This is a genomic window from Gordonia sp. 852002-50816_SCH5313054-c, from assembly GCF_001665925.1.
Lineage (GTDB): Bacteria > Actinomycetota > Actinomycetes > Mycobacteriales > Mycobacteriaceae > Gordonia > Gordonia jacobaea.
Map to the genome: position 1 here is coordinate 1 of NZ_LZTE01000012.1, position 86356 is coordinate 86356.

Consider the following 86356-nt stretch of genomic DNA (forward strand, 5'->3'; position numbering starts at 1 on the left):
ATTCTGTCACTCAGACAGGGCATTTCGTCTATCCCTCACCGCCCAAACGAATACGAATCGGTGGATCGAGGCTTAGAGGTGTATGGCGGGCTCAGGGAGTGAACACGAGACGGCCGACGGTCGTGCCCTCGCCGAGGCGACCGACGCCGTCGGCGACATCAGCGAGCGCAAGTCGTTCGCCCACAAGCGGTTTGACAAGTCCCTTGTCGGCCAGCCTGGTCAGTTCGGCATGACACTCGTCGATCACGGCCGGGTTCTTCGTCTGATAGAGCCCCCAGTGCAGCCCGACAATCGAGTAGTTCTTGATCAACGCATGGTTGAGAGCGGGTTGCGGGATGGTGCCACCCGCGAAGCCGATCACCACGATGCGCCCCTCGAAAGCGATGCACTTGGTCGATCCGGCGTAGGCGTCGCCGCCCACCGGGTCGAAGACGATGTCGGCTCCGTGGCCACCGGTGAATTCCTTGACCGCGGACACGAAGTCCTCGGAGCGTCGATCGACGACCAGATCTGCACCGAGTTCCTTGGCGTACAACGCCTTTTCGGGTCCACCGACGACACCGATCACCTGCGCACCCGCAGCCTTGCCCAGTTGCACCGCCGCGCTGCCGACGCCTCCTGCGGCGGCGTGCACGAGGAGGTAGTCACCCTCGGCGATCTGCGTCCGACGGTGCAGCGCGAACCATGCGGTCTGGTAGCCGATGCTCAACGCGGCGGCCTCGGCGTCGTCGAGGGCATCGGGAGCGTGAAAGACGTTGGCCTGATTCATCAACGCATACTCGGCGAACGCCCCGCCGGGAAGAATCGGGTTTCCGACGACCCGCTCGCCGACGACGGCACGATCGACTCCCTCACCGACGGCGACAACCTCACCGCACAGTTCGACGCCGGGCGTGAACGGCAGCGGCGGCTTGATCTGGTACTTGCCCTGACAGAGCAGGACGTCGGGGAAGTTGGCAGGCGTGGCAAGCACTTTCACCAGGACCTCGCCGGGACCGGCGGTGGGTGTGTCGACCTCTTCGAGGGTCAGGACGTCGCGGGGATCACCGAGTTCGTTGACGCGCCAGGCTTTCATGGATGTATCTCCTTCTATGGACTACGAATGTGGTTGTGGGGTAATCGGTGCTGAAGGCTGTGCCTGCGGCAAGCAGCAGTCAGCTTGCGAGACCGATCAATTCGGCAAGGCGTCGGCGATGCCAGTAGCCGGTTCCGAACGCGAGTTGATCGGCCTTGGCCCTTTTCAGGTAGAGATGCGCCGGATATTCCCAGGTCATCCCGATACCGCCGTGGAGCTGCACACATTCTTCGGCAGCGCGTACGGCGACGTCTCCGCAGTACGACGCCGCCATGTGCGCCGCGATGGTCGCGTCGAGGTCGCCGTGAGCCGCGGTGTCGGCGGCATAGCGGGCGGCCGCCCGTGCCGAACTGACTTCGAGCCAGAGGTCTGCCAGACGGTGTTTGATCGCCTGGTACGAGCCGATCACCCTGCCGAATTGTCGACGCTCCTTCACGTACGCCAGCGTCGTGTCGAGGCACCACTGCGCCACGCCGTACTGTTCGGAGGCCAGCAGTGCCACCGCGGTGGTGACGGCCGCGCTCAGCGCGGTTGCGGCGTCGGCGGTGTCAACCCGATTGGCGCGGACCCCGGCCAGCTCGACATCGGCGAGCGGACGCGTCATATCCAGCGACACAACGGGTTCGACGACGACTCCGTCAGCGTCCGCAGCCACCACATGCAGCTCCAACCCGTCCGAACCGTTGACCGGGATGACGAGCAGGTCCGCCTGCACCGCACCGGCGACCGTCTCGACCCTGCCGTTCAGGACCCCGTCGACGACGTCGACCGACGCAGCAATGGCACCGGGCGTCGTCGAGAACGGAATCAGCAGCGCTCCCGTCTGCTCGCCGGCGGCGAGAGCACTGACCGTGTCGACGTCGCCAGCGTGTAGGAGCGCCTCGGTCGCGAGCACCGCGCTCGTCAGGAACGGGGTGGGTGCCACGGCGCGACCGATCTCCTCGAAGACCACAGCGGCCTCCCGCTCGGTCGCCCCCGCACCACCGAGGTGTTCGGGCACAAGCAATCCCGCGACACCGATCTCGTTGGCGAGCGACTTCCAGAGCGCGGCGGTGTCGACCGTCGGCTCGTCGTAGCTCGCCGACAGCGCAGCGGGATCGAGGCGGTCGTCGAAGAGCCTGCGCACCGCGGCACGCAGCGCCTCCTCGGTATCGCCATAGGCAAGGTCCGGCTGCCCGGACTGCGGTGCAGTCATCGGCGCGGCGCCGGGTGCAGTAGCAATTGCGGTTGTGGTCACCGTGGTAGGTCCTTCCATGCGATTCCCTTGTCGACGCGGTGTTCCGGCGGCAGGCCGAGCACGCGTTCGGCCACGACGTTGCGCAGGATCTCCGACGTTCCGCCCTCGATCGAGTTGCCCTTTGCCCGCAGGTACCGGTATCCGGGTCCGCGTCCGGTGAAGTCGACGGTCTCCGGGCGGCGCAGCGTCCAGTCGTCGTAGCGCAGTCCTTCGTCGCCTGCCAACTCGAGTTCGAGTCCCGAGATCGCTTGTGCCTGACGGGCAAAAGCCAGCTTCATCGCGGAGCCCTCGGGGCCCGGTTGGCCCGCCGCGAGCTGTTGGCGAAGGCGTTCACCGGCGAGGCGGGTGACCTCTGCGTCGATCCACAGTTGCATCACCCGATCCAACGCCGCGGGCTCACGGTCGTCCGGATTCTGGCGCCACCACTGCGCGAGCTTGCCGATCATCCCGCCCTCGCGGGGAGCACCGGAGCCGATGGCAACCCGCTCGTTGTTGAGAGTCGTTGTGGCAACCCGCCAACCGTTGCCGACGTCGCTGATGCGGTCGGCATCGGACACACGGACGTCGGTGAGGAAAACCTCGTTGAACTCCGCCTCGCCGGTGATCTGCCGCAGCGGCCGGATCTCGATACCCGGCGCACTCATGTCGACGATGAAGTACGTCAGCCCGGAGTGTTTGACGGCGCCGGGGTCGGTGCGCGCCACCAGGATTGCGCGTTGGGCGTTGTGCGCGCCCGACGTCCACACCTTCTGACCGTTGACCACCCACGAGTCGCCGTCACGAACCGCACGCGTTGCCACGCCTGCGAGGTCCGACCCCGCTCCCGGTTCACTGAACAACTGGCAGTAGATGTGTTCGCCGGTATAGAGCGGCCGTAGGAAACGGGCGCGCTGTTCCTCGGTACCGAGTGCGGCGATCGTCGGTGCCGCCATTCCCAGTCCGATCCCATTGCGACCGCGCGCGGGCCCGGGAGCACCGGCCGCGTCGAGCGCGGCGTCGACGCCCGCCTGATAGGTCTGCGCGATTCCGAGTCCACCGTGCCCGACCGGGAAGTGCACCCAGGCCAGTCCGGCATCGAAACGTGCACCGAGGAAATCGCTTTCGGACGTCTCGGTCGGCGGGTGGGTGGCGAGCAGCCGGGTCACGCGCGCGTCGAGGTCGGCGGTGATGTCGTCAGATACCGACGCTGGAGCATCCGTGAGCACTGGGCATCGATCCTTTCGGGTAGCGGTGGGATTCAGCGGGGAGGCGCGTACCGTCAGTCCTTCGGTCCCCCGGCCACGTAGACGACCTGGCCGGAGACGAATCCTGCGCCCTCGGACACGAAGAACGAAGCAGTGTGGGCGATGTCCTCCGGCTTTCCGGTTCGTGCAACGGGAATCGCTGCGGCACTGGCCTTCTTGAGCTCGTCGAAGTCGACGCCCATCCGCGCGGCGGTCGCCGCGGTCATGTCCGTCTCGATGAATCCCGGCGCGATGGCGTTGGCCGTGACACCGAACTTGCCCAACTCGATCGCGAGTGTCTTGGTGAAGCCCTGCATGCCCGCCTTGGCCGCGGAGTAGTTGGCCTGACCACGATTACCGAGCGCCGAGGTGCTCGACAGATTCACGATCCGACCCCAGCCGGCGTCGACCATGTGCTTCTGCGCGGCCTTGCTGACGTTGAAGGCGCCGCGCAGATGCACCGCCATGACGGTGTCCCAGTCGTCGACGCTCATCTTGAACAGGAGGTTGTCGCGCAGCACGCCCGCATTGTTGACGACGACCGTCGGAGCACCGAGCTCAGCGACAACCTTCTCGACAGCGGCGTTGACCGATGCCTCGTCGGAGACGTCGGCACCCACGGCGATCGCCTTGCCTCCGCCCGCGGTGATGGCGGCCACGGTGTCGGCGCATGCTGCGGCGACGAGATCGAGCACCGCGACGGCAAGTCCGTCGTCGGCAAGCCTTTTCGCGATTGCGGCGCCGATTCCGCGCGCTGCTCCGGTGACGATCGCTACCTTCTGGGTCATGGTGTTTCCTCCGTTGTTCGGTACTGGGTTCTTCGACGGTGCTGGAATTGAATGTGGTTGTGAGTGTTGATGTTCGGTCGTGCCGCGGGCGGACTAGCGGTACTGCGAGGCGTCGCCGAGTCGTTGGCCGCCGTCGATCACCATCACCTCGCCGGTCATCCACGACGACGCGTCGGAGGCGAGAAAGACGATGGCCGACGCGATGTCCTCGGGCTCGCCGATGCGGCCGAGCGGCGTGGCAGCGGCAACCTGCGGCTCGTGCTCTCGCCACAGCGCCTCGGCGAGCTTGGTGCGGACGACGCCGGGTGCGACGCCGTTCACCCGGATGCGCGGAGACAACTCGAGGGACAGTTGCTCGGTGAGGTAGATCAACGCCGATTTCGTGGTGTTGTACACGCCGATGTTCGCCTCATGGACCATCCCGCCGATCGACGCGGTGTTGATGACCGATCCCCCGTGCTCACCCATCCACGCCTGTACGGCGAGCTTCGTCCACAGCAGGGGCGCCCAGAGGTTCACGTCGACGGTCTTGGCGAATCGTGCGTGGTCCTGGGCGATGAGCGGGCCGGCGGCAGGGTTGGTCCCGGCGTTGTTCACCAGGATGTCGATGCTGCCGAACCGCTCCAGCGTGAGTTCGACGCAGCGTTGCGCGGCGTCCTCGTCGACAGCGTGGGCCGCGACGCCGAGTGCGCGAGGTCCGATCTGAGCCGCCGCGGCGTCGGCCGACTCCTGCTTGCGCGAGGTGACGACCACGTTGGCGCCCGCGTCGGCCAGCGCAGCCGCGGCGGCGAGGCCGATACCGCGCGAGGCACCCGACACCAGTGCCGTCCGTCCGGTGAGGTCGTGAGATGTCATGGCGCAGAGATCCTTTCGATGGTGATCAGGTCGACGCACCCGCGGGGCGTCGTCGACGGCGTCGTTGAGAATCCGCTCGCGAGGCAGAGCGCCCCCTCACAAACCGACCCATAACGTGATCGCAGTCTCGAAAACCATCTATAGTTGAAGGTGATTTCAGATTCAACATCGCCCCGCGGCGATCTGATCACAGGAGGAACCTTGACCACAGCAACACAGCCCGTCCGCCCGACCACGGCCGCCGATCTCGCCGAGCTGGTCGGAACCGAACTCGGGCCGACGCCGTGGTACGCCGTCGAGCAGGACCGGGTGAATGCCTTCGCCGACGCCACCGACGACCACCAGTGGATCCACCTCGACACCGAGCGCGCTGCCGCCAGCGATCTCGGCGGGACGATCGCGCACGGCCTGCTCACCCTGTCCCTCGGGCCTCACCTGTCGAGCCAGCTGATCAGATTCGACGGTTTCGCACACAGCCTCAACTACGGCTACAACAAGGTCCGCTTCCCCGCTCCCGTGCCGGTCGGGTCGCGCGTGCGTATGCGCGTCACCGTCGTGTCCGCCGACGAGGTCTCCGGCGGCATCCAGGTGGTGACGTCGCAGGTCATGGAGCGCGAGGGCTCCGACAAGCCGGTGATGGTCGCCGAGTCGATCGCCCGGGTCGTCGCCGCGTCCTGACGTGCACAACGACGTGTCCACCCACTTTGATCTGAAAGGCAACTCCCATGGTCAATCTCATCGATCCCGTCGTGCGTCACGCGACGACACGGCCCGATGCGACCGCTCTTCTCGGTGACTCGACGTCACTGACCTACGGCGAGTTCTACGACGCGGCGTTGGCCTATGCCGGGGCGCTGCGTGATGCGGGCATCCGACGCGGAGAGCGTGTGCTGCTCGCGGCACCGTCGGTCCCCGAGTTCGCGATTGCCTACATGGGCATTCAGGCACTCGGCGCCACCGTGATCACCGTCAACACGATGTCCACGGCCGCCGAGGTCGGCTACTTCCTGAGCAACTCCGAGGCGTCACTGGCCATCGGGCACGTCACGCTCGGCCCAGCAGTCGCCGACGCGGCAGTCCAGGCCGGTGTTCCCTCCTGGCAACTCGACGCCTCGGCGCTGCGTCCCGGCAACGTGACCGCGACACCGCTCGAGGCCGCCGTCGACCGTGCACCCGACGAGACCGCCGCCCTGCTCTACACCTCTGGCACCACCGGGAAGCCCAAAGGCGCCGAACTGACCGTCAAGAACCTGCTGTCGGCCGGAGAGGTGGCAGGCGAGGTCAGCCGGGGTACCGCAGACGACAGGCTGGGCACCGGACTGCCGCTGTTCCACGTCTTCGGTCAGGCGTCGGTGATGATGGCGGCCTTCACCACGGGCGCATCGATGTCGCTGCTGAGTCGTTTCACACCGCGCGGAATGATCGACATGCTCGCCCGCGATCGGCTGACGGTGCTGTGCGGCGTCCCGACCATGTGGAACGCGATGCTGCACGAGGCAACGGAAGCGGACGCCGAAGGGTTTGCACATCTGCGCGTTGCCGTCTCCGGCGGAGCGTCGCTTCCCGGGGAGATCGCACGCGCCTTCGAGGAGCGCTTCGGGTGCACCCTGCTCGAGGGTTACGGGCTGACCGAGACCACCGCGATGGCGACGTTCAACGACATCGACCGCGGCGGAAAGATAGGCAGCATCGGCGCCGTGGTTCCGCGGATGCGCGTCGAGGTACGTGACGCCGACGGGGCCGTGTGCGCACCGGGCGTCGTCGGTGAGGTGTTCATCGCGGGCGACATGGTGTTCAAGGGTTACTGGCGCAATGAGGAGGCGACCGCCGCGGCACTGTCGCACGACGGGTGGTTCCGCACAGGCGATCTCGGCGAGATGGATGTCGACGGCGATCTGCGGATCGTCGACCGCGTCAAGGATCTGATCATCCGTGGTGGCTACAACGTCTATCCCGGCGAGGTGGAAGAGATCCTCTATCAGCATCCCGATGTGGTCGAAGCCGCAGTCGTCGGCGTACCCGACAGCCACTACGGCGAAGAAGTCGCGGCGGTCGTCGTACTGACGGCGGGAGCAACGACCACTCACGACGACATCGAGTCGTGGTGCCGAGAGCGTCTGTCCGCCTACAAGATTCCCCGCATGGTCTTGTTCGTCGACGAGCTCCCCAAGGGATCGACCGGAAAGATCCTCAAACGCAACATCGATCGCACGGCCCTGAGGAGGACCACCGCATGAGCTCCGTCAACCGTCAGGTCAGACTCGCGGCCCGACCCACCGGTGAGATCGACGAGAACACTTTCACCGTCACCGAGGAACCGATCCCACAACCGGCGGCGGGCGAGTTCCTTGTCGCCGTCGACTATGTCTCGGTCGATCCCGCCATGCGCGGTTGGCTCGACGACGTTCCGTCGTACATCCCTCCGGTGGGCATCGGAGAGGTGATGCGCGCACACGCCGTCGGCACCGTCGTCGCATCGGAGAATGACACGTACCCGGTGGGCACCGTGGTGTCCGGGCCTTTCGGTGCGCAGGAGTACGCCGTCTCCGACGGTCGGGACATCACGGTGGTCGACACCGATCTCGCGCCCGCACCGACCTGGCTCGGCGCGCTCGGATTTCCCGGTATGACAGCGTATTTCGGCCTGATCGACGTCGCCAAGATGAAGCCGGGTGACACGGTACTGATCTCGGGCGCGGCGGGCGCTGTCGGCAGCGTCGCCGGGCAGATCGCGAAGGTGATGGGCTGCAAGGTGATCGGGGTGGCCGGTGGCGAGCGCAAGTGCTCATGGCTGACCGACGAACTCGGATTCGACGCTGCCATCGACTACAAGCAGGGTTCCATCGGCAGGCCGCTGCGTGCGGCCGCCCCTGAGGGCATCGACGTGTACTTCGACAATGTCGGCGGCGATATTCTCAATTCGGCTCTGGCACAGTTGCGTACGCACGCGCGCGTGGCGATCTGCGGAGCCATCTCGGGGTACAACGCCACGACGCCACCGCCCGGACCGTCGCGCTACCTGTCGCTGTTGATCAACCGTGCATCGATGGCGGGATTCATCATCTTCGACTACCGGCGTCGCTACCCGGAGGCCCAGGCCGCATTGCAGGCCTGGATTCGGTCGGGTCAGATCACCGCGGCCGAGCAGGTCGAGAAGGGCGACATCACCGCGTTCGGCGACACGCTCGCCATGCTGTTCTCGGGCGCCAACACGGGCAAGCTCGTGTTGCAGATCCGCTAGTACCCGCTGGAACGAAACCCAGCGCGGGGGAGGAAATTTCCTCCCCCGCTCTGGGCTTTCTGGTGCTGTTGTAGTTGTGTCGCTATTACTGGTGTCGCACTTACTGGTGTCGCTCTTACTGGTGTCGCTGACGACCGAGCTGACGAATCCAGGCGCGTGAGTCGGCGGGGTCGATCACGTCGTCGAGTTCGAAGGTCGTGGCCGAGTGCAGCGCCTTGCCGTGTTCGTACGCCTTCGCCACCAACTCGGCGAACAACGCGTCCCGCTCGGCGGGATCGTCGACCGCCTCGAGTTCCTTTCGGAAACCCAGCCGCACCGAGCCCTCCAGTCCCATCGGACCGATCTCGCCGGTCGGCCACGCGACGGTGAACTGCGGTGCGTGGAATGAACCGCCCGCCATCGCCATCGCCCCGAGCCCGTAGCCCTTGCGCAGGATGATCGTTCCCAACGGCACCGTCAGCCGCGCACCCGCGACGAACAACCGCGAGAACCGCCGCACGGTCGCATGCTCCTCGGACTCCGGCCCCACCATGAATCCCGGTGTATCGCACAGGGTCACCACCGGGAGCCTGTGCGCTTCGCACATTTCCAGGAAGTCGGCAGCCTTGTCCGCGGCCTCCGCGTCGATCGCGCCTCCGAGGTGCGCAGTCGAGTTCGCGAGCACTCCATATGCCACGCCTTCGACTCGGATCAGCGCGGTGACGACTCCCATGCCGTAATCGGCCCGCACCTCGAGCGTCGAGAAGGGATCCGCAATGGAGTCGATCGCCTCGCGAACGTCGTAGGCGCGCAGTCGATTCTCGGGGACCACATGCCTGGAGAGCCTGGTGTCCGGCGCCTCCCAGTCGACGACGTCGCCCTGGAAGTACGCCAGGTATCGCCGTGCCAGATCGACGGCGTCTGCCTCGTCACGCGCCGCGATATGCACGACGCCGTTGCGACGCTGGAGATCGACCGGACCGATGTCCTCGGGACGGAAGACGCCGAGACCGCCGCCTTCGACCATTGCCGGACCACCCATGCCGATGTTGGCTTCGGGTGTGGCGATGAGAACGTCGCACGCTCCGGCGAGCGCGGCGTTGCCCGCGAAACACCGCCCCGAGACAACTGCGACCGTCGGCACTCGGCCGCGCAGCGAGGCCATCTCGCGAAACGTGTTGAGCTCCAGGCCCGCCGCGCCGTTGGCATCGGTGTCGCCCGGCCGGCCTCCACCGCCCTCGGCGAAGAGCACGAGTGGAACATTCTTTCGCTTGGCCAATTCGATCAGGCGATCGGTCTTGGCGTGGTTACGCAACCCCTGCGTGCCCGCCAGCACCGTGTAGTCGTACGAAATCACCACAGCTTCAGCAGCTTTGGCACCGAACCGGTCGGCACCGATCGTCGCGACGCCGCCAACCAGCCCGTCTGCGGGGGTGTTCGCAACGAGGTCTTCTTCGGTGCGGCGCGTGCGCTGGGCGGCGAGTGCCAGCGCCCCGTACTCGATGAAGCTGCCCTCGTCGACAAGGTCGGTGATGTTCTCCCGAGCGGTGCGTCGACAAATTCGGTGACGCTTGGCAACCGCGCCCGGGCGCGCGGCGTCGAGCGTCACCTCGTGTCGCGCGTTGATCTCGGCGAGATCGGGCCGGATGTGGTCCGGGTCGATCTCGGCACGAGTCTCCACATCCGCATCACCGCCAGCAGCTCCGACGACAGCCAGCGGCTGACCCGTTGCTACGGCCTGACCCGGATCGACCAGCGCCCGGATCAGTGTTGCCGCTGCGGGCATGGTCACGGTGTGCTGCATCTTCATCGCTTCCAGCACGACGAGTGCCGTCCCGGGCGCCGCTGCGACGCCCGCCTCGGCCACCTCGACGACGACACCCGACATCGGTGCCACCAGCACGTCCTCACCGTCGGCGAGCTCGACACTGGCATCCGGCGACGCGGCGTCGTCGGCTGTCGGTTCAACCGCGCCTGCAGCGTCGAAGTCGGTTGCGCGCGCGACGAGTTCGTCGATGTGCTCGCCCAGATAGCCCGTCGTGACCGAGCCTGCGCCGAATGCCTTGTCGCTGAGTATCGCGCGCAGCAGACCGACGTTGGTCGCGACGCCGTCGATGACGAATTCGGCCAACGCGTCGGCCGTTTTGCGCGTCGCGATGGTGAAGTCGCCCCGCGCGGTGTGGCCGATCACCTTGGCGAGCAACGAGTCGTAGCGCGGGCTCGTCGTGAGACCCGGCCGCCCGAACGTGTCCACCCGCACCCCGGGACCGGTTGGCGCGGAGAACGATCGCAAGGTGCCCGATTGCGGCACCGTTGTGCCGTCTGCGGTTGTCGTCTCCATGTTCACGCGAGCCTGGATCGCGACACCAGCGGCATCAACGGGCGTTCCGGTCACGGATTCACCGTCGGAGGTGATGCCCGCGGGTAGCCCAAGCTCTCCGAAGCGCCGGTCTGCGGCGATGGCCAACCCGATCTCGACGAGGTCGCAGCCGGTCACCTCCTCGGTGATGGTGTGCTCCACCTGAATTCGCGGATTGACCTCGAGGAAGACGAATCGGTCTCCCGCGACGAGAAACTCGACAGTCGCCAGACCGCGATATCCGTTGGCGGCACACAGCCGAGCCGCGCATGCGTGCAACCCGGCACGCATGTCGTCGGAGAGGTGTTGTGCCGGTGCGATCTCGATGAGCTTCTGATGCCTGCGCTGCACACTGCAGTCGCGATCACCGAGCGCGAGTGCTGTTGTTCCTGACGCCCCAGTTCCCGAAGCTCCTGTCCCCGAGGCGGACTCCGCCGAGATGATCTGCACCTCGATGTGCCGCGCCGAACCGCAGAGTTCCTCGGCGAACAGGTCCGCGTTGCCGAATCCTGCCTGTGCCTCTGCGGCACATGCCTTCATCGCGTCGGCGATCTGGTCGGGAGAGGTGACCTCGCGCATGCCTCGACCGCCACCGCCTGCAACCGCTTTGATCATCACGCCCGACGGGTGTGCTGCAAGCAGTTGGGCAACCTGCGTCTCGTCGACACCGCTCTCGGTGGCGTCGAGTACGGGTACATCTGCGGCGATCGCTGCTCGTCTGGCCGACGCCTTGTCGCCGAACGTCTCGAGAGCCTCCGCCGACGGACCGACGAACCGTAGCCCTGCGGCAGCGCAGGCACGCGCCAAACGTGGCTCCTCGCTGAGGAATCCGTATCCAGGATGAATAAACGTTGCCCCGGTGCGCTGTGCGGCGTCGATGATCGCGTCGACGTCGAGGTACGCCTGCGCTCCGACGCCCTCGAGCGCGACGGCCTCGTCGGCGGCACTGACGTGTGGTGACTGCGCATCGTCGGCGGCATACACCGCGACGACGCGATGCCCGGTTTCCCGCGCGGTGCGGATGATGCGGAGTGCGATCTCCCCGCGGTTCGCCACGAGGACGGTTGCTGAACTCATGCTTTGCCAACCTTCGCGAAGAGATCGCCCTTGCGGACCTTGCCCGTCGCGGTCATCGGAAGTTGTTCGATGATCTCGACCTCGGGCACCTTGTAGCCTGCCATGTTCTGTCGAGCCCATGCGACGACCTCGTCGGCCGTGAGCTTCTCTCCGTCGCGTAGTTGCACGAATGCGAAGGCGATCTGACCTCGTCGTCGATCAGGTTTGGGTACCACCGCAGCCTTGTCGACGGCCGGATGAAGCATCAGCAGCGACTCGACCTCGGAGGGGAAGACGCTCATGCCGTTGGTCTTGATCATCTCTTTGTTGCGCGCCAGGTAGTGCAGCGCTCCGCGGTCACTGAACTTGCCGAAATCGCCTGTCTGCAGCCAACCGTCACGCAACGCGTCGGCAGTCGCCTCGGGATTGCGGTGGTAGCCCAGCATCACCGACGGACTACGCACGATGATCTGACCCTCGCTTCCGAGCGGAACCGGATTGCCATCGGCGTCGACGATCAGGATGTCGGTTCCGGGAACGGGCACGCCGCAGAACACCGGGTCGCCCAACAGGTCGTAGTCGTCGGCGGAATAGCCGAGCGTGATGGTGTCCGCGGTGTGCGTTTCGGTCATCCCGTAGCTGCCTTCGCGCAACGTGTTCCCGGTGGCCTCGCGCCAGCGAGCCCGGACCGTCGGGTCGAGTTTGGACACAAACGACACCGCGAGCGGGTTGGTCAACGATGTGAGGTCGTGCGTCGAAAAGTCTTCGCGCTCCATCAATTCGATGTAGTTGTCGACGGTGCCGATCATCGAATCCACGCGATAGTTCTCGATGCTGTCGAGTACGACACGCGCGTCCCATCTCGTCAGCAAGACGACGGTGTCGCCGTTCACCAGCGGGACCAGGATGCCGGTGTCCTCCCCGGCGATCCAGAACACCGGCATGAAGACCAGCGACGCGCCATGCACGGCCCCGACCCGACGACCATGGGCCGCAGTCGCCGTCACGGCGGTGTAGAGCATGTGCGCCTGAGTGTGCTGACAGCCCTTGGGCATTCCGGTCGTCCCGCCCGTATAGTTCAGCGCGGCAAGACGATCGGGGTCGATCTCCGGGAAGTCGGTGGGCGCAGGCGTTGCGACGATCCGAGCCCAGTCCGTCTCCTGCCCGGTGCGCTCGAACGGCGCGTCGGGACTGTCCGCGAGCAGCATGTCGGAGGGATCCGTCGTCGCGACGACGCGCACCTGAGTGCGATCGCGAACCGCCTCGACGAGGCCGGCGAGCGCGGGTTGGGTCAGCACCACACTCACCTCGGCGTCGGCGAGTTCATGAGCGAGTTCGTGCTCGCGCAGCATCGGATTCACGGGCACATGGACGGCACCCAGTTTGAGGATCGCGAGCATCGTGATGTGGAACTGCGGACAGTTGCCCAGGTACAGGCCAACGCTGTCGCCGACGCCGATCCCCTGGGCGCGAAGCCAGCCGGCGACGCTGTCGGATAGTGCGTCGTATTCGGCATAGGTGATCTCGCGTCCATAGAAGGCGATCGCGACCGCAGCGGGAGTCTCGCGTGCCCAGTGCCGCAGGTAACCGACGATGCCCTGCGCGTCGACCGAGGATTCCACGGTCCGCGGGACGTCGACGGGCCAGTGCGCCTGTTGGACGCGGCCGACCTCGGCCAACGCGCTCTCGAGCGGGTCGTCGACTGCTGGTGTCGGCGAGGTGGTCGTCGTTGAGGTGTTCACAGTGCATCTCCTCGGATTTCGATCATGCGTCCACGCGGTGGACATCTGCGGTGCCGACATCACGGTCCGACCTCGACACAGTTGGCTGCCTACAAAGAACTCATGCGGTTGCGGGCAGCCCGAACGTCTCGCTCAGTTGCCTCGCGGTGTCAGCGCCGTCGGTATGGAGGACCCCCGCGATCCCGAGCTTCGCCGCACCGTCGAGGTTCTGTTGGAGGTCGTCGATCATCACCGATTCGTGCGGGGCCACTCCGAGCCTTTCGCACGCTATCTCGAAGATCCGCCGCGACGGCTTGCGTATCCCGACCTCTGACGAGATGACAACGACATCCGCGAGCTCACTCAACTCGAAGCCCGCATAGGTATCTCGTCCGAATGCGTTGGACACCAGGGCAACCGGAACCGATGCAGCGCGCAGCCTGCTCAGCATCGCGACCGTCTCGTCGTCACGCTCGAGTCGATGCTGCATTCTCGCGGAGAGCCCTTCGGAGGACACAGTCACGCCATGTGCCCCGAGCCGGGCGGCGAAACCCACATCGAAGGTCTCGGCGTCGATCCGACCTGCTTCATGATCGGCGAGCAACGTGCGCGATTGCTCGTCGTGTCCGAGCAGATGCAGTGGCAGGTCGCGGTCACCGATCTCGGTGCCGAAGCCGCGGAATGCGTCGAGCACGCTGGTGGTCACCACTCCCCCGAAGTCGACGAGTACGGCTGATCGCGTAGTTGAACTGGATCGCACAGTTGAACTTGAGGTCATATTCAATTTGTAACACACGACACGTCCCCAACAACAGAGCTGCCCACCTCACAAAGGTGGGCAGCTCTGTCGTCGTGAGTCAGTTCGTGGCGGCGAGACCGGGCACCGCGTTCGGATCCTCTCGAACCGACGCGGGATTCGTCTCCCGCAAACGCCATGCCGACGCACAGGTGATCAGCCCCATCACCGCGACGAAAGCGGCGACCAACGTCGTGGTTCCGGTAGCCGAGATCAGCCAGGTCATGATGAACGGCGTCGATCCGCTGATCAGGATGGCGGCGAGCTGGTAGGCCAGCGAGGCGCCGGAGTACCGGACGTGCGGTTCGAACAGTTCACCCATGTACGCGGCGACAGGCCCGTAGGTCATCGACTGGAACACAGCGGCCACCGAGACCGCGATCATGAACATCGGCAACGACGCCGTGTTGACGAGCATGAAGTACGGGAACGCCCACAGCAGAATCCCGAGGCCACCGATGATGATGAGCGGTCGGCGTCCGATCCTGTCCGACAACGAACCCGCCCAGATCGTGACCGGGAGCGAGACGAGGCAACTGAGCATGGACCCGATCAGCAATTGGTCGCGATCCATGCCGAGTTCGGCTGTCGCATAGCTCAATACGCCCGCAATCGAGATGTAGAAGATGGAGTTGGTAGCCGCGAGCAGCCCGCAACCCAGCAAGATCGTCCGCCAGTGCTTCTTGACAGCCTCGACCAGCGGCGCCTGCACGATTTCCTGCCTACCCTCAGCGACTTCCTGTTCCAGCTCCTTGAACTCGTCACTGTCCTCGACACGCGTCTGGATGAAGTAGACCACCGGGAACAGCACGACGCTGAGCAGGAACGGAATACGCCAACCCCATTCGAGGAACGCCGAATTCGACACCGCAGAACTCGATCCCAGGAAGATCAGATTGCCCAGCAGGACACCGCATGCCACACCCATTTGACCGAAGGTGCCCGCGAAACCGCGCCGCTTGGGGCTTGCAGATTCCGTCAGCAACAGCACGATTCCGCCCCATTGCCCGCCACATGCCAGCCCCTGCAGGAATCGCAACGAGACCAACAGGATCGGCGCCGCGACTCCGATCGTTCCAGCGGTCGGCAGGCACCCGATCAGGAATGTCGCCAAGCCCATCACGAACAAGCACACCACCACGACGGGCTTTCGCCCGAACTTGTCGCCGTAGTGGCCCGCCACGATCCCGCCGATCGGGCGCGCGACGAAGCCTGCCCAGAAGGTGCTGAACGACAGCAGTGTCCCCATCAGCGGCGACGAGTCCGGGAAGAAGATATGCGGGAACACCAGTGCCGCAGCAGTCCCGTAGAGGAAGAAGTCGTACCACTCGATCGAACTGCCGACGAGCCCTGCGGCAAGCAACTTCCGATGCGCTCGCCTCCTTCCCTGCGCGACCTCGTCGCCCTGGGCAACCACTTCTGATGTCATCGATTACTCCTCATTCGGCTTCAGCAGGTTGAACTGAATATGAGTTCATATTCAGAGACAAACGTCGTGATGTCAATCACTTGAGACAAAACGGAGTGATGTGGCTCATCTCAAGATCACTGAGAGAGCTGGCTTGCAGATCCGATTCGGGGTGCACATCCGAGATAACTCGTGCAACACTATTCAGAGCACAGTCGTTCACTGAATGGCTGTGACAGCCACACGAATCACCGCTTCCGAACGGAGCACACCATGAGTATCCGTCTTCCCGAGATGATCGGATCGGTCGTCGAAGCAGGGCTCTCGCCGCATCCGGTCGACCGGTACCTCGAACTGCTCGACCCCATGATCACCTGGCGCGATCTGCGCGCAAAGGTCGTCGACGTGACACGTCCGACCTCGCGAACCGTCCGCATCACCTTGGCACCGACCAGGCAGTGGCGCGGCCACCGCGCGGGGCAGTTCATCCAGCTCAAGGTGGTTATCGACGGCGTCAGACACGTCCGCTGCTTCTCCCCTGCCAACGCACAGGGACACTCCGACGTCATCGAGTTGACCATCACCGCCCACGACGACGGGTTCGTCTCGACCTACCTTCGCGACAATGCGAGAGTCGGCGACGTCTACGGCCTCGAACAAGCCGACGGCGACTTCGTGCTACCCCGGAGCCCGGCGGGCCCGGTCGTGTTCATCAGCGGCGGCAGCGGCGTCACGCCGACCCTGTCGATGTTGAGAACACTTGTAGCCTCAGCGCACAGCGGACCCATCACGTTCATTCACTACGCACGGACGCCCGACGACGTCGCATACGCCACCGAGCTCAATGCGCTCGCGGCCGCGCACTCGAACGTCGACGTGCGCCTGCGGTACACCCGCGGAGCCCACGGAGACCTCGAGGCAGGACACTTCACGACGGGGCATCTCGACGACATCGCTCTCGACGACGCTGACGTCTTCGTCTGCGGGCCGTCGACGCTGATGGATGCTGTTATCGACCATCTCGCCGACGCCCACCCCACCGCACGAGTGCACAGTGAATCCTTCCGCCCGGCTCCGGCGGCGATCATCGATCCCGACGAACCGATCTCCGGCGACGTCGCATTCACGACGTCCGGCAAGGTCGCAGCCAACGACGGCCGCACCATTCTCGATCAGGCGGAATCTGCAGGACTGTCTCCCAAGTCGGGCTGCCGAATGGGAATCTGCTTCTCCTGCACCGCAGTAAAGAAATCCGGCTGCACCCGCAACGTGCTGACCGGCGACATCGACAGCGAAGCCGACAAGCAGATCCAGCTCTGCATCAACGCACCTGTCGGCGACGTGGAAATCGAGGTTTAACAATGACTGTCACCACCATCACCCCGTCCGAACACACCAACGTCCCGCCCGCCCTGCGCGGGTCGTCGGACCCCAACACCCTTCACCTGAGCTACGAGCAGGTCGAAGCGCTCGGTCGCGACCTCGACGAGGTGCGCGCGCGGGTCGTCGCCGACCTCGGCACGAAGGACCGCGAATACCTGTACTCGATCATCCGCGCGCAGCGTGGTTTCGAGATCGCCGGCCGCGGCCTGCTGTTCTTCGGCTGGTTCCCGCCCGCGTGGATCGCAGGCGTCGGCGCGCTGAGCGTGTCCAAGATCCTCGACAACATGGAGATCGGGCACAACGTCATGCACGGCCAGTACGACTGGATGCGCGAAGACACCTACAACTCGCGCGAGTTCGAGTGGGACACCGTGTGCCCCGCCGAGCAGTGGCGCCACAGCCACAACTACGTGCACCACACGTTCACCAACATCATCGGCGAGGACCGTGACATCGGCTACGGCATCCTCCGAATGGCGCGCGACCAGAAGTGGAACCCCTACTACCTGGGCAATCTCGGGTACGCGACGGCGCTGATGTTGCTGTTCGAGTGGGGCGTGATGCTCCACGACCTCGAGGCCGAGAACATCGTGGCGGGCAAGCGCAAGTGGACCGACGTCAAGGGCCTGGTCAAGGGCATGTGGCGCAAGGCGAGCCGGCAGGTTCTCAAGGACTACATCGTGTTCCCGGCGCTGTCGGGTCCGTTCTTCCTGCCGACGCTGCTGGGCAATGCCAGTGCCAACCTGGTGCGCAACCTGTGGGCGTACTCGATCATCTTCTGCGGCCACTTCCCCACCGGCGCACAGACATTCACCGCCGAAGAATGCAAGGACGAGACGCGCGGCCAGTGGTACCTGCGACAGATGCTCGGCTCGGCGAACATCACCGGGAGCAGCCTGTTCCACATCATGAGCGGCAACCTCTCGCACCAGATCGAGCACCACCTCTTCCCCGACATTCCCGCGAGCCGCTACCCCACGATCTCCGAGGATGTCCAGGCGATCTGCGAGAAGTACGGCCTGCCGTACAACACCGGCCCGCTGCATCAGCAGTTGACGTCGACGTGGTCGAAGATCGCGAAGCTCTCGCTGCCCAACTTCATGACCTCCGATGACAACGATCTCACCGTCATCGTCGAGCGAGAGAAGTCGGCCGGAGTAGCCTGACGCCCATGATCGATCGCTACGAACGAAACAAGGACTTCGTCCAGGAGATCGTCGAATCCACCGCAACGCACGTCGGACGGATCGCGACGATCATCACGACGGCGGTCGCCGACGTCGCGCGCGAAGTAGGCGACATCGTCACCGACGGTTTCGAGATGCGTGATGCGGCTCGAAAGGCCAAGGCCGACGACCATCGCGAGGTGGTCGACGCGGAGTTGGTCGACGCGATCGACGATGCCGACGCCACCGAGACGGCGATCCGAGCCATCGAGACCGACCGCAAGGACGCATCCGAAGAGCATCACCGCGCCTAGTTCGTCGCACTGTCACAGCGGGGCCTGATCCGATCAGGCCCCGCTGTTGTGTCTGCGGATCAATCCGCGCAGGTCAGCGGGGTTCCGATCACCGTGACGGCAACGTTGGCAGCCGAGATCGGGTGCACCGTAAAGTTGTGGTGTTTCGCTAGCCGCATCTGCCTGGGAGTCCCGTGTCCGCACCAGCCATCCTCACCTTCCCCAACCCGGTCAACGAGTACGCCGCGCGGTCGACGGCAGGGCTGGTCGTCATCCTGGCGATCGTCGCCATCGTGGTGAATCACCCCATCGTCTACGCGTTGCTTGCCCTCGGATTCCTGCTGCGCGTGATGGCAGGCCCCAAGCTGTCGCCGTTCGGGCAACTCTCCGTGCGGGTCATCGCCCCCAAGATCTGGCGTAAGAGCAAGCTCGTCCCCGGACCACCCAAGCGCTTCGCACAAGCCATCGGACTCGCCTTCTCCACCACGGCGCTGGTCCTGAGCCTGCTCGGCTACGGACTGGCCGCGCAGATCGTTGTCGGGCTGCTGATCGTCGCGGCGTTGTTGGAATCGGTGTTCGGATTCTGCCTCGGCTGCGTGATCTTCGGGTTCCTGCAGCAGCGCGGCGTGATCCCAGAGGACGTGTGCGAGGCCTGCAACAACATCTGGCTACGCAACCCGGAGCAGGCACCCGCCGACACTCACTGAGTTACCCCGGCGCCGATGTAACACTGGCACGGTGGAACAGCCCGGATACGACGCGCTGGCGCAGCTATACGCCGACTCCTTTCCGACGCCGTATCAGTGCGCCGTCGAACGTCATGCCGTCGAGGCATTTGCCGACGAGGTCCGCGAGCATGATCCATCCGTGACCGTCTTCGACGTCGGCTGCGGAATCGGCCACGTCACAGCCGATCTCGTCCAGTGGGGCGTACGAACGGTCGGTCTCGAACCCAGCAACGGGATGCGCACCATCGCGATGCGTACACACCCTGAGTGTCACTTCATCGACGACGACGCGCTGCTCGCGCGAGCTGCGGCCGACATCGAGTGCGGCGCAATTCTGGCTCGGTTCAGTCTCATTCACGTGCCGCCGGATGAACTGCCCGACGTGCTTGCGGCCTGGGCCTCCCGATTGACCAGCGGAGCACCGGTGTTGATCGGCACTCAGGCGTCGTTGAGTGCCGACACCACCGCGTTCGATCACCGCGTCGCGCCTGCCTGGCGCTGGCATCCGGATGCGCTCGCGCGCATGCTGTTCGACGCAGGCTTCGACGAAGCGTGGCGGTTGATCGCGCAGGCCGACGACACACATCGGTTCCCCGAACTCCACCTGATGGCGCGGCGTCGGTGAAGGTTGCGTTCTGACACGGCTTTTCGCGTCCCAACCAGCGAAGACCTAGTCCAGCAAGCCCAGGGCGATGCCGTCGAGGATGTCGTGCTCGCTGACGACTAGCTCGGAGAAGCCTGCGCGCTCGGACAGGACCCGAGCGAGTTCCAGCGTCACCAGCGCGCCACCGCCGATCACATCGACGCGGCCGGGATGCATCGGTCCCAGCGCTGCGCGAGCGTCGCGAGTCATCGCGACGAGGTCGTGGCAGACGCGGTCGAGGTCGTCGATTCCGATGCGCGACAGGTGAATTGCGTCGGAGTCGTAGACGTCCATCCCCGCGTTCACGGCCGCGATGGTGGTGAGTGTTCCGGCGACACCGACCCAGGTGTGTGCCCGCTCGACCGGCACGGCGTCGAATGCGACGGCGAGTCTGTCGTGGATGAACTGCGTGGCGCCACGAACCTCGTCGGCGGTGGGCGGGTCGGAATGCAGAGCGCGCTCGGTGGTGCGCACGCATCCGACGTCAGCGGAGTACGCGGCCGACACTCCCTCAGCATCGCCGAGCACGACCTCGGTGGAGCCGCCACCGAGATCGGTGACAACAAACGGCCCTTCGTCAGGATCGAGTTCGCCGACGGCACCACGAAACGACAGCCGTGCCTCCTCATCGCCGGTGATCACCTCGGCCTGCGCCCCCTCGACGACGCATCCGAGCAGCTCCGCAGTCATCGCGAAGAAGACGTCGCGGTTGCGCGCGTCGCGGGTGGCCGAAGTGGCAACCATACGGACGCGTTCGACGCCGAGCGCGCGCATCACGTCGACGTAGTCGGCGAGCGCGACCCTGGTTCGCTCGATCGCCTCGTCGGCGAACTGCCCCGTGGCGTCGACACCCTGCCCGAGGCGCACGACCCGCATCTCGCGGTGCAGATCCCGCAGGCCGCCGGCGGGAGGCGCGGCCTCTTCCGCGACGAGAAGTCGGATGGAGTTGGTGCCGCAGTCGACGGCGGCGACCACGGTCACCGGTCGGGCTCCGCGTCGCCTGTGGTTGCGGGGACGTCGGGGGTTGCAGGGACGTCGGGCCAGTCGGAGGGAATCGCCGTGCCGCGCATGCCATTTGCGGCGGCGAGCGCCACGGCCTCGTCGCCGAGGGGATTGACGCCCGGCCCCTTCGCGAGCGAGTGCGCGATCAGGACATGGAGGCACTTGACCCGATCCGGCATGCCGCCCCCGGAGAAGTCGGTGCCGAGCGATTCGATGGCGTCACGTTCGGCGAGGAATGACTCGTGCGCACGTCGGTACGCGGCGGCGAGATCGTCGTCGACGGCCAGGCGTGCGGTCATCTCCTTCATCACACCTGCCGATTCGAGTCGACTCGCCTCGGCGGTCAAGCGGGGATCGGTGAGGTAGTAGAGCGTCGGAAACGGGGTGCCGTCGGGTAGACGCGGGGTGGTCTTGACGACGGCGGGTACACCGTCCGGAGTGCGATAACTGACCTCGATCACGCCGCGCGGTTCACGGCCGAGTTGTGTGGCGATGGTGGCGAGGTCGTCGTCGCTCACCTGCTGGCCAGCAGATTGGTTGCCGTCGGATGTACTCACGCTTCTTTGCTACCAGTTCGGTGCGGCGAACTCAGTGCGACCCCGGCGCGTCGGCTCCGGGCGGGGTCGATACGGACTGCCACAGGTTGCCGTACCAGGAGTTGGCCTCATGTGCCGCTTCGCGCTGACGCTCAGCGCTTCGAGCGGCCTCATCGGGATAGAGCATGACGAACGGCGTCTCGCCGGGCTTGACCAACTTGAGTCGTTCTCGTGCCTTGGCCTCGATGTAGGCGGGATCGTTCTGCTCGTTGACCTTCTGCTGGTAGTCGGCGACCTGGTCGCGCAACTGTGCATTCGACTCTTCGAGCTGCGAGAACTCGGTGTGCTGCGAGAAGTACGTACGCAGCGGCATAGCCAAGGTGAGCGCGACGACGCCGATGACCAACGACAGCACCACTGCGCGTTTTGCGTCGACGTGGTGCAGTCGCTGCGCCATTCGTTCGGTGAATCCCGCCCGTCGTCGACGTTGCGCTCGCAGCCGCTCACGTTCGCGACGCACGTCGGAGATCTCGTCACCGGAATCGCTCTCGCTGTCGGGGACGTCGTCGGTACGTGCGTCGGAAACCTCGGCGTCGAAGTCGATGATCGAGTCGTCGTAGATCTCCTGTTCGCCGGTCTCGATGACCGAGACCGGCGAACGGCGAGAAGTCGACCGCTCGCGCCGGGGCGCCTTACGGGCACGCTCCCGGGAGCGGGGATCGCTCGTCGACGCACGCGTGCGTCGACGCCCTGAGCCCTGTGCCATGGGCTCTAGCTAATCACGAACCGTACGTATATCGGGGGAAGGCGAGGTCTCCCGCGTAGCGTGCCGCGTCGCCGAGGCCCTCTTCGATACGGAGCAATTGGTTGTACTTGGCGACACGCTCGCTGCGCGCGGGTGCGCCGGACTTGATCTGACCGCAGCCGCATGCGACGGCGAGGTCGGCGATCGTGGTGTCCTCGGTCTCGCCCGAACGGTGGCTCATCATGGTCTTGTAGCCGTTGTTGTGGGCGAGCGTGACGGCGTCGAGGGTCTCAGTGAGCGTTCCGATCTGATTGACCTTGACCAGCAACGCATTTGCCGCACCCTTGGAGATGCCCTCTTCGAGACGCTCAGGGTTGGTGACGAACAGGTCGTCGCCGACGAGCTGCACCTTGTCGCCGAGCGCGTCGGTCAGCTTGACCCAGCCGTCCCAGTCGTCCTCGGACAGGCCGTCCTCGATCGACACGATCGGGAACTCGTCGACGAGCTTCTCGTAGTAGCTGATCATCTCGTCGCTGGAGAGCTTCTTACCCTCGAGGTTGTAGGCACCGTCGCTGTAGAATTCGGTCGCCGCGGCGTCGAGTGCGATCGCGATGTCGCGACCGAAGTTGTAGCCGGCGGCCTCGACGGCTTCACCGATGACCGCGATGGCCGACGCGGTGTCGGGGAGGTCGGGAGCGAAGCCGCCCTCATCGCCGAGTGCCGTGTTCAGGCCGCGCTTGTGCAGCACCGACTTGAGCGAGTGGTAGACCTCAGCGCCCCAGCGCAGCGCCTCCTTGAAGGTCGGCGCGCCGATCGGAGCGATCATGAACTCCTGGAAGTCGATGCCGTTGTCGGCGTGCTCGCCGCCGTTGATGATGTTCATCATCGGGACCGGGAGGATGTGGGCGTTGGGGCCCCCGATGTAGCGGAACAGCGGCAGTCCCGCCGACTCTGCCGCACCCTTGGCCACCGCAAGCGACACGCCGAGAATGGCGTTGGCGCCGAGCCTGCTCTTGTCGGGAGTGCCGTCGGCGTCGATCAGGGCCTGGTCGACGAGGCGCTGCTCTTCGGCCTCGATACCGATGACCGCGGGTGCGAGTTCGCTCAACACGCCCTCGACAGCCTTGGTGACGCCCTTTCCGCCGTAACGCTTGCCGCCGTCACGAAGTTCGACGGCTTCGTGCTCACCCGTCGACGCGCCGGATGGCACAGCGGCACGAGTGAACGTGCCGTCGTCGAGGACGACCTCGACCTCGACAGTCGGGTTGCCTCGCGAGTCCAGGATTTCGCGTGCACCAACCTGTTCGATGATTGCCACGGTGTTGCCCCTATCGGTGAACATGTCGGCGCCTCGCGCAGCCGACGGGTACGGGATCAAAGCCTAGTCGGTGAAGTCAACAGTCACGCATCGAGCGCGCAAGGCGGGAGCGTCGAGGCTCATACGGCGTTCAGTAGCGGACGTTGATCGAATACGCGTTGGCGTGGTCGCGCACGTCGATGACGTAGGCCATCGAATTGTTGTAGACCTTGACCGCTTTCTCCCAGCCCTGCGGTGTTGTCATGTCGCCGCCCGCGGACACGCACAGGTAGCGGGCAGCAGACAGCGCGGCGTCGTCGATGTTGTCCGGATCGGCCCTGCCGTCACCATTGGCGTCGACGCCGTAGCGTCGCCACGTCTCCGGGATGAACTGGAACGGACCCATCGCACGGTCGTGAGTGGCGTCGCCGTCGAGTTTCCCTCCGTCGGTGTCGGGGATCTCCATGTTTCCCCGCGTTCCGTCGAGTGGCACACCCCTGATCGGCGGGCTGACGTCGCCGTTCGGCGCGATCTTCGAGCCGCGGTACTGACCGTGCTTGCTTTCGACACCGCCGATACCGGCGAGGGTCGTCCACCCGATTCCGCACTCGGGATGTTGCTGTCGTTGGATCTCGGCGGCGTTGCCGTAGGACTCCAACGCGACGAACGGGATACCCGTGGCGTCGGAGATCGGCCGGGCCCAGTCACGTAGCTGCTCAGCAGTGCGTCCAGGCGCGTTGATGTCGACAAACGGTACCGGCGTTCCAAGACCCGGCGGGATGCCGTCGGGAATGTCGGGACGATTCAGGGAGGGGAGGTCGAGGCATGCCGACGTCAGAATTGCGACGCAGGTGAGAGCGGATATCGAGGCGAGTGCCCGTCGAACGGTGGTCATCGATTCACCATGGTGCCATTGGTCCCTTGGTGATCCCGCATCGTAGAGCGTAGCCTTAGCTCGCTTACGGTAGGTAAAGCTTGGCTGACCAGCCAAAACGCAGCAAATCGGACAAACCGGAGAAATACGTGTTCGCGACCCTCATCATCGGCCTTCGCGAGGGGCTCGAGGCGGCACTCATCGTGGGCATCATCGCGGCCTTCCTGCGACGCCAGGGCCGCACCGACGCCCTGCGCTGGATGTGGGTCGGGGTCGGCGTCGCCGTCGCCATCTGCGTCGCCGTCGCGATCGGTCTCGAGGTGCTCTCGCGCGACCTGCCACAGCGCCAGCAAGAGGGCCTCGAAACCGTCATCGGCGTCATCGCCGTCGCGATGGTCACGTACATGATCGTGTGGATGCGTCAGCACGCACGCGACCTCAAGGGAGATCTCGAGGCCGCGGCCACCGATGCGGTGAACGAGGGCTCGGCTATCGCGTTCGTCATGATGGCCTTCCTCGCGGTGCTCCGCGAGGGGCTCGAGACGTCGGTGTTCCTGGTCGCAGCCTTCAATGCCAGTAACAACGCCGTGCCGTCGGCATTGGGCGCGATTCTCGGAATCGGCATAGCGGTGCTGCTGGGCTACGGCATCTATCGCGGTGGCGTCCATATCAACCTCGCGCGCTTCTTCAAGGTCACCGGCCTGCTGCTCGCCCTGGTCGCCGCAGGACTCGTGATGACGGCCTTCCGCACCGCGCACGAGGCGGGCTGGCTCAACGTCGGGCAACAGCAGGTTGTCGACCTGACCTGGCTCGTCCAACCCGGCTCCATCCAATCCTCGCTGCTGACCGGCGTTCTCGGAATCCAACCGAAGCCCGTGCTCATCGAGGTCGTCGGCTGGGCGGTGTATCTGCTCATCGTCGGCACCATCGTGCTCTGGCCGGCGGGCAAGGCGTTCCCCCGACGAGCTGCCGGGCTGGCGTGCGGTGCGCTCGCCGGAGTGCTCGCGATCGCAGCCGTCGTCGTCTTCTCCGCTGCACCGGCTGAACCGGCGCCTCCGTCGGACACCATGCGCGTCAGTGTCTCCGGCACGCCGTCGACCTCCGGTGTGCTGACGGGCAAGACCATTCGGGTGCCCGACCCCGTCGCAGTACGCGTCGAGTCCGCCGACGCCTCGCAGGCAACGGGCACGCTCACGTCCGGGTCGGTGTCGACGCCGCTGCCCAAGCTCGCTGCCACAGACAACGCGCAGATCGGCTCGACGAGCTACCCGACCTATCAACAGCTCGCCTCACCGAACCTCGATATCGCCACGCTCGTTCCCGACGCCCCCACCCGCGTCACGCCTGCACAGGTCGCCGCGGGCAACAACGGGCGCCTGCCCGTCGGACTGAACACGCAAACGTTCGGAGTCGACGCACCGGTGATCTACACGGTGACCGCGACGGTGACGACCAGCGTCGACCCGACGTTCCATACGCCGGTGGCCGCGGATGTCCACTACGTCGTGACTGCCACTGCCACCCCTGATTCCGGCGCGGCCGTGGTGCTCGGGAAGGTCGCGACGTTCGACGCCGAGCACACCGCCGATGCCGCAGAACTCGGTGCACTGCAAAACGCCGTCGACCAACGATCGGCACATCACGTCCGCTCGGTCGTAGTACCGCTGTGGCTTGCCGGATGCGCCGTCGTCGCCGCGATCCTGGCCGGACTGCTTCTGGTGCGACGCAGGCGTCCGACGCCGCCGCCCGAACACGAGGATTTGCAGACAGGGACCCTGACCGGCCCCGTTCACACAAAGGAGAAAACCACATGAGGGTGCGACCACTGGTGGCCGTCGGCGCGGCAGCCGTCGCCGTCGTCGGGATCGCGGGCTGTTCGGACAGCTCCGACTCGTCGAACTCGTCGTCGGATGTGAAGACCGTGAAGGTCGAGATCACCGATCAGGGCTGCAAGGCCACCCCGGACAAGGTCGACGCCGGGCCGATCACCTTCGAGATCACCAACACGAACGCGGCAGCGGTCAACGAGGTCGAGCTGATCAAGGACAACCGCATTCTCGCCGAGCGCGAGAACATCGTGCCCGGCATGGCGTCGGTCTCGTTCTCTCACAAGCTCGACGGCGGCACGTACGAGCTGTACTGCCCCGGCGCCACCAACGAAAAGACTCAGTTCACGGTCACCGGCAAGGCCACGGAGGCAACCGGAACCGTCGCGGACAAGCTGAAGACCGCGTCCGCCGACTACAAGGCCTACGTGATCACTCAGGTCAACAGCCTCGTCGAGAACACCAGGACGCTGACCGACGCCGTGAAGGCCAACAACCTCGAGGCCGCACGGGACGCGTATCCCAAGGCCCGCCCGTACTACGAGCGCATCGAGCCGATCGCCGGCGCATTCTGCACCGACGGTTCGACGGACTGCTCCGACAACGCTTCTGTCAGCCTCGATTTCGCGATCGACGCCCGCCCGGATGCAGTTGGTCCCGGCGACAAGTGGGAGGGCTTCCACGTTCTGGAGAAGGCGATCTACCAGGACAAGAACCTCGCGAACATGGGCCCTGTCGCAGCGGAACTGCAGAAGAACGTCGAACTGCTCCAGACCGTCGTCAACAAGCCGGAATTCACCTTCGCTCCCGCTGAAATCGTCAACGGCGCAGGCGATCTACTCGACGAGGTCTCGACGACCAAACTCACCGGTGAGGAAGAGGCGTACTCGCACATCGACATCCTCGACATGCAGGCGAACATCGAGGGCTCCGAGCAGGCCTTCGCCATGGTCAAGCCTGCGCTGAAGGAGATCGATCCGCAGCTCACGCAGACCATCACCGACGCGTTCGCCAGGGTCGATTCTCTGATCGACACCTTCCGCGACCCCAACGAGCCCGGCGGCTTCAAGAACTTCACGCAGGTGACCGCCGAGCAGAAGCGCGAGATGGCAGCCGCCATCGTCGCCGTCAAGGATCCGCTGGCGCAGGCCGGCGGAAAGATCGCCGCAGCGAGCTGATGTGATGTCCGCCGACGACAACATTCCGACGCAGCAACCGGATGACGCCACCCCATCCGACCAGACCGCCGACACGTCCAGCAGTGGACGTGGACCGCGCTTGGGACGCAGGGGATTTCTCGGTGCCGCCGGCCTCGCGGGGGTTGTCGTCGGCGGCGCTGCGGGTGGCGCCATCGGTTACGCCGCCGCACCCAAACCGACGGATACCGCGTCGGAAATCGTCGACTTCTACGGCGAGCACCAAGCGGGAATCACTACGCCCCAACAGAATTCACTCGTATTCGCTGCGTTCGACGTCGCCGACTCGGTGACAACGCAGCAGCTCGAGGTGATGCTCGCACGGTGGGCCGCCGCGGCAAGCCTGCTCACACAGGGCAAGCCGGTCGGACCGGTGGAGACCCGTCCTGGTTCACCTCCCGCGGACACCGGCGAGGCCTTCGACCTCGGCCCGAACAAACTCACGATCACAGTGGGCTTCGGCCCAACTCTGTTCGACGATCGATTCGGCCTGCGCGACAAGATGCCCGCCGCACTGAAACCGTTGGGGCAGTTGGCAGTTGACACGACGATCGATCCGTCGATCAGCGGCGGCGACATCTGCGTGCAAGCGTGCTCCGAAGACCCACAGGTCGCTTTTCACGCCGTCCGCAACCTTGCCCGGATCGGCCGCACCGTTGTCACGCTGCGCTGGCTCCAAGAGGGTTTCGGGCGCGCATCCGCCACGTCGACTTCGCAGGTGACACCGCGGAACCTGTTCGGATTCAAGGACGGAACGGCGAACATCAAGGCCGAGGACCCGAGCGTCGCCAAAGAATGGGTGTGGGTCGGCGACGAGACCGATCAGCCGTGGATGAAGGGCGGCTCGTATCTGGTGTCGCGCAAAATCCGCATGCACATAGAGGCATGGGACTCCGACGACATCGGCAACCAGGAGTTGATCTTCGGCCGCACCAAGGACAACGGCGCTCCCCTGTCGGGTGGCAGCGAGTTCACCACGATCGACTTCCACAAACGACTCGACACCGGCAAGTACGCAGTCGACCGGTTCTCGCACGTGCGACTCGCACACCCCGACAACAACGGCGGCGCCCAGATCCTGCGTCGCGGTTACAACTACACCGACGGAATCGACACCCGCACAGGAACTCTGGCCGCAGGACTGTTCTTCATCGCGTACCAGAAGAACGCGCACGAGCAGTTCGTCCGCATCCAGAACAACCTCGCCCAGGACGGGCTCAACGAGTACATCGCACCGATTTCGAGCTCACTCTTCGCCGTCCCACCGGGCCTGTCGAAGATCGGCGACTGGTACGGCAAGACGCTCTTCGGGTACACGGACTAGCGCGGCGTCGTCGCGGCGTCGTGGGCGCGCGGAAAGTAGGGGAAGGATTCCTTCCCCGAGTTGCTGAGGTTTCCCCGCGACACGTCTCGAGGAAACGCACACAACCCGCGGAAGAAACCTCTCCCCTAGTTACTGCACGAAGGCTCGGCACCCCGGCAGCCCCGCACCGAGCCAACCCCGATGATCGAGCCTCTCGAGATCACTCAGCCAAGACGCCCCGGCGGACCAGCTCGTCGACGACGCGGCCCGCGAGTTCGGCGATGTCGGCGCCGGTGGTGTCGAAGCGCAGGTCGGGGTTCTCGGGCTTCTCGTACGGGGCGTCGACCCCGGTGAGTCCCTTGAGTTCTCCGCGCCGTGCGCGTTCGTAGAGCCCCTTGGGGTCGCGGCGTTCGCACTCCCCGACCGGCGTCGACACGTGCACCTCGATGAAGTCGAGGTCGGCGGCGTCGTGGAGTTCGCGGGCGATTTCGCGGTCGGACCGCAGTGGCGAGACCATCGACGCGATGGCGATCACCCCGGCGTCGGCGAACAGACGCGCGAGATGGCCTACCCGCCTGATGTTCTCGGCGCGATCTCCGGGCGAGAAGCCGAGATCGTCGGAGATCCCGTGCCTGATGTTGTCGCCGTCGACGAGGTAGGCGACGCGGGCACGATTGACCAGTTCTCGTTCGAGCGCGACCGCAACAGTCGACTTTCCGGAGGCAGGTAAGCCGGTGAGCCACACCGTCGCTCCGCGCTGACCGGTCTTGGTCCAGCGCTCGTTGCGGCTCAGCGCACTCGGGTGCCACTTGATGTCGTTGCGGGTCGCCTTGCCCGGAATCACCTCGCGCGGTTCGAGGATCGTGCCCGCACCGACCGTGTCGTTCGACGCCTCGTCGATCAGGATGAACGCGCCCGTGTCGCGGTTGCTCGCATACGGATCGGCAACCACAACCGACGACGTCCGCAGCGTGAGCGTGCCGATGTCGTTGAGCGCCAACTCCGACGGCCCGACCTGCTCGAGCAGCGTCTCCGGATCGAGTTTGCGCTCGAGGGCTTGAACCGTCGCGCGTACCGTCGACGCACCCTGCTTGAGCGCCACACGATCGCCCGCGTGCAGTGGCGTCTCCGACAGCCAGCAGACCGTCGCAGACAGTTCACGTGCTGCCACTGGCAGGTGGGCGTCGTCGGCTCCGCTGACGATCACGTCGCCGCGGCCGACGTCGATGTCGTCGGCCAACTGCACCGAAACCGACAGCGGCGCAACGGCCGTCGGCCGAGTCGGGTCGAGAGTGTCAAGTGCGGTCACCGTGGTACGTGACCCCGACGGCAGCACCAGAACAGGATCGCCGACGTCGAGTGTCCCCGCGGCCACGCGTCCGGTGTAACTGCGCTTGCCGTCGGGCCCCGGCCGAGACACCCACTGGATGGGCAGACGCAATTCGCGCGCAATGGGATTGGGTGCGTGCAGCTCAATACCTTCCAGGTATTCGAGCAGTGTCGGGCCCGTGTACCAGGGCGTGTTCTCCGACTTGTTCACCACGTTGTCGCCGAGCTTCGCCGCGACCGGGATCGCGGTGATCTCCGCTGCACCGACATTCGTGGCCAGTTCGTTGAGGTCTGCGACCAGCTCTGCGAATCGCTCGGCCGAGAAGTCGACGAGGTCGATCTTGTTGACCGCGGCGACGATGTGCGGGACACCGACCAGCGTCGCGATACGCGCATGCCGACGTGTCTGGCGCAGCAACCCTTTTCGGGCATCGACGAGCAGCACTGCGACATGGGCGTTCGACGCTCCGGTGAACGTGTTGCGGGTGTAGCGCTCGTGCCCGGGAGTATCGGCGAGCACGTAGCTGCGCGTGGGGCTGGAGAAGAACCGGTAGGCGACGTCGATGGTGATGCCCTGCTCGCGCTCGGCACGCAGACCGTCGGAGAGCGCGGCCAGATCGACGTCGCCGTCGTCGGACGTCACTCCCTCGAGGTGATCTGTCGGCAGCGAGCCGGTGTCGTGCAGGATACGGCCGATGAGCGTCGACTTACCGTCGTCGACGCTGCCGGCGGTCGCCAGACGCAGAATCTGTCGTCGAGGTGTGGGAATGCTTGCCCCCAAGAGGGTTTCGCTTTGCTGCGAATCCTCGGAAGGATCGCGGGTCACGGTCTCGGTCATCAGAAGTAACCCTCTCGTTTGCGGTCCTCCATGGCGGCCGACGACGTGCGGTCGTCGGCGCGGGTCTCACCACGTTCGGATACCGTTGCGGCACTGATCTCTTCGATGATCTCGGGGATCGTCGTCGCACGCGATCGCACCGCGCCGGTGATCGTCAGATCACCGACTGTGCGGTAGCGCACCCACTCGGTGCTCACATCGTCGGGCGAATCCGGCTGCGAGTAGGGCGACACGGTGAGCAGTATGCCGTCGCGGTCGAATACCTCGCGCTCCGCCGCATAGTAGATCGGCGGAAGGTCGAGGCCTTCGAGTTCGATATAGCGCCAGATGTCGGTTTCGGTCCAATTCGACAGGGGGAACACCCGAACCGATTCGCCGCGTCGGATACGTCCGTTGTAGAGCGACCACGGTTCGGGGCGTTGAGCGCGCGGGTCCCACTGGCCGAACTCGTCACGGAAGCTGAACACCCGCTCCTTGGCACGCGCGCGGTCTTCGTCGCGGCGGGCACCGCCGAACGCGGCGTCGAATCGTCCCTCCTCCAACGCGTCGAGGAGCACGCGGGTCTGGAGTCGGTTGCGCGAGCCCGACGGATCGGTCGACTCCGCCACGCGTCCCGCCGCGATGGCGTCGGGAACCGATGCGACGATGAGTTTGATTCCGTCGGGGTTGTCGGCGGTCGGCGCGACCCGACGGTCGCGGAACTCGATCACCTCGTCGAAGTTGTGTCCGGTGTCGACGTGCAGGATCGGAAACGGCAGCGGATGCGGACGAAATGCCTTCTCCGCCAAACGGAGAAGCACAATCGAGTCCTTGCCGCCGGAAAACAGCAGCACCGGACGTTCGAGTTCTGCCGCCACTTCGCGAATGATGTGCACGGCCTCGGACTCGAGCACCCGCAATGCGGATACGTGGTCGAGGTCGGCTGCGGCGTCGATCTGCGTGGTCATTGCGGGTATCCGTTCCGCACCGCGTCGTCGCGGTACCGCTCGACCCACTCCTTGGAGCGGGCATTGGACTGTGGCTTTAACGGCGGCGGGGGCGCCAGCGCCGGGTCTTGACCCAACGCGGAGAGAACGCGAGCTGTGGTGCCCGATGGGTCCTTGGTGAGTTCACCGAACTCGATGTCGAGGGGCTCGATGCGCTCCGCGGCGAACCACTCGCGCCACGACTTCTCCTGCGCCAGCAGTATTTCCGCGAGGTGGGCGATACCTTCGGCGTTGTAGACGGCCGCGTCTTCGGAGGCATCGCCGTCGTGTCGCCACACTCGCGTCTGCACCGCACGCCACATCGACACTGCTTGTGGCACAACGTCTTCCCGGTAGACATGCACGTACAGCGGATCGTCGCCGAACAGCGTGCGGATGGCGGTGCGCAGCGACCCCGACCCGGTCCGCGTTCGCGAGATCAGCAGGGGCGTCTGATTCCACATAAGTTTGCCGCCCCACACGCCGTTCGAGGAACGACCCGCGGCAAAGATGGCGTCGCGCCACTGTGCGTAGGTTCTGGCGTCGACGACCCCGTCGTCGAGTTCGTCGAGAACGTCGATGATCTCGGGGTCGTCGACGTCCGCGAACCATTCACGTGGTTGCGGCGCTTGTGATGTCGCGGGGAAGTATTGGAAGAACTCCTCGGGAGTCCCGGCGACCCCCGTCTCGGCGAGAGACTCGACGAGGAGGGTGCTCCCGCTGCGCTGACTGGCGCACACGAGGTAGTTGTCGACTGGCGGCACCCGCTCAGTTTAACCAGCCCGAAACCGCCCGCAACCTGGGCAATTAGGCGCTCGACGGTCCAAACTATTTACAAAACTCGACGTCTGTGTGTCAGCCTTGCGCGCTGGGTGCATCAGCAGATTGGCGAGCCTCGTCGTCGACCTCGCCCTGCTGGATCTCGCCGGTGAGATCGCGCTCACGTCCGAGCGGGCGCCGCGACGGAAGTGCCTGCTCGTCGGGCGGGGTCTCGACTGCTTGCTCGAAGTAGCGAGTCATGAATTCGTCCGCGATGGCTGTCCCCGCGCGCTCGTCCGGGAGCGCGTCGTGGGTGTCGGCTCGCCACTTGGCCAACCGTGCCGCGAGTTCTGTGCGGACCTGCGCGTAATTCGGATCGTCGGCGAGATTGGTGCGCTCCCACGGATCGTGCTCGAGATCGTAGAGTTCGACGGCCGGCCGCTCCGCTGTGATGACCGACGCGTCGATCGACCGCGCAGACGGACTGTCGGCGATGTCGAGCGGGAGCAGCAACGCCGGGCGATGCGCGTAGTTCTCGATATAGCTGTACTTCTTTGTCCGAATCGCCCGGATCGGGTCGTAGGCGTCGTGATAGGTCTTCTCCGTGAAGACCGCCCCGCGTATCGGCTCCTGCGCGTTGCGCACGATCTCGGGGGCATGCGAGACGCCGTCGACGTCGGCAGGGGCCTCGAGGCCGAGGAGATCGAGAATCGTCGGAGTGAGGTCGACACCCGAGAACAGGTCGTCGTACACGCGCGGTTCGATCGCGCGCCCCGTCGGAGGCCGCACGATCAGCGCGACGCCGGTCCCCTCCGCATAGAGCGTCGACTTGGCTCGCGGGAACGCCAGACCGTGGTCTGTGATGAAGACGATCCAGGTGTTGTGGTCGAGTCCGAGATCGGCGACGGTGTCGAGGAGGCGACCCACCGCGTCGTCGGCCTTCGAGATGCTGCCGTGCAGGCCGGCGAGATCTTCGCGCACGTCGTCGGTGTCTGGGAGGAAACCGGGTACCTCGATGCCCGAGGTGTCGGGATGCTTGTACTCGTCGACGGGGTAGGGACGATGGGTCTCGAAGAAGCCTGCGGTGAGCAGAAATGGTTGGGCCGCTTGCTCATTCGCGGTTCGCTCGACATACCTGCGCAGCCAGCGCTGCGACTCGGCGACCACGTGATCACATCGGGAGTCCGAGACGTCGACGGTGTCGAAGCCGAGTCGTTGCGGATCGGAGCTCTCGTGCTGCATGCCGAACAGCACGGTCCGATACCCGGCGTCGCCCAGCAGGGCTGGCAGTGTCTGCACGCCGTCGCGGTACTCGAACCCGTGATGAGCGAGGCCGACGAGTCCGTTGTGATGCGGGTACTGGCCGGTGAAAAGCGACCCACGAGCCGGTGAGCACAGCGGCGCGGTGGCGTGGGCGTCGGTGAACAGGATCCCCTCTGACGCCAAGGCATCCATGTTCGGACTCTCGACACCGTCGGCCCCGTAGCACGCGAGATGACGCCCGAGGTCGTGCCAGTGCACGAAGATGACGTTCTCCCGCGTGGGGCCTGAGGCGCTGCCGGTGTTGTCGAAAGGCATTTACCCATGATGCACCCGCCGTTTCCGCACGTGGTGGCGGGTAGCACGCCGAGGCTGCCTACCTGGGCTCACCGCGCCAGCACGACGGGATGAAATCAGCGTGAGTGCAATGCTCGCGACAGGCGTTCGGGGCCGCGCGGGACCGGATGTAGCGCTTCCGCCTACCTCGAGCCCTTCGGCTCATCCTTCACTTGCGCGCGCGCTTTACCCGTCTGTCGGCGTTCTTGTTCCTCGGCCAATTGCAGCTGCTCGAACTCCGCGAGCCGATCACGGGCAGGTTCGCCGAGTTCCTTGGCGACAAGCGAGACCAGCAACTCGACCAGCATGAATCCGTGCGCCATCGAGTCGAACGGACCCAGGCCGGAGTGGCTGACGGGAAAGACGGCATTCGCACTCGACGCGAGCGGCGACAAGTACATGTCGGTGACAACCACGAGCTGGGCACCCCGCTCGGTCACCGCCAACGCCCAGTCGATAGTCGACTGCTGATACCGGCGGAAATCGAAGACGACGGCGATGGTCCTCTCGTCGACGTCGATGAGCGAAGCCATGAGATCACCAGACGTCGGCTCGACCTCATGGACTCCGGGTCGCAGCATGTGCAGATAGCGCGCGAGCTGTGTAGCGAGCACCGAGCTGAATCGGCCGCCGGAGACGATCACAGGTCGTGACGCGTCGGCCAGCGCGGTCACCGTCTCGCGCACTTCGTCGACCGGCAGATTGGTCATCGTCCAGCGAACGCCGTCGCCATAGAGGGTCGACGCCGCGGTCAACATCGACTCTTCACCCGCCTCGTCTGCCGCCGGATAAACGGCAACCGGAGAGAACAACCGAGTCTGAACCTCGGCGCGGAGCGCCTCCTGAAATGCGCCGTAACCTGCGAATCCGAGCTTACCGACGAGTCGTAACGCGGTCGGCGCGCTGACGTCGGCCTCCGCGGCGAGTTGCGCGATCGGCACCAATCCCGCGGTCGGGTACGACTCGACCAGAGCCTCGACCACGCGCATCTCGCCGGGCGCAAGGGAATGCCGTATACGGCGAATCCGTTGTGCCACGGTTCCTTCGAGCGTCGCGAACTCCGTCATACCTCGCAGTTTAGAGGCCCTGGCCCGCGTTACATACGTTTAACTCGTTACGTCACCCCTTCGACACGTAACGAACATAACGTCTACGTCATCGCAGTCGCCCACAGCCCTTGTCCTTGCCGTTTCCCCGGAGGTTCTCATGTCCGAATCATCTCCCCGCGACTTCATCGTCCGCCACAACCTGTGGACACCCGAACAACACGCAGCTGCTGATGCGATCGCCACACGCGTCAAGGCAAAGGAGTTCAAGACCATTCGCGTGAGCGTGGCTGACCCACAGGGCAAGCTTCGCGGAAAGACGCTGCTACCCAACACATTTCTCTCAACACTGCGCAATGCCCTCGACTTCAGTTCGGCACAATACAATTTCGATTCCGGTGAGAACATCGCGTTCAACCCGTTTACCAAGGGCGGCAGCCTCGACATGGTCGAGATGGAAGGCTTTCCCGACCTGGTCCTCGTCCCCGACCCTCTGACTTTTCGGGAGTTGCCCTGGACACCGGGCACCGGCTGGATTCTCGGCGACATGTACTTCAACGACGGGACACCGGCACCATTTGATGCCCGCCACAAACTCAAGAACGTCATCAGCGACCTCGCCGCCGAGGGCATGACCTTCGTCGCCGGCCTGGAGGTCGAGTTCTACATCACGCGCGTCGTCGACCCGAAGTTGGCGCCTGAGGACAGCGGCGCGCTCGGTAGCCCGCCCGCACCTCCGGAAGTGGAAACCATCGGCAAGGGTTACGCGTATCAGTCCGAGGTACAGATGGATGCCATCGACAACTTTCTCGGAACAATCGCGGAGTATGCCGAAGAACTCGGCATGCCTTTGCGCACAATGGAAGACGAGCTCGGCCCCGGCCAGTTGGAGTTCACCTTCGACGTGCAGGGCGCCCTCGAGGCCGCAGACACCATGACGCTGTTCCGGTCCATGGTCAAGCAGGTCAGCGCACGCATGGGCCTGCACGCAACTTTCATGACCGCACCCGGCCTGCCGGGATTCTGCGCGAGCGGTTGGCATCTGCACCAAAGCCTGACCGACGTCGAGGGCAACAACCTGTTCGTCGCCGACGCCGGGTCCGACGGCCTCCTGTCGCCCATCGGCCGTAGCTTTGTCGCGGGTCTACTCGAACATGCCTGCGCTGCTTCGGTATTCACCACACCCAGTGTCAACGGGTATCGACGCCGTCGTCCCTACTCGCTGGCCCCCGATCGCGCGACCTGGGGTCACGACAACCGCGCCGCGATGTGTCGTGTGCAAGGCGGGCCGGGCGATCCGTCGTCGCACATCGAGAACCGCGTCGGGGAACCGACTGCGAATCCCTATCTGTACCTGGGTTGCCAGATCGCGGCCGGACTCGACGGAATCAAGCGCAACCTTGATCCAGGACCCGTGGAAGCCGACCCCTACAGCGCAACCGATCGCCCGAAACTGCCTGTCACACTCATGGAAGCGGTCGACGAGCTCAAGCGCAGCCAGTTCTTCCGCGACACCTTCGGGAACATTTTCGTCGACTGGCTTCTCGGACTGAAGGCTTCCGAGATCGGAAGGTTCCTCGAGGCCGAGCCGGAATGGGAACAGAATCCCGACGCGGTCACCGAGTGGGAACACCGCGAGTACTTCACCAAGTACTGAGACCGTCTCTCCCACAACCTCTCTGGAGTGTCATCAATGACCAACACCACCGAAACCTCGGTGTCACCGTTCGACGAACTCGTGACCGATCTGCGTGTCCACCGCACGATGTACACCGACCCGCAGATCTTTGTCACCGAGATGAACCGCGTGTACGGCGGCACCTGGACCTACCTCGCCCATGAGAGCGAGATCCCCGAACCGAACGACTTTGTCCGCCGAAAACTCGGCTTGCGACCGATCATCGTCACCCGCGACCGAAACGGTGAGATTCACGGGCTGATAAACCGCTGTACTCATCGGGGTGCGACGGTGTGCCGCACCGATTCGGGCAACGCACGTAGTTTCATGTGCCCGTATCACAACTGGACCTTCAACAACACCGGCAAACTCACCGGCGTCCCGATGCACAAGGGCTACGGAGCAAGTTTCAACAGAGATGAACTCGGTCTCGGCCGGCTGCGCGTCGACTCCTACCGGGGCTTCATCTTCGGGACGCTGAACCAAGAGATCAGCGATCTCGCAACACATCTCGGCAATGTCACCGACTACATCGACCAGTGGCTCGACCGCTGGCCCGACGCCGAGTTGGTGGTGCGGCACGGCGAGACCCGCCTGAACTGCAAGGGGAATTGGAAGCTCATCTACGACAACTCCGCCGACGGATATCACCCTGGGTTCTCCCACGCATCACTGCTGCGGATGCGTAAGGAGCGATACGGCGTCGGCGTCGACATGCAGTGGGCGCTCGGGGACACCGACGCCGGCAAGCAAACGGTCACCGATCTCGGCAACGGCAACACCTTCCTCGATCAGCGAGCTGAGATCGACAATTACTGGGATTCCGCAGCCCCGATGCCCGGCCAGAACCCGTACGCGAACGCGGTCCGCGCCAAGCTCGACGACGCTGCCGCCAAGGCCGCCCTCGATGTCGTCGTCGGGTCCGGGATGAATCTCAACATCTTTCCAAATCTGTTGATCATCGGTAACCAGATCCAGGTGATCGAACCGTTGGCGGTCGCCGACACCGACATCGTCTGGTACTCGACAAGTCTGCGAGCACCCGACCTTCCGGACGAGATCAACTCGCTGAGAGTTCGACTGCAAGAAGACTTCCCCGCGTTCGGGGAACCCGACGACCTCGCGAACTTCGAAGAGTGCCAAGTCGGTTTGGGCGTTGAGGAAATGGAATGGGTGGTCACCAACCGTCACATCGACACCGACACCGAAACCCTCGACGCCAACGGCAATCTCACCGGGCTGATCACCGACGAATTGCCGATCCGAGCCTTCTGGCGGTACTGGAAGAAGCTGATGACCTCCGACACGAAGCTGGTTGCCCGATGAACGCGCCCGAGATGGAGGTGCACCGCAATGTCGACGATCCAGTCGTCCGCTACGCCTTGGACACGATCCTGCGCGACAGTCTGGAATCGACCTACATCGACGATGACTACTACGCCAAGCTGCGGCACGATCTCGTCGAATGGGACACAGTCGGCACACCTCTCACGCCCGAGGAACGCAACGCCTACGAGGCGCTTGTCCTGCACGAGAGTTGGTTACTCGACCGCCGCGCTTTCGAACAGTGGTACCAGCTCTATTCCCGTCAGTGTCTGTACTGGGTCCCGGCGGTCCGCGACATGCCCGACCCCGAGGCCGGCGATCCTCAGAAGCGTGTCACCATCGCTTTCGACGACCGCCGTCGAATGGGCGACCGTATCGTCTGGCTTCGCACCGGAGTTGCCTATTCGCAGCTGCCACCCTCCTACACGACACACGTCAACACGGGCTTCGTCCGCATCGCGACTGATAATCCGGACGAGGTCAAGATTCGTTCGCAATTCATCGTGCATGAGATGCGCGACGGGCATGCACTGCAAACCGTCCCGGGTTGGATGGGACACGTATTCATCCGCGAGGACGGCGAACTGAAGATCGATCGCAAGATCTCTTGCCTCGTCGACGGACACCGCAGCCATCACAACCTCACGTTCCTGATCTGACGGACGACGGTAGCCTCGACGTATGGGACAGCGAGCACTGGCCGTCGTGCACGGCGTGATTCCTGACGAGCAGAAGACGATTCTCGGGTCGCTGCTGCCCGCAATGGAGAATCGCGGCTTTACCGTCGAGATCGTCGGAGTCGACGACCTCGATTCGGTCGACCTGGCCGGTCTCGCGTTCATCTGCGTGACCGGTTCACCCGACTCCGTCTACGACGAGAAGCTGGACTGGGTCGCGCCCGAACGACAATTCCTGCAGCAGGCCGACGCGGCGAACGTACCGATCCTCGGGGTGTGCTTCGGCGGACAGATTCTCGCCAGCGCCCTCGGCGGATCGGTCTCGCCGAGTCCCCGACCCGAGCACGGCTTCACCGAAATCGACACCACGCGACCTGAACTCGTCTCTGCGGGACCGTGGATGGAGTTCCACCACGACACGATCACCCCTCCTGACAACGCCGAGGTGATTGCCCGCACCGAGCACAACGTCCAGGCATTCACCGTCCGACGACATCTTGGCCTGCAATTCCACCCCGAGATCACCCCCGAATGTTTCGACGCGTGGCGCATCGGTTTCACGACACGCAAGCGCCCAATCGGCGAGTCGGGAGTCGATATCGCCACAGTGGCCGCCGACATCCGCCGGCGCGCGGCGGCGGCTGCGGCCGACGCCGACGAGTTGTTGGGCCGCTTCCTGATTCACGCCGGCGTGACGGCGCCGGTCGCCTGACGCTCTACGCGCACCACAGCGACTTATGCCGGTATATCCGGGCGCTCGGTTCGTCCGTCGCGGGTGAATGTGTGTCGTATCGAAGGATGTGGGCGCTGCAACACACACATCCTTCAATTCGACACACATCTAGGCCGCGGCGAGCGGGGCCGCGCAGTTCGGAACCCCCGCAGCGTCGACCTCACCGCGCGAGAAACGACTCCCACGCCTCGCGCGAGCCGAGCGTCGCGCCTGCAGCTGCAGCACTGGCCTCCGCGTCACGGACCCGTTCCATCAGCGCAAGCGTCCTGGCCCTCGCGGTGGCTTCGACGCTGTCGTCGCCGATCTCGATCGTCACGGTGAGCACTGCGGGGTCGATGGTGTCGACGGGGTAGTTCGCGGCGGTCAGGCGTTCGAGCACCTTCTGCGTCAGTGCGAGCGCAGGGGCTGTCGTCGCGATGCCGTCGAGGACCGAGCCGCGCTGCTTCTCGGCGGCCTTGCGCTCCTCCCATTCACGGATCTGAGTCTCGAGGTCGCTGTGTTCGCCGGACAGAACGCCCGGTGTGCGGCCGCGCACCTTGTCGACGAAGCTCCGCGCGACGTCGTCGATATCGAAGGGGGCCACCGGGTCGTCGGCGGCGATCCGCGCGTGGAACAGCACCTGCAGCAGCAGGTCGCCGAGTTCCTCGCGAAGGTTCTCCTGGTCGTCACCGTCGAGGGCATCGAGCAACTCGTAGACCTCTTCGAGCAGGTACCGCCGCAGCGACGCATGCGTCTGCGTCGACTCCCACGGTCCGTTTCGACGCAGCGTGTCCATCAGCGCGACGGCGTCGAGCAGACTCGCCCCCGATCGGCGTTCCACTTCGACGACGTCGTCGCCGTCGGCGATCCGCATACGCACGAGTGGATGCTGCGCGTCCGTCGTCACCAGGGTGAGCAACGAGTCGGAGTCGGCTGCCGCGGTGACCACGTGGTCGAGTTGCCACAGCACCGACGCGGGGACGTCTTCGGTCACCAGCACGGTGCCGGTCAGCACTGTGCGCGCCGCTATCGGGATCACTCCCGGTTGCTGCGGATCGAGCACCACGACCGTCAACGCAACTCCCCCACGCGATAGAACCGTTCGGCGTTGGTGCGCAGCACCACCTCGACGTCGTCCTCTCCGACCTCGGCGACGAGCAGGTCGATGTCGTCATCACTGAACGGTCGACGGGCCCTGGTCGACGGGAGATCGGTACCGAACATCAGGGCCGTCGGATCGACCGCCATGATCTGTCGAATCGCAGACGGAACGTCGAGTTCCACCCGACCGAATCCTGTTGCCTTGACCCGTACTCCGCGTTCGACGAGCGACAGGAGCACCGGGAGCCCTGCCGTCGACAATCCGAGATGATCGATACTGACCGCGGGCAACCCAGCAATGACGTCGGTCAGGTCGTCAAGATGTGCTGCGTCAACGTATAACTCGGTATGCCAGCCCGCGACGTCGTGCACACGTCTTGCGAACGCGTCGAGTTCGTCGAGTGATGCCGAGCCCCCTCGCGCAACATTGAACCGAATGCCGCGGACCCCGCGCGCAGACAATGCGACGACGTCCTCATCGGTGACAGTGGCCGGCAACTGCGTGACCCCGACGAATCCCTGACCGAGTTGCTCCAACGCCGCGACAAGATACGTCTGGTCGAACTTCTGGAACGATCCGGAAACCACTGCGCCGCCGATGATCCCGAGCGATTCGGTGCGTGCGCGGTACTCCGGCACTCCGAACTGCTCCGGAAGAAATCCGTTGTTCTCGACGACGGGGTAGGCGTGATCGATGATGTGGAAGTGCGCATCGAAGATGCTCCGTGCACTCATCGGTCAGCTGACTCGAGCGGCTTGAGGTTGCGCAGGAACGTCGCGAGGTACTCGATGACCTCGTCGTCGCGCAGGCGCGCCGACCCGACGCCTCCGGTGCGCGGGATCGGTAGCGTGACAACCGATGTGGTCGCCCGATACGACGCCGCGGGGTACAACCGTTTGAGGCGCACCTGCTCGCTGTCGGCCAGCGGGAGCGGCGCGACCTTCACACTCGTACCGGTGGTGCCGATCTCGGTGACACCCCGTTCACGTGCGCGCAGACGGAGTTTCGCGATCGACGCCAGGCGTCGTGTTTCCTCGGGCGGTTCGCCATAGCGGTCGGTGAGTTCCGACATCACGCCGTCGACCTCGTCGTCCGACGTCGCCGACGCGAGCTTGCGGTACGCCTCGAGGCGCAACCGATCAGAGTCGACGTACTCGACCGGGATGTGCGCATCGACGGGCAGGTCGATGCGGACCTCGCTGGGTTCCGACGACGTGACGGGCAGGCCGTCTGCCGCTGCGCGGTATGCCTCGACAGCCTCGCCGACGAGACGGACGTACAGATCGAATCCGACACCCGCGACGTGCCCGGACTGCTCGGCACCGAGAACGTTTCCGGCACCGCGCAATTCGAGGTCCTTGAGCGCCACGGCCATGCCCGCGCCGAGTTCGTTGTTCTGCGCGATCGTCGCCAATCTGTCGTAAGCCGTTTCGGTGAGCGGCTTTTCGGGACTGTAGAGCAGGTAGGCGTAACCGCGCTCACGACTTCGACCGACACGACCACGCAACTGATGCAACTGCGACAGACCGAGATTCTCAGCGCGATCGACGATGAGTGTGTTCGCGTTCGAGATGTCGAGACCGGTCTCGATGATGGTGGTACACACCAGCACGTCGAACTCGCGGTTCCAGAAACCGGCGACGGTGCGTTCGAGTTGATCCTCGTTCATCTGACCGTGTGCCACAGCAACTCTCGCCTCGGGGACCATCGCGGCGATATCGCGGGCAGTCTTGTCGATGGTCGACACCCGATTGTGGACGTAGAAAACCTGGCCGTCGCGCAACAGTTCTCGGCGAATCGCTGCCGCCACCTGCTTGGGTGAGTAGGCGCCGACATAGGTGAGCACCGGATGCCGTTCCTCCGGCGGGGTGAGGATGGTCGACATCTCGCGAATGCCCGCCATCGACATCTCCAGCGTTCGCGGAATCGGCGTCGCCGACATCGTCAGCACGTCGACGTGCGTGCGCAACGACTTGATGTGTTCCTTGTGTTCGACGCCGAAACGCTGCTCCTCGTCGACGATCACCAGCCCGAGGTCTTTCCACGTGACGCCGGTCTGCAGCAATCGGTGCGTACCGATCACGATGTCGACCTCGCCCTTCGCCATCTCCTTGATGATCTCGCGTGACTCCTTCGCATCGGTGAACCGCGAGAGTCCTCTGATGCGCACCGGGAATCCCGACATACGCTCGGTGAATGTCTGCAGATGTTGTTGCGCGAGAATCGTTGTCGGGACCAGGACCGCGACCTGCTTACCATCCTGCACGGCCTTGAAGGCCGCGCGCACCGCGATCTCGGTCTTGCCGTAACCGACATCGCCGACGATCACGCGGTCCATCGGAGCCGACTTCTCCATGTCGTCCTTGACCTCGCCGATCACCGTCATCTGATCGACGGTCTCGGTGAAGTCGAACGCGTCCTCCATCTCACGTTGCCAGGGCGTGTCCGGACTGAACGCGTAGCCGGGCGCGGCGTGCCTGGCCGCGTAGAGCTGGACCAGCTCGCCGGCGATCTCACGAACAGCCTTGCGCGCCTTGCGTTTCGTGTTCTGCCAGTCGGAGCCGCCGAGCTTCGACAACGACGGCTGCTCGCCTCCGACGTAGCGCGATAACTGGTCGAGCGAATCCATCGGCACATAAAGCCGGTCGCCGGGTTGCCCACGCTTGGAGGCCGCGTACTCGAGCACGAGGTACTCACGTCGCGCGCCCGACACCGTGCGTTCGATCATCTCGACGAACTTGCCGATGCCGTGCTGATCGTGCACGACGAGATCACCCGCGGTGAGCGCAAGTGGGTCGACCTGATTACGACGCTTGGCGGGCAATCGCTTTCCGTCGCGCACACTGGCGACGCGGTTGCCGGTGAGGTCCGTCTCCGTCACGACCACCAATCCGGCACTGGGACTGACGATTCCGTGACGCAGCGCGCCATTGAACACCGACACGGTTCCCGGTTCGGGTCGCGCGCCCCCGTCGACGAGCGCGTGCGGAACCTCTGCGTCGGCAAGTCGCTCACAGACGCGCTGTGCGGTGCCCTTGCCCGCGACCACGATCGCAGCGGTGTTGCCCGCGCTGACGTGGGCGCGCAGTCCGGCGAACACGATCCGGATCTCCTCGTCGTCACCATGCGGCGTCGGCCCCGGGGTGATGTCGAGTTCGTATTCTTCGCCGAAGCCCGCAGAAAGCGGACTCATCGTCCACCACGACCGACCCGCCGCGAGCGTGGCCTTCTCGACGTCATCGAGCGGCCGATAAGCACTGGCCTGCAGATCAATTCCCGTCGGACCGGACATCTCGCGGGTGTCGACGGGCGCCGTGGCTCCCATCGCGGCGGCGTTCCACGACGCCTCGAGGAACTCGGCTCCGGTTTGCGCGAGATCGGCTGCGCGCGTTCGGACTTTCTCGGGGTCGAGCACGAGCACGCGGGTCCCGGCGGGAAGTACCTCGGTCAGCAACTGCATCTCGCCGTCGACGAGGGCGGGTGTCAGCGCTTCCATTCCCGCCACCGGAATACCCTCGGCGAGCGAGGTGAGCATTTCGACGAGCGACGGGTCGTAGGCGTTCTCGACGGCGAGTGCGGCCGCACGTTCACGCACGGGCGGGGTGAGCAGCAGCTCGCGACAGGGATGGATGAGGACCACCGACGCGTCGACCTCGGGTTGACTACGCTGATCCGCCACCGAGAATGCTCGCATCTCGGAGATCTCATCGCCCCAGAACTCGACTCGCACAGGGAAATCGGCGGTGGTCGGGAACACGTCGAGAATGCCGCCGCGCACGGCGAATTCGCCGCGCCGACCGACCATGTCGACGCGCTCGTACGCCATCTCGACGAGATCGGTGAGTAGGCCGTCGAAGTCGAGTTCGATGCCCTCGCGCAACGTGATGCTGCGTATCTCCCCGAGCCCGGGTGCCATCGGCTGCACCAGCGACCGGACGGTGGTGACCACCACGCGCAGCGGCGCGTCACCCGGGTGCGCCAGCCGATGCAGCACCTCGAGACGCTGCCCGACGACCTCGGCACTCGGCGAGAGCCGCTCGTGCGGAAGCGTCTCCCACGACGGGAACTGCGCCACCGCAGACTCGTCGTCGAGAAGCTCGCGTAGTTCGGCCGTCAGGTCGTCGGCTTCGCGTCCGTTCGCCGAAACGACGAGGATCGGCGCATCAGCAACCTCGGCGAGACAACTGACCACGAACGGCCGGGCGGCGTCGGGGGCAGTGATCGCGAGTTGCGGATCGTCGCGATGGTCACGCAGTGCCGCGATGCTCGTGTCCGCGCAGGCGAGGGATGCGAGTCCGTGAAGGGCGGGAGTAGACGACACTTCGGCAATTCTAGGGCACGGCAATTCTGCCAGGCAGATGCCGCAGCGCGCCGCTGGTCAGACAGACGCAGCGGGCAGCACCGGTCAGTTGCCGCTCACAGCCACTAGTCCATTGCCGCGGCCTGCCGCGCGCGATACGCCGCGACGGCGTTGCGGTTACCGCAGGCTGTCGAGCAATACCGCCGAGACCGGTTGCGAGAGAGATCGACGACGACGCCTTCGCAGCCCGCGTCGGCGCAGACGGACAACCTCGACATGTCGTCGGCCCTGATCACGTCGATCATGGCCATCGCGGTCTCGACCATGATCCGGTCGGCGAGGGGGGCGTCGTCGTCGATGGCGTGCAGATGCCAGTCCGTGTCGCCGTGTCGCACCAACCGCGGCACGGCCCGGTGCCGACTCAGGATCTCGTTGACTTGATCGACGGCACGGTCGCGGTCGGCGATGAGCAGCGCTCGCAGCGCCGGCCGGATCGCCGACACCGCGTCGAGTTCTTGCTGGTCACCGTCATGGCGGCCGGTATAGCCGTAGTGGTCCCAGAACGCGTCGAGGTCGTCGATGGAACGCAAGGTCTCGGGCGACTCTGCCGAGTTGGCGAGCGCAACCGCCGCCTGCAGCGCCAGATCGACGTCATCACCGAAAACCATGTTGACACCTTACCAAGGCCGCCGCTAGCGTCATTACCCATGACGTCGGTGACCCATGACCGCACGCCGGCAGAGGTGGCCGCTCGCAGACGCGCGGGCCTGATCCTGGCCCTGGTGTCGGCAACGAGCTTCGGGCTGTCGGGCGCACTCGGCACGCCGCTGATGGCCGCAGGGTGGAGCGCGGGCGCTGTCGTCGCGATCCGCATCGGCATCGGCGGTCTCGCGTTGCTGCCGTTCGCCATTCGCGACCTCGGCGGTGTCTCGGCGCTGCGATGGTCGACGGCGTCGACGCTGATTCGCGAACACGGCAGGACGATCGCGCTCTACGGATTCCTCGGCATGGCCGTCGCGCAGTTCTGCTACTTCTCCGCCATCGAGCACATGGACGTCGGACCGGCCCTACTCATCGAGTACACCGCACCTGTCGTCGTAGTCGCGTGGATGTGGGCGATCCACCGCCAGCGGCCGTCGCGGTGGGCGCTGGCTGGTATTGCGGTGAGCGGCGTCGGATTGGTCGGAGTCCTCGACCTCGTCGGCGGCACCTCGGTGAGCCCCATCGGTGCGCTGTGGGCGTCGGGCGCAATGCTCGGCGCCGCCGGCTACTTCATCATTTCGGCCAAGGAGAACGATTCACTGCCGCCGTCTGTGCTCGCGGCGAGCGGAATGGTCTTTGCGGCAACACTTCTCGGAGTACTCGGCCTCGTGCATGCACTGCCGATGACGATCGGCGACCCGACGGTCCACTTCGCCGGATTCGACGCACCGGCATGGACGGTGCTGGCTGCTCTCGCGCTCGTCACCGCGGCGACCGCATACCTCACCGGAATCGGTGCCGCGCGCAGACTCGGAGCGCGGCTCGCCTCGATGTTCGCGCTTGTCGAGGTCTTGGCCGCGGTCGCCTGGGCCGCGATCCTGCTCGATCAGGTCCCGGCGGCGCTCCAGATCGTCGGCGGCGTCTTGATTGTCGTCGGGGTCATCGCGGCCAAGGTCGGTGAACCGAGCACGTCGACGTCGCCCGTCGGCGAGCCGTTGCCGCTGAGCCACCCGCCAGAAGGCCCCGAGAACGATGCTGCCGACAGCATTGCTCCCGACAACGATGCCGCAACGTCCGCACCCGAAACTTAACCGGACTGCGGTCCGGTTGATACGATGTTCGCATGTCAGCCCCCGCACCCACCCGCCAGCCGACGCTGTTCCTGAGTCATGGCGCCCCACCACTCGTCGACAGCGAACGATGGGTCTCCCAACTCACCGAGCTGTCCACCACACTCGACCGCCCCTCGGCGATTCTGGTGGTGTCGGCGCACTGGGAGGCCGCGCCGCTGACGATCGGTTCGACCGACCCGACCACGCCCCTGACCTACGACTTCTGGGGATTTCCCGAGCGCTTCTATCGCACCACCTACTGGTCGCCCGGTGCTCCCGACCTCGCGGCGAGAGTCGCGGCGATGATGCCCGACGGCACCGCAATCGCCCGTGACCAGCACCGTCGCCTCGACCACGGCGCATACGTGCCGTTGACGGTCATGTACCCCGACGCCGATATTCCCGTGCTCCAGATCTCGCTTCCCACACTCGACCCCGCACAATTGCTTAACCTCGGCCGTCGACTCGCACCGCTGCGCGACGAGGGAGTGCTCATCATCGGATCGGGCTTCACCACGCACGGGCTGCCGTATCTGACCGACCCCTCCCCCGACGCCGCGCCGCCGAGCTGGTCGTCGGAGTTCGACGCCTGGGCGCACGAACGTTTCGCCGCCGGCGACGTCGAGTCCCTGATCGATTTTCGACGCACCGCCCCGGGAATGCCCTACGCCCACCCCACTATTGAGCATTTCGCGCCACTCTTCGTCGCACTGGGCGCCAGCGACGATCCCGAGCAACAGGCCGACCAGGTCATCGACGGGTTCTGGATGGGCCTTGCCAAGCGGTCGCTGGTGCTTGCCTGAGGCGGACCTCTCACCGGCGGGGTGGTCAGTTACAGCTACAGCAGTCGCCGCAATCACAACAATCTCCGCAATCGCAGCAGTCGTCGCAGTCACAGCAATCGCCACAGTCGCACAACGCGGGTTTCCACGTGTCCGAGCAATGATTCCAGTGGTCGTTGCAGCATGCGGGCCCGCAACACGAGTTGCCCAGAAACGGCAGTAGACGCTCGTGGAATGGCCGGTCCGGACTGAACGGCGGCGGGAACGGCCACCCTTCCGGGTATCCGGGCGGCGGCATCTGTTCGGGAAGCGATGGCTCGGTAGCCGAAGGTCGGTGTACGGCACATGAGCTACGGCGCGGCATGCGCTGACGCACCGCATGACGCAGCCCGTCGACCAGGACGGCACGCAGCAATCTGTCGTCGACCAGTTCGAGCTTGGCGTACCGACGCACAATCGCCCGAACGAGGAGCCGACATTCCGCGCGGGCATCGTCGATGGCGGTCCCCGATGCGTCGAGCGGATTGAATTCCCCCTGTTCGCGATCCTGTGGGAGATCGTCGATCGCATCGATCAGGTGCGCGAGCCGACCGAAATCGGCACCTATGGCCTCGAGTTGCTCGCGATTCTCGGGAGCACCCGCGATGTCGGCCGTAGCCGCGAACACACGGGCCGCCGACTCCGAGGACGCGCGAAGCAGATCGTCGAGGTCCGTCGACCTCGATTCAACCTCGGCCTGCCCCGACAGCCGAGCGAGCATGGAGTCGACGTCGAGCAGGCGGGCCACATGGCCGTCGTCGACGGCGTGACGTCGCAATGCCGCGGCTACCCCTCCTGCGACCACCCGACGCATCCGCGACGGTGGCGCCAGCCCGGACCGCTGTTCTTCGACGATGTCGGCGGCCTTACCTGCGGCGAGCGTCAACGAGACCCCGGTGGCCAGTCGCAGTCCCGGATCACCGACCGCGACAACTTCGGCCGACTTCATTCCACGCAGCGGGCAGCGGCCGGCACGCGTGGTCGACGGCGTCGTATTGCACTGTGCCGCAACAAGAATTGACACCGTAGCCGCATCGGTATTGGTCGTCAGCCGACTGGGATGGCCGTGTCCGTCACGCAACGACAGACATAAGCCACACAGGTGCGCCTGCCACTGTGTGAAGAGGTCGTCGGGCATCGTGTGGCGACACGGTGTGAGAAGTCCGAACACCGGCTGATTCCAGCACGCCAGACCGTCGGCGCCAACTTGCGCCACACGCAGCGTCATTCGCACGTGATAGATCAGTTCGGCGTGTTCAGGCCTCGCCCGCAGCAGACCTCAGCCGATCAGGGGGACTCCACCGAATCAGACGGCACCGACGCATCAGAGGACTCCAATGCCTCGGGAGTCCCCGACCCCTCAGCCGACGGGGCAGATGTCGCGTCGCCAACCGTTCGCGCTTTGTGTTCGACGTAATCCGGCCCGACGAGTTCGGGGTCCGGGTCGAGGCGGGTGAGTCCGTTCCAGCAGAGATTGACCAGGTGCGCCGCGACAACCTCTTTCGACGGTTCGCGGACGTCGAGCCACCACTGCGCCGTCACCGACACCATCCCGACGAGCGCTTGTGCGTACATCGGGGCCAGCTTCGGGTCGAATCCCCGTCGTTCGAAGTCGCCGGCGAGGATGTGCTCGACCTGGCTGATGGCGTCGTTCAGAAGACTTCCGTACGTCGCGTTGTCCCTCGACGACGCGCTGTCGCCGCGCACGAGGACGCGGAATCCGTCGGTGCGCTCCTCCATGTAGGTCAACAGCGCCAAGGCCACCTGCTGGATGCGGTACAGCGAGCGGTTCTTGGAGAGCGACGACGTGATCATCTCGAGCAGGGTCTCCATCTCACGGTCGACGACGACCGCGTAGAGACCTTCCTTACCTCCGAAGTGCTCGTACACAATCGGTTTCGACACCCCGGCACGCTGGGCGATCTCTTCGATGGATGTGCCCTCGAAGCCCCGCTCGGCAAACAGACCGCGCGCGACCTCGATCAGTTGCAGGCGTCGTTGGGCGCCGGTCATGCGGGCCCGTGGCGCGCGTTTGACCTCACCTGTGCTCGAGTTCGCCGGACGGCTGACAGCCATGAGGCCACCCTACGAGATCTCCCACGCCCAATCGACCTGACGCTCCGGCCGCCCGCCGTTGCGCGCGGCAGGACCCGAGAAGACGCACCCAGCTGACCGGAGGATGTGTGTCGGATCGAAGGAAGTGGGCGCTGCAGCACACACATCCTCTGATTCGACACACATTCACCTTATGAAGATGCGCAATCCACCTATTCTCGTCGGTTTCGACGTACTCACCTCTTCCGCGGTTGTAAACCCCCCATATTTCGGACTTATGCCGAGCGTGCGGATTTCTTACGGTCAGATACATCGCCCGTAGAGAGTCACGTATCCAGCGCGTGGCAACGGACGACGAGAGACGAAGGATGGACCATGAGACCTCACAGAAGCTTGCTCCAGGTACTCGGCATGTCGATCGCCGTGACCGCGATGATCCTCGGCCTGACAACGGCCACCGCCGCGAAGAGCGAGGCCACGCCTATCCCGCAGGGCGGTTCAAGTGCCGTCCTGGTGATCACCAACAACACCGGTATGCCGTTGACCCTGAAGCAATTCCCCGATACCAGCGTCGGTGCGGGTAGTTCGATGGACTTCCGATGGATCGATGCGCCACCCGCCTCGCTCGGCATGGGCAGAACGGCTGTCGTACGCGCCTGGACGTCGAACCCTCTGGCCATGGGCGTCACTGTCACCTACACCTACACCTACCGCTCCGCCGTGGTGAATTACACAGCCTCCCTGCGCCACACTCTCGGATTCACCGATATCTCCGGCAGTAAAGCCTCCCCCGGTGAATCCGTGAGGGCCACCCTGATCCGTCCCGCTCCGAGAATGTTCGCCACCTACGTGTTGTCGTGAATCGCACCCGAGTCTGATCCTCATGCGAATCAGTGTTGACACGGCGGACGGACTCGTCGACTCGCTCATCGAGTTCAACGTGTTCGACACACCAGCGGAGAAGGTCGAACTCGTCGTCGATGGTGTAGACGCCGCGGGATCGCACTGGCGGTCCCGCGGCACCCATCGGCTCGGCAAAGACGGACGGTTAGAACTCACCGATCCAGACCTACCGTGGTGGGACATGCGGCTCGTCGACAACCCGAACTCCCCGGAGATTTTCGAATCCTGCGACGGCACATTGGATTTCACTGTCTCGGTATCCGACGGTACGTCCAGCGACAAGGCCACGGTACCTCGTACGTGGGGACGCGAGCACACGGTGGAACAGCGACGAGGCGACGGATGGCAGCTACAGATCTACCGTCCGGAGTCAGCTGACTACCCGCTGCCGGGAATCGTCGTGTTCCCCGGGACGATGGTCACCAGGTCGGTGACAGCGATGGCCGCGCTGCTCGCCGCTCACGGCTATGTCGCGGCGGTCCTCTTCTACACTCAGCGCCCGGGGTTGCCCGATTCGTTCAGCAGAATTGCCACGGAGAACACCGCCGCGGGCATCGAATGCTTCGCCGCCCTGCCCTACGTTGACGAGGACAAGATCGCACTCCACGCGTCGTCGGTAGGTGTTCAGACAGCACTGTCGACGATGGTGACAATGGGGACCCCGGCACGCGCGGTCGTCGCGGTGGCTCCCAGCCACGTCGTGTTCCAGGCACTCCGCCGCGACGGCCCGCCCGAGAAGGTCTCTGCCCTCACCCACGGCGGCGTCGACCTGCCGTATGTCCCGTTGCGCAGTGAGCGCCTACTCGGACAACTCGCCATGAATCTCTTGCGCCGCAAAATCTCTCACGGACGCTCGTCGATGGCGATGTCGACCCACGCCGCGTACGCCGCAGGTCTGCGGGATCATTCGGCTGTGCGGGCCGCGACCATCGCCGTGGAGAAGATCGGGTGCCCGATATTGGTCGCCGCAGGCACCGACGACCAGTGCTATCCCGCTGCGGACATGGCACAAGAGATACTTCGACGCCGCAGCGACGAGCACGCCACCCACGCAGCCGACGACGAACTGCTGATCTATCCCGGGGTGGGCCACTTCATCCGTCCGCCCGCAATTCCCACGACGGTCACCCGGTCGGCCTCACTGATCGGGGGCGGCGATCCGTGCCATATCGCAGCGGCACAGCGGGACTGTTGGACCCGGACACTCGCTTTCCTGAACCAACACCTGACCTGATCACCTCGCGCTGCATTCGGATGGTGCGCACACATTTCGACCCTTTCACTCACCGTGATCAAAACGTGACACTGAGGTCCGGCGATTGCCCTCAGGGACGTCGGCGCCGGTCAGCGGGCCAGCATGCTCGCTTGTCAGGTGTACACGCCGACACGGAATTGCGGGAATCACCCAAGAGTCGCGGTTGCTTTGTAGGCTGAATTCTCTCTGAACGCTCACCACGACGAGGGGATAGCTGTGGGCAGTTTGTGGAACTATATCCACGCACACGCCGCGAACCTGACGTTCCTCACCTATCAGCACGCATCTCTGGCATTTCAGACGGTTCTCGTCGGCACCGTGGTCGCGATCATCGTCGCGGTGCTCGTGTACCGACGCCCGTTGGGTTCGGCGCTCACGCTGACGTCGAGTCGCGTCGCGCTGACGATCCCCTCGCTCGCGCTTCTCGCCCTGCTGATCGTCCCGTTCGGTCTCGGCGTCGTGCCGTCGTTCATCATGCTGGCGTTCTTCGCCGCGCTCCCCGTGATCGGCAACGCGATCGTCGGGCTGCGTTCGGTGCCGGCAAGCGTGATCGAGTCAGCTCAGGGAATCGGATTGTCCCGCTGGCGAATTCTGCTGAGCGTCGAGTTGCCGATCGCGTGGCCGGTGATCCTGACCGGGATTCGCGTCTCGACCCAGATGATCGTCGGAGTCGCCGCGATCGTCGCCTACGTCCTCGGACCCGGCCTCGGATCGTTGATCTTCAACGGGTTGTCTCGCCTCGGTGGCGCTAATGCACTCCAAATGGCGCTCACCGGAACCATTCTCATCGTCTTGATCGCTCTGGTCTTCGACGCCCTGCTCGTTCTCCTCGGCCGCTTCACCATCTCCAAAGGACTGTCATGACCGACGTAGCCAACACGCCGGCCCCCGGGGCCGGTAGCGCATCCGGGGCAACGGTGACCGGTGCCCCCATCCGACTCGACGGCGTCGAGAAACGATTCCGGGGGCAAGACCAGCCCGCCGTCGGACACCTCGACCTCGACATCGAGGCGGGCCATATCGTCGCCTTCGTCGGCCCCTCGGGTTGCGGTAAGACGACGACCCTCAAGATGATCAACCGGCTGATCGAACCGTCCGACGGCAGGATCTTCATCGACGAGCGCGACGTCACCAAGGAGAATCCCGACAAACTCCGACAGTCCATCGGCTACGTGATCCAGTCGGGCGGTCTCTTCCCGCACTGGAGCGTCGAGAAGAACATCGGAGCCATCCCCCGCGTCCTCGGCTGGGACAAGAAGCGGATCGCCGAGCGCACCGAATATCTCCTCGATCTCGTCGGACTCGATCCTGCACAGTTCGCCACGCGGCTACCCAAGGACATGTCCGGCGGTCAGCAGCAGCGCGTCGGCGTCGCACGTGCCCTTGCCGCCGATCCGCCGGTCCTCCTCATGGACGAGCCGTTCGGCGCGGTCGACCCGATCACCCGAGTCCGATTGCAGGACAGCCTGATCGCCATCCAACACGAGCTCGGCAAGACCATCGTCATCGTGACGCACGACTTCGAAGAGGCCACCAAGCTCGGCGACAAGGTGCTGATCCTGTCGGAGGGCGCCCACGTCGAGCAATACGCTGCGCCCGAGGAGATTCTGGCCAATCCCGCCTCGCCCTTCGTCGAAGAGTTCATCGGGTCGGGGGCGACGCTTGCGCAGCTCACGCTGTCGCGCGTGCGCGACGTCGAACAAGACTCGGTGATCACCGCGCGCGTCGGCGAGGGTTCCGGAGAGGTCATCACGCGCGCACGGGCCGCGGGGCAGAGTTGGGTGGTCGTCGTCGACAAGCACGACCGCCCGCGTGCATGGCCGTCGCTGGATGAGGTTGCCTCCAAGCCGGAGGTCTCCGACTACCTCGATCCGCGGCTACCCGTCGTAGCCGAATCGTCGACGCTCAACGACGCCCTCGACACCATGCTCGCGGCCAGCCAGGGCGGCACGCTGGTGACAGATCGTCACGGCGCCGTCGTCGGCATGCTCACCATCGCCTCGGTCATGGACATCATCCGTACGCAACTTTCCGAAGCCCGCCCCGACGAGGACGACGGCTCGTACGAAAGTCACACCGAGGGAACCGCACCCACCGAGACGCCGGTGATCGCTGCCGACGACCCCGAGCAGAACGCGGGCGCATGAAACAACGATTCCGCAACCTTCCGATCGACGTGTGGTTCGAGCCACTCGTCTTCATCGTGCTGGCCGTCGGATATTTCAGTTGGTATGCGACGACGACATTCACCGAGACCGAGCAGGCGTCGCTGGGCTGGTCGACTCTGCAGTCCACCATCATCGACCACATCGAGCTCACTCTCGTCGCGGCCATCGTCGTCATCGTCATCGCAATTCCCTTGGGAATCCTGTTGACCCGGCCGTCGATGCGATGGCTCTCGCCGATCGCGGTGAACATCGCGAACATCGGTCAAGCTGCGCCCGCCGTCGGACTGCTGGTGTTGTTCACATTCTGGCTCGGCACCGGATTCCGTACTGCCGTCATCGGTTTGGTCGTGTACGCGGTCCTGCCGATCCTGCAGAACACGATCGTCGGGTTGCGCCAGGTCGACCAACGCACCATCGAGGCGTCGCGCGGTATCGGATACTCGGCGGCGCGCACGCTCGTGCAGGTCGAACTCCCGCTGGCCGTGCCCGTCATCCTCAACGGTGTCCGCACCGCCCTGGTGATCCTGGTCGGCACGGCCACCCTGAGTACCTTCATCGGCGCGACGAGCCTCGGCACGCTGATCACCACCGGCGTCACGCTCTTCTTGCCCAAGCTGTTGATCTCGGGCGCGATACTCGTCGCTCTGCTCGCCATGATCATCGACTGGCTCGGCCGGGTCTTCGAACTGGTCGCTACACCGAAGGGCGTCGCATGAGCGCCACGCGAGCAAGACTCGCCACCGTCGCAACACTTCTCGTCGTCGCCGTCATCGGCCTTGCGGGATGTGGTCTGGTCAGTTCGTCGGGCACGTTCAAGCAGGCGTCGCTTCCCGACGGTTCCCGACCGCTCGACGGAGCCAAGCTCACCGTCACGTCGAAGAGCTTCACCGAGGGCGTGATCCTCGGCAAGATCACCGCCACCTATCTGGCCGCGGCAGGCGCCGACGTCACCGACCTCACAGGCGCCCCCGGTTCGGCGTCGTCTCGCCAGGCACAACTCAACGGCGACGCCGACATCCTCTGGGAGTACACCGGAACCGGATGGGTGAACTACCACAACGAGACGGAGACCATCGCCGACCCGAAGGAACTCTGGCAGAAGGTCCACGACATCGAGCTCAAGGAGAACCAGCTCGTCTGGCTGCCTCCCGCCAACTTCAACGACACCTACGCGTTCGCGGCGTCGACACCCACAGCGAAACGCCTCAACGTGAAGTCTCTTTCGGACGTCGCCAAACTGCCGGTCGCTGATCGCACCTTCTGCGTCGACGACGAATTCTTCTCCCGCCCAGATGGTTTCAAGCCGATGCTGGCGAAGTACGGTATGCCGCTCGACGGCCCGAACGGGGTCCCGCTCGGCAACGTGACACGCATGGACGCCGGCGTCGTCTACACATCGACGGCCAAGAGCTCGCCGTGCAACTTCGGCATGGTCTACACCACCGACGGCCGGATCAAGAACCTCGACCTCGCCGTCCTCGAGGACGACAAGAAGTTCTTCCTGCCCTACAGCGGAACCGCCGTCGTTCGCGAGGACGTCATGAAGCGCTACCCACAACTCAACGAACTACTCGGAACTATCTCGGAGCGTCTCACCGACAACGTCATGCAGGACCTCAACGGCCGCGTCGACATCGACGGCGAAGACCCTGCCGACGTAGCATACGACTGGTTACTCAGCGAGAAATTGATCGTCCCCAAGAATTAGTTACCACTGCGCGTTCAGCGCCGGCTCTCCACTTTGCCATTTATGGATGTTACGGTTACATCATCCAATGGCATTGAGACCAGGAGGCGCACGTGTCGGTTCAGGTCGTCGACGATTCAGCACCGCACGTCAGCACGCTCGACCGCGGCACCGATGAGGTGTCGGCGAGACTCGTCGATTCGTCGGCACGCTTGTCGCGCAACGCTCTGGTCGAGATCGACTGGGACGCTCCGATGGACCCGACGCTCTACGGCTGCAGCCCCGAGTGGTCGACGCTGTACGGCACCTCCTACTGGGCGGAGATGACGGAGGAGCAGCGCGTGCGGCTCACCAGACACGAGACGGCGTCGGTGATGTCGATCGGAATCTGGTTCGAAATGCTGTTGCAGCAGTTGGTACTCCGCGATCAGTACCTCGCCGACCGACACCGCCCGGAGTACTGGTTCGCCATGACCGAGATCGCCGACGAATGCAGGCACTCGCTGATGTTCGCGAAGGCGTCGCAAAAACTCGCCGGGACGTCGTATGTGCCGCACCCTCGAATCGGCAAGGGAGGCAAGTTCTTTGCGGCCACCACCGGGGGCGAGATCGCGTATGGCGGCATCCTCGCCGCCGAGGAGATCCTCGACGTATTCCAACGCGGCTGCACCAGCGACGAACGCGTACTGCCGTTGGTCCGCACCGTCAACGAGATCCACGTGCTCGAGGAATCACGCCACATGCGCTTCGCGCGGGAGCAGATCCGGGAGTCGATGGCCGACGTCGGCCCGGTGCGTCGCCACGCCAGCGCGTACTACACGGCAGTGGCGGCGTCGTTCATCTTCACCAGCCTCGTCCGACCGCAGGCCTACGCCGACGCGGGGCTCGACAAGTACCGCGCCGTCTCGGAGATGCGACGAAATCATCACTTCCAGGCGATGGTCCGAACGAGTTGCTCGCACCTGATGAGCTTTCTCGACGAGGTCGGGCTGCTGACACCCGCGGCGGCATCGGTCTACCGCAAGGTGCACATGCTCTGACCGACGTCAGCTCGACGCGCCGCCGCGCCGGAACGCGATGCGGCACGCCTGCACCTCGTGGATCTGCTCTTCGGTCAGCGCCGGGGTCCGCAGCGGCTCCGACGGCGGGGCGGCGTGGATGGCGTCGAGTAGGAGCTGGAGGTAGCGCTTCCACGCTCCGGGGACCGTCGCCTCGGTGATATCCGCGTACGACGACACCATCGAGAAGATGGAGAAGATGTCCGTCTCGACGATGTCTTCGCGCAGCACACCGGCGGCGTGGGCCCGATCGAAGACCTCGCCCATCCGCTTCGTCATCCGCGCCTTCACCGTCGCGATCGTCGGATCCGTGTGGTCGATCTGCATGATGATCGCGGCCAGCCCACGATCCTCGGCCATTGCCGTGCAGACCGTCGACACCATCGTCACCACCGACGCCCACGGGTCGCTGTCCGCCGCGAGGACTCCCTCGGTCTGCTCTGCCACCTCCTCCAGGTGCGCCGCGAACACTCCGACGATCAGCTCGTCCCGGTTGGCGAATCGTCGATAAACCGTCCCCACACCCACACCGGCCGCTGCCGCGACGTCGTCGAGTGAGACGTCGAGGCCACGCTCGGCGAACAGCTTGTGAGCAGCGGCGATGATCCGACGCCGATTGCGCTCGGCGTCGGCGCGCAGGGGTCGTCCGGTCGGTGCGACCGGGCTCTGTTGTGTGGTCATCGTCACATTCTCTCAACCGGAGGAATCATCTCCGTATTCGCTTCGTTGCCACCCTCGTAAACGGAGGAGTCTTCTCCACTATTCCGCCACTTGGAGGACTGATGACCACAACCTACGACACTGCCGACGGATTGTCGGCGAACGGGGAGTCTCGGGAGGAACGACACCATCGCCTTCGGTGGGTCGTGCTCGGCGTACTCGGCCTCGCACAGTTGATGGTGGTGCTCGACGCGACCATCGTGAACATCGCACTCCCGCACGCGCAGGAGTCACTCGGATTCGGCGACGCCGATCGGCAATGGATCGTCACCGCATACTCGCTGGCATTCGGCAGCCTGCTGCTCCTCGGCGGGCGACTGTCGGATCTCCTCGGCCGTAAGACCACCTTCATCGTCGGCCTCGTCGGATTCGCCGTGATGTCCGCGATCGGTGGCGCCGCAGTCAATTTCGACATGCTCGTCGTCGCCCGCGCAGGCCAGGGCGTCTTTGGTGCACTCCTCGCGCCCGCAGCACTGTCGCTGCTCACCACCACGTTCACCGACCCGGCCGAGCGCGGTAAGGCGTTCGGCATCTTCGGTGCCATCGCCGGCGGTGGCGGTGCACTCGGACTCCTCCTCGGCGGCATGCTCACAGAGTGGGCCGACTGGCGCTGGTGCCTCTACGTGAATCTCGTGATCGCCGCGATCGCGCTCGTCGGCGCGGTGCTGTTCATCGGCGCGCACAAGACCGAACACCGCCCGAAGCTCGACCTTCCCGGTGTGATCACGGTGTCGATCGCACTGTTTTCGATCGTCTACGGCTTCTCGAACGCCGAGACCAACGGTTGGGCCGACTGGGCCACCATCACCTGGCTGGTCGTCGGAGCCGTGTTGCTCGCCGGATTCGTCTGGTGGCAGTCGCGGACCCCGCACGCACTGCTCCCCCTGCGCGTGATTCTTGATCGCACTCGTGGCGGCTCGTACCTCGCGGTGTTCATCGTCGGCATCGGAATGTTCGGCATCTTCCTGTTCCTCACCTACTACCTGCAGGTGAATCTGCACTTCAGCCCGATCCAGACCGGCTTGGCGTTCCTGCCGATGATCGGCATGCTGATCGTCACCGCAACGACGTCGACGGGTGTTCTGCTGCCCCGATTCGGACCGCGCTGGCTGATGGCGGGCGGCATGCTGATCGCCGCCGTGGGCATGGTGCTGCTGACACAACTGACCGACACCAGCACGTACGCGGCTCATGTCCTGCCCGCGCTGTTGATCATGGGCGTCGGACTCGGCGCGTCGATGGCCCCGGCCATGCAGGGCGCGGTGTCGGGCGTGCTGCCCGAAGACGCGGGCGTCGCGTCGGCAACCGTCAACACCATGCAGCAGGTGGGTGGCTCGGTGGGCACCGCGCTGCTCAGCACGATCGCGGCGAGCGCCGCGGCGTCGTATGCGACGTCGCACGCAGGTCAGGTGGCGAATCCCGCTGCGCTGCAACAGCTTGCGGCGGTCCACTCGTACACCACCGCCTTCTGGGTCGCGGCCGCAGTGTTCGCCGCGGGCGCCGTGATCTCCGCGCTGCTCGTCCCGAACGGCAAACTCCCGGTCACCGAAGGCGACGAGGCTCCCGCGATGGCGCACTGAGTCGTCGTACTGCCACTGCTGCTCTGAATGAGCGCGGCCCGGCCACCGAGCATTCGGTGACCGGGCCGTTCCCCGTCGGAACAGATCAGTTCAGATCAGATCAGGCGTGCGCCTCGTCGCGGTGCGGGAGCACCCAGTCCGGCCGGGGCCAGTGGCAGGTGTAGCCGTTGGGGTAGCGCACCAGGTAGTCCTGGTGCTCGGGCTCGGCCTCCCAGAACGGACCCGCGGGCTCGATCGTGGTGACCGCCCGGCCGGGCCAGAGGCCCGAGGCGTCGACGTCGGCGATGGTGTCACGCGCGACGCGCTCCTGCTCGGGCGTCACGGGGAAGATCGCTGACCGGTAACTGCTGCCGACATCGTTGCCCTGCCGGTTCTTCGTCGTCGGATCGTGGATCTGGAAGAAGAACGCGAGGATGTCGCGGTAGCTCGTCTGCGTCGGATCGAAGACGATCTCCACCCCCTCGGCGTGCCCGGGATGATTTCGGTAGGTCGGGTGGTCGTTGCTGCCGCCGGTGTAGCCGACGCGCGTCGCGAGCACGCCGGGCTGGCGGCGAATCAGATCCTCGACGCCCCAGAAGCAGCCTCCTGCGAGCACCGCGGTCTCGGTGCCGGGCTGCTCGGTGATGCGGCCGTCGTCGTTGCTTCCACTGGTCATGATGCGTTCTCCTGCGTGGTGTCGGGACTATCGGTGTTCTCGAACAGGCGGCGGTACTCGCCATAACCCTGCTCGTCGAGCTCGGTCTCGGGGATGAACCGCAGCGACGCCGAGTTCATGCAGTACCTCTTGCCGCCTTCGGCTCGCGGTCCGTCGTCGAAGAGGTGGCCGAGATGGCTGTCGGCGTACGCCGAGCGGACCTCGGTTCGCTTCATCCACAGCGATCGGTCGGTGCGCGTCGAGATCGCGTCGTCGCTGATCGGGCGGGTGAAACTCGGCCATCCGGTGCCACTGTCGTACTTGTCGAGCGAGCTGAACAGGGGCGCTCCGGAGACCACGTCGACGTAGATGCCTGGCTCGTGGTTGTCCCAGTAGGCGTTGTGGAACGCGGGCTCGGTCCCGTCTTCCTGGGTTACTCGGTACTGGTCCGCGGTGAGGGCCTCGAGGGCCTGCGGGTTCTTGCGGTAGTCGTGGGACATTGATCCTCCTTCTGATCACCGCTGGCTGCGATGTCATCTACTCCAACAGCAGCCACGTCGGATTTGGTCCCGACCCTTCTGAGAGTCATGTGAGAGTCGAGTCGCGTGAGGGTCGAACTCGTCTCCACCCGAGCGTAGCGTCGGATTATGGCTGAGAACCTCATCGATCCCACAGTCCCGCCGTCGGGTACCGGCTGCGTCGAATGCCTCGACACCGCCGACGGCTGGTGGTTTCATCTTCGACGCTGCGCCGCCTGCGGACACGTCGGATGTTGCGACTCCTCCCCCGGCCAACACGCCTCGCATCACGCCGACGACACGGGGCACCCGTACATCCAGAGCTTCGAACCCGGCGAGGACTGGTTCTGGAGCTTCCCGGACTCGGCCATGGCCAGCGGCCCGGAGCTGGCTCCGCCGACAAGCCACCCCGACGACCAGACCGCACCCGGTCCGGCCGACCGCGTGCCGTCGAACTGGCAGCAACTGCTGCACGGTTGACGGTCGCTCGTCTCCCAAAGTTCAGGCCCGGGCGGGCATCTCCGGCGGGATGGCGGCCAGCAGCTTGCGGGTGTACTCACTCTCGGGGTGATGCAGGATCTTCGACGCCGGGCCCGTCTCGACGACCCGCCCCTTCTCCATCACAGCCACCGTGTCGCTGATCTGCTCGACGACGGCGAGGTCGTGTGCGATGAACAGGTACGTCAGCCCGCGCTCGCGCTGAAGTTCGGCGAGCAGATCGAGAACCGACGCCTGCACCGTCACGTCGAGCGAGGCCGTCGACTCGTCGAGGATCAGTAGCTCGGGGTCGGACGCGAGTGCGCGGGCGAGGCAGACACGTTGCCGCTGACCGCCGGAGAGCTCGTGCGGATAGCGGTCAAGGTAAGAACTGTCCAGGCTGACGTCATCGAGCAATTGCGTTGCGCGACTCCGCAATGCCTCCTTACCCGATACCAGATTGTGCGCGCGGAGCGCCTCGCCGATCGACGAGACGACGGTCATCCGCGGGTCGAGTGAGGCGCCCGGGTCCTGGAACACCATGGCAACCCGTCGACGCAGCGCCTTCTGCTCGGCGCCGTGCACGCCGACGGCGTCGATCTCCTTGTCCTCCACATTGATTCGTGCGCTGCCGCGAACCACCGTGCCGTGGCCAGTGGTGGTCAATCCGGTGAGGACGCCCGCGATCGTCGACTTGCCCGATCCCGATTCGCCGACGATGCCCAGTGTCGTTCCGCGTGCGACGTCGAGGGTGACATCGCTGACCGCGTGCACCACGTCGCGACCGGTCGAGGTGCGTACCGCGAACTTCACGTCCAGGTCGGAGATACTGACGAGAGGTGTTGTTGCGGTGTCGTTTTCGGACTCGAAGTCGGTGTCATCACGATCGTTGACCTTCGACAACAGCGGACGCGACGCCAACAGCTCGCGGGTGTACTCGTGCTGCGGATTGGCGAATATCTCTGCGACGTCACCGGTTTCGACGACCTCACCCTGCCGGAGAACGACGACGCGGTCGGCGATCCGTCCGATCACCCCCAGGTCGTGGCTGATCCACACCACCGCCATGCCTCGCTCGCGCTGCAGCCGCGCGACGAGGTCGATGATCTGGGCCTGCGTCGTGACGTCGAGCGCGGTGGTCGCCTCGTCGGCGACGAGGACGTCGGGATCGCAGGAGAGCGCGATCGCGATCATCACGCGTTGCCGTTGACCGCCGGACAGTTGATGCGGGTAGGCACGCAGACGACTCTCGGGGTCGGGGAGGTTGACGTCGGTCAGCAACTGCACCGCACGTTCGCGGGCTTGCGTGTGGCTCAATCCGAGGTGCCGGCGCGGCCCCTCGGTCAGTTGTTGTTCGATGGTGAGCAACGGATTCAGGCTCGACGACGGGTCCTGGAACACGAATCCCACGCGCGCCCCGTGCAGGGACTGCAGAACCGCCCGGGAGGCGCCGATCACCTGTATGCCAGCGAGAGTCGACGATCCGTCGACGTACGAGCTCGGTGCGTGGAACAACCCCGTCGCCGACAGCACCGACAGCGATTTGCCCGAGCCGCTCTCGCCGACGATGCCCAGGGTTTCGCCCTTGGCCACGGCAAAGTCGATGCCGTGCACGATCTCCCGTGGAACGACGCCGACGACGAGCTGTGAGACGGAGAAGACCGGGTCGGTTCGCCCCTGGTCGTCGTCGTGCGCCGCGGCGTCCGACGTTGCCTGTGCCGCTTCGGTAGTCGCCGCCTTCGTGCTCCGGGTGGCGGGGCGTCGACCCGCTTTGCCCCGATTCCGCAACAGAGTTCGTTGCCGAGGGTCGAGGACGTCGCGCACTCCGTCGCCGAGCAGGTTGAAGGCGAAGACGGTCACGAGGATCGCCAGGCCGGGGAACACACCCATCCACCACGCGGTGGTGAGGAAGCCCTGGGCGTCGTAAAGCATGCGGCCCCAGGAGGGTTCGGGTGGTTGAACTCCGAGCCCGAGGAACGACAGAGCGGCCTCCGACAGGATCGCGAAGGCCAACGAGATCGACGTCTGCACCACGACGGGACCCGAGATGTTCGGCAGCACATGGCCGAACAGGATGCGGGGAGTCGACACCCCCATCGTGCGGGCGGCCTGTACGAATTGTGTTTCGCGGACACGCAGGGTGTCAGCTCGCGCGACACGGGCGAAGATCGGGATGTAGACGATGCCGATGGCGATGGTCGCCGACGTGACGCCCGGGCCGAGGATCGCGACGATCGCCAACGCCAGCAACATCACCGGGAACGAGAAGACGACGTCGATCACCCGCATCAGGACGGTGTCGGTGATTCCGCCTGCAAACCCTGACACCATGCCGATGATCACGCCCGCGACCAACGAGATCGCCACGGCGATCACGGCGACACGCATACTCACCGCCGCCGCAAGGACGACCCGCGAGAACACGTCGCGGCCGAGGTCGTCGGTGCCGAACAGATGCGAGAAATCGGGTGCCTGCAGCGCATTCGGGACGTCGATGTCGTTGGCGCCGTACGGGGCGATGAACGAACCGAAGATCGCCAGGATGACCATCACCAGGATGACGACGATGCCGACCACCGACGCCTTGTTGCGCAGCAGCAGTCGCCACGCCGAGTCGGTGCTGCCGGTACCTGCGGAGGTCGGTTCGCCCGCGTCGTCGAGCGCGGTCTGTGCGGTGCGTTCTGGCTCGGGTAGCTCGCTCATGACAACCGAATCCTCGGATCGATGACGGCGTAGAGGATGTCCACGATCAGATTGATGATGAGGAAGATCGCTGCGATGAGCAGAATCGCTCCCTGCAGCATCGGATAGTCGCGTGCGGCAACGGAGTCGTAGACGAGTCGCCCCAGGCCAGGCCAGGCGAAGACCACTTCGACGACGATCACGCCGCCGAGCAGTCCTGCGAGCTGAATACCCGAGATGGTGAGTACGGGGACCAATGCGTTGCGGCCGATGTGCGACAACATGATTCGTCTACGGCTCAGCCCCTTGGACTCCGCGGTGGTGACGTACGGCGCGTTCGCCACCTCGAGGACGGCGGCGCGAACGTATCGGGTCATGATGGCGCCGGTGACGACGCCGACGGTGATCGCCGGCAGCACCAGGTGAGATATCCACGGCACGAATCCGTCTGCGAGCGAACGATATCCCGATGACGGCAGCCAGCCAAGGGAAGTCGAGAACAGCGCGATGAGCAGAATGCCCATCCAGAAGTCAGGCACCGAGATACCGAACTGCGAGACGACGCGAATTGTGTTGTCCGCAGCGCGACCCTCGCGCAACGCTGCCCACGTACCGAACGGAATCGCGATCACCAGCGCCACGAGGATGGCCGCCACCGCGAGGGCGATCGTCGCGGGCAGTCGATCCATCAACATCTGAGTGACCGGTTCATTGTTGCGGAAGCTGACGCCCAGGTCTCCGGTCGCAGCATTCCCGATGTAGTGGATGAGCTGGGTGAACAACGGCTGATCGAGCCCAGACGCACTCCGCAGTGCCGCATAGGATTCGGGCGTGTAGCGGGTGCCCAGCGCGATCTTGACCGGGTCACCGGGAACGATCTGCATCAGGAAGAACACCGCGATCGTCACACCGATCAAGACGAGGACGGTGTAGAGCAGTCGGATCAGGATGAACCTGATGAGCGGCCAACCGAAGTCGCTCATGACGCACCTCCCCTGTCGAGTCGGGCGTTGCGGAATCGGACGGCCTTGTCGGCTCGCACGGTGTAGTCGCGCACCGACTTCGAGAACGCCTGTGTGGCGGACGGGTTGTAGAGATAGAGGTAGCTGACGTCGTCGGCGATCCGCGACGAGACGTCGGCGTAGATCTGTTTGCGACGACCGACGTCGAGTTCGGTACGTCCGGCGTCGAGGAGGCGATCGACCTCCGGATTGGAGTACTTCTGCGAGTTCGACGTTCCAGCCGAATGATGCTGCGCGTAGTAGTAATCGTCCGGGTCGATGTTTCCGAGCCAGCCCATCAGCAACGAGTCGAATTGACCGGCGGATTGGCGATCGAGCCAGACGCCGAAGTCGAGTTGCTCGATGGTGACCTTGATTCCGGCGTCGGCGAGATTCGACGCGATGACCTGTGCGGCCGTGACGGTCTCGGGGTACTCGGTGGAGACCATCAGACCCATCGACAATGACGAATGACCGGCATCGCGAAGGAGTGACCGCGACTTGTCCACCGCGGCAGCCCTATCCAGACCGGCGGTAAATCGGTCATAGGGTGTGAACCACGGGCTGGTCTTGGGAATCGCCAGTTGATTGGGGGTCGCCGTACCGTATCCGACGACCTGCGCGATGGATGTGCGGTCGATCGCGTAGGCCACCGCCTGCCGCACGCGTCGGTCGTCGAACGGCTTGCGTGCGAAGTTCATTGCGACGTACCAGTAATCGTTGGCGGTCACGGTCCCGACGTTGATCTCGTCGTCGCTGTCGAGGATGCGGAGTTGCTGCGCGGGGATGGCGTCAGTCCAGTCGACCTCGCCAGACCGCAGCGACGAGACGGCGGTCGTCCCCTGGGAGATGAAACTGAAGGCCACGCCGTCGACGTGTGGCCCGCCCGACCAGTGGCCGGGGTTGGCCTTGAGCACGATCGACGTTGCGGGCGAACGTGATTCGAATGAGAACGGTCCGGTGCCGATGGGACGTGTCAGGATCTGGCCCGACTCGACGTTGCGCTTGTTGACGATGGCGAGCCCTTTGAAACCGCCAATACTGCTGAGCAGGTTGGGACTCGGCGTGCGGGTGGTGATCACGACGTGTGCATCGTCGGGTGCCGTGATGGTGGCGACGTTGTCGAACCGCCACGACGCCGAGAGCTCACCGTCGATGATCCGCCGATAGGAGTAGACGACGTCGGATGCGGTCAGCGGCTCACCGTTGTGCCACCGGACGTTCGGGCGCAGCGTGAAAACGTATTGCGTCTCTTCGGGATTGACCTGCCAGCTTTGTGCGAGCGCAGGGACCATCTCGAGCTTTTCGTTGGGTTCGACGAGAGTGTCGAAGACGTTCTCGAGTACCTCGAACGAGAAGTAGGCGGAGGTCTTGTGAGGATCGAGTTGATCGGGCTCACCGGCGATCGCTGCCCGAATTGTGTTGGCAGAACCAGCTAATCCCGAACCCGACCCGGGCGAGCACGCGCTCAGCGCAGACATTCCGAATACACCAGCGCCCGCCGCAGCACTCAGAGCGAAGAACCGACGACGATTCAGCGGAATCGACGAGACCGACGGGGATGACCTGCACTGCTGGCGCTCGTCGGTCATCCGATCGCGATCCCTCCCGCGCCGCGGCGACGCTGTGGTCCGTGTTGGAGTCTGCCGCGCTTACCGAAAGTTCGCAAGCGTAAGGGGCGCCCGCGTGTCAGGGCCGCCACGCGCCGTCGGTCGAGCGCCCCCCAACGCTGGTCGAGCTGCACCCGCTGGTCGAGCGCCGCTCCCGCTGGTCGAGCTTGTCGAGACCACCGCCAGCCGAGCAACACCCGCTGATCGAGCCTGTCGAGACCACTCCCACGTGGACAAGTGGTTTCGACTCGGCTGCTCGCTACGCTCGCGGCCAGCTCAACCAGCGGAAGAGGCCGAGCGTTTCCCGCTGGTCGAGCTTGTCGAGACCACCGCCAGCCGAGCTACACCCGCTGGTAAAGCCGCCACCGCTGGTCGAGCCTGTCGAGACCACACACCGGCGGAAGTGGTTTCGACTCGGCTGCTCGCTACGCTCGCGGCCGGCTCAACCAGCGGAAAGGGTCGAGCCACACGCGGCTGGTCGAGCCTGTCGAGACCACCGCTCACTTCTTCTCGAGGTTCACCAGGAACTCGATGCTGCCGGTCTTCTCCACCTCGACGAAGCCCAGTGACGGCGGGGTGACGCCGAAGTCGGTCCAGGTGACGGGTATAGATCCCTGCACGATCACCGATGCTCCGGACCGTTGGATGTTGAGCGTCGTCGTGACCGACTTGGTCACTCCCTTGATGGTGATGTCGCCGGTTGCCTGCACGGCCTGCGGCTGGCCAGATTCGGGGACGGACGAAATATCAACCGGCTGAGTCAGTTTCCAGGTCGCGGTCGGATACTTCTCGGTGTCCATGATCGACTCACCGCGGAAACGGTTGTCGCGCATCGACTCCGGACTGGTGATCGACGCGACGTCGACCGTGATGTCGGCGCTCTCCAACTTCGACGACGCCACCGTCGCCGTGCCGGTCACCGATGTCGTCCGTCCGTTCACCGTGACTGGTTGCCCACGCAGCGTCTCGTCGACTCGATATCCGGCCTGCGTTCGGGTCGCCTCGGCGGAAGGCCCGGGCACGATCGTCCATGCGCCGTCGACGCTTTCCGACGCCGCCTGCGTCGACGTCGGGAGCTTGAGTTCCTCGTCGGCGTCGCCCGCAATCCATTTGGAGTACGCCCACGGGCCTGCCGCGACGACGACAACAATGAGAACGACAAGCGTTCCGAGCCCCCACCACAGGTAGCGTCGCTTCATCGTGCAACCTCCCCAATCGTGGAGGAGTGGTTCGGGTCGGTGATCGTCTCTGGAGGTTTCATAAGGCTTACCTCACCACCGATTTCTTATGATCACCTGAAAATTCGTACAAAACTACATTGCAAAACGGACCGCAGTCCGGAAAGTTTCTCGCAGCTAAGGAGTTGCGGCTCCCTGTGACCGCCCGTCGAGAATAAGAAGGGCGACGTGCAGCGAGGTGACGGATTCACCGTCGGAGAGATCGACGCCGAGTATCTGCTCGATGCGCGCGAGCTTCGCATACAACGACGGTCTGCTCATGTGTAGATGGGAAGCGAGTGCCGACTTGTTGCCGACGTGCTGCACGTAGCCGCGCAAGACGTCGAGCAGGTCACCGCCGGTGTTGATGTCGTCGAGCACGAGGTCGCGTAGTTCGGATTCGGCGAACCGCTGTAATCGCGGATCGTCGCGTAGCAGCGAGATCAATCCGCGAATTCCGATGTCCTGCACTCCGAATACGGCACGCTCCGACGTCGGCATTCCGGCAGCGACCTCGGCAACCTGCGACGCCTGTAGCAGCGTGTGAATCGTCGACATCACCTGTCGTCCGGGCGCGCCCAGACCAAGAACGGCACCTGCATGGCCGACGGTTCGCTCTATGTCGCGCCGTGTGGCGGCGGCGAGTGTGTCCAGTGTGTGTTGACGCGACCTGCCACGTGCTGTCGTCAACGCGAGCACTACACGGATCTCCCCGTCGCCTCGCACGGAGAAGAGCGCGCTGTGTCCCTGCGCGCCGACAACCCGCACCACGACGTCGAGCAACTGCGCGGTGCGACGTCGTGTGGAGATCGGATCGTCACTCGCCGACCAGCCGGGCACTCGCACCGAGATCGGCACGTACTCGTTGGCTTCGCGCAGGCCGAGCGCGAACGCTCGCGCTGCCACCTCGCCCTCGTCTCGAATGCGTTCTTGCAGAACGTCGTCGACGAGCCCTGCCTGTGCCTGCCGCTCGATGTCGAGGCGGCCACGCTCGGCCATCCGATGCATCACGAGCGCCTGTGCGGCGCGCTCGAGCACCATCGCCGTTCGCTGTTGCTCGGCGTGCGATTCGGGAACGATGAGCCTGGCCCAGTGGTCGTCGCCGCGACCGACGTCGACGATTCTCCACGGTGCGTGATCGGAAACCTCAGTCGTCGCGACGTCGGATGCGTGTAGCCGCGAACGGCGTTCCCAGTCGTGAAGCAGTGACGCCGCCGGAGCTCCGGCCGACGCCACCGCGTGATGCTGCAAGTTCTCCAATACCACTGGTGAATCAAGCAGCGCCGCAACACTGTTCGTGATCTCCGCTGGCGAGGCACGTCGTATGGTGAGTTGCGTGAAAGTCTCGTGAGTGCGGTGCGCGAACTCCACGGCGGCATACTGCTCGGCAACCAGGCTGCGGTGAACCTGTTCGGTCACCTCGACGAACTTGATCTCTCGGCGCAACACCACGGCGGTCAAACCCAACTCGACGGCCACCGGCCCGATCTCCGACGGTATGGCCGACGAATCGTCGAACTCGGCGATCACCCCGAGCGCACCCGCCCGAGCGAGATTCTCGAGGTAACGTCGCGGGTCACGTCGCAGAGCATCGCCCGTGGTCAGGACGAGTTCGCCGCCCTCGAGCAGGTGCCCGAGATCGCCGACGTCGCTGACGTGAACCCACCTCACCGTGCGCTCGACGCCCGCCGTGCTCAGCACGTCGGGGAGTCCGGCGCGGATCACCGGCAGATCGATGACGTCGCCGACAGTCAGAGTCATCCGAATCTCATCCGCAGAGCTTTACGAGGTGTAACTCCCGGTCGAATTTCACTGACAGAGTGTAGCGCGCCAAACTCTGCGTTCTGCACCAGACTGGGAGGTACTCGCGCGACGACTCTGCCCACTGTGGAGTCGCGTGCCAAATTCCGTTCTCGTGGAGGAGTTCTGATGACAGCGATCGTGCAGCACTGGTGTGACGGCAAGGCGTTCGCCGGGGATTCGTCGGCGACGGCGCCGGTGACCAACCCGGCAACCGGCGTCGTGACCGCGAATGTGGCCCTGGCGTCGGTCGAGGATGCGCGCACGGTCATCGCCGCGGCCGCCGACGCATTCCCCGAATGGCGCGACACGTCACTGGCCAAGCGCACCGCGGTGCTGTTCCGCTTCCGCGAACTTCTCAACGAACGCAAGGAAGAGCTGGCAGCCATCATCACCGCCGAACACGGCAAGGTGCTCTCCGACGCGCTCGGGGAGATCAGCCGCGGCCAGGAAGTCGTCGAATTCGCCTGCGGCATACCGCATCTGCTCAAGGGCGGCTACACCGAGAACGCCTCGACCAACGTCGACATCCACTCCGTACACCAGCCACTCGGGCCCGTCGCCATCATCAGCCCGTTCAACTTCCCCGCCATGGTCCCCATGTGGTTCTTCCCCATCGCCATCGCCGCGGGCAACACCGTCGTCGTCAAGCCGTCGGAAAAAGACCCCAGCGCATCGATCTGGCTCGCCGAACTCTGGAAGGAAGCAGGCCTGCCCGACGGCGTGTTCAATGTCCTGCAGGGCGACAAGACCGCCGTCGACGAGTTGCTGACCAACAAGAGCATCAAGGCCGTCAGCTTCGTCGGCTCCACCCCCATCGCGCAGTACGTCTACGCCACCGGAACCGCGAACGGTAAGCGCGTCCAGGCTCTCGGCGGCGCCAAGAACCACGCCATCATCCTGCCCGACGCCGATCTCGACCTCGCCGCTGACGCCATGGTCAACGCAGGCTTCGGCTCCGCAGGCGAACGCTGCATGGCCATCAGCGTCGCCGTCGCCGTCGGAGACATCGCCGACGACCTCGTCGCCAAGATCACCGAACGCGCCACCACCATCGTCACCGGCGACGGCACCACCAACGCCGACATGGGGCCCCTGGTCACCAAGGCTCACCGCGACAAGGTCGCCGGTTACGTCGACGCTGGCGAAAAGGCCGGTGCCACCGTCGTTCTCGACGGCCGCACGGTCGAGGCTGACGGTGGCGCGGACGGCTTCTGGCTCGGCCCAACGCTTTTCGACAACGTCACTCCCGACATGAGCATCTACAGCGACGAAATCTTCGGACCGGTCCTGTCGGTCGTTCGCGTCGACACCTACGACGAAGCGCTCGACCTGATCAACAACAACCCCTACGGCAACGGCACCGCGATCTTCACCAACGACGGCGGCGCAGCCCGACGCTTCGGCAACGAAGTCGAGGTCGGCATGGTCGGTATCAACGTCCCCATTCCCGTCCCCATGGCCTACTACAGCTTCGGCGGCTGGAAGGCCTCCCTCTTCGGCGACAGCCACGCCCACGGCACCGAGGGAATACACTTCTTCACACGCACCAAAGCCATCACCACCCGCTGGCTCGACCCCAGCCACGGCGGAATCAACCTCGGATTCCCCCAGAACGCCTGAGCTTCACCGAGTACCGAAACGGATTGCCGCATATGACCATTCAGTCTGAACGCACGACGCCCGCCATCTATCTCGACGCGGCGAAGCGTGCCTACGAACTCGACCGCAAGCACGTCTTCCACTCGTGGTCGGCGCAGGCGAAGCTCAACCCAATGACGATCACCGCCACCGACGGGTGCTACGTGTGGGACGGCGAAGGTAATCGCCTTCTCGACTTCTCGTCGCAGATGGTCAACACCAACATCGGCCACCAGCACCCCAAGGTCGTCGCCGCGATCGCGGAGCAGGCCGCCAAGTTGTGCACCGTCGCGCCTGCACACGTCAACGATGCGCGCTCAGAGGCCGCACGGCTCATCGCCGAGCGCACTCCCGGTGAGTTGAATCAGGTCTTCTTCACCAACGGCGGTGCCGACGCCAACGAGCACGCGGTTCGCATGGCCCGCTTGCACACGGGTCGTCGAAAAGTGTTGTCGCGCTACCGCTCTTATCACGGCGGCACCGACACCGCAGTGAACCTGACGGGCGATCCACGACGCTGGCCCAACGACTACGGCGACGCAGGCGTCGTGCACTTCTTCGGACCGTTCCTGTACCGCTCGCGGTTCCATGCGACAACGCAGGAACAGGAGTGTGAACGCGCTCTCGACCACCTGGAAGAGACCATCCGCATGGAAGGTCCGTCTCAGATCGCGGCGATCATCCTGGAGACCATCCCCGGCACCGCGGGCATCATGATTCCGCCGCCCGGCTACCTGCGCGGCGTGCGGGAGATCTGCGACCGCTACGGCATCGTCTTCATCGCCGACGAGGTGATGGCCGGATTCGGACGCTCGGGCAAGTGGTTCGCAATCGAGCACGGCGACGACGAGCAGGGCCCCATCGTCCCCGACCTGCTGACCTTCGCCAAGGGCGTCAACTCGGGCTACGTCCCGCTCGGTGGCGTCGCGATAAGTCCGCATATCGCAGCAACTTTCGCCGAGACCCCGTACCCCGGCGGCCTGACCTACTCGGGTCACCCGCTCGCCACCGCGGCCGCTGTCGCGACAATAAACGCGATGGCCGACGAGAAAATGGTCGAGAACGCCGAACGAATCGGCGCCGAGGTGATCGGCCCCGAACTCGAGCGGATCGCACAGCGGCATCCCAGCGTCGGCGAGGTTCGCGGCGCGGGTGTCTTCTGGGCCGTCGAATTGGTCAAGGACTCAGAAACTCGCGAACCACTCGCCCCCTACGGCGCGAGCAGCGATGCGATGAACAAGGTGATCGCGGAATGCAAATCGCGCGGCATGCTGCCGTTCGCGAACTTCAACCGCATCCACGTCTGCCCGCCGTGCACCATCTCCGACGACGAGGCCCGCGAAGGACTTGCCATCCTCGACGCCGCGCTGGAGGTCGCCGACGCGGCGTTGTGAGAGGCTCCCTCTGCGCTCGCACGAGCGCGACACAACCCGGTTCCGGCACACGCCGTCGGCACCGGGTTGTGTCGCGTTATCGAGCCGGTGCGGGCCACAACATTAGGAGCCAGCGGTGTCGAATGACTTCACCCTGACGCAGTTGCGGTACTTCATGGCTGTCGCCGAGGCCGGCAGCATGACGGCGGCCGCGCAGTCGCTGTCCGTCACGCAATCGACGGTGTCCGCGGCGATCGCACAACTCGAACACGAAGTGGGGCAACCCCTTTTCCTCCGGCTCGCTCGTCGCGGCCTGGAGCTGACGCCTGCGGGGCGTCGACTCAGGTCTCGTGCGCTCGGATTCCTCGAAGACGCAGGGACGCTCCTCGCCGCCGTTCGAGACGAAGACGCCGAACTAGAGGGTGAGATGACTGTCGGGATATTCGCACCGCTTGCACCCTTTCGCGCACCGGTGATTCTGCAGGCGTTCGAGCGCGCCTACCCCAAAGTCCATGTGCGATTCTTCGAGGCCGACCAGGAGGGCCTGAGGCTCGCACTGGCGCAGGGACGCTGCGAGGTAGCCCTCATGTACGACCTCGGTGTCGCAGTCGACGCCGAGTCGCAGGTGGTGGAAACCGTTGCCCCACATGTCATTGTCGCTGCCGATCATCCAGGAGCTGCCAACCCGTTCGGCGAGGTGTCACTGCGCGACCTCGAAGCCGACCCGTTTGTGCTCTACGACGTTCCCCACTCGCGCGACTACTTCCTCGCGCTCTTCCGGCAGCTCGGGCTCACCCCACGCGTGCGGCACCGAGCCAGCGGTTACGAGACCGTGCGGTCGTTTGTGTCACGGGGACACGGTTATTCGATTCTGAACCAGCGTCTGCACCACGACCTCACATACTCCGGCGGTTCAGTGGTTCCACTGCGGATCGTCGAAGACCTGCCGCCGATCAAGGTCGTTCTGCTGTTCCCGTCACTTGGCACCCCGACACGACGTGCCCAGGCGTTCGCCGCCGTGTGCCGGCAGCTCTATGGCGTCGACCTTTGACATCGATTTTGTCGATGGCAGCAAACGAAAAGATTCGCTTGAGTTACGTGATCCGGGTCACGCACTCTATGGTGCAGCACCCTCGAGCGAACCCGATTCGCTTGGCAGATCGCCGATCGAGGCGCAGAGGAAGGCAATACCGATGACCACTGTGTTACCTGCTCGGACCTGTGCGCGAGGTCCGTCGCACATCAGAAACACACCACGTGCTCGTCTTGCAACACGAGTGCCAACGTTCGGCAATGGTGCGTCCCTAGCGTGACCGATATGAATTCCACCCAGACGCCCTCGACGAACACCGAGGCTCCGGCACATTCATCAGCCGCGACAGCGGAGATGGACGTCAACGGCAAATCTCAACCCGCAACCCCGCTGCAGCGACGCGTTCTTGCGGGTGGTGCGATCGGTCAGTTCATCGAGTTCTACGACTTCACCCTGTACGGGTTGTCGGCAGTTGTTCTCGCCCATCACTTCTTCCCGTCGTCGAACGATCTCACCGGTCTACTCGCGACGTTCGCCACGTTCACGGCGGCGTTTGTGATCCGGCCGCTCGGCGGTCTGTTCTTCGGCGCTCTCGGCGACCGCGTGGGGCGCAAGAACGTCCTGTTCGTCACGTTGCTCACCATCGGTGGCGCGACGGCGCTCATCGGGTTGCTGCCCACGTACGAGCAGATAGGTGTCGCCGCACCGATTCTGCTCGTGCTGTGTCGACTGCTCCAGGGGTTCTCGGCCGGCGGCGAGTCGGTCGGCGCACCGACCTTCACCTATGAGCACGCCCCGACCGCGCATCGCGGAAAGTGGCTGAATACGACGATCGCCGCAACAGCACTGCCGTCCGTCTTCGGCGGCGCATTGATCCTCGGACTCACCGCCGCCATGGGTTCCGACGCGTTCGAGTCCTGGGGATGGCGCATCCCGTTCCTGCTGGCCGCGCCGCTGGCAGTCTTCGGGTTGTGGATTCGTCTTCGCACAGAAGAGTCCGATGCGTTCAAGGAGACACTGTCGAACGTTGAGCACCGCGAGTCGTCGCCGATCCGTGAAGCATTCCGCGAGAACGGACTTCGCATGGTTCAGGTTGTGTTCGTGATGGGTCTGACCGCGATGGGCTTCTACTTCCTGTCCAGCTACTTCGTCACCTATGTGAAGACGACCGGAGGACTCTCCCAGCAGCAATCGCTGATCGCCAACGCCGCCGCGATGTCGCTCTACACACTGATGCTCCCGCTCACCGGCATGCTCGGCGACAGGTTCGGCCGTCGGCCGATGCTCATCGCGGGCACCATCTCGATCGCCATCCTGGCGGTGCCGTGTTTCGCCATGGTGACCAGCGGCTCCCTGGCGATGGCGATCGCTGGACAGATGCTGTTCGTCATCCCGCTCACGATCTACGGCGGAGGTTGCTACACCTTCTTCGTCGAGGCATTCACCACCCGCACCCGATTCACCAGCGCGGCAATCAGTTACAACACCGGATATGCCCTCTTCGGCGGGACCGCGCCGTTCGTCGGCACATGGCTCGTGGGGTCAACCGGATTCGACGCCGCGCCCGGCGTGTACATGGCCATCGCGGCCGCCGTCGTCCTGGCAGTGATCATCGCAACGCGCGTCCCGGAGACCCGGCACGCGGCACTGTAGAACCGCCGCGCCAGCAACGCTTTCCACGCAGTTACAGGAGTTTTCACAGATGAGTACCAATGATTCGAGTACCAACGAGTCCTTCCTCGTCGACTTTCATCACGTCGCGACCATCGGGGCCACTGACGGTGGCGGCGTCGAACGTCAAGCCGGAACTCTGGAGGACAAGCACGTTCGCGCTTGGTTCACCGAATTCGCCGAGCAGCGCGGTTGGGACGTGCGTCGCGACGGGATCGGAAATCTCTTCGCTCTCATCGAGTTCGCACCCGGTGCTCCGTACGTGCTCGTCGGATCGCACCTCGATTCTCAACCACTCGGTGGGCGCTTCGACGGTGCCTACGGTGTCATCGCTGCGCTGCATGCCGCCGAGCGTCTACAGCGGGAGGTGACGGCGGGCGGCGCACAGCCCCGGTACAACGTCGCCGTGGTCGACTGGTTCAACGAGGAGGGCGGCCGGTTTGCCCCGTCGATCATGGGTAGTTCGGTCTTCGCCGGACTGATGGACCAGGAGGAGATGCTGGCGGTCACCGACCTCGCCGGAACCACTGTCCGCGAGGCGATGGGAAACATCGGGGCGCTAGGCGACGATCCCCGCCCGGAGGCCGTCGCCTATGCCGAGATCCACATCGAGCAGGGCCGCATTCTCGAACGTGAGCAGATCGGCCTCGGCGCCGTCGACTTCAGTTGGCACACGCAGAAACTCGACATTCGGGTCGTCGGAGAACAGTCGCACACCGGCGCCACCGCGATGGCTGATCGCAGGGATGCACTGGTTGCCGCAAGTGAGGTGGTTCTGCTCGTCCACAAGGTGACGAGTGTGGCCGAGCCCGAGTCGCTCGTCTCGTCCGTCGGTCAACTCACCCTTGAGCCCAACTCGCCTATCGTCGTGCCTCGACTCGTGACGTTGGTCGCCGATCTGCGTGCGGAACGCAAAGCCGACGTACTCGCCGCGCGCGACAGTCTGCTTCGTGACATCGCCACGGTGGCAGAGCGATACGACGTTCGCATCGAGGTCAACGACGTCGATGTCCGTGAGATCCAGTACTACCCCGAGGCCGGCCTCGAACTCGCCGAGAAGGTCGCTGCCGACGCCGGACTGAGCGTTCGACGCCTCCGGACCATGGCGGGACATGATTCGGTGGCCATGAACCGCATCGTTCCCACGGTCATGATGTTTGTCCCGTCGGTCGACGGCGTCTCCCACTGCGAGCGCGAATTCACCACTGACGCAGACATGTTGGCTGGTGTCGAGGCACTTACGGGCGTCGTCCGCCGCCTCACCGAAGGCGCACTCGACGGCGTTGCAGCAGGAATGGCAGGAGCGCACGCATGAGCACCGCGGTGTCGACGACAAGTCTCTGCGATCTCTCGGCAGCACAGATGCGCGTCGGTTATCTCAGCGGCGACTTCACACCGAGCGAGGTGATGGCGTCGACGCTGGCGCGCATTCGTGATGTCAACGGAGACCGCGCAACTGGCATCAACGCTTTCACCGAGGTTCTCGACGACGAGGCAACCAGTCAAGCGGCTACTGCGACGGAGCGGCTCCATGTAGCGCGTCGTCGTGGCGATCGACTGCCACCGTTGTTCGGGATTCCTGTCGCCACCAAGGAGAAGCACGCGCTGGCCGGACGCACTCTCGAGCAAGGTCTTGCAGCGCACCGCGGTCGTATCGCCGACGCCGATCACCCGATCGTCGCGCGTATTCGTGCAGCCGGTGGAATCATCCACGCGCGGACTACATCTCCCGAATTCAGTTGCGCGACCGTCACACATTCTCCGATGTGGGGCGTCACTCGTAACCCCTACAACCTTGCGACTTCCCCCGGCGGTTCGTCGGGTGGCGCCGGTGCCGCACTTGCGGCAGGCATGGCCACTCTAGCCACAGCAAGCGATATCGCCGGATCAACCCGAATCCCAGCAGGTTTCACCGGAACCGTCGGCTATAAGGCACCGTACGGGCGCATCCCTGGGGCGCCGCCCCTGAGCGCCGACACCTATCGTGGCGACGGCCCGATGGCGCGCACCGTCGACGACACCGCCCTGCTGGCCGATGTCATGTCCGGCCACCATCACAGCGATCACTTCAGTTGGGGCGGAAGCGGGCAGCTTGCCGGCACACTGGATGCGCATACCTCTCTTGATGGGGTACGTGTCGGCATCAGCATCACGTTGGGCGACTTCGATATTCACCCCGACGTCGCTTCCGCGACACTCCGCGCGGCAGAAGCGCTGCGGCAACGAGGCGCAGAGGTCGTCGACGTGACGCTGCCGTGGCGTAGCGACGAGATCAGAGAGACCATCTTCGCCCACTTCGGCCACCTACTCGCTCCCGCGATGCGCGCCGAAACGGCGGGCGGACCGCCCGTCGCCGCCTACACCGAGCAGTTCATGCGCGACGCCGAGGCTGCCGCGCAACGACTCTCACACCTCGACTCGGTAGCCGCCGACGCGCGGTTGCAGGCGCAACTCGCCTCCGCGATGGCCGACGTCGACGCGCTGTTGTGCCCGGTCTCTGCTGTGACGTCCCTTGCCGCGGATGGCAACTATCTCGACGGCATCGAGGTCGTCGGCCCCGACGCGACTCCCGTTCACCTGCAACACTATTGGCAGGCGCATCTGACAAGTCCGTTCAACGTCGCGAACCGCTGCCCGGTACTAGCGGTCCCCGCAGGTATCGCAACCGACGGCGTGCCGATCGGGGTTCAGTTGGTAGGCAAGCCACTCGACGAAGCCATGCCGTTCCGGTTGGGCAGAGCCGTCGAAGATGCCCTGGGAGTTCCGTCGTGGCGGGAGGCTCAGGTTCGCGACAGCGCACCCTCTGAGACGGAAGCCCGCCGCGTCGACGCCCAATAGGCCAGTGCCACAGCGACAATGCCCACGACGGCGGTAACCGCGATCGGCGTCGAATCCGACCAGGCGTTCACAGCGATGGCCAGCAGCGCCCACGCAAGGGTGATGGGAAGCGCTAGAAGCGCGCTGCCGTAGAGGTAGGTGACGGTGACAGCGACGAGTGCGGCGACGATCAGGACGACCAGTTGCCAACCGGCCGACGACTCGTCGGCCGCACCGCTGCGCGCGATGTCTGATGCCCAGTTGACGAACACGGCGGCGGTTGCCCACCCCGCGTAGATGCCGATCGTGATGCGGACGAGAGTGGTTGTCGAGGAGGGATTCTCGACTGGAAGTGCCGCGATGCGCGCAGCGTCGAGCAATGCGATGGCCATGACGGTGAGCAGGATCGACGGCAGCCAGTCGATCGAGGCTGCCGACACGATCAGCCACAGCGCCGCCGCACCACAGGCAATGGCGAGATCGACGGCGAGCCGCTTACCATATTGCGTTCCTGAGTCGAGTCCTCGGACAAAGATGTAGCCGGTCACGGCCGACAACACGTAGATGACGGCCCAGATCGCGAAGGCATAGCCGGCGGGACTGATCAACAGGTCAACGCCGTCGTCGTTGGGCTCTCCACCGAACAGGGCGAGCGGAATGAGCACGGCCACGGCTTGGGCGACCGACAGAATGAGCACGGTCCACGCCAGCGGCGCGGTCAGCTGAGACGAAGCGTCTTTGCGGGGCATATGTCCGACTCTACGGGCAAGGTGTCGCGGGACGGAGTGTCCGATCAGGCCGGTCGTGACTGGTTCTGAACCGTCCGCGGGATTCTGGCGGGACTGCGGGCACTCCCGTGGCGGCTGCCCTTTCCCGGCGTGCGGGTCGGGCAAGATAGTGCTCCCCCACCAGGACTCGAACCTGGTTGCACGTGAGGACCCATTCACTTGTGTCACCAGGCGAGAATGCGTACATAATGCCCGGTGAGAGCGACTCTAGCCGCGAGCGCTGACCAGTGCAAGCATCCACGCGCTACCATCCATATCAACCACGATATCGACATGAGTGCGCACAAGCGCGCACCGTGAAGCACGAGTGACGATGCGGAGGACCAGCCTTGCCGAGTAAGCGCCGACGACGCGGTTGGGGTTACGTCCGCGCGCCCCGTTCAGCGAGTTGCCGCTTCGCGGCCTCGTACATGCACATCCACGACGGCACCCTGACGAGGTTCAACGCGCCGAAGACGTTCGATACGCGGATGGCCGCAGAAGCGTGGCTCCACAAGGAGCGGCAACTGATCGACCAGGGCACCTGGACGCCGCCGACTGAACGCGCCAAGGCGGCGGCTCGTTCGTCAATTCGATTGCGGGAGTTCGCAGAAGACGCACTCGCTGGCCGCCGACTTGAGCCGACGACCAGGTCCAACTACAAGCGCTTGTGGGAGACGCGCATTGAGCCTGGCCTCGGAGACCTCGTGGTCCGTGACATCACGGCCGACGACCTCCAGGAGTGGTGGCGCGGTCTCGGCGTCGAGTATGAGGCGAGCCGAGCGCACGCATGGAACCTACTGAAGTCCCTCCTGAAAGAGGCCGTCGAACGCGAGATCATCACAAGCAGTCCGGCCGACGGCCCGCGGTTCAAGCGCTACGGGAAACGCCCCAACCGGCGCCAGATCATTCTGCTCACTCCGGCGGAAATCAGCACAACAGCAGCCAAGTTGCCCAGCTACTATGCGATCGCGCTCCCGATCATGGCCTGGTGCGCGCTACGGTACGCCGAAGTGTCCGAGCTACGAGTGAAAGACATCGACGACGGCCCAGACGGCATGGTGATTCACGTGCGACGCTCGGCGCCGCTGGTTGACGGCGTACCCGTCGTCAAGCAGGGCAGCAAGTCAGACGCGGGCACTCGGGATGTGTGCGTGCCGCCGCATGTAGCCATCGAGATCCGAGAGCATCTGCAGACCATTGGCAAAGAGCCGAACACGCTCGTAGTCAGCAACTTTCGCGGAGACCACTTACCGCGCGCAACCTTCACCAAGGCGTTCAAAGCTGCGCTTCCGCCGGCGAAGGCCGAGATGAATGTCCACGCACTGCGGCATACTGGGGCTGTTCTTGCCGCTCAGGCCGGGGCGTCCGCTTTCGAAGTGCAGCAACGCCTCGGTCACGCTGACCCCGCGATGGCTATGATCTATCAACACCCCGTGGCGGGCCGGCAGCGTGAGATCAGTCAGCAGATGTCCAGAGACTGGATGCAGCAGAATTCTGACTGCGCGGTCGGGAAGAGTTGATCCACAGGACCGCCGAGATCGTCAGCCGCAATCCACATACCGCTCTCACTTGACGGCTGGTGAGAACACGCCAGCTTCAGGTTTCCCAACCAGCTTCGTACCGGTCACGCCGGCGCTTCTGAGTTCGACACGGACGCGGTACCGACGAAGCGTTGATCTCCGCCTGCGTTCCATTCCTCCACCCGATCGCTTCGCAGCACCGCAAAAGGTCGTCACATCTCGCCATACACAGCATCCGATCACGGTGCGCCGGTCGGCGGCTGGGGACGTTCGTCGCCAGCGTCCATCAGATTGGGTTGCTATTTGGTTCTACCACTGGTTACGAAATACGTTGCGCGACTATAGATACGCTGAGACACATAGCTCCACTGGTCGAATTGAGCAGATTGAACCTGTCGGGTTAGAGTTGTCACGGATGCTTCGTCGCCCTACCGTCTACTGCATGACATCCTCCTCTAGCCCCCAATTCAGCTCCCTCTACGACGTAGCGCATACGCACGCCGAACTCATCAGTGCCGTCGGCGGTGGAAGCATTTTTGGCGAAGTCGGGGAACGTGTCGCCGCGGCGATCACGGGCACGAGCCGCGTGACCGGCACTGGCCGCGATCTCTCCGGCGCGCAGGTTGGATTTGAACGACCTGCCGACCCCATCGGCCTACTAGCCCCTGGCCCTGACCGCACTCCATATGCGTCTTACGTCGCTGATCTACCGGTGCGAGATCAGAATCGCTACCAAGCATGGCGCAACAATCCCGAACGGCTCGGCGAAGTCAAAGTACGCCAACTCGATCGCCGCTGGGACGCTCACAACCAGCTTATGGATACGCGCGGCGCAGGCCCCAGTGCCAGCTTCTTTCCGTTCGTGGACTTCTACGTTCTGATCATCATCGACCTGGGTGGGGACATCGTGATGGCCCGTGAACTGAGCTTGGCTGAGATGGTCGACTACGTCGCCTCCGACGTCGGCCGCGGCGGCACATGGAACTACAAAGCAGCGATCCATCTCGACATGACCAGCGGGATTGACCACACGACTGCCGCGAAACAGGTGCTACGACAACCACTCCCCTCAACTTCGTCCAAAAAGCGTCGCAGTCGGTAGGCGACTGCAAGGGACCGCCTGCGTGACGGACCAGGGGAATCGCGGCCAGCGCACTACAGCCCGGCCACCGATATCAGCCGACGTCGGACGCAAACGTTTAGTAATTTCACGCGTGCTGCAATTTCCGACGCCGACAAGGGTGTGTCTATGTGCCTCGGGCCGACCTAGCGGTATGGTCAGCGGCGACCACCCGAGGTTAGGGAGATAGCTTTTTGAAGTCAGAGATTCGCGACAGCACAATCCGCAGCCTGTCGGAGCGCGTGCGGAAGCGCAACTATACGAAGTACCTGACGGGTATGCGCCTGGTGAAGCTACGGGGATTCACCGACGTCGAGGTTCGATTTGACTTTCCCGTTACAGCCCTCATCGGCCCCAATGGGGCAGGTAAGACTACCATCCTCGGCGCGGCCGGATTGATCTACGACTCCGTTCCGCCACGCAGGTTCTTCGCCAAGAGCGGCACCTACGACGGGTCGATGCGCGGCTGGAAGATTGAGTACGAACTCATCGACAAGACGCGCCAAGGCTCACCGTCGATCAACCGAACAGCGAGCTACCTGCAGGCGAAGTGGAACCGCGATGCCGTTAATCGTGTCGTCGTGATATCTGGGATCGGCCGCACGCTCCCTGCGAGTGAACGCAAGGACACGTACCGGTTCATCAAGGGCGACTTCGAGGGTGCGCGTGAGGTTGCTTTCTCCCAGGACGTGGTCGATGCAGTTGAGAACATTCTTGGCAAGGCCGCCGCAAACTATCTGCAAGTCGATGCCGACGTCGAGGGCAAGAACTCGATCTACGCCGTGCGCGGTGCCACTGCCGACGAAGACAGCTACAGCGAGTTCCATTTCGGCGCGGGTGAGGCGAGCATTATCCGTATCGTTTCCCGTATCGAAGAGGCCCCCGACGACTCTTTGCTTCTGATCGAGGAGATAGAGAATGGTCTTCACCCCGTGGCGACCCGCCGCCTCGTCGAGTATCTGATCGATGTCGCTCGTCGGAAGTCCTGCCAGGTCATCTTCACCACGCACTCGAATGACGCTCTCGCGCCGCTGCCGACCGAGGCAGTGTGGTCCGCGTACCGCGGCAGGGTCACCCAAGGGAAGCTAGACGTCGCGGCACTTCGTACGCTAACCGGCCAAGTGGAAGCACAGCTGGCCGTTTTTACCGAGGACGCCTTCGCAGCGATGTTCGCCGAGGTAACACTCCGGGCTTACTGCCAGGCAAACGATTTCGAGTTCGCGGGCATTGAGATTCACAGTTTGGGTGGTGCCTCCCCCGCCAGAGATCACACTCGCTTCCATAATGAGAACCCGTTGCGCCGCTTCCGCGCAGTCGCCCTGTTGGACGGAGACAAGCGGGACGAGGCCGGGTTTGCTGAGCGACAGATCACGGACCCCGCAGACACCGATGAAACGCCGGAGACCGGCCGCGCAGACATAACCTATGGCCCCGGCGATGGGCACCCCGAGACTGCAGTGTTTGAAGATATCCACGACAACCTCGACATCATCGGCAACCTGCTGGGTAAGCTGACGATCGCTTTGCAGCTCGATACTCCGATGCAGTCGAGGGTGCGCGCTTCCATTGAGGAGCGACGGCGCACGAACCGCGACATTCACATCATTTTCGCGCAGATCGGAGAAGACCTCGACTTCCTTTCGGAGTCGCTGGTCCAACGTGCCTTCCTCAGCACGTGGGCAAACACGTTTCCCCAGAAGGTCGCCGCCGTCTGGGACCCCTGCCGCGAGCTCTTCGATATCAAAGCGTAATTCCACTGTCAGCATCCGTGCAGTTCTACGCATTCCGCATTCCGCATTCCGCGACTGGCGACGAACTTACGACAAACCGAGGGATGTTGTCGCCTTCACGGGTGGATGGACGGCAACCGATGCCTTAACTCCGCGGGTCGGAACGTTCGGGGCGCACGTCAGACTTCGCAAGTACGACGCATTCAGCGCGAGTACCCGGCTCGCGCGGCCGTCGATGACCGATGCAGATGGCTCGGTCTCGCTCCGTGGTTCAGCTGCCGCACCTGCACAGGGATCTCGGGGTCCGCTTCCATTCCGGTCACAGCTGGAAAATGGAGAGCTACGTCGTCCATCGCCGCTCGGACCCGTTTTGCAGAGACCGCCTCGGCGCGCGCCACCATCGCGTCAGCGATCGCCGAGGCCGTCATCGTGATCTGCCTCATCACGGCCATCCACATAGCAGTAGCGTCGTCACGGTTGGTGCGCAACATCAATGCAGCAACACGCTTGCCCGCTCCACCAGCCGCCGTCCCGGGCTCTCTCGCCGGACGCCGCTGAGTAACGGACGCATTCAGCGCGTCAGCCAGATTGTTGACGCTCCGCTGGCGTGCGCCAGTCATCGACCCCGCGGCCGCAGCGCACGCCGCGGCGGTGTCACCTGCTGCACGGCGCCACCCAGCAGAACGCGGATCCGGCAGACCCGCCACCTTCTGCTGCCAACGAGTCGCGGCATCGGCGGCACTGCGCACTCGCTCTCGCGACTGCACGATGGCTTCTTGGGGGCGGGAGCGTCGTCCTCCACGGCAACGCTCCCATTCGACACGCGCCTCGGTCCGCGCTTGCGCATTGTCATCCCACCGCGCCCGCAGTTCGGTGAGATTCAAGCCGCCGACGTAGCTGGCTGCGCACCACACCGGTTTGTCCCCCTGCTCCGGGCGAAACGCAACCAGGTACCCAGACACTCGGGTGCTGTCGCGCTCGTAGCGAAGTCGCACAACAACATCAGAACGAGCGCGAAGCGCACGCGCGAAATCCGCCTCCGAAGTGGCATTTGCAGCGGCCGGACGCAACAGGTCTCCCAACCGACGACCGTGCTCGCGTCGCTGCACTCGCCTACGCGTCTCAGCGTCCACCGCAGTGTCTGCTTCCGCGGCAGCTCGCGACGCCGACACATGATCGCCCCGAGCATCGACTCGGCCGCGCCACAGCGGCATGTCCCGCTCGGCCGTCCGCCACGCGTCAACAGCGTCTCGGCGGGCGCCCTCGTCGTTGGCCCAGCGTTCCCGGAGCCGGCGCAACGTGTAGTCGTCGCCAAGCATCTTCTTCGCGGCATGCATGACTGGCTGACCATCCCGATTGGCGTAACGACTCGCCGGAAAGCCCACGGAGTATCCCCCGACTTCGTTACCACGCCAGCGCGGATTGATCAGCATTCCCGACTCCCGCACAGTGCGCACAAACTCTGCCTCGCTTTCGGCGGCGACGGCTATTGCCCACACTTGGCGACGCAAGACATCGTGCGGTACCTCAGCCAGTCCCGCCTTTTCGGCAGCGGCCTCTTGCCGGTAGCTGACTCCACGGCGCGAGCTCTCGCCTCGCTCGGGGTCGCTGACCACACGCAGTCCGCGTTGGGCTGCGATGCGTCGGCAGACCTGTTGTGCGCGCCGATGGTCACCCACTTTCCGTGACGGGTTGCGTGGATCGGACGCCCACAGATCGACGATGCTGCCGTCGTCGCGCACTCGGGTCGCCGCGATATGGATGTGGTCGTTTCCGCCGGAGCTTTTGCCGTGATGGATCGCTACCCAGCGCGCACCCGCGCAATTCGCCTGGGCCTCGAACCCCATCCCTTCCATGAAGTCATGGGCGATCGCGCTCCAGGTCGCGTCGTCGAGTTCTGTAACTCCCAGCGCGTCGAGTTCGGCGGGCTGCACGGACAGCGAACAGTGCCAGACGTTTTCGTTTCGGGTCGCGACGGCCACGGCGCTCTGCCAATCCTCGCCGCGATTGATCGCTGCTTGCTTGGCACCGCGGTCAACCCGAGTCACTTCGACGCCGAACACGAGGCGTGCTTCGTCGAGCGTGCCCGCAAGACGATCGGCAATCTCGATGTTCATCATCGTGCCCGCGCCCGCCGCCGCGAACACCTCTACGCTCGACGCCGCAACCGCTCGTTGTTTGATGTGTTCATTGCGCCGTCCGGGGCCGGCGAGGTATCGAACCAGGCCGGTCATCCGTGAGCCATAAGAGACGGCGGGGATCACGCGCTGGGGAACTTCACGTTGAAGATGTTGCCGAACGCGTCGCGCACTCGGTGGCTGGCGTCTCGTGTCGCGGCGACGGCAGCGGCGAAGTCCACGGGCACCTCGCGTTCGGTATTCGCATGGCGCGCGATCTGATTCATGTTGACGCTCAGCGCTCCCAGCAGATTGCGAACCTCCGTCGCTTCCGACCACAACCGCACTTTCTCCGTATGGTCGGCAACAGTCGACGGCGCATCCGGTCGTAGCGCACGCGCCACCATCAGTCGCTGAACGCTGACCCCAGCTCGGTCGGCTCGTGCGCGGAGCGCGTCCTCTTCGTCGGCGGTTACCTTCACGACAATCCGACGCTGCCGCGCACCCTCAACATTGTTTCGACGTCGACGACGAGATGCATGAGTCGACGAGAATTGCTCATCCATCGCTGTCTCCATTTCGGGATACGTGCAGTGAGGCGAGAGCCTCTGATGTTCTTTGGCCGAGCGCAGCGACCCCGACCGGGGACACTCACTTGACCGCCACCGTAACGCCAAAAGTTCAGGTGGACAACGACTTAGGGCACCTAAGTCACAGCTTGCTCTCCGCGAATCGCCCCACGAGTACGCATACGTGCGCATGGAAGAGCGCGGTGTTCGGCCGTTGTGCATCACCGCCTCGGCCGCGGCGACGACGCTACAGGGATCACTCTTCGGGCGGTGTTGACAGCATTCGGCTACGCCGCCGTGAAGCAACTCGGGTCGTCGTTGCCGAGGATCGAGGTGTGGCTCGATGACACCGGATTCTCGCGCAGGTAGGAGCCCTGCGGCGGACGCGTTAGCGCTCCCGGTCGGACGAGGGACGGCGTCTCGGATTGTGTTCCCGCGAATTTGATGAGTCGGGTTGTCGGCCGGCGCTACTGGTTGCGCGACGTTGCGTACCGCGTGCAGCGATGTGCGCGGTCCGATGTGCGCCGATCTCGCGTGATGCCGGGGTGAACGTCGCGGCTGACTTGCCAGCACGCCTATGGGCAAGCATCTCCCGGAACACGTCCAGGGAGAGATGTTCGTCGCGGTCACCCTGCGTCGCAGCCAAGGAGCCGGCCGGGCTCTCACCAAGACGTTTTATGCCATGGGCCAGCGCTGCCGCGAGATAGCTGGAGTCGACGGTGGCCATGGCGACGTGACGCGCTGCGTGAACAGTAGCGGCGTTGAGTTGCCTCCAGTCGATGTCCCATCCAGCGGCGTTGAGGTAGCGGTGAAAGAACACTCGTTGGCTGCGTGAGTTTCCGTCACGGAAAGGGTGCACGCCGAACCGCCGCATATTCGAACAGATGCAACATAGTCTCTGAGCTGCACCTCCGCGTGCGTCACAGAGCCGCGATAG

71 protein-coding genes are annotated in these 86356 nt (G+C 64.7%); 35 read left to right on the forward strand and 36 right to left on the reverse strand.

Translation table 11 applies throughout. The annotated features are described in order from the left end of the window. Positions 1–91: 91 nt before the first annotated feature. The 5 genes from A5788_RS00670 to A5788_RS00690 all read right to left on the reverse strand — a co-directional run bounded on the left by A5788_RS00670 (position 92) and on the right by A5788_RS00690 (position 5178). The gene (locus tag A5788_RS00670; RefSeq protein WP_064870195.1) at positions 92–1075 is read right to left on the reverse strand and encodes an NADPH:quinone oxidoreductase family protein; all 984 of its coding nucleotides are present in this window, start codon (positions 1073–1075) and stop codon (positions 92–94) included. A gap of 79 nt (positions 1076–1154) precedes the next feature. Beyond that, complete coding sequence (locus A5788_RS00675) at positions 1155–2270, reverse strand: acyl-CoA dehydrogenase family protein (RefSeq protein ID WP_064870209.1); 1116 nt, start codon at positions 2268–2270, stop codon at positions 1155–1157. A gap of 38 nt (positions 2271–2308) precedes the next feature. After that, positions 2309–3517 (reverse strand): acyl-CoA dehydrogenase family protein, encoded by a 1209-nt coding sequence (locus A5788_RS00680; RefSeq protein ID WP_064870197.1) that lies wholly within the window; start codon positions 3515–3517, stop codon positions 2309–2311. A 53-nt stretch (positions 3518–3570) separates the two neighbouring features. Beyond that, a complete protein-coding gene (locus tag A5788_RS00685) occupies positions 3571–4323 on the reverse strand; it encodes an SDR family oxidoreductase (RefSeq protein ID WP_064870199.1) in 753 nt (250 codons plus the stop codon). A gap of 93 nt (positions 4324–4416) precedes the next feature. Next, entirely contained in the window at positions 4417–5178 is a 762-nt protein-coding gene (locus tag A5788_RS00690; RefSeq protein WP_049699729.1) for an SDR family oxidoreductase, read from the reverse strand. A 201-nt stretch (positions 5179–5379) separates the two neighbouring features. On the opposite strand from A5788_RS00690, the gene A5788_RS00695 reads away from it, so the two are divergent. The 3 genes from A5788_RS00695 to A5788_RS00705 are packed head-to-tail and all read left to right on the forward strand — an operon-like array spanning position 5380 to position 8419. Continuing rightward, the gene (locus tag A5788_RS00695) at positions 5380–5856 is read left to right on the forward strand and encodes a MaoC family dehydratase (protein ID WP_049699833.1); all 477 of its coding nucleotides are present in this window, start codon (positions 5380–5382) and stop codon (positions 5854–5856) included. A 47-nt stretch (positions 5857–5903) separates the two neighbouring features. Next, a complete protein-coding gene (locus A5788_RS00700) occupies positions 5904–7415 on the forward strand; it encodes an AMP-binding protein (protein WP_064870201.1) in 1512 nt (503 codons plus the stop codon). Next, positions 7412–8419 (forward strand): NADP-dependent oxidoreductase, encoded by a 1008-nt coding sequence (locus A5788_RS00705; RefSeq protein ID WP_064870202.1) that lies wholly within the window; start codon positions 7412–7414, stop codon positions 8417–8419. The genes A5788_RS00700 and A5788_RS00705 overlap by 4 nt, the downstream gene beginning before the upstream one ends. Before the next feature lie 115 nt (positions 8420–8534). On the opposite strand, the gene A5788_RS00710 is transcribed toward A5788_RS00705, so the two are convergent. The 4 genes from A5788_RS00710 to A5788_RS00725 all read right to left on the reverse strand — a co-directional run bounded on the left by A5788_RS00710 (position 8535) and on the right by A5788_RS00725 (position 15759). After that, positions 8535–11834 carry an acetyl-CoA carboxylase family protein gene (locus tag A5788_RS00710; RefSeq protein WP_064870204.1) on the reverse strand — a complete coding sequence of 1100 codons (3300 nt, stop codon included), beginning with the start codon at positions 11832–11834 and terminating at the stop codon, positions 8535–8537. Continuing rightward, positions 11831–13555, reverse strand: coding sequence for an AMP-binding protein (locus tag A5788_RS00715; RefSeq protein WP_064870206.1), 1725 nt, complete (start codon positions 13553–13555; stop codon positions 11831–11833). Before A5788_RS00715 ends, A5788_RS00710 begins: the two co-directional genes overlap by 4 nt. 100 nt (positions 13556–13655) lie before the next feature. After that, a complete protein-coding gene (locus A5788_RS00720) occupies positions 13656–14312 on the reverse strand; it encodes an HAD family hydrolase (protein ID WP_064870208.1) in 657 nt (218 codons plus the stop codon). Positions 14313–14391: 79 nt separating this feature from the next. Further along, positions 14392–15759, reverse strand: a complete 1368-nt coding sequence (locus A5788_RS00725; protein WP_049699735.1) for an MFS transporter — start codon at positions 15757–15759, stop codon at positions 14392–14394. A 252-nt stretch (positions 15760–16011) separates the two neighbouring features. Here A5788_RS00725 and A5788_RS00730 point away from each other — a divergent pair, with 252 nt between their 5' ends. The 5 genes from A5788_RS00730 to A5788_RS00750 all read left to right on the forward strand — a co-directional run bounded on the left by A5788_RS00730 (position 16012) and on the right by A5788_RS00750 (position 19933). Further along, positions 16012–17097 (forward strand): ferredoxin reductase, encoded by a 1086-nt coding sequence (locus A5788_RS00730; RefSeq protein WP_064870134.1) that lies wholly within the window; start codon positions 16012–16014, stop codon positions 17095–17097. 2 nt (positions 17098–17099) lie between these two features. Beyond that, complete coding sequence (locus A5788_RS00735) at positions 17100–18287, forward strand: fatty acid desaturase family protein (protein WP_049699737.1); 1188 nt, start codon at positions 17100–17102, stop codon at positions 18285–18287. Between the two features lie 5 nt (positions 18288–18292). Further along, positions 18293–18601, forward strand: coding sequence for a hypothetical protein (locus tag A5788_RS00740; protein ID WP_049699738.1), 309 nt, complete (start codon positions 18293–18295; stop codon positions 18599–18601). 173 nt (positions 18602–18774) lie between these two features. Next, complete coding sequence (locus A5788_RS00745) at positions 18775–19287, forward strand: DUF4395 domain-containing protein (RefSeq protein WP_064870136.1); 513 nt, start codon at positions 18775–18777, stop codon at positions 19285–19287. A gap of 31 nt (positions 19288–19318) precedes the next feature. After that, entirely contained in the window at positions 19319–19933 is a 615-nt protein-coding gene (locus A5788_RS00750) for a class I SAM-dependent methyltransferase (RefSeq protein ID WP_064870138.1), read from the forward strand. Positions 19934–19978: 45 nt separating this feature from the next. On the opposite strand, the gene A5788_RS00755 is transcribed toward A5788_RS00750, so the two are convergent. From A5788_RS00755 to A5788_RS00775, 5 genes are all read right to left on the reverse strand, one after another. Continuing rightward, entirely contained in the window at positions 19979–20932 is a 954-nt protein-coding gene (locus tag A5788_RS00755) for a Ppx/GppA phosphatase family protein (protein ID WP_064870139.1), read from the reverse strand. Further along, entirely contained in the window at positions 20929–21510 is a 582-nt protein-coding gene (locus A5788_RS00760; RefSeq protein WP_064870141.1) for a DUF501 domain-containing protein, read from the reverse strand. The genes A5788_RS00755 and A5788_RS00760 overlap by 4 nt, the downstream gene beginning before the upstream one ends. Before the next feature lie 31 nt (positions 21511–21541). Further along, positions 21542–22255 carry an FtsB family cell division protein gene (locus A5788_RS00765; protein ID WP_064870143.1) on the reverse strand — a complete coding sequence of 238 codons (714 nt, stop codon included), beginning with the start codon at positions 22253–22255 and terminating at the stop codon, positions 21542–21544. Between the two features lie 13 nt (positions 22256–22268). Beyond that, positions 22269–23552, reverse strand: a complete 1284-nt coding sequence (eno, locus tag A5788_RS00770; protein WP_049699834.1) for a phosphopyruvate hydratase — start codon at positions 23550–23552, stop codon at positions 22269–22271. Positions 23553–23682: 130 nt separating this feature from the next. Then, a complete protein-coding gene (locus A5788_RS00775) occupies positions 23683–24426 on the reverse strand; it encodes a lytic transglycosylase domain-containing protein (RefSeq protein WP_049699744.1) in 744 nt (247 codons plus the stop codon). An 80-nt stretch (positions 24427–24506) separates the two neighbouring features. On the opposite strand from A5788_RS00775, the gene efeU reads away from it, so the two are divergent. Genes efeU through efeB form a run of 3 tightly spaced genes read left to right on the forward strand, consistent with a single transcriptional unit; the run spans position 24507 to position 28751 of the window. Then, positions 24507–26219 (forward strand): iron uptake transporter permease EfeU, encoded by a 1713-nt coding sequence (efeU, locus tag A5788_RS00780; protein WP_231894260.1) that lies wholly within the window; start codon positions 24507–24509, stop codon positions 26217–26219. After that, positions 26216–27409, forward strand: a complete 1194-nt coding sequence (gene efeO / locus A5788_RS00785; RefSeq protein ID WP_064870147.1) for an iron uptake system protein EfeO — start codon at positions 26216–26218, stop codon at positions 27407–27409. The genes efeU and efeO overlap by 4 nt, the downstream gene beginning before the upstream one ends. Before the next feature lie 4 nt (positions 27410–27413). Continuing rightward, entirely contained in the window at positions 27414–28751 is a 1338-nt protein-coding gene (gene efeB, locus A5788_RS00790) for an iron uptake transporter deferrochelatase/peroxidase subunit (protein WP_049699746.1), read from the forward strand. 199 nt (positions 28752–28950) lie between these two features. Here the strand turns inward: efeB and cysC are convergent, their stop codons facing one another. From cysC to A5788_RS00815, 5 genes are all read right to left on the reverse strand, one after another. After that, positions 28951–30897 (reverse strand): adenylyl-sulfate kinase, encoded by a 1947-nt coding sequence (gene cysC, locus A5788_RS00795; protein WP_231895589.1) that lies wholly within the window; start codon positions 30895–30897, stop codon positions 28951–28953. Next, positions 30897–31844, reverse strand: coding sequence for a sulfate adenylyltransferase subunit CysD (gene cysD, locus A5788_RS00800; protein WP_064869651.1), 948 nt, complete (start codon positions 31842–31844; stop codon positions 30897–30899). The genes cysC and cysD overlap by 1 nt, the downstream gene beginning before the upstream one ends. Next, positions 31841–32626 carry a trehalose 2-sulfotransferase gene (gene stf0 / locus A5788_RS00805; RefSeq protein WP_064869653.1) on the reverse strand — a complete coding sequence of 262 codons (786 nt, stop codon included), beginning with the start codon at positions 32624–32626 and terminating at the stop codon, positions 31841–31843. The genes cysD and stf0 overlap by 4 nt, the downstream gene beginning before the upstream one ends. A gap of 91 nt (positions 32627–32717) precedes the next feature. After that, the gene (locus A5788_RS00810; RefSeq protein WP_064869655.1) at positions 32718–34199 is read right to left on the reverse strand and encodes a sulfatase family protein; all 1482 of its coding nucleotides are present in this window, start codon (positions 34197–34199) and stop codon (positions 32718–32720) included. A gap of 161 nt (positions 34200–34360) precedes the next feature. After that, positions 34361–35284 carry a MurR/RpiR family transcriptional regulator gene (locus tag A5788_RS00815; RefSeq protein WP_064869657.1) on the reverse strand — a complete coding sequence of 308 codons (924 nt, stop codon included), beginning with the start codon at positions 35282–35284 and terminating at the stop codon, positions 34361–34363. A gap of 139 nt (positions 35285–35423) precedes the next feature. Here A5788_RS00815 and A5788_RS00820 point away from each other — a divergent pair, with 139 nt between their 5' ends. The 4 genes from A5788_RS00820 to A5788_RS00835 are packed head-to-tail and all read left to right on the forward strand — an operon-like array spanning position 35424 to position 39656. Then, a complete protein-coding gene (locus A5788_RS00820; RefSeq protein WP_064869659.1) occupies positions 35424–36920 on the forward strand; it encodes a glutamine synthetase family protein in 1497 nt (498 codons plus the stop codon). A 36-nt stretch (positions 36921–36956) separates the two neighbouring features. Then, complete coding sequence (locus A5788_RS00825; protein WP_064869661.1) at positions 36957–38267, forward strand: aromatic ring-hydroxylating oxygenase subunit alpha; 1311 nt, start codon at positions 36957–36959, stop codon at positions 38265–38267. Further along, on the forward strand, positions 38264–38926 hold the full coding sequence (locus A5788_RS00830; protein WP_082937939.1) for an aromatic-ring-hydroxylating dioxygenase subunit beta: 663 nt from the start codon (positions 38264–38266) through the stop codon (positions 38924–38926). Before A5788_RS00825 ends, A5788_RS00830 begins: the two co-directional genes overlap by 4 nt. Positions 38927–38948: 22 nt before the next feature. Beyond that, complete coding sequence (locus tag A5788_RS00835; protein WP_064869663.1) at positions 38949–39656, forward strand: type 1 glutamine amidotransferase; 708 nt, start codon at positions 38949–38951, stop codon at positions 39654–39656. Between the two features lie 181 nt (positions 39657–39837). On the opposite strand, the gene A5788_RS00840 is transcribed toward A5788_RS00835, so the two are convergent. From A5788_RS00840 to A5788_RS00855, 4 genes are all read right to left on the reverse strand, one after another. Continuing rightward, on the reverse strand, positions 39838–40731 hold the full coding sequence (locus A5788_RS00840; protein ID WP_064869665.1) for a MazG family protein: 894 nt from the start codon (positions 40729–40731) through the stop codon (positions 39838–39840). After that, complete coding sequence (locus A5788_RS00845; RefSeq protein ID WP_064869667.1) at positions 40728–41492, reverse strand: amidohydrolase family protein; 765 nt, start codon at positions 41490–41492, stop codon at positions 40728–40730. Before A5788_RS00845 ends, A5788_RS00840 begins: the two co-directional genes overlap by 4 nt. Continuing rightward, positions 41489–45079 (reverse strand): transcription-repair coupling factor, encoded by a 3591-nt coding sequence (gene mfd / locus A5788_RS00850; RefSeq protein ID WP_064869669.1) that lies wholly within the window; start codon positions 45077–45079, stop codon positions 41489–41491. Before mfd ends, A5788_RS00845 begins: the two co-directional genes overlap by 4 nt. Before the next feature lie 104 nt (positions 45080–45183). Further along, positions 45184–45726 (reverse strand): CGNR zinc finger domain-containing protein, encoded by a 543-nt coding sequence (locus tag A5788_RS00855; RefSeq protein ID WP_049699752.1) that lies wholly within the window; start codon positions 45724–45726, stop codon positions 45184–45186. 39 nt (positions 45727–45765) lie between these two features. Between A5788_RS00855 and A5788_RS00860 the strand changes: the two genes are divergently transcribed. Next, the gene (locus A5788_RS00860; RefSeq protein ID WP_231894173.1) at positions 45766–46851 is read left to right on the forward strand and encodes an EamA family transporter; all 1086 of its coding nucleotides are present in this window, start codon (positions 45766–45768) and stop codon (positions 46849–46851) included. A 32-nt stretch (positions 46852–46883) separates the two neighbouring features. After that, positions 46884–47675, forward strand: coding sequence for a dioxygenase family protein (locus tag A5788_RS00865; protein WP_064869671.1), 792 nt, complete (start codon positions 46884–46886; stop codon positions 47673–47675). A 25-nt stretch (positions 47676–47700) separates the two neighbouring features. Here the strand turns inward: A5788_RS00865 and A5788_RS23360 are convergent, their stop codons facing one another. After that, complete coding sequence (locus A5788_RS23360; RefSeq protein WP_082937941.1) at positions 47701–48864, reverse strand: DUF5685 family protein; 1164 nt, start codon at positions 48862–48864, stop codon at positions 47701–47703. 116 nt (positions 48865–48980) lie between these two features. Then, the gene (locus A5788_RS00875) at positions 48981–49769 is read right to left on the reverse strand and encodes a TetR/AcrR family transcriptional regulator (protein ID WP_064869675.1); all 789 of its coding nucleotides are present in this window, start codon (positions 49767–49769) and stop codon (positions 48981–48983) included. 354 nt (positions 49770–50123) lie between these two features. On the opposite strand from A5788_RS00875, the gene A5788_RS23365 reads away from it, so the two are divergent. The 7 genes from A5788_RS23365 (at position 50124) to A5788_RS00910 (ending at position 56801) form a co-directional block, all read left to right on the forward strand. Beyond that, positions 50124–50609, forward strand: a complete 486-nt coding sequence (locus A5788_RS23365; RefSeq protein ID WP_152930095.1) for a hypothetical protein — start codon at positions 50124–50126, stop codon at positions 50607–50609. Between the two features lie 22 nt (positions 50610–50631). Further along, a complete protein-coding gene (locus tag A5788_RS00885; RefSeq protein WP_064869677.1) occupies positions 50632–51885 on the forward strand; it encodes an acyl-CoA thioester hydrolase/BAAT C-terminal domain-containing protein in 1254 nt (417 codons plus the stop codon). Between the two features lie 237 nt (positions 51886–52122). Next, positions 52123–52770 carry an ABC transporter permease gene (locus tag A5788_RS00890; protein WP_049699759.1) on the forward strand — a complete coding sequence of 216 codons (648 nt, stop codon included), beginning with the start codon at positions 52123–52125 and terminating at the stop codon, positions 52768–52770. After that, positions 52767–54053, forward strand: a complete 1287-nt coding sequence (locus A5788_RS00895) for an ABC transporter ATP-binding protein (RefSeq protein WP_064869679.1) — start codon at positions 52767–52769, stop codon at positions 54051–54053. Before A5788_RS00890 ends, A5788_RS00895 begins: the two co-directional genes overlap by 4 nt. After that, positions 54050–54790 (forward strand): ABC transporter permease, encoded by a 741-nt coding sequence (locus A5788_RS00900; protein WP_005207242.1) that lies wholly within the window; start codon positions 54050–54052, stop codon positions 54788–54790. The genes A5788_RS00895 and A5788_RS00900 overlap by 4 nt, the downstream gene beginning before the upstream one ends. After that, a complete protein-coding gene (locus A5788_RS00905) occupies positions 54787–55782 on the forward strand; it encodes a glycine betaine ABC transporter substrate-binding protein (RefSeq protein ID WP_049699761.1) in 996 nt (331 codons plus the stop codon). The genes A5788_RS00900 and A5788_RS00905 overlap by 4 nt, the downstream gene beginning before the upstream one ends. Before the next feature lie 92 nt (positions 55783–55874). Next, complete coding sequence (locus A5788_RS00910) at positions 55875–56801, forward strand: AurF N-oxygenase family protein (protein ID WP_049699762.1); 927 nt, start codon at positions 55875–55877, stop codon at positions 56799–56801. Positions 56802–56807: 6 nt separating this feature from the next. Here A5788_RS00910 and A5788_RS00915 read toward each other — a convergent pair whose 3' ends face one another. Next, on the reverse strand, positions 56808–57500 hold the full coding sequence (locus A5788_RS00915; protein WP_049699763.1) for a TetR/AcrR family transcriptional regulator: 693 nt from the start codon (positions 57498–57500) through the stop codon (positions 56808–56810). A 101-nt stretch (positions 57501–57601) separates the two neighbouring features. On the opposite strand from A5788_RS00915, the gene A5788_RS00920 reads away from it, so the two are divergent. Beyond that, positions 57602–59119, forward strand: coding sequence for a DHA2 family efflux MFS transporter permease subunit (locus tag A5788_RS00920; protein ID WP_049699764.1), 1518 nt, complete (start codon positions 57602–57604; stop codon positions 59117–59119). A gap of 100 nt (positions 59120–59219) precedes the next feature. On the opposite strand, the gene msrA is transcribed toward A5788_RS00920, so the two are convergent. Continuing rightward, positions 59220–59774, reverse strand: coding sequence for a peptide-methionine (S)-S-oxide reductase MsrA (gene msrA / locus A5788_RS00925; RefSeq protein WP_064863805.1), 555 nt, complete (start codon positions 59772–59774; stop codon positions 59220–59222). Continuing rightward, positions 59771–60253: a peptide-methionine (R)-S-oxide reductase MsrB gene (gene msrB / locus A5788_RS00930; protein ID WP_064869680.1), complete on the reverse strand. Its 483-nt coding sequence runs from the start codon at positions 60251–60253 to the stop codon at positions 59771–59773. The genes msrA and msrB overlap by 4 nt, the downstream gene beginning before the upstream one ends. 147 nt (positions 60254–60400) lie before the next feature. Between msrB and A5788_RS00935 the strand changes: the two genes are divergently transcribed. Continuing rightward, positions 60401–60751 (forward strand): UBP-type zinc finger domain-containing protein, encoded by a 351-nt coding sequence (locus A5788_RS00935; RefSeq protein WP_064869682.1) that lies wholly within the window; start codon positions 60401–60403, stop codon positions 60749–60751. 21 nt (positions 60752–60772) lie between these two features. Here the strand turns inward: A5788_RS00935 and A5788_RS00940 are convergent, their stop codons facing one another. The 5 genes from A5788_RS00940 to A5788_RS00960 form a co-directional block, all read right to left on the reverse strand. Then, positions 60773–63451 (reverse strand): ABC transporter ATP-binding protein/permease, encoded by a 2679-nt coding sequence (locus A5788_RS00940; protein ID WP_064869684.1) that lies wholly within the window; start codon positions 63449–63451, stop codon positions 60773–60775. Further along, positions 63448–64413: an ABC transporter permease gene (locus tag A5788_RS00945; RefSeq protein WP_064869686.1), complete on the reverse strand. Its 966-nt coding sequence runs from the start codon at positions 64411–64413 to the stop codon at positions 63448–63450. The genes A5788_RS00940 and A5788_RS00945 overlap by 4 nt, the downstream gene beginning before the upstream one ends. Next, the gene (locus tag A5788_RS00950) at positions 64410–66023 is read right to left on the reverse strand and encodes an ABC transporter substrate-binding protein (RefSeq protein ID WP_064869688.1); all 1614 of its coding nucleotides are present in this window, start codon (positions 66021–66023) and stop codon (positions 64410–64412) included. The genes A5788_RS00945 and A5788_RS00950 overlap by 4 nt, the downstream gene beginning before the upstream one ends. A 518-nt stretch (positions 66024–66541) precedes the next feature. Further along, positions 66542–67240 carry a YceI family protein gene (locus tag A5788_RS00955; RefSeq protein ID WP_064869690.1) on the reverse strand — a complete coding sequence of 233 codons (699 nt, stop codon included), beginning with the start codon at positions 67238–67240 and terminating at the stop codon, positions 66542–66544. A 156-nt stretch (positions 67241–67396) separates the two neighbouring features. Then, positions 67397–69019, reverse strand: a complete 1623-nt coding sequence (locus A5788_RS00960; protein ID WP_064869692.1) for a PucR family transcriptional regulator — start codon at positions 69017–69019, stop codon at positions 67397–67399. A 168-nt stretch (positions 69020–69187) separates the two neighbouring features. Between A5788_RS00960 and A5788_RS00965 the strand changes: the two genes are divergently transcribed. From A5788_RS00965 to A5788_RS00990, 6 genes are all read left to right on the forward strand, one after another. After that, positions 69188–70681, forward strand: coding sequence for a CoA-acylating methylmalonate-semialdehyde dehydrogenase (locus tag A5788_RS00965; protein ID WP_064869694.1), 1494 nt, complete (start codon positions 69188–69190; stop codon positions 70679–70681). A 32-nt stretch (positions 70682–70713) separates the two neighbouring features. Further along, positions 70714–72093, forward strand: a complete 1380-nt coding sequence (locus tag A5788_RS00970; protein ID WP_064869696.1) for an aspartate aminotransferase family protein — start codon at positions 70714–70716, stop codon at positions 72091–72093. A gap of 115 nt (positions 72094–72208) precedes the next feature. Further along, complete coding sequence (locus tag A5788_RS00975; protein WP_064869698.1) at positions 72209–73123, forward strand: LysR family transcriptional regulator; 915 nt, start codon at positions 72209–72211, stop codon at positions 73121–73123. Between the two features lie 267 nt (positions 73124–73390). Continuing rightward, positions 73391–74758, forward strand: coding sequence for an MFS transporter (locus tag A5788_RS00980; RefSeq protein ID WP_231894174.1), 1368 nt, complete (start codon positions 73391–73393; stop codon positions 74756–74758). A 49-nt stretch (positions 74759–74807) separates the two neighbouring features. After that, positions 74808–76091, forward strand: a complete 1284-nt coding sequence (locus A5788_RS00985; protein ID WP_064869700.1) for a M20 family metallo-hydrolase — start codon at positions 74808–74810, stop codon at positions 76089–76091. Further along, positions 76088–77614, forward strand: a complete 1527-nt coding sequence (locus A5788_RS00990; protein WP_064869702.1) for an amidase — start codon at positions 76088–76090, stop codon at positions 77612–77614. The genes A5788_RS00985 and A5788_RS00990 overlap by 4 nt, the downstream gene beginning before the upstream one ends. On the opposite strand, the gene A5788_RS00995 is transcribed toward A5788_RS00990, so the two are convergent. Further along, on the reverse strand, positions 77557–78342 hold the full coding sequence (locus A5788_RS00995) for a hypothetical protein (RefSeq protein WP_064869704.1): 786 nt from the start codon (positions 78340–78342) through the stop codon (positions 77557–77559). The two genes, A5788_RS00990 and A5788_RS00995, sit on opposite strands and share 58 nt — an antisense overlap. Before the next feature lie 368 nt (positions 78343–78710). On the opposite strand from A5788_RS00995, the gene A5788_RS01000 reads away from it, so the two are divergent. From A5788_RS01000 to A5788_RS01010, 3 genes are all read left to right on the forward strand, one after another. After that, entirely contained in the window at positions 78711–79883 is a 1173-nt protein-coding gene (locus tag A5788_RS01000) for a tyrosine-type recombinase/integrase (RefSeq protein WP_064869706.1), read from the forward strand. A gap of 442 nt (positions 79884–80325) precedes the next feature. Beyond that, positions 80326–80985, forward strand: a complete 660-nt coding sequence (locus tag A5788_RS23755; RefSeq protein ID WP_156525415.1) for a hypothetical protein — start codon at positions 80326–80328, stop codon at positions 80983–80985. Between the two features lie 212 nt (positions 80986–81197). Beyond that, positions 81198–82754, forward strand: a complete 1557-nt coding sequence (locus tag A5788_RS01010; RefSeq protein WP_064869714.1) for an ATP-dependent nuclease — start codon at positions 81198–81200, stop codon at positions 82752–82754. Positions 82755–82936: 182 nt separating this feature from the next. Here A5788_RS01010 and A5788_RS01015 read toward each other — a convergent pair whose 3' ends face one another. Further along, positions 82937–84967, reverse strand: a complete 2031-nt coding sequence (locus tag A5788_RS01015) for a relaxase/mobilization nuclease domain-containing protein (protein ID WP_064869716.1) — start codon at positions 84965–84967, stop codon at positions 82937–82939. Positions 84968–84993: 26 nt separating this feature from the next. Next, positions 84994–85416 carry a plasmid mobilization protein gene (locus A5788_RS01020; RefSeq protein ID WP_064869718.1) on the reverse strand — a complete coding sequence of 141 codons (423 nt, stop codon included), beginning with the start codon at positions 85414–85416 and terminating at the stop codon, positions 84994–84996. Positions 85417–86356: the final 940 nt, after the last annotated feature.

Excerpts from the sequence above, each read along its gene's own strand:
- A5788_RS00990 (WP_064869702.1), top strand. The coding sequence starts at position 76,088 with ATGAGCACCGCGGTGTCGACGACAAGTCTCTGCGATCTCTCGGCAGCA.
- A5788_RS00865 (WP_064869671.1), top strand. The coding sequence starts at position 46,884 with ATGTCAGCCCCCGCACCCACCCGCCAGCCGACGCTGTTCCTGAGTCAT.
- A5788_RS00775 (WP_049699744.1), bottom strand. The coding sequence starts at position 24,426 with ATGACCACCGTTCGACGGGCACTCGCCTCGATATCCGCTCTCACCTGC.
- A5788_RS00740 (WP_049699738.1), top strand. The coding sequence starts at position 18,293 with ATGATCGATCGCTACGAACGAAACAAGGACTTCGTCCAGGAGATCGTC.
- A5788_RS00690 (WP_049699729.1), bottom strand. The coding sequence starts at position 5,178 with ATGACATCTCACGACCTCACCGGACGGACGGCACTGGTGTCGGGTGCC.
- A5788_RS00905 (WP_049699761.1), top strand. The coding sequence starts at position 54,787 with ATGAGCGCCACGCGAGCAAGACTCGCCACCGTCGCAACACTTCTCGTC.
- A5788_RS00765 (WP_064870143.1), bottom strand. The coding sequence starts at position 22,255 with ATGGCACAGGGCTCAGGGCGTCGACGCACGCGTGCGTCGACGAGCGAT.
- efeB (WP_049699746.1), top strand. The coding sequence starts at position 27,414 with ATGTCCGCCGACGACAACATTCCGACGCAGCAACCGGATGACGCCACC.
- A5788_RS00940 (WP_064869684.1), bottom strand. The coding sequence starts at position 63,451 with ATGAGCGAGCTACCCGAGCCAGAACGCACCGCACAGACCGCGCTCGAC.
- efeO (WP_064870147.1), top strand. The coding sequence starts at position 26,216 with ATGAGGGTGCGACCACTGGTGGCCGTCGGCGCGGCAGCCGTCGCCGTC.
- A5788_RS00710 (WP_064870204.1), bottom strand. The coding sequence starts at position 11,834 with ATGAGTTCAGCAACCGTCCTCGTGGCGAACCGCGGGGAGATCGCACTC.
- A5788_RS00855 (WP_049699752.1), bottom strand. The coding sequence starts at position 45,726 with ATGGTTTTCGGTGATGACGTCGATCTGGCGCTGCAGGCGGCGGTTGCG.
- msrA (WP_064863805.1), bottom strand. The coding sequence starts at position 59,774 with ATGACCAGTGGAAGCAACGACGACGGCCGCATCACCGAGCAGCCCGGC.
- A5788_RS00895 (WP_064869679.1), top strand. The coding sequence starts at position 52,767 with ATGACCGACGTAGCCAACACGCCGGCCCCCGGGGCCGGTAGCGCATCC.
- A5788_RS00670 (WP_064870195.1), bottom strand. The coding sequence starts at position 1,075 with ATGAAAGCCTGGCGCGTCAACGAACTCGGTGATCCCCGCGACGTCCTG.
- A5788_RS00835 (WP_064869663.1), top strand. The coding sequence starts at position 38,949 with ATGGGACAGCGAGCACTGGCCGTCGTGCACGGCGTGATTCCTGACGAG.
- A5788_RS00970 (WP_064869696.1), top strand. The coding sequence starts at position 70,714 with ATGACCATTCAGTCTGAACGCACGACGCCCGCCATCTATCTCGACGCG.
- A5788_RS00685 (WP_064870199.1), bottom strand. The coding sequence starts at position 4,323 with ATGACCCAGAAGGTAGCGATCGTCACCGGAGCAGCGCGCGGAATCGGC.
- cysC (WP_231895589.1), bottom strand. The coding sequence starts at position 30,897 with ATGACCGAGACCGTGACCCGCGATCCTTCCGAGGATTCGCAGCAAAGC.
- A5788_RS00935 (WP_064869682.1), top strand. The coding sequence starts at position 60,401 with ATGGCTGAGAACCTCATCGATCCCACAGTCCCGCCGTCGGGTACCGGC.
- A5788_RS00675 (WP_064870209.1), bottom strand. The coding sequence starts at position 2,270 with ATGACTGCACCGCAGTCCGGGCAGCCGGACCTTGCCTATGGCGATACC.
- A5788_RS00965 (WP_064869694.1), top strand. The coding sequence starts at position 69,188 with ATGACAGCGATCGTGCAGCACTGGTGTGACGGCAAGGCGTTCGCCGGG.
- A5788_RS00735 (WP_049699737.1), top strand. The coding sequence starts at position 17,100 with ATGACTGTCACCACCATCACCCCGTCCGAACACACCAACGTCCCGCCC.
- A5788_RS00915 (WP_049699763.1), bottom strand. The coding sequence starts at position 57,500 with ATGACCACACAACAGAGCCCGGTCGCACCGACCGGACGACCCCTGCGC.
- A5788_RS00945 (WP_064869686.1), bottom strand. The coding sequence starts at position 64,413 with ATGAGCGACTTCGGTTGGCCGCTCATCAGGTTCATCCTGATCCGACTG.
- A5788_RS00815 (WP_064869657.1), bottom strand. The coding sequence starts at position 35,284 with ATGACGGAGTTCGCGACGCTCGAAGGAACCGTGGCACAACGGATTCGC.
- A5788_RS00960 (WP_064869692.1), bottom strand. The coding sequence starts at position 69,019 with ATGACTCTGACTGTCGGCGACGTCATCGATCTGCCGGTGATCCGCGCC.
- A5788_RS00810 (WP_064869655.1), bottom strand. The coding sequence starts at position 34,199 with ATGCCTTTCGACAACACCGGCAGCGCCTCAGGCCCCACGCGGGAGAAC.
- A5788_RS00820 (WP_064869659.1), top strand. The coding sequence starts at position 35,424 with ATGTCCGAATCATCTCCCCGCGACTTCATCGTCCGCCACAACCTGTGG.
- A5788_RS00885 (WP_064869677.1), top strand. The coding sequence starts at position 50,632 with ATGCGAATCAGTGTTGACACGGCGGACGGACTCGTCGACTCGCTCATC.
- A5788_RS23755 (WP_156525415.1), top strand. The coding sequence starts at position 80,326 with ATGACATCCTCCTCTAGCCCCCAATTCAGCTCCCTCTACGACGTAGCG.
- A5788_RS00845 (WP_064869667.1), bottom strand. The coding sequence starts at position 41,492 with ATGAGTGCACGGAGCATCTTCGATGCGCACTTCCACATCATCGATCAC.
- A5788_RS00985 (WP_064869700.1), top strand. The coding sequence starts at position 74,808 with ATGAGTACCAATGATTCGAGTACCAACGAGTCCTTCCTCGTCGACTTT.
- A5788_RS00705 (WP_064870202.1), top strand. The coding sequence starts at position 7,412 with ATGAGCTCCGTCAACCGTCAGGTCAGACTCGCGGCCCGACCCACCGGT.
- A5788_RS00830 (WP_082937939.1), top strand. The coding sequence starts at position 38,264 with ATGAACGCGCCCGAGATGGAGGTGCACCGCAATGTCGACGATCCAGTC.
- A5788_RS00860 (WP_231894173.1), top strand. The coding sequence starts at position 45,766 with ATGACGTCGGTGACCCATGACCGCACGCCGGCAGAGGTGGCCGCTCGC.
- A5788_RS00900 (WP_005207242.1), top strand. The coding sequence starts at position 54,050 with ATGAAACAACGATTCCGCAACCTTCCGATCGACGTGTGGTTCGAGCCA.
- A5788_RS00730 (WP_064870134.1), top strand. The coding sequence starts at position 16,012 with ATGAGTATCCGTCTTCCCGAGATGATCGGATCGGTCGTCGAAGCAGGG.
- A5788_RS00700 (WP_064870201.1), top strand. The coding sequence starts at position 5,904 with ATGGTCAATCTCATCGATCCCGTCGTGCGTCACGCGACGACACGGCCC.
- A5788_RS00980 (WP_231894174.1), top strand. The coding sequence starts at position 73,391 with ATGAATTCCACCCAGACGCCCTCGACGAACACCGAGGCTCCGGCACAT.
- A5788_RS00720 (WP_064870208.1), bottom strand. The coding sequence starts at position 14,312 with ATGACCTCAAGTTCAACTGTGCGATCCAGTTCAACTACGCGATCAGCC.
- msrB (WP_064869680.1), bottom strand. The coding sequence starts at position 60,253 with ATGTCCCACGACTACCGCAAGAACCCGCAGGCCCTCGAGGCCCTCACC.
- cysD (WP_064869651.1), bottom strand. The coding sequence starts at position 31,844 with ATGACCACGCAGATCGACGCCGCAGCCGACCTCGACCACGTATCCGCA.
- A5788_RS23365 (WP_152930095.1), top strand. The coding sequence starts at position 50,124 with ATGAGACCTCACAGAAGCTTGCTCCAGGTACTCGGCATGTCGATCGCC.
- A5788_RS00920 (WP_049699764.1), top strand. The coding sequence starts at position 57,602 with ATGACCACAACCTACGACACTGCCGACGGATTGTCGGCGAACGGGGAG.
- A5788_RS00825 (WP_064869661.1), top strand. The coding sequence starts at position 36,957 with ATGACCAACACCACCGAAACCTCGGTGTCACCGTTCGACGAACTCGTG.
- A5788_RS00725 (WP_049699735.1), bottom strand. The coding sequence starts at position 15,759 with ATGACATCAGAAGTGGTTGCCCAGGGCGACGAGGTCGCGCAGGGAAGG.
- A5788_RS01015 (WP_064869716.1), bottom strand. The coding sequence starts at position 84,967 with ATGACCGGCCTGGTTCGATACCTCGCCGGCCCCGGACGGCGCAATGAA.
- A5788_RS01020 (WP_064869718.1), bottom strand. The coding sequence starts at position 85,416 with ATGGATGAGCAATTCTCGTCGACTCATGCATCTCGTCGTCGACGTCGA.
- A5788_RS00950 (WP_064869688.1), bottom strand. The coding sequence starts at position 66,023 with ATGACCGACGAGCGCCAGCAGTGCAGGTCATCCCCGTCGGTCTCGTCG.
- A5788_RS00995 (WP_064869704.1), bottom strand. The coding sequence starts at position 78,342 with ATGCCCCGCAAAGACGCTTCGTCTCAGCTGACCGCGCCGCTGGCGTGG.
- A5788_RS00955 (WP_064869690.1), bottom strand. The coding sequence starts at position 67,240 with ATGAAGCGACGCTACCTGTGGTGGGGGCTCGGAACGCTTGTCGTTCTC.
- A5788_RS00875 (WP_064869675.1), bottom strand. The coding sequence starts at position 49,769 with ATGGCTGTCAGCCGTCCGGCGAACTCGAGCACAGGTGAGGTCAAACGC.